Consider the following 110007-nt stretch of genomic DNA (forward strand, 5'->3'; position numbering starts at 1 on the left):
GGATCACCGGCAACGCAGCTCGACATGCGCGGCGCGCCGCTCGGCGCGGCCGGAGGCAGTGGCGGGGGTGGCGGTCCGGTCGAGGTCGCGGTGAACCGCCTGCAGGTCACCGACAAGATCGCGATCGGCAATTTCCAGGGCAAGTTCAGTACGGCCCGTGGCATCAATGGCACGTTCACCGGCGCGGTCGGCGGGCGCGCGCCGATCCAGGGCGACGTTGTCCCTCAGAACGGCGGCACGGCGATCCGCATCCGCGCCCGCGACGCCGGCGACGTGCTGAAGGGCGCGGGCGTCATGCAGAACATCGAGGACGGCACCTTCGATCTGACCCTTGTGCCGGTGCAGGGCAAGAGCGGCGAATACGACGGCGCGCTGAAGATCGAAGGCACCCGGATGCAGAAGAACCCCGCCGTGGTGCAGTTGCTCGACGGGATCAGCGTTGTCGGTATCATCGACCAGCTCAACGGGCCGGGGATCTTCTTTTCCGAGGTCGAGGCGCGCTTCCGCATGACGCCGCAGCAGATCATCCTCACCCGCTCCAGCGCCACCGGCCCCTCGATGGGCATCTCGATGGACGGCTATGCCAACCTCGCCACCGGGATGATGGACATGCAGGGGGTGCTCTCGCCGATCTACGTGATCAACGGCATCGGCCAGCTGTTTTCGCGCAAGGGAGAAGGGCTGATCGGCTTCAATTTCAACCTGCGCGGCCCGGTGGCCGATCCGGCGGTCAGCGTGAACCCGCTTTCGGTCTTCACTCCGGGCATGTTCCGTGACATTTTCCGCCGCCCACCCCCGCAGGTGAGTCAGTAGCGCCAGAGACCTCAAGACCCATGCAGCTTTCCGATTTCGACTTCCCTCTGCCCGAGGACCTCATCGCCACGCGCCCGGCGCATCCGCGCTCCTCGGCGCGGCTGCTGGTGGCCGAGGGCGAGACGATCACCGACGCCATCGTGCGCGACCTCACCGACTGGCTGCGCCCCGGCGACCGGCTCGTGCTGAACGACACCAAGGTGATCCCCGCCCGGCTCTCGGGGCTGCGGCACCGATCGAGCGCGCAGGGCGAGACCGAGGCGCGGATCGAGATCACCCTGCTCGAGCCGCGTGCGGGCGGGCTCTGGGCGGCGCTGGTGAAGCCTCTGAAGAAGCTGCGCGAGGGCGAGACGGTGGTTCTGTCCGAACGGCTCTCTGCGACGCTGGAGGCGCGCGAGGAGGGGCAGGGCCTTTTCCGCTTCAACCTGACCGGGGAGGATTTCGACGCCGCTCTGGCCGAGGCCGGGGCGATGCCGCTGCCGCCCTACATCGCCGCCAAGCGCGCTGCCGACGAGCAGGACAAGGAAGACTACCAGACCGTCTGGGCGCGGACTTCGGGCGCCGTCGCCGCCCCCACCGCCTCGCTGCACTTCGATGCGCCGCTGCTGGCGGCGCTGAAGGACAGGGGCATCGAATTCACCCATGTCACGTTGCACGTCGGCGCGGGCACCTTCCTGCCGGTGAAGGTCGATGACGTGACAACCCACAAGATGCACGGCGAATGGGGTGAGGTGACAGACTCCGCCGCCGCCGAGATCGCCGCCACCAAGGCCGCGGGCGGTCGGGTCATCCCCGTCGGCACCACGGCGCTGCGGCTAATCGAGACCGCGGCGCGCGAGAGCGGCGCGATCGCGCCCTGGACCGGGGTGACCGACATCTTCATCTACCCCGGCTTCGAGTTCCACGTCGCCGACGCGCTGATGACCAACTTCCACCTGCCGAAGTCGACGCTGATGATGCTGGTCGCGGCCTTCATGGGCAAGGCGCGGATGGACAGGGTCTATGCCCATGCGCTGGCCGAACGGTACAGGTTCTTCTCCTACGGCGACGCCTCGCTTCTGATCCCGTGAAGGAGGACCTCAGCGCAGTGTCACCGTGTCGCCGTTCAGCAGGGTGGTCGCGTTGAGGCATATCGGCAGGAGCTGCAGATCCGTGGTGATCTCGGAGATGTCTTGCACCAGCGGGTTCACCACGCTCCCGAGGAAATCGAGCGTGTCGTGCAGCAGCCCGCCGGTGTCCGCCACCGTCTGGTCGAGGTACTGACCCAGCGGCGAGTCGGTCGAGACCAGTGCGGGAATGCCCGCCACCGCATCGAGATCGGCAAAGAGCAGCACCTTGACCCCGTCGCCGGGCGCGCAGGCGGGCGAGCCGGTGAGGACACTGTCAGGTCTCACGCTCAGCTCGTCGAGATCGCGCACCAGCGAAAACAGGTTCGACACGACGAGGCTGGCGCGCAGCGAGACCTCGCCTTCGAAACGGATCGGGCACTCCGAGAAGATCGCCGCGTTCTGCACCACGAAGCCGTCGCCCAGCCGAAGCACCTCGCCGGCATCGCAGTCGATGTAGACACTGCCGTCGCTGATCACCCGGATGTCATCGAGATCGCGGATGTGGATGTTCTGCGTGGCGGTGCGCGCGACGTCCTCGAGGTCGTGTCGGCTGAGCGTCTCGAGGCCGAAGAGATCGAGACGGGGCAGGTTGAGCCCCTCGGCAATCAGCTTGCCGATCAGCTTGTCGGTTTCATCGGTCCGCCAAAGCGGGACATCGCCGTAATCGACGCCGGCATTGGCCATGAGGCAGATACCGACAAAGAGATCGAGCTCCGAGATATCGGCCCGCGCCTGCAGCGACAGCAATGGGGCAGGGCAGTCGAGCGCGCCGCGGGTGCGGATCTGCGCGACGGCCCGGCCCTGGATATTCCAAGGGTCATAACCGAAAAGGCCGACGAAATGCAGCGGCTCGGGATTGCCGTGCGCGAAATCGCGGTTGAGCGTGACGCGCACTGCGTCGGTCGGCGTCTGGTTGGGAATGAAGGCGCCGCTCTCGGGATCGCGCCGGCCGATTTCGAAGCTGCCGTCGTGCCACGCATTCTCGAGCCTCGCGGTGCGCAATCCGTCTCCGGCGATCCGTTCCGCAACCCTGCGCGGCGTGTCGAGCGCGATCGGTTCAGAGGCGCGGATCGCGGCACTCAGCGCCGCCGCTTCCGCAGTGGACTGCAGGATCTCGCGCACCCGCCAGGCATTCGCGGAGTCCACCGCGGCGCCGCCGGCAAGCACCCCGACAACCAGCAGGAAGAGGGCGTAGACGGTGCCGCCGCCATCCTCTTCCCCGAGCAGCCTGGCGGCGCGCGCCCGCGCGTGCCGGGCGGCCATCAGTTCGGCTCCCGCAGCATGGCGACCGAGACGTTAAGGTCCCCGACCAGGTAGCGTCCCATGACCGGGGTCAGCGAGGCCTCGGGGCCGGCAAGGGTAACCCGCGCGTCGACCTCATCGCGGCTGGTCTCGACCGCGATGCGATAGGGCGCATTGCGGAACAGCAGCCGGTCCCTGAGGTAATCGTCGGCCTGGTCGGGCAGCACCCGGTGCAGCGATACGGCGCGTGCGGTTTCGCGTGCGGCATTCCACATGCTCGCGTTCAGGACCATCATGAATGCAAAGTCCAGGATCAGCGCGAGCATGAAAATCATGGCGGGCGCCCAGATTGCGACCTCGACTGTGAGCGACCCTTCCTCGTCGCCGACGAAGTCCTTCGCAAAGAGTTTTTTCGAGGGAAGTCGAGAAATCGTGCCGGTTCTGGCAATACCTATCGTGCGCGTCGTCATGGCGAGCGCCCCCTATACTGGTTCCTCCTCCGGCGGGGAAACTCGTCCCGCCCCAATTTGATTTTCGCCGGAATCTTGCCAATATTGTGGCAATCTTTTTGTGCTTATCCAAATTATGCATATTGGATGCGCGTTTTTGGAAATAGTTTGGGTTAAATTATTGCAAAATATAGATTAAAGAAAATCTGCTCACGGTTGGAAGAAAGTGCGTTTTCTCGCTCTCTTCGCGGCGCACGCGTCCATCTGTGCTTCCGGCCACTGGAGGGTACATGCCCAAAATCGCGGCAATTCGCGAAGCCTCTTGCGCATGGGGCGCGTGACAGGCAGGGCAGGGACGAAGGCAGAATCGACGCCGCGCCTTGCGATCAGATTGGGACAAAGGGTCTGACCTATGACTGAGGTTCTGAAACACTCCTGGGCGCTGCTGCTCGGGGTCATGCTGCTGATGGTCGGCAACGGCTTGCAGGGCTCGCTGCTTGGCGTGCGCGGCAGTGGCGCCGGCTTCTCGGCCTTTTCCATGTCCATGGTGATGGCGGGCTACTTCGCCGGCTTCCTGCTGGCGTCGCGGGTCACCCCGGGGATGATCCGACGGGTCGGCCACGTGCGGGTCTTCGCCGCGCTCGGCTCGTTCATCTCGGCGGTGCTGATCCTTTATCCGGCCTTCCCGCATCCCATCGTCTGGACCATCGAGCGCATGGTCATCGGCTTTTGCTACTGCGGCGTCTACGTGACCGCCGAGAGCTGGCTGAACAACGCCTCGTCGAACGAGAACCGCGGCCAGGCGCTCTCGGCCTACATGATCGTGCAGATGGTCGGCATCATCGGTGCGCAGATGCTGCTGCTGGTTCCAGATCCCTCGGGCTTCCTGCTTTTCGTGATCCCCTCGGTGCTGGTCTCCATCGCCTTCGCCCCCATTCTGCTGTCGATCACGCCGACCCCGGCCTTCGACACCACCCGCCCGATGAGCCTGCGCGAACTCTACACGGTCTCGCCGCTCGGCATGGTGGGGATGTTCCTGCTCGGCGGGGTCTTCGCCTCCCAGTTCGGCATGGCGGCAGTCTACGGCTCGGAAGCGGGGATGACGCTGGCGCAGATCTCGACCTTCGTCGCGACCTTCTACGTCGGTGCGCTGGTCACCCAGTATCCGCTGGGCTGGCTGTCGGACCGGATGGACCGACGCGTGCTGGTGGTGATCGTGGCGCTGGTCGGCGGTCTTGCCGCGGCGGCGGCGGTCTCGCTGTCGGGGCACTTCACCGTGCTTCTCGCCGCGGCCTTCCTGATCGGCGGCGCGTCCAACCCGCTTTATTCGATCCTGATCGCCCACACCAACGACTATCTCGGCACCGATCGCATGGCGGCGGGCTCGGCCGGGTTGCTGTTCATCAACGGGCTTGGCGCCATCGCCGGCCCGCTGATCTCCGGCTACGCGATGGAGACCATGGGGCCGGGCGGCTTCTTCGTGCTGATCTCGGCGCTTATGCTTGGGCTCACCGCCTATGCCGGCTGGCGCATGACCCAGCGCCCGGCGCCGATCTCGGACGATGCCGCCAGTGTCACGGCCGTCGGACCGGTGTCCTCGCCCGTCGCGGTGGAGGTGGCGCAGGAAGTGGCCATCGAGGCGCAGGAGGCGGCCGAGGCGGAAGCCGAAGAGGCCGCGCGTCTCGAAGCCGGTGGCGCGCCGATCTCCCGCTGATTGCCCATTTCTTGAGCGTTGCGCGAAGGAAGCAGGGAATGTCGCAATTGACAGAAATTGTGACTTCGCCTTGCGGCATGGGCGCATGTAACCTTTCAGTGACAACGGCGTGGCACGTAAGGATGGAACGATGAAAGCCCCCGAAGACATTCTGGCATTCTGGCTCGACGAGACCGGGCCCGAGCAATGGTACAAGGCGGACGAGGCGCTAGACGCCGAGATCCGCTCCCGGTTCGAGGAAACCTGGGACGGCGCGATGGAAGGACGGTTCGGCCTCTGGCTCACCTATCCCAGCGGCGCGCTGGCCTATATCCTCCTGCTCGACCAGTTCTCTCGCAACATGTTCCGCGGCAGCGCCAAGGCGTTTTCCGCGGATGCGGTCGCCCTGGCTGCGGCGAAGCAGGCGATCTGGCGCGGTTGGGACATGAAGATCGACGAGCCCGCGCGGCAGTTCTTCTACCTGCCGCTGATGCACTCCGAGAATCTCTGCGACCAGGAGCGCTGCATCCGCCTGATGAAGGAGCGGCTGCCCGAGACCGGCGCCTCCAACCTGCTGCACGCGCGGGCACACCGCGAGGTGATCCGCGAGTACGGGCGTTTCCCGACCCGCAACGAGGCGCTTGCGCGCGCGACCACCACGCCGGAAAGCGGCTACCTGCAGGGCGGCGGCTACGGCGAAGTGCTGCGCCGGCTGCAGGCGGTCGAAGCGGCCTAAGCACATTACAACAAGATCATGAAGGGCCCGCGCGATCGTATCGCGCGGGCCCTTCGCATGGATGCCGTCGGGGGTGTCCACGGCGGCTTGCGCATTTGCTTCCGGCCCGCCACCCTGCCCTGGGTCCGGTCATGCCCTAGATGACCGGGCGGAAGGCGATCTTTTGCGGGGTGGCGTTGAAGCTCCGTAGGGGATGGTTTAATATCAAACTAATTTGACTCGGCGGGAGAGAGCCATGGCTTCGCAAAGCTTCGACATGATCGTCATCGGTGCAGGACCCGGGGGCTATGTCGCCGCCATCCGCGGCGCGCAGCTCGGCCTGAAGGTGGCCGTGGTGGAACGCGAGCACATGGGCGGCATCTGCCTCAACTGGGGCTGCATTCCGACCAAGGCGCTGCTGCGCAGCTCGGAGATCTACCACTTCATGCAGCGCGCCAAGGACTACGGGCTGACCGCCGAGAAGATCGGCTACGATCTCGATGCGGTGGTCAAGCGTTCGCGCGGCGTTGCCAAGCAGCTGAACTCCGGCGTCACCCACCTGCTGAAGAAGAACAAGGTCACCGCCTTCATGGGCGAGGCGACGATCCCCGCCAAGGGCAAGGTCACCGTCAAGACCGACAAGGGCACCGAGGAGCTGACCGCGAAGAATATCGTCATCGCCACCGGCGCCCGTGCCCGCGAGCTGCCCGGGCTCGAGGCCGACGGCGATTGCGTCTGGACCTACAAGCACGCGCTGGTGCCGAGCCGCATGCCGAAGAAGCTGCTGGTCATCGGCTCGGGTGCCATCGGCATCGAGTTCGCCAGCTTCTACAACACGCTCGGCGCCGACACGACGGTGGTCGAGGTGATGGATCGCATCCTGCCGGTGGAGGATGAGGAGATCTCGAAATTCGCCAAGAAGCAGTTCGAGAAGCAGGGCATGACCATCCGCGAGAAGACCATGGTCAAGCACCTCGACCGCGCCAAGGGCAAGGTCACCGCGCATATCGAGCAGAACGGCAAGACCACCAAGGAAGAGTTCGACACGGTGATCTCGGCGGTCGGCATCGTCGGCAACACCGAGGGGCTGGGCCTCGAGGCGCTCGGCGTGAAGGTCGAGCGCACCCATGTGGTGGTGGACAAGCACTGCCGCACCGGCATCGAGGGTGTCTATGCCATCGGCGACATCGCCGGCGCGCCCTGGCTGGCACACAAGGCGTCGCATGAAGGCGTCATGGTGGCCGAGCTGATCGCCGGCGGCCACCCGCACGCAGTCGAGCCCTCGTCGATCGCCGGCTGCACCTACTGCCACCCGCAGGTTGCCTCGGTTGGCCTGACCGAGGCCAAGGCCAAGGAAGCCGGCTACAAGATCAAGGTCGGCCGCTTCCCCTTCATCGGCAACGGCAAGGCGATCGCGCTCGGCGAGCCCGAAGGCATGGTCAAGACGATCTTCGACGAGAAGACCGGCGAGCTCCTCGGGGCCCACATGGTCGGCGCGGAAGTCACCGAGCTGATCCAGGGCTACGTGGTCGGTCGCCAGCTCGAGACCACCGAGGAGGACCTGATGAACACCGTCTTCCCCCACCCGACGCTGTCGGAGATGATGCACGAAAGCGTGCTCGACGCCTACGGCCGCGCGATCCACTTCTGAGATCGCCGCAGGCTCCAGAACTCGAAAGGGCGCCCGCGAGAGTGACGCATTCCGCCCGGTGGGACACAATCACAACCAAGCCTGTCGCGGAAACGCGGCAGGCTATTGTTTTACTTGAAGATTTTAACGCCGACTGAGGTCTGCCTGGCCAAAGAAGTGCGAGAAAAAAAGTCTCGCAGAGATCTGGCAGATCCCCTCCAGAAGCTATTCGAGCCTTTTCGGCTCTTTTTTTCTTCTGTTTCAGAACATAGAGCCAATATTCTTGTACCGCAAGCTTGACCGTTCTCCCCGGAGAACAAGCGGAGAATTCCGCATCGTGAGACTCCTAACCCCGCGGAAAATCTGCTCTTTGGTCGGGAAAACGACTCGAGGCGGAACCGCGAAAGACGAGGTTCCGAATGGCAAGTTTGGCGACTTTCAACTTCAAGCTGTCCCAGCTCTATCCGGGCGCGGGCAAGTATCATCTCAACACCTGCGCCAATCCGGATTGCTCCAACTTCGGGCAGCCCCTGACGGACTCGGCAGCGCGCAGGAAAACCTGGAACGAGACCCGCCCCGACCTTACGCTGGAGCAGCTTGATATCGTGGCGAAGCACGGTCCGGGCGCCTACAAGCTCTCCGGTGCGGACAAGAAACACCGAAGGGTAAGTTGCGCCTTCCAGTATCAGCGCGCCCCTCATGTATGGGCCGATCAGCGAACAGTGCGTTGTCAGGGACATACCTCCGAGGGAAAGGTCTGCAACAGCGCCTTCTCCATCAAATCGCCGGCGCATCTCGATGAGGAAGTTGCCCGCCTCCGCAATCACAACGGCATCCTGGATGGTCCCGCATGTGGTGCCTGTGGCACCCGCTTCCTTGCTGCGCCGGAGGATTTCTCGCTGAATGGGGCACATCAGCGGATCCGCGACAGCAAGGGCAAGGCCATGAAGAAGAAGGCCACACCGAAGGCCGTCCGGGTCTTGCACAAACCCTGCAAAGGCAAGAAGGGTGCTCGGTTCTCAATCTCGCTGCCGCACGCGGGGCAAAAGACGACGTCGGACAACCTGCGCATTCTCGGGGCGGTGCTGAACAGTGCCGGGATCACCGACATACAGCGCATGCTGGGCACCGCTGCGACCGGCAAGGCGATCGGCTTTTCGCGGATCTATGATCGCATCGCCTGGTTGGAGGAAGTGTTTCTGGCCTACGAGCGCGAGATGCTCCGCCGTTGGCGGGAAAAAAATTGAACGTAGCGGTCAGCAGGTAGAGCACTGCCTGAGTCACGACGATATGGTCCTCTCCGTGAACTGGGAGACGGCCACCGATCAGCGTATCACGCAGCTCAACTGCGCCATCACGGCCGACGCGAAAAGCGGGTATGTATATCGAATGGATGTCGATTTCGACCCACGCGTCAAACCCCTCGACCTCTTCAACCAGACCTACACCGACGGCCAGGGAGGTCCGAAGAACCTCTCGGAGAGCTATCCCGGCAGCAAGTTCGAAACTGCGCCAAAGTTTTCCTGGCAGAGGCCGACCGGGCGCCTACATGAGCCACAGTTCTTCGCTGCCTGCGTCAATGAACTGGAGGCCTTCCGTGTGCGGGCCCGACGCCGGATGCCGAAAAGGTCGAAAGCCGATGCCAACGCCAGGGACGATCTCACCGTCCGCGTGAACGGAATGAAGTAGGACATCCGCGTTATCGCCGAAGACTGTTTCGGATTCCCTGCGGACACCGAGGCCGAACGCGGCTCTTTCAAGGGCATGACCACCGACGACTTCTATACGAAGGCCGCGCACTTCGTCCTTCTGCGTGAGATGCTACCGAAGGGGCGGATTGTCCTGACGACCGAGCTGGAAGCCACACTCCCGAATGTGATTCCGCATGTATTCGAAGAGGAGATCCGGGCGGACCGCTTCGTTTGGCTGGCGATGAAGTTCAAGAAGAAGACAACGAAGCCCGAGAAGCTCGGGAAGGTAAAAGCATACAAGAAGGACCGTCGTCAGTTCCACAACGAAGGCATGTATGCCGGTCGCTTCTCCATGGAGACTGATGCCCGCACCGTCACAGAAGCTTATATCGCGGACCATATGGCACCTGCGCTGCGTGGAACCGGCCCGTATCCCGGGTCGAACTACCGGATCCCAGTATTTCCGAAGCTCTGGGTGTCCGCGCCGACACAAGCGAGCGGAGAGCTCGACAAGGTCGTCGGGTTCCCCATCCTCCCGCGTCACTTGCGTCGGGAGCTGAAGAACATCCCATTCGCAGGTCCGCTCGATGCCGATGTTCGTGGGGAGCTCGCGCCGTGGGTCTACAAAGCGACTCTGCAACCGGCGAGCACATTCATGAACTCGCTCCGCGAGCGCCTTAGCCTGGCGGACAGGGCAGGCAGCGGAGGCGCTCGGATCGGCGGTTCCTACGTCCAGGGCGCAATCTTCAATCCTGCGATGCTGATCTCGATCATCAACATCTTCCGGATCAACTACAACTTCTTCGAGCCAAGGGTTTATACGCCACCATACGAAGAGATCGACGACTTCGTGAAGGCAGGAAAGCTGATGCCACGCGCCCTCCGCATCCCAGGGACAGGCGAGTATGTCCAGCTTCCGCCCCGCGCCAGGCGCTCACCACAAAAGCGCACGCCGGCAATGCGCCACGGCATGGATACCAGAAAGCTCCGGAAGGGTGGAGGCGAAGATGTGCCTGATCTCTACCGCTTGCTCTATCGGCCTTGGCTTTATGCCGGCACGAAGGTGGGCGCCAAGCTGGACCGGTCGTGGCAGGCTCCTGCCTCCCAAACAATAAACCTACCCGAAGACGACACCCGAGAGACACAAGTCGTGCCGATTTCCGAGTTTTTGGGGATTTGAGCCGACTTGTTGCCCGACGAGGAGATGACCGCGGCCCTGACCTTATCCAGCGACAGCCCATCATCTTGCAAAAAGTGCATCTCTCACCACAAGAAATGGCCGCGATGGTTCTCATCGCGGCCATTCGTTTCAGAGTCAGTCTCTAAGCAGAGTGTCCCACCGCGGGGAATGCGTCACCGCGAGAGGCGCCCTTTTTCATGGGGCGGCGTTTGTCGGGGGGGGCGTCGAGGGGGCTCTGCCCCCGTCCGCTGCGCGGACTCCCCCGGGATATTTGGACCTAGAAGAATGGGAGCGGTCCGCGGTTCTTCTAGGCGGAAATATCCCGGGGGTGAATTCGCCGCAGGCGAAGAGGGGGCAGCGCCCCCGGCCGTGCAGTCAGTGCGAGAGGCGCGCGAGAAAGGCCTCGACCTTCGGTGCCAGCCAGTCCCAGAGCTTTGGTGCGCCGCTCTTGATCTTGGGTGCCATCTTCTTCTCGAAGACCGGCCAGGTGACCTTGTAGTCGACCCAGGAGCCGCCCTGCGTGACGAGGTTCATGTTCGGCGGCTGGAAGCGGTCCACCGATTTGGCAAAGCGCGCGTCGGGGGTCTCGTTGGCCTCGAACTCGTCCCAGAGCGCGCGCAGCGCGGCGCCCTGGTCGGCGGGCAGCAGGCCGAAGAGCCGGTCGGCGGCGGCGGCTTCCTCGGCCTCCTTGGCGGTCTCGTCGACCTCGCCGAAGAACGGGTTGTCGCCAGCGTCGATCTCGACGAGATCGTGCAGCAGCAGCATCTTGATGACGCGCTCGATGGTCACACCCTCGGGGGCGTGCTCGCCCAGCACCAGCGCGAAGAGCGCCAGGTGCCAGCTGTGCTCGGCGGAGTTTTCGAAGCGTGCGCCGTCCGAGGTCTTGGTGGCGCGGGTCACCGCCGAGAGTCGCCCTGCCTCGATGAGGAAGGCCATTTGCGCGTCGAGACGTTCGGTGCTCATGCCTGTGGCTCCCCGGTTCCGCCGGTCTTGGCGGCGTTCAGCCGCTCGACGAGGAAGGCCCGCGCCCGGCGCTCGGCGAGGCGGACGCGGATCGAGGTGAGATAAGCCTCTTCGAGCGTTGTGGAGGAAGCGCCGATGACCTTCGCGACTTCCATGAAGAAGCGCTCGTCGCCGGTGAGCTTCATCACCTTGAACGTGTCCTCGGCCAGCTTGTCTGCCAGCTCCTGGGTGAGGTTCATGGGCGCTCCTCTCGGTCCTGTGGTCTTGGCGTTGGGTCGGTCGGCCGCAACGGGCGGCGGACATGCAAAGGCCGGCGCGGGGCCGGCCTTAAGGCTGTTTCAGCGGGTGGTCTCGGTCAGGCGCCGCTTCACGTAGCCGGTGACGCTGTCGATCATCGTTTCCATGTGCGGCTCTTCGAAGAAGTGCCCGGCACCCTCGACCTGCTCGTGGGTGATGGTGATGCCCTTCTGTTCCTTGAGCTTGTTCACCAGCGTCGTGGTGTCCGCGGGCGGGGCCACGCGGTCATTGGAGCCGTTGATGATCAGCCCAGAGGAGGGGCAGGGCGCGAGGAACGAGAAATCATACATGTTGGCCGGCGGCGAGACCGAGACAAAGCCGGTGATCTCGGGGCGGCGCATCAGCAGCTGCATGCCGATCCAGGCGCCGAAGGAGAAGCCTGCGACCCAGCAATGCTTGGAATTGTTGTTCATCGACTGCAGGTAGTCGAGTGCCGAGGCGGCATCCGAAAGCTCGCCGATGCCCTGGTCGTATTCGCCCTGGCTCCGCCCCACGCCGCGGAAATTGAACCGCAGCACGGTGAATCCCATGTTGTAGAAGGCGTAGTGAAGGTTATAGACGACCTTGTTGTTCATCGTCCCGCCGAACTGCGGATGCGGGTGCAGGACGATGGCGATGGGGGCGTCGTTGTCTTTTTGCGGATGATAGCGGCCTTCGAGGCGGCCTTCGGGTCCGGGAAAAATGACCTCGGGCATCGGGCGGAAGTGCTCCTGATCGGTGTGCGCGAAATTGTTGACGAAATTTCTGCGGCACTTTAGAACGTTTCTAAATCCCGTGTGGGCACGGGAGAGGGCTTGATTGCAGATATGCAATTGCCCGGTCAAGGTCAATCGGTTGGGCGCGAAGGTGCCCGGGAGGCATGCGTGAAGCTGAGCACCAAGGGGCGTTACGCGATGGTCGCGCTGGTCGACATCGCCCTTCAGCCCGAAGGCGACCTGGTGACGCTGGGGGATATCTCCAGGCGCCAGGACATTTCCCTGCCGTATCTCGAGCAGCTCTTCGTGAAGCTGCGGCGCGCGGGGCTCGTCGCCTCGGTGCGCGGGCCCGGCGGCGGCTACCGCCTGGCGCGCACGCCCGACCAGATCCGCGTGGTCGACGTGCTGGCGGCGGTCGACGAGACCGTCGATGCGATGCACAAGGGCGCCGGCGCCTCGGGCGGGGCCTCGGGCAGCCGGGCACAATCGCTGTCGAACCGGCTGTGGCAATCGCTCTCGGCACACGTCTACGTCTACCTGCACCAGGCGCGGCTCTCGGATGTGGTCGGCAATGCGCTGGCGCCCTGTCCGGCGGTGCCCTCGCTCTTTGCCATCGTCGACGAGCCTGTCTCCGACGAGGAGCGGGAAGAGATCGAAGACATTCTCTCGGATGAGAGCTGATCCCGGCGCGGCGTGAAACCTGAACAAGATGAAAGAGGAGGCGGCGTGACGCGGGCCTATCTCGACTGGAATGCCACGGCGCCGCTGCGCTCCGAGGCGAAGGACGCGATGATCGCGGCGATGCACCTCGTGGGGAACCCCTCGTCGGTCCACGCCGAGGGGCGCGCGGCCAAGGGGCTGATGGAAAAGGCGCGGGCGCAGGTCGCCTCGGCGCTTGGCGCCGACGGCGCCGACGTGGTCTTCGTCTCGGGCGCCACCGAGGCTGCGGCGCTGGCCTGCGCCGGGCGGGGGCTGCGCGGCGCCGACATCGAGCATGATGCCATGGCGGCCTGGCTGACCTGCGATTTGGCGGTGGACGGGCAGGGGCGGGTCACCGTCAACGATCCGGCGGTCACCGCGCTGCAGGCGGCGAACTCCGAAACCGGGGTGGTGCAGGAATTGCCGCAGGGCCTTGCGGTGGTCGATGCCACGCAGGTCTTCGGCAAGCTGCCCTTCGCCTTCAACTGGTCCGGCGCGCAGATGGCCATCGTCTCGGCGCACAAGCTGGGCGGGCCCAAGGGAATCGGCGCGCTGGTGATGAAGCGTGGCACCGACCTGCCGCCGCAGATGAAGGGCGGAGGCCAGGAGATGGGCCGCCGCGCCGGCACCGAGAACCTGATCGGCATAGCGGGATTTGGCGCAGCGGCGGAGGCGGCCGCGCGCGATCTGGCCGATGACGTATGGACAGGAATCGAAAAACTTAGAACAATTCTAGAAAACGCTATTGCGGCTGCCGCTCCAGAGACTATTTTTGTCGGGAATGGTGCGCCGCGCCTGCCGAACACCTCCTGCTTCGCGCTGCCGGGCTGGAAGGGCGAGACGCAAGTGATGCAGATGGACCTCGCCGGTTTCGCGATTTCAGCGGGGTCGGCCTGTTCCAGCGGCAAGGTCCGCGCCTCCCGCGTGCTGCGGGCAATGGGATTTGATGACGACGTGGCCGGCTGCGCGATCCGCGTGAGCCTGGGCCCGACGACACGGGAAGAGGACGTGCTGCGCTTCGCCGAAGCTTGGGCACGCCAGTATCGGAAGAAATACGCGCCGGGGCTCTGAGCCGTGCGCGTCACCGGAAACGCAGGGCGGCGCGCGGCGCTTGCCCCGGGACGACAGGAGATAAAGGCTGATGGCAGCTTTTGACAACATCACCGTGAAGGAAGGTGTCGAGCAGGAGACCGTGGACGCGGTCGAGGCCGTCTCGACCTACAAGTACGGCTGGGATACCGACATCGAGATGGAATATGCGCCGATGGGCCTCAGCGAGGACATCGTGCGTCTGATCTCGGAAAAGAACGAAGAGCCCGAGTGGATGACCGAGTGGCGCCTCGAGGCCTACCGCCGCTGGCTGACCAAGGAAGAGCCCACCTGGGCGATGGTCGACTACCCCAAGATCGACTTCCAGAAGCAGTATTATTACGCCCGTCCGAAAAGCTTCGAGACCAAGCCGCAGTCGCTGGACGAGGTCGATCCCAAGCTGCTCGCCACCTATGAGAAGCTCGGCATCCCGCTCAAGGAGCAGATGATCCTTGCCGGCGTCGAAGGTGCCGAGGACGCGCCTGCCGAGGGCCGCAAGGTCGCCGTCGACGCGGTCTTCGACTCCGTTTCCGTGGGCACCACCTTCCAGAAGGAACTCGAGAAGGCGGGGGTGATCTTCTGCTCGATCTCCGAAGCGATCAAGAAGCATCCGGAACTGGTCAAGAAGTACCTCGGCTCGGTCGTTCCGGTGTCGGACAACTTCTACGCCACGCTGAACTCGGCGGTCTTCTCGGATGGCTCCTTCGTCTACGTGCCGCCGGGCGTGCGCTGCCCGATGGAGCTGTCGACCTATTTCCGCATCAACGCCGAGAACACCGGCCAGTTCGAGCGGACGCTGATCATCGCGGACAAGGGCTCCTACGTGTCCTACCTCGAGGGCTGCACCGCGCCCAAGCGCGACACCGCGCAGCTGCACGCGGCCGTGGTCGAGATCATCGTCGAGGAAGACGCCGAGGTGAAATACTCGACCGTCCAGAACTGGTTCCCCGGCGATGAGAACGGCAAGGGCGGCATCTACAACTTCGTCACCAAGCGGGCCGACTGCCGTGGTGACCGCGCCAAGGTGATGTGGACCCAGGTCGAGACCGGCTCGGCCGTGACCTGGAAGTATCCGTCCTGCATCCTGCGCGGCAATGAAAGCCAGGGCGAGTTCTACTCGATCGCCATCGCCAACAACCACCAGCAGGCCGACACCGGCACCAAGATGATCCACCTTGGCAAGGACACCAAGAGCCGGATCGTCTCGAAGGGCATCTCGGCGGGCGTGGCGCAGAACACCTACCGGGGCCTCGTGTCGATGCACCCGAAGGCGAAGAACTCGCGCAACTACACCCAGTGCGACAGCCTGCTGATCGGCGACAAGTGCGGGGCCCACACGGTTCCCTACATCGAGGTGAAGAACAACTCCTCGCGCTGCGAGCACGAGGCGACCACCTCGAAGGTGGACGACGAGCAGCTCTTCTACTGCCGCCAGCGCGGCATGGACGAGGAAGAGGCGGTGGCCCTGGTGGTCAACGGCTTCTGCAAGGAAGTGCTGCAGGCGCTGCCCATGGAGTTCGCCATGGAAGCCCAGCAGCTCGTCGCCATCTCGCTCGAAGGCTCGGTGGGCTAAGGCCCGCCGCAGGGGAGACGCCGGATGCTGCAACAGCTGGTGCTTCAATCCGCCGGGGCGGCCATCGGCATCTTTCTGGGTGCCTTGATCGGTCTGGGCGTGCGCAAGCGGAAGGGCAATTCCGAGGGGCTTCTGGCCGGCTCGGTGCTGCTCACCGCCTGCGCGGCCGGCGGGCTCGCGCTCGTCACCCTGACCGCGATCCGTTACTTCGCGCAGAGCTGAGAGCGCCGAGATGATCATCACCACCACCCCGAGCGTCGAAGGCCACCGCATCACGTCCTACAAGGGCGTGGTCGTGGGCGAGGCGATCATGGGGGCCAACGTGGTGCGCGATCTCTTTGCGCGGGTCACCGATGTCATCGGCGGGCGCTCCGGCGCCTACGAGGCCAAGCTGCAGGATGCCCGTGACGTGGCGATGCGCGAACTCAAGGAGCGCGCCATCGCACTCGGGGCGAACGCGGTGGTCGGCGTCGATCTCGACTACGAGGTCGTGGGCGATTCGATGCTCATGGTCTCGGTGTCGGGCACGGCGGTGGTGATCACGCCATGACCGGGCTGCTGGCCCGGCCCGAGCTGACCCTGCCCGAGGCAGAGGCGGCGCTGCTGCGCGACGAATACGCGCGGGCGGCGGTGATCCTCGAGTACGGCTCGGGCGGCTCGACCGTGCTGGCCGGAGAGATGCCCGGCAAGACCGTCTTCACGGTCGAGTCGGACAAGGACTGGGCGCAGATGATGCGCCGCTGGTTCGCCGAGACCCCGCCTGCCGCGGGGACCGAGGTGGACGTTATCTGGTCCGACATCGGGCCGACCAAGGAATGGGGCCACCCGGTCGACGAGATCGAGTGGCGCAGCTTCCCGGAGTACCCGCTGAAGGTCTGGGAGCTGTCCGAGTTCCGCCAGCCGGACGTGGTGCTGGTGGATGGCCGCTTTCGCGAGGGCTGCGCGCTTGCCGCCGCCTTCCTGACCGAGAAACCGCTGGTGCTGCTCTTCGACGACTACGCACCGCGGGCGCACTATCACAAGGTCGAGCACTGGCTCGGCCGACCGCAAATGACCGGGCGCATGGCCCGGTTCGAGATCGTCCCACAGGCCTTCCCGGTGAAGGATCTGCTGCGGATCATGAAACTGACCGTGCGGCCCTGACCGCACCCCCAAGGAGGGAAACCTATGCTGGAAATCAAGAACCTTCAGGTGAAGCTGGAAGAAGAGGACAAGCAGATCCTCAAGGGTGTGGACCTGACCGTCGAAGCGGGCAAGGTGCATGCGATCATGGGGCCGAACGGCTCGGGCAAGTCGACCCTGTCTTATGTCCTGTCGGGCAAGGACGGCTACGAGGTGACCGGCGGCGAAGCCACGCTCGAAGGTCAGGACATCCTCGAGATGGAGCCCGAAGAGCGCGCCGCGGCCGGCCTCTTCCTCGCGTTCCAGTACCCGGTGGAAATCCCCGGCGTCGGCAACATGACCTTCCTACGCACCGCGGTGAACGCACAGCGCAAGGCCCGCGGCGAGGAAGAGATGTCCTCGACCGAGTTCCTCAAGGTCGTGCGCGAGAAGGCGAAATCGCTGAAGATCGACGCGGAGATGCTCAAGCGCCCGGTCAACGTCGGCTTCTCGGGCGGTGAGAAGAAGCGCAACGAGATCCTGCAGATGGCGATGCTCGAGCCGAAGATGTGCATCCTCGACGAGACCGACTCCGGCCTCGACGTCGACGCCATGAAGCTGGTCGCCGACGGCGTGAACGCGCTGCGCGGCGAAGGCCGCTCGTTCCTCGTGATCACCCACTACCAGCGCCTGCTCGACCACATCAAACCCGACGTGGTGCACATCATGGCCAACGGCCGCATCATCAAGACCGGTGGCCCCGAGCTGGCGCTCGAGGTCGAGAACAACGGCTACGCAGACCTGATCGAGGAGGAGGCGTAATGGCACTTCCCCAAGTCAAGCAGACCGCGACCGACGCGCGTCTGGCCGCGCTCAGCCTGCCCGAGGGCGGCTGGTCGCGCCCGGCCCGCGAGGCGGCGCTGGCGCGCGTGCAGGCCATGGGCCTGCCGGGCGGCCGTGACGAGTACTGGAAATACACCCGTCCCGACACGCTGACCGCCGTCGAGGCGCCCTCCGCTGCCGTGCTCGAGGTGGGCGACGAGGCGCCGGTCTTCAGCGCGCGCGACCGCCTCAAGGTGGTCTTCGTCGACGGCGTGTTCAGCGCCGAGGAGTCCGACGAGCTGGCCCTCGAGGGGCTGACCATCGAGCGTCTCGCCGAGGCTTCGGACATCCATTGGGCCAAGGACCTCTACGGCACGCTGGAAACCAATGGCCAGACGCCGGTCGAGCGCCCGCTCGCCGCGCTCAACACCGCCTTCGCGACCGACGGCCTGCTGATCCGCGTGACCGGCAAGGTCGAAAAGCCCGTGCACCTGCTCTATCGCCACGAGAGCGACAGCTCCGACGCGATCCTGCACCACGTGGTGAAGGTCGAAGAGGGCGGCGATGTGACGTTGCTTGAATCCGGCCCCGCCGCCGCGCGCTTCAACAAGGTGATCGAGGTCGATGTCGCCGATGGCGCGGGCTTCCACCACGTGCGCGTCCAGGGCCGCGACCACGAGCGCCGCGCCGCGACGCATATCTTCGGCCGCCTCGGCACCGAGAGCACCTTCAAGACCTTCACCCTCACGGTGAATGGCGTGCTGACCCGCAACGAGGCGGTGATCGAGCTGACCGGCGACGACGCCGCGGTGCATGTCGCGGGCGCCTGCATGGGCGACGGCGATTTCCACCACGACGACACGGTGTTCATCACCCATGACGCGGTGAACTGCGAAAGCCGGCAGATCTTCAAGAAGGTGCTGCGCAACGGCGCGACCGGCGTGTTCCAGGGCAAGATCCTCGTCAAGCCCGGCGCGCAGAAGACCGACGGCTACCAGATCAGCCAGTCGCTCCTTCTGGACGAGGACAGCCAGTTCCTCGCCAAGCCCGAGCTCGAGATCTACGCCGACGACGTGGCCTGCTCGCATGGCTCCACCTCGGGCGCGATCGACGAGGACGGTCTTTTCTACCTGCGTGCCCGCGGCGTGTCGCGTGGCACCGCCGAGGACCTGCTGACCATCGCCTTCATCGCGGAAGCGGTGCAGGAGGTTGAGGACGAGAGCATCCAGACCGAGATCAACGAGCTGGTCGCGGCCTGGTTGGGCCGTCGCCGCGGCTGATGTCGCTCTCGCGCGAGATTGCCGCCACCTACCGGGGGCCGGGCGCCGTGATGCGCCGCCTGCTGTCGCAGGGCCCCCGCGAGGACCGGGCGCTGATGCTCGCCATGGCAGCCTGCGCGATGTTCTTCGTCGCGCAGATGCCGGCGCTCGCGCGGCAGGCCTATCTCGAGGGCACCGAGCTCAACCCGCTCATGGGTGCCTCGCTGCTGGCCTGCATGGTGATCCTGCCGCTTGCGCTCTACGTGCTGGCGGCGCTGAGCCACCTCGTGGCGAGGCTCTTCCGCGGTCGGGGCACCGGCTACGGCGCGCGGCTGGCGCTGTTCTGGTCGCTGCTGGCGGCGAGCCCGCTGGCGCTGCTCAACGGGCTGGTGGCGGGCTTTGTCGGCGAGGGCGTGCAGCTCTCGCTGGTGGGGCTGCTGTGGTGCGCGGTCTTCCTCTGGTTCTGGATCAGCGGCCTCAGGGTCGCGGAATGGCCCGGTGACCGGATGGCCGAACGGCCCGCCGCATGACTGTGGCGGGCCTTCTTTCGCTGGCCTGGCAGACGGTGACGGCCCCGCGCGAGGTCGCGCGGATGCTGCTGGGCCTGCACCTGTCGCGCGAGGCGCTGCTGACCGGCTTCGGCCTCGTGGTGGCGCTGAACGCGCTGCTCGTCGGGCTGATGCAGCTCGGTGGCGAGCTCGGCTCCGTGGGTGGGCTGATGCCCGTGCCGATGGGGCTCTTGCTGGCGGTGATGCTGGCGGGCTCGATCGTCACGCTGACCTGGGCCGGACGCAGCTTCGGCGGAACCGCGCGTCTCGAGGACGTGGCCGTACTGCTGATTTGGCTGCAGGGCCTGCGCGCGCTGGCGCAGCTCGGGGTGGCGGTGATCGGCGTGGTCTCGGGCGGGCTGGCGGTGCTGCTGGTGCTGGTGGCGCTCTTCGTGGGGCTCTGGATCCTCGTCGCCTTCCTCGACGAGGCACATGGCTTCGGCAGCCCTTTAAAGGCGCTGCTGGTGCTGATACTCGCGACCCTGGCGCTGCTCGCGGCGCTGATGATGATTGTCTCCCTCCTGGGGGCAATGCCGAACGGGATGGCAAGCTATGTATGACGTGCAAAAAATCCGCGAAGACTTTCCGATCCTCTCCCGCGAGGTGAACGGCAAGCCGCTGGTCTATCTCGACAATGGCGCCTCGGCGCAGAAGCCGCAGGTGGTGATCGACGCGGTCACCCGCGGCTACGCCGAGGAATATTCCAACGTCCACCGCGGGCTGCACTACCTGTCGAACCTCGCCACCGAGAAATACGAGGGCGTGCGGAGCACCATCGCGCGCTTCCTCGGCGCCAAGGACGAGGAAGAGGTGGTCTTCACCAACGGCTCGACCATGGGCATCAACCTCGTCGCCTACGGCTGGGCTATGCCGCGCATGGAGGCCGGCGACGAGATCATCCTGTCGGTCATGGAGCATCACGCCAATATCGTGCCCTGGCACTTCCTGCGCGAGCGGCAGGGCGTGGTGATCAAATGGGTCGACGTGGACGCCACCGGCGCGCTCGACCCGCAGGCGGTGCTCGACGCGATAACCCCGAAGACCAAGCTGATCGCCGTCACGCAGGTGTCGAACGTGCTGGGCACCGTGGTCGACATCAAGACCATTGCCGCAGGCGCGCGCGAAAAGGGCGTGCCCGTGCTCGTCGACGGCTCGCAGGGTGCGGTGCACATGCCGGTCAACGTCGAGGATCTCGGCTGCGATTTCTACGCCATCACCGGCCACAAGCTCTACGGCCCCTCCGGCTCCGGCGCGATCTGGATCCGCCGCGAGCGCCAGGCCGAGATGCGCCCCTTCCTCGGCGGCGGAGACATGATCCGCGAGGTCCACAAGGACGGCATCATCTATGCCGAGCCGCCGATGAAGTTCGAGGCGGGCACCCCCGGCATCGTCCAGCAGATCGGCCTCGGCGTGGCGCTCGAGTACATGATGGACCTCGGCATGGAGAACATCGCCGCGCATGAGGCCAAGCTCGCCGAATATGCCGCCTCGAAGCTGCAGGGGCTGAACTGGCTCAACGTGCAGGGCACCACGCCCGGCAAGGCGGCGATCTTCTCCTTCACGCTCGACGGCGCGGCGCATGCGCATGACATCTCGACGATCCTCGACAAGAAGGGCGTCGCGGTGCGCGCGGGCCACCATTGCGCCGGTCCATTGATGGACCACCTCGGCGTCTCCGCGACCTGCCGCGCCTCCTTCGGGCTCTACAACACCGAGGCAGAGGTCGACACGTTGGTCGAGGCGCTGGAGCTGGCGCACGAGCTCTTCGCCTGACCCCGGCGACCCGCCCGGCTGTGCCGCCGGATGTGCGTATTTGAAAAGAGAAGAAGGCCCCGGGAGTCGCGCAGACTCCCGGGGCTTTCTTCTAGGTCGAAATATCCCGGGGGAGTCCGCGCAGCGGACGGGGGCAGCGCCCCCATCTCTGCCGGCCCTGCGGCTTATTCCACCGTCACCGATTTCGCGAGGTTGCGCGGCTGGTCCACGTCGGTGCCCTTGGCGATGGCGGCGTGGTAGGCCAGAAGCTGCGCGGGCAGCGCGTAGAGCAGCGGCGCGAGCCGCTCGTCCACGTCGGGCAGGGGAATGCTCTGCCAGATGCCGTCCCCGGCCTCCTCGATGCCGCGCGCGTCGGAGATCAGGCAGACCTTGCCGCCGCGCGCCATGACCTCCTGCATGTTCGACACGGTCTTGTCGAAGAGCCCGTCGCGCGGCGCCATGACGATGACCGGCACCGACTTGTCGATCAGCGCGATCGGCCCGTGCTTGAGCTCTCCGCTCGCATAGGCCTCGGCGTGGATGTAGCTGATTTCCTTCAGCTTCAGCGCGCCTTCGAGGGCCAGCGGATACATCATGCCGCGCCCCAGGAAGAGCACGTCGCGGGCCTCGGAGATCTTGCGGGCGGCCTCGGCGATGGCGCCGTCGCGGTCGAGCGCCGCGTTGAAGAGGCCGGGAAGGGCGCGAAGCTGCGCGAGCAGCTCGGACTTCTCGGCCGCGGCCATGCGCCCGCGCGCCTCGGCCGCCTTGATGGCGAGCAGCAAGAGCACGTTGAGCTGGCAGGTGAAGGCCTTGGTCGAGGCGACGCCGACCTCGACCCCGGCGTGGATCGGCAGCGCCAGATCGCTCTCGCGGGCGATGGTCGAGGTCTCGACATTGACCACCGAGGCGATCCGGTCGGCGCGCCCGGCGCAGTAGCGCAGCGCCGCCAGCGTGTCGGCGGTCTCGCCCGACTGGCTGACGAAGAGCGCCACGGTGCCCTTGGTGACGGGAGGCTCGCGGTAGCGGAACTCCGAGGCGATATCGACCTCGACCGGGATGCGGGCCAGTTTCTCGAACCAGTACTTGGCGGTCAGGCAGGCGTAATAGGCGGTGCCGCAGGCGACCAGCACCAGCCGGTCGACCTCGGTGAAATCGAGGCCCGGGGAGGGCAGGACAATCTCGTCACCCTTGAGGTAGGCGCCGAGCGCCTCGGCCAGCACGGTCGGCTGCTGGGCGATTTCCTTGGCCATGAAGTGCTTGTAGCCGGCCTTGTCGACCTGGGTCTGGTCGAGCCGCACGCGCTTTTCCTCGCGTTGCACCGGCGCGCCGCTCTCGTCGAAGATCTCCGCCCCGGCGCGGGTCACCACGGCCCAGTCGCCCTCTTCGAGATAGGTGATGCGGTCGGTCATCGGCGCGAGCGCAATCGCGTCCGAGCCCACGAACATCTCGCCGCTGCCGTGGCCGATGGCCAGCGGCGAGCCCTTGCGGGCGGCAACGATGAGATCCTCCTCGCCGTCGAAGAGGAAGGCCAGCGCGAAGGCGCCCTCCAGCCGTCCCAGCGCCTTCGAGGCGGCCTCGACCGGGGGCAGGCCGCTCTCGAGGTAGTGCGAGACCAGCATGGCGACGGTCTCGGTGTCGGTCTCGGTCTCGGGGGCGAGGCCGCATTCGGCCAGCTCGGCGCGCAGCTCGCGGAAGTTCTCGATGATGCCGTTGTGCACGACCGAGACCTTGCCCGCGCGGTGCGGGTGCGCGTTGCGCTCGGTCGGCGCGCCATGGGTGGCCCAGCGGGTGTGGCCGATGCCCGCCTTGCCGGCGAGCGGCTGGTGCACCAGCAGGTCCTGCAGGTTCACCAGCTTGCCGACCGCGCGGCGGCGGTCGAGTTTGCCGCCGTTCACCGTGGCGATGCCCGCGCTGTCGTAGCCGCGGTACTCGAGGCGTTTCAGCGCCTCGACCAGCATGGGGGCAACCTCGTGCTTGCCCAGGACGCCGACGATTCCGCACATGGTCTTATTCTCCTTTGGCGGTCTGCTGCGCCGCTTTCTTGGCCTTCAGCATGTCCCGGAGCCTGGTAGCGAACCCGGGCTTGGTCACCTGCTTGGTGCGTCCCAGCGCCAGCGCGCCGGCGGGCACATCCTCGGTCACCACCGAGCCCGAGCCGGTCATCGCGCCGTCGCCGACAGTGACCGGGGCGACCAGCATGGTGTCCGAGCCGATGAAGGCATTCTTGCCGATGGTGGTGCGGTGCTTGAAGAAACCGTCGTAGTTGCAGGTGATCGTGCCCGCGCCGATATTGGTGCGCTCACCGATGTCGGCATCGCCGATATAGGTGAGGTGGTTGGCCTTCACGCCCTCGGCGAGATAGGCGTTCTTCACCTCGACGAAGTTGCCCACGTGGACTTCCTCCGCCAGCTCGGCGCCGGGGCGCAGGCGGGCGTAGGGGCCGACGATGGCGCCGCGGCTGACGTGGCAGCCCTCGAGATGGCTGAAGGCGCGGATGCGCGCGCCGGTCTCGACGGTGACACCGGGGCCGAAGACCACGTTGGGCTCGATCTCTGCGTCGCGGCCGATGTAGGTATCCCAAGCGAAGAAGACCGTCTCGGGAGCGGTCATCAGCACGCCCTCGTCCAGCAGCTCTGCGCGCTTACGGGTCTGGAAGGCGGCCTCGGCGGCGCGCAGCTCGGCGCGGGAGTTGATGCCCAGCGTCTCGGCCTCGTCGCAGCGCACGACACCCGCCGAGAGGCCACGCGACCGGGCGATCTCGACGATGTCGGTGAGGTAGTATTCGCCCGCGGCGTTGTCGTTGCCCACGGCATCGACCAGCGCCATCAGCGTCGCCGCATCGGCGGCCACCACGCCCGAGTTGCAGAGCGTGATGGCGCGCTGCGCCTCGGAGGCATCCTTGAATTCGACGATCCGCTCCAGCGCGTCGCCCTGCGTCACCAGCCGCCCGTAGCGGCCCGGGTCGGCGGCCTCGAACCCCAGCACCACCACGTCGTGCTTGGCGCGCGCCTCGCGCATCGCCTCGAGCGTGGCCTCGGTTATGAAGGGCGTGTCGCCGTAGAGCACCAGCGCGTCACCCTCGAAGCCATCGAGCGCGGGCTTGGCCTGCGCCACCGCATGGGCGGTGCCGAGCTGCTCTTCCTGGATGACCACCTGCGCCTCGGGGGCGAAGTCGGTCGCCGAGGCCTCGACCTCGGCGGCGCCATGGCCGGCCACGACCACCGAGCGCGCGGGCTCCAGTGCCTGGCCGGCGCGCAGCGCATGCCACAGCAGCGGGGCTTGGGCGAGGCGGTGGAGGACCTTGGGGAGATCGGACTCCATGCGGGTGCCCTTGCCTGCGGCAAGGAGGATCAGGGCGAGGCTCATGCGGTTTCCTGTTTGTCTTCTGCCTGCGCCCGTTTTATCCGCTTGGGGCAGGGGGGGCAAGGTGCCCCGGGTCACGTTGGATTTCAGCCTGTGACAGGGCGCGGCGGAAGGGACAAGCAGAATGCGTACGGTGGTCTTCGATCTCGATGGCACGCTTGCCGACACCAGCGGCGACCTGATCGCCGCCGCCAATGCCTGCTTCGAGGGGATGGGGCTGGAGGTGCGGCTCGACCCGGTGGCGGACGCGGGCATCGCGGTGAAGGGCGGGCGGGCGATGCTCACCGCCGGGCTCGACCGCGCCGGTGCCTTCTGCGAGGAGCGCATCGCCCGCTGGTATCCCGAGCTGCTGACTGTCTACGGCGAAGCCATCGACCGCTACACCCGTTTCTACCCCGGCGCGCTTGACGCAGTGCAAGGGCTGCGCGACGCGGGCTACAAGGTCAGCATCTGCACCAACAAGCCCGAGGGGCTGGCCGAGACGCTGATGCAGCGTATGGGCGCGCGCGGCCATTTCGATGCGCTCATCGGGGCGGACACGCTGCCGGTCCGAAAACCCGACCCCGCGCCCTATGTGGCGGCGGTAGAACGTGCGGGCGGACAGGTGGCGCAGAGCCTTCTGGTCGGCGATACGGCGACCGACCGGAATACCGCGCGGGCGGCGGGCGTGCCCTGCATCCTCGTCGGCTTCGGCCCCGATGGCGAGGCCGTCTCGGCGCTGGACCCCGAGGCGATGATCAGCCATTTCGACGAGCTCGCCGGGGCGGTGGCGCGGCTCATCGGCTGAGGCGCCCGGCAGGCGCGCGCAGATCGGTGTGTGCCCTTGCGCATTGACCGCGCGGCAGCGCGGGCGCATCAATGCCGCATGACCGAGCACCCGAAGACCGCAACCCTCACGGCCGAACGTTTCACCGGCAGCTTCACCCAGCAGGAGCCGATCCCCGAGGCCGGGATCGCCGCCGCGCTCGAGGTGCTGCGCCATGGCCGGTTGCACCGCTACAACACCGCCGCCGGAGAGATTGCCGAGACCGCGCTGCTCGAACAGGAGTTCGCCGCCTTTACGGGCGCGCGCTACTGCGTGGCGGTGGCCTCGGGCGGCTACGCGCTCGGCTGCGCCCTGCGTGCGCTCGAGGTGCAGCCCGGCGACAAGGTCCTGACCAACGCCTTCACCCTCGCGCCGGTGCCGGGGGCGATCGCCGCGCTGGGGGCGGTGCCGGTCTTCGTCGGGGTGACCGAGGATCTGGTGATCGATCTCGACGATCTCGCCGCCAAGCTGCCGCAGGCCAGGGTGCTGATGCTCAGCCACATGCGAGGGCACATCTGCGACATGGACCGGCTGATGACCCTCTGCGACGCCGCCGGGGTGCGGGTGATCGAGGATTGCGCCCATACCATGGGGGCGACCTGGAACGGCACGCCCTCGGGCCGGCACGGGGCGATGGGCTGCTACTCGACGCAGACCTACAAGCACATGAACTCGGGCGAGGGCGGCTTTCTTGTCACCGACGACGAGGAGCTGGCCGCCCGCGCGGTGATGCTCTCGGGCAGCTACATGCTCTACGAGCGGCACCTCGCGGCACCGGGGCCGGAGGTCTTCGAACGGGTGAAATACGTCACCCCAAACGTCTCGGGCCGGATGGACAACCTGCGCGCCGCCCTGCTGCGCCCGCAGCTTGGCGACCTTCCGGCGCAGATCGACCGCTGGAACGAGCGCTACCGCGTCGTTGAGGCGGGTCTGCGCGGCACACCGGGGCTCACGCTGATCGAGCGCCCCGCGCCCGAGCGCTTCGTCGGCTCTTCGATCCAGGCGTTGCTTCTCGACTGGGCGCCCGAGGCGATCCGCGAGGTACTGGCGCGCTGCGCGGCGCGCGGCGTCGAGCTGAAATGGTTCGGCGGACGGGAACCCGTCGCTTTCACTTCGCGTTACGACAGCTGGCGCTACGCGCCGTCCGAGCCCATGCCCGCCACCGACCGAATCCTGACCGGCATCCTCGACATGCGCCTGCCACTGACCTTCAGCCTCGACGACTGCGCGCTGATCTCGAGGATCATCCGCGCCGAGGTCTCGGCGGTCTACCAGCGGGCGGGCTGAGCGGCGCAGACAACGACCCAGACCGGACGCGGAGGAGCGTTTGTGATGACCAAGCACACGACAGACCCGAAGGCAACGACCATCCGAGACTTCGACGCCATACCCGAAACCGCGCTCGCCTGGCACCGAGAGGGCCGCAGGGCCGCGCTGGCCACGGTTATCCAGACCTGGGGCTCGGCGCCGCGCCGCACCGGCGCCCAGCTCGCCATCTCCGGCAGCGGCGAGATCGAGGGCTCGGTCTCCGGCGGCTGCGTCGAGGGGGCGGTGATCACCGAGGCGCTGGAGGCGCTCGACGAGGGCAAGTCCCGCGAGCTGGAATTCGGCGTCTCGGACGACGATGCCTTCGCCGTCGGCCTCGCCTGCGGCGGCACCATCCGCGTGCTGGTCGAGCCGGTTGGCTCGGCGCTGCCCGAGGCGCTGCTCGCCGAGCTCTGCGAGGCCCGCGCCGCGCGCAGGCCCGTGGCCTATGTGGTCGACCTCGACAGCCAGACGCGCGCGCTTGCCTACGATGGGCACGAGCCCGCCTTCCGCATGGACCGCTCAGGCTTTGTCGAGGACAGCCGCAGCTTCGTCGCCATCCACAACCCGCCGCTGCGGCTGCTGGTCGTCGGCGCGGTGCATATCGCGCAGGCGCTGTTGCCGATGGCGCGCATCGCCGGCTACGATCCGGTGCTCATCGACCCGCGCGGCGCCTTCGGCTCCGAGGCGCGCTTTCCGGGCGAGACGATCCTCGACGACTGGCCCGACGAGGCTGTTACCAAGCTGGGCCTCGACACGCGCACCGCGCTGGTTCTGCTCACGCATGACCCCAAGCTCGATGATCCGGCGATCGAGGCGGCGCTGCGCAGCAAGGTCTTCTACATCGGCGCCCTCGGCTCCACCCGCACCCACGCCAAGCGTGTGGCGCGGCTGACCGAGGCTGGCTTCACCGAAGCAGAGATCGCGCTGATCCACGGCCCCATCGGCCTCGACATCGGCGCCTCGGGCCCGGCCGAGATCGCCGTGTCGATCCTCGCCGAGATGACCCGGGTGCTGAGGACCGGCGCATGAAATTCGGACCGGTGGCACTGACCGCGGCCGAGGGCGCGGTGCTGGCCCATTCGGTCGCGCTGCCCGGATCGAAGCTGAAGAAAGGCCATGTGCTGACCGGGGCCGACCTCGGCAGGATGCGGAATGCGGGGCTCACCGAGGTGATCGTCGCGCGGCTGGAGCCCGGCGACGTGCCCGAGGACGCGGCGGCGCAGCGGCTGGCCGAGGCGCTGCTGCCCGATCCCGCTGGCGCGCAGCTCCGCATCGGGCCGGCGACCACCGGGCGGGTCAACCTGCACGCGCTCGGCCCCGGCGTGCTCGAGGTCGATGCCGCGCGGATCGACGCGGTGAACGCGGTGCACCCGATGATCACCGTGGCGACCCTGCGCCCTTGGCAGCGCTGCGCACCGCGGGCGATGGTGGCGACGGTGAAGATCATTTCCTACGCTGTTCCGGAGGTCGCGCTCGAGGCCGCCTGCGCCGCGGCCCGGGGCGGGGCGCTGCGCCTGCACGGGCCGGTGGCGAGGACCGCCACGCTGATCGAGACCGAGGTCGGCGGCGATCCCGGCGACAAGGGCCGCCGCGCCACCCGCGCGCGGCTCGAGCGATTCGGCACCGAGCTCGGTCCTCGGGTGCTGGTCCCGCACCGGACCGAGTCTCTGGCGCAGGCGCTCCGCGAGGCGCCGGGCGACATCCTCCTGATCCTCACCGGCTCGGCCACCTCCGACCTGCATGACGTCGCCCCCGGGGCGCTGCGCGCGGCGGGCGGCGAGGTCAGCCATTTCGGCATGCCGGTCGATCCCGGCAACCTGCTGTTCTTCGGAGAGCTGCAGGGGCGCCCGGTGATCGGCCTGCCGGGCTGCGCCCGCTCGCCGGCGATCAACGGCGCGGACTGGGTGCTCGAGCGGCTGATCTGCGGCCAGCGGGTCACCCCCGGGCAGATCGCCGCCATGGGCGTTGGCGGTCTGCTGAAAGAGCCCCCCTCCCGCCCGCGCCCGCGCGAGGGCTGAGCGCGCCGCGCCCGGTCTTTCTTCTAGGCAGAAATATCCCGGGGGAGTCCGCCGCAGGCGGGCGGGGGCAGCGCGCGAACCACCCCGCAAAAAAAGCAAAACCCGCCGGCGGCAGCGCGGCGGGTTTCCCTCGTCGGACCCGTTTCCGGATCGCGGATCGGTGGTTACTTTGCAGCCGGACCGATCATCATGACCATCTGGCGGCCTTCCATCTTGGGCATGTTCTCGACCTTGCCCACTTCCTTGACGTCTTCCGCCACGCGCTCGAGCAGTTCACGGCCAAGGTTCTGGTGCGCCATCTCGCGGCCGCGGAACCGCAGGGTGATCTTCACCTTGTCGCCGCCTTCGAGGAACTTCAGCACGTTGCGCATCTTGACGTCATAGTCGTGCGTGTCGGTGCCGGGGCGGAATTTGACTTCCTTGACCTCAATGGTCTTCTGCTTCTTGCGCGCTTCGCTCTCACGCTTCTGCTGTTCGTACTTGAACTTGCCGAAGTCCATGATCTTGCAGACGGGCGGCTTGGCGTTGGGCGAGATCTCGACCAGATCGAGCCCCGCTTCCTCTGCCATCTCCATTGCGCGAGCAGGAGTCTGCACACCGAGGTTTTCACCTTCGGCGCCGATCAGGCGGATTTCAGGAGCCCGGATGCGATCGTTGACGCGGGGGCCGGTGTCGCGCGTCGGGGGCGCGTTGTGAGGTCTGCGAGCTATGGTTTTCGTCCTTTGTTGCCGTGTCTCGTAGGCGCGCAAAGTAGTGCTGCGGGGCGGGTGTTTCAAGCGGCAATTGGCCGAAACCGCGGCAAGTCGGGCCTCAACCCGCTCATCTGGGGCGCGAGGCGCCGCCGATGCACCGGGCCGCGGGTGATCGTGGCAATGTGAATGCCTATCTCACACCGACGCGACACTCACGCGAGACTGGAGACATATGAGATGAGACAAGCGATTCTGATCGTCGGGGCCATCGTGCTGCTCGGCTTCCTGGTATTCGGTATGCGCGGCGGCGACGAGGGCGTCCCCGTCGAGAGCGACCAGGCGGTGACCGGGACTGTCGATGACAGCATGGACAAGGCGGGTGCCGAGGCGGATGCCGCGGCCGAGAGCGCCGGGCGGACGCTCGAGCAGGCGGCCGATGATGCGGCTGCCGCCGGGCGCGAGGCCATGGACAAGGCGGGCGAGGCCGCCGATGACGCGATGGCGGCGATTTCCGATGCGGCGGGCAAGGCGGCGGACACCGTGAAGGGCGCGGCGGACGCGGTGGGCGAGACCGCCAAGGATGCGATGGCTTCGGCCGAGGGCGCGATGGACAATGCCGGCGCCACGGCAGGGGATGCGATGCACAGCGCCTCCGAAACCGGCGCCGAGGTGGCCCGGATGACGACGAGCAACTGCACGAGCTCTTCACGGTCGAGGGTTTCGACTATGACAAGGCCGTGGCCTATATCGAGCAGTCCGACCTTGGCTTTGCCGCCAAGGAGGCGACGAAGTCGGCGCTGGCCTCGGTGAAGGACGCGCCGGACCAGCTCGCCGCGGTGCTGGAAGAGGCGCGCGATCGGCTCGGCCTCTGAGCAGCGCTAGGGCTGCCGATCGGCTGACACAGAATTTTTCTGCCCGTGCTGGATTTCTGTCTGGCACGGGATGATCCATGCACCCTATTGTGCCGTACTTCCCGCAAACAAGTTCCACGCTCCGAGACAGATCACAATGGCGATCCGTAGAACTGACATGCCGCACCGCTGGCTGCCCTTGGTCCTTTCGCTCTCTGCCCTTCTCCTCGTGGGGGCCGTTCTGGCGGGGTGGCTTTTGGGGGTCGAAGTGCTGGTGCGCGGCGCTCCGAACCGCGCGGCCATGGTGCCGAGCACGGCGATCACCTTCGGCCTGCTGTTTTCGGGGCTCCTGATCCACCTGCAGCGCCAGCCCTTGCGCGGCGCGGTGCTGGCCTGTGCGGCTATTGCGGCAGGGGTGGCGCTGACCAACTCCATCGTCATTCAGCTTGGCGGCGGCGGGCTGGACGTGCTGGCCGAGACGCGCGCGCCGTCGGACCGCATGTCGCCGGGCACGATTGCCGGCCTGATCGTCGCGGCGCTCGGGCTTGCGGGCCTGTGCAGCGCGCGGCTCTGCCGGGCCGAGGTCCCGGTGCTCTCGGCCATGGCCGGGCTCTCGGGGATCGTCGCGGTGCTCTTCGTGCACAATTTCCACCGTGGCTCGCCGCTGGCGCTGCCCTTCGTCGAGGCAATGTCAATCTACACGGCGCTCTGCCTTTTGATCTTTTTCGCCGCGCTCTTGCTGGTGGCGCTTGACCCTTCGGCCGAGCGGCAGCGCCGCGCGCGCCCGGCGCGCAGTTGACCGCTTCACACGCGGCGCAGGGTACGTCCGCAATGCAAAAAAAGCCCCGGCAGTGCCGGGGCTTTCCAATACTTCAGGGTAACACGTTCTCAGTCGAGGAAGGCCTTTTCCACCACGTAGTGCTTGGGGTCCGAGTTGGCGCCTTCTTCGAGGCCGTAATCCTCGAACATCTGCTTCAGCTCGAGGTTGAAGGCAAGGTTGCCGCAGATCATCGCGCGGTCGGTCTCGGGGTTCAGGGGCGCGACGCCGAGATCGGCAAAGGCTTCGCCCGAGCGCATCAGGTCGGTGATGCGGCCCATCTTGGGGCTCTCCTCGCGGGTGGTCGTCGGGTAGTACTTGATCTTCTTCCAGAAGCCCTCGCCGATCACCTCGTTGAGCAGTTCGTCTGTCTTCAGGCTCTCGATCAGCTCGGCGCCATAGGTCAGCTCGCCCGCCTCGCGGCAGGTGTGGGTGATGATGATCTCGTCGTAATCCTCGTAGGTCTGCGGCTCGCGCAGCAGCGAGGCGAAGGGCGCGAAGCCGGTGCCGGTGGCGAAGAACCAGATGCGCTTGCCGGGCAGCAGCGCGTCATGCACCAGCGTGCCGACGGGCTTGGGGCGGAGGATGACCTCGTCGCCGACCTTGATGTGCTGGAGCTTCGAGGTGAGCGGGCCGTCCTGCACCTTGATCGAGTAGAACTCCAACTCCTCGTCCCAGGAGGGCGAGGCGATGGAATAGGCGCGCAGGAGCGGCTTTTGCTTGCCGGTCTTGGGGTCGGGATCGCCCATCAGGCCGATCATCACGAACTCGCCCGAGCGGAAGCGCAGGCTGGCGGGGCGGGTGACGCGGAAGGAGAACAGCCGGTCGGTCCAGTGCTTCACGAAGGTGACGGTCTGGGCGTCGGGAAGCACCATCTTCTTCGGCGCATCGGCTTTCGCTGCAGTGGCTTCGTTCACGGGTTTCAACTCTGTCATGATGTCTCTCGCCGGCGCGGGGCCGGTCCCTTGGCTATATCGTCGATGCAGGTCAGGGGAAAGGCGTCTTAGCCGCGCACCCGCGACTGGTAGTCGTGCTTTTGCCAGTTCGCGCGGAATTTCCACTCGTCCTCGGGCTGGCGGGCGGCCAGCTCGTCCGAGATCTCGATCTCGTCGAAGCCCGAGCGCCGGGCCATGGCGTATTGGTCCGAGATCACGTGGCCGGCGGCGCGCAGCGTGCCGGTGTAGCCGCGCAGGCGCAGCAGGCGCGCCAGCGTGAAGCCGCGGCCATCGGCGAAGCTGGGGAAGGCAATGCGCACGTGGATGGCGTTGTGCGGCACTTCCAGCGTCGCGGGGTCGGTGTCGGAGGGCAGGTCCAGCACGGGGGTGTCCTGATCTGCCCAGCTGTCCGGGCCGAAGCCCTCGTCGGTCACGATGACGGTCATTGGCTCTGTCCTTCTCTCACGGCCTGGCCATTCACGAAATGGATGCCGCATTCAACCTTGTCTTCGCCGCGCCAGCGTCCGGCGCGGGGGTCCTCTCCGGGCGCGACCTTGCTGGTGCAGGGCGCGCAGCCGATGGAGGGGTAGCCCTGCGCCACCAGCGGGTGCCGGGGCAGGCGGTTCTCGTCCATGTAGGCGCCGATGTCCTCGGGCGCCCAATGCGCCATGGGGTTCACCTTGATGCGCCCGGTTTCCTCTTCGAGCTCGAAGAACTCGAGGCCCGCGCGGGTCTTCGACTGATAGCGCTTGCGCCCGGTGATCCAGCCGTCGAAGCCGCCGAGCGCCTGTTCGAGCGGGAAGGTCTTGCGCAGGGCGCAGCAGGCGTCCTTGTCCGAGAAGCGCAGCGCGCCGTAGGGGTCGCGGGACTGCAGCAGCGCCTCATCGGTGCGGATCACCCGCACGTCCGACAGCCGCAGCCGCTCGGAGACCTCGAGCTGATACTCCAGCGTCTCGGCAAACAGCAGCCGCGTGTCGATGAAGAGCACCGGCGTCGTCCGGTCCACCACCGCCACGAGATGCAGCAGCGCCACCGATTCCGCCCCGAAGGACGAGACCATGGCGATGCGCCCCGCCTCGGGATCGCGCAGGGCCCCCTCCAGCACCGCGGTCGCTCCGTGGTGCCGGTAGCGCGCGTTCAGCGCGTCGACCCGCGCGCGCAGCTCTGCCAGCTCATCCGGCAGCAGAGCCTTCGCGCCTGTCTCGGGCGTGTTGGGAGGGAGTTGGAGGGTCATCGCCTCAGGCTGCCTCGGCGTTCTTCTCGGTCTCGTAGAGCGCTTCCTTGAAGGGCGCCATGCCGAGCCGGCGATAGGCTTGAAGGAAGGTCTCCTCGGGGCTCTCGCGCTGGTCGAGGTAGGCGTCCACCAGCCGCTCGATGGCGGGCACGATCTCCTCGTAGGAGAAGCCCGGACCGGTGCGCTCGCCGAGCGCGGCGGTCTCGGTGGCGTCGCCCCCGAGGGTGATCTGGTAGGTCTCGACGCCGCCGCGATCCAGCCCGAGGATGCCGATATGGCCCACGTGGTGGTGGCCGCAGGCGTTGATGCAGCCAGAGATCTTGATCTTCAGGTCGCCGATCTCGTGCTCGGTCTTCAGCTCGTCGAAGCGGGTGGCGATCTGCGTGGCGATCGGGATCGAGCGGGCCGTCGCCAGCGCGCAGTAGTCCATGCCGGGGCAGGCGATGATGTCAGAGATCTTGCCGATGTTGGCAGTCGCGAGCCCGTGCGCCTTGAGGATCTGGTGCAGCTGCGGCAGGTCCGACTTGTGGACGTGCGGCAGGATCACGTTCTGCTCGTGCGAGATGCGCAGCTCGTCGTGGCCGAAGCGCTCGGCGAGGTCCGCCAGCACGCGCATCTGCTCGGCCGAGGCATCGCCCGGGGTCTGGCCATGTGCCTTCAGCGAGACCTGCACGATGGCGTAGCCCGGCGCCTTGTGCTGCGCGAGGTTGGTGTCGGCCCAGGAACGGAACACCGGATCGGCGTCATAGGCGGCGGTGAAGTCGTCCTCGGGCGCATTGCGGAAGGCCGGCGGTTGGAAGCTGAGCTTGATCTCTTCGAAAAGGTCAAGATCGGCACCGTTGAAAGCCGCCTTGGTCTCGGCAAAGCGGGCTTCCACGAGGCGTTGGATTTCCTCGATTCCGTGCTCGTGCACGGTGATCTTGATGCGCGCCTTGTACTTGTTGTCGCGGCGACCGAGCAGGTTCCAGACCGACACGGTGGCCTCGACGAAGGGCAGCAGGTCTTCCTGCGGCACGAAGTCCGACAGCACCTTGCCGATCATCGGCGTGCGGCCGAGGCCGCCACCGACGAGCACCCGGTAGCCGATCTGGCCGTCCTTCGAGACGATCTCGATGCCGATATCATGCGCCTTGATCACCGCGCGGTCGTTCGGCGCGCCGGTGACGGCGATTTTGAACTTGCGCGGCAGGAACTGGAACTCGGGGTGGTCGGTGGACCACTGGCGCAGCAGTTCGGCCACCGGGCGCGGGTCGGCGATCTCGTCGGCGGCGGCGCCGGCGAAATGGTCCGCGGTCACGTTGCGGATGGTGTTTCCGCTCGTCTGGATGGCGTGCAGGTTCACCTCGGCCAGCGCGTCGAGCATGTCCGGCACGTCCGACAGCTTCGGCCAGTTGTACTGGATATTCTGGCGGGTGGTGAAATGGCCGTAGCCCTTGTCCCACTTCTCGGCCAGCAGCGCGAGCTGGCGCATCTGCGCGCTCGACAGGGTGCCATAAGGGATCGCCACACGCAGCATGTAGGCATGCAGTTGCAGGTAGAGACCGTTCATCAGGCGCAGCGGCTTGAACTCGTCCTCGGTGAGGTTGCCGGCGATGCGGCGCTCGACCTGGGCCCGGAACTGGCGGTTGCGTTCCTGGATGAAGGCGGTGTCGAACTCGGTGTAGCGGTACATCTGGGTCTCCTGCGTCTGGCCTGGTCGCTGCGTGGGGAAGGGCGCCGGATCAGGCGTCGGCTTCGGCCTGCTTGCCGTGGAAATAGTTCGAGGGGCCGGTGCGGCGGAAATCCTCGCGGAAGTGCGTCGGCTCGGCGCCATTGGTCCCCAGCTTGACGTCGGCGAGGTAGACGCCGACCGTCTCCGAAGCGCGGGCCTGCGCGTCCAGAAGACGCATCTGCGCGATCGCCTCGTCGGTGATCACCTCGGCCTTGGCGAGATCGCGCACCCAGCTGTCATCGGCTGCGAGATAGATCACGTCGCCTTCGATCAGCGCATTGGCGGTGACGACCTTGGGCGTGAAGGGCTTCGGCATCGGGATACACTCCGGGTGGGGTTTGTTGCCGTTCAATATAGAATTTTGTCCCCCCTTGCGGCCAGAGGGGCGGAAATATAAGGACATACGTTCCGTCCTGTGGTTAAGGATGGTGCAGACGTTCCAATGCAGGCGAAAGGGCGGAACAGCCATGGCGATCGACGAGACCGACCGGAAAATCCTTCTGGAACTGCAGGAGGACGCGGGCCGTTCGCTGGACGAGATCGCCCGCGCCGTGGGGTCCTCGAAGACCCCGGTGTGGAATCGCATCCGCAAGATGCGCGAGGCCGGGATCATCGGCCCGCAGGTGGTGATCCCCGACCCCGAGAAGCTGGGCTTCGAGGCCTGTTTCTTCGTGCTGATCCGCACCTCCGAGCACGAGGCCGACTGGCAGCGCAAGTTCCTGAAGGCGCTGCGCGAGCGGCCCGAGGTGATGGAGGCGCATCGCCTCGCCGGCGAGATCGACTACATCCTCAAGGTGCGGGTGAAGAACGCCCGGGCCTATGACGTTTTCTACCAGGCGCTGATTTCCGAGGTGAAGGTCTACAACGTGACCGCGCTGCTCTCGATGGAAGAGCTGAAGAACACCAACGCGCTGCCGCTCTGAGGAGGCCGCACCATGACCGATGCTCCCAAACCGCAGGTCTCGATCACCTATTGCACCGGCTGCAACTGGCTCCTGCGCGCCGGCTGGATGGCGCAGGAGTTGCTGCAGACCTTCGGACAGGAGCTTGGCGGGGTGACGCTGGTGCCCGGCTACGGCGGGGCCTACGAGATCTCGGTGGACGGCGTGCTGCTCTGGGAGCGCAAGCGCGACGGCGGTTTTCCCGAGCCCAAGGTCATCAAGCAGCGCCTGCGCGATGTGATCGACCCCGAGCGCGACCTCGGCCATTCCGACCGGCCACCCGGCGCCGGCGCATGAAGTTTTTCCGACAGACGTGACCTTGCGCCGCGCTGTGCTAGGTTCGCGACCAGAGCCCCGTGGGGGCAGAAAGAGGAGACCCAAGACATGATCAACAAGAGCGGATCCGCGAACTGGCAGGGCGGGCTGAAGGACGGGACGGGCACCGTCTCGACCGAGTCCGGCGTGCTGGACAAGCAGAACTACGGTTTCAACAAGCGCTTCGGCGACGAGGCGGGAACCAACCCCGAGGAGCTGATCGCCGCGGCCCACGCCAGCTGCTTCTCGATGGCGCTGAGCAACATCCTCGGGGATTACGACCTCAAGGCCGAGGACATCTCCACCGTCGCCACGGTCACGCTGGAGCAGGTCGACGGCGGCTTCGCGGTCACCAAGAGCCACCTCAAGCTGACCGCCGTGATCCCGGGCGCCAGCGAGGAGACCTTCCTCGAGGCGGCGAACAAGGCCAAGGCCGGTTGCCCGATCTCCAAGCTGCTCAACGCAGAGATCACCATGGACGCCAAGCTGGCCTAATGGTGCGAAGGAAGCGAGGGGCGCTGCCCCTCGCGCCGGAGGCGCGGCACCTGATGAGGCGAGGGGCGCTGCCCCTCGCGCTCCCCGGGATATTTGACCCTAGAAGAAATTGCGGGATGCCTGTCTTTCTTCTAGGTCCAAATATCCCCGCCGGAGGCAGGCCGGACTGGGCCGCATCGATGCCCTCCGGCATGCGCACCGGCCCGGACGAACAGCCTGGACGAAAAGAGCCGCCCCGAGGGGCGGCTCTTTTCTTATGGGGATGTGGCCGCCTCAGCTGGCGCGGCGCTGCTCGAAGCTGAGGGCGATGAACTCGGGCATGTGATCACCCATGCCCACCACGGTGCTCTCGCGCTCGCCCTTGCGACCACGGCCGCGGGGCTTTTCCGCGTTGCGCGGGGCGCGCTCCTGCCGCTCGGCCACCTCAGGCACGGGTGCGGGTGCGGGCGCCTCGGAGACGGGCTCGGTTTTGGGCGCGGCATCCACCTTGGGCGCGGCCTCGCTGCGCTCGGTGCGGCGCGAGCGCGAACGGCTGCGCTTGGCGGGCTTTTCCTCGTCCTGCGGGACCGGTGCGTCGGAGACCGGGGTGCCGCGAACCGGCGAGTCGATGCGCGGGATGTCCTTCTGGATCAGCGCCTCGACGGCCTCGAAGTTCTTCTCGTCCTTCGGCACCACGATGGTGAAGGCCTTGCCCTGGCGCCCGGCGCGCCCGGTGCGGCCGATGCGGTGCACGTAATCCTCGGCGTGGCTCGGCACGTCGAAGTTGAACACATGGCTGACCGAGGGGACATCGAGCCCGCGCGCCGCCACGTCGGAGGCGATCAGCAGGCGGACCGAGCCGTCGCGGAAACCGTCCAGCGTGCGCATGCGCTGCGATTGGTCGAGATCACCGTGCAGCGGGGCGGCGTTGTAGCCGTATTTCTTCAGCGACTTGGCGACGATGTCGACGTCGACCTTGCGGTTGCAGAAGATGATCGCATTGGTGCAGGCGTCGCCTTCCTTGTCGATCAGCGCGCGCAGCACGGCGCGCTTCTCGGAGGCTTCGCGATCCTTGCGGGACGCCTTGAAGAACACCGCGCCCTGCTCGATCGTCTCCGAGGCGGTGGCCTGGCGGGCGACCTCGACCCGCTCGGGGGCCGACAGGAAGGTGTTGGTGATGCGCTCGATCTCCGGGGCCATGGTGGCCGAGAAGAAGAGCGTCTGCCGGGTGAACGGGGTCAGCGAGAAGATCCGCTCGATGTCGGGGATGAAGCCCATGTCGAGCATGCGGTCGGCCTCGTCGACGACCATGATCTGCACGCCGGTGAGCAGCAGCTTGCCGCGCTCGAAATGGTCGAGCAGGCGGCCCGGGGTGGCGATCAGCACGTCGACGCCCTTGTCGATGAGCTGCTCCTGCTCCTTGAACGAGACGCCGCCGATCAGCAACGCCTTGGTCAGCTTCAGGTGCTTTGTGTAGACGTCGAAGTTCTCGGCGACCTGCGCCGCGAGTTCGCGGGTCGGGCAGAGCACCAGGCTGCGCGGCATCCGTGCCCGGGCGCGGCCGCGCGCCAGCAGGGTGATCATCGGCAGCGTGAAGGACGCGGTCTTGCCGGTGCCGGTCTGGGCGATGCCCAGCACGTCGCGGCCCTCGAGCGCGGGGGGGGATGGCGCCTGCCTGGATCGGGGTGGGCGTCTCGTAGCCCGCCTCTTCGATGGCTTTCAGCACCTTGGGGTTCAGGTTCAGGTCGGTAAACTTGGTCATGTAGGTCCGATGCAATGCGGACTCTGAAACGTGGCCCGCGCGTCTGAGGAAGGGCCCGGATGGCCCGAAAGAGCCGCCTTCTGGCAGCCATGATGCGGGCTTGTACCGGAAACAGGCGGGAAAGGTCAATCTGTCGGGGGTTTGGACCGCAAAATCGACGGTTTCAGCCTATTCTGAGGCGCCGGGGACACGGAATCGTGACGTTTGAGGCGGCTCAATCGCAGGAATCTTCCGCCGCGGTAGGGACTCAGCGCTGCCGCCGGGCCATGAAGGCGAGCCGCTCGAAGAGGTGGACGTCCTGTTCGTTCTTCAGCAGCGCGCCGTGCAGCCTGGGCAGCGCATCGGCCCCGCTCTTGCGCAGGTCGGCGGCATCGAGGTCCTCGGCCAGCAGCAGCTTGAGCCAGTCGAGCACCTCGGAGGTCGAGGGCTTCTTCTTCAGCCCCGGCTGCTCGCGCAGCTCGTAGAACTGGGTCAGCGCCTCGGTCAGCAGGGCGGGTTTGATGCCGGGGTGGTGCACCTCGACGATGCGGCGCAGGGTCTCCTCGTCGGGGAAGCGGATGTAATGGAAGAAGCAGCGGCGCAGGAAGGCGTCGGGCAGCTCCTTTTCGTTGTTCGAGGTGATGATCACGATCGGGCGCTGGCGGGCGTGGATGGTTTCGCCGGTTTCGTAGACGTGGAACTCCATGCGGTCGAGTTCCTGCAGCAGGTCGTTCGGGAACTCGATGTCGGCCTTGTCGATCTCGTCGATCAGCAGCACCACCTTGCCCGGCGCATCGAAGGCCTGCCAGAGCTTGCCCTTGCGGATGTAGTTGCCGACGTCATGAACGCGCTCCTCGCCGAGCTGGCTGTCGCGCAGCCGGCTCACGGCGTCATACTCGTAAAGCCCTTGCTGGGCACGGGTGGTGGACTTGATCGACCATTCGATCATCGGCAGGCCAAGCGCCTGAGAAACCTGCCGCGCCAGCTCGGTCTTTCCGGTGCCGGGCTCGCCCTTGACCAGCAGCGGGCGCTCGAGGGTGATCGCGGCATTGACCGCCATTGTCAGATCCTCGGTGGCCACATAGGCCTCGGTGCCCTGGAAGCTCAGCTCGGTCCTCGGGGTCGTCATGTGGCATTCCTCCGCTGCTCTCCCCAGAGGGATAGAGGCCTGCAAACCTCGCTTCAAGCGGGCTTTCAAGGTGCTTCGGAAGGGGGCTGTCACACCGTGGTTACAAAACAGGCAGCTGCCGAAGATTCGTCCGCAACCTATCCCATTGTGTAGTGACATGGGGGGGGTGGGTAGGATAACAGCAGCCTCGCAAGGGGTGCCGGTACCGGTCAGGATTTCCTCGCCGGACACCGGTTTTGAAGAGGGAGCAGAAATGAAGCCCGAGACTTTTCTGCCCGACGATTACCGTCCGGCCGAAGACGAACCTTTCATGAACGAGCGTCAGACGGAATATTTCCGCCGCAAACTGCTCGCATGGAAAAACGACATCCTCGCCGAGAGCCGCGATACGATCGAGGCGCTGCAGGAAGCCACCCGGAACATTCCCGACGTGACCGACCGTGCCAGCGAAGAGACCGACCGCGCGCTTGAACTGCGCACCCGTGACCGTCAGCGCAAGCTGGTTGCCAAGATCGACTCGGCGCTGCGCCGGCTCGAGGAAGGCGAATACGGATATTGCGAAGTGACTGGTGAGCCGATCAGCCTCAAGCGGCTGGATGCGCGTCCGATCGCCACCATGAGCCTCGAGGCGCAGGAGCGCCACGAGCGCCGCGAGAAGGTGCATCGCGACGACTGAGCCCGCGGTGTCCCGGCCCGTGGTCGGGGTGCAAAGGCTTGACAAGACAGGGCGCCGGGGCCATTGGCTCCGGCGTTTTCTTTTTTTCGCCTTTAGCGGGAGCGGCAGGGTGCCGGGCAGGTCAGTCACGATTATCGGAGGGGGCATCGGCGGGTTCGCAGCGGCGCTGGCGCTGCGCCAGCGTGGCTTCGAGGTGCGCGTGCTCGAGCAGGCCGAGGCGATCTCCGAGGTCGGCGCGGGCCTGCAGATCAGCCCCAACGGGCTTCGGGTGATCGAGGCGCTGGGTCTGGCCGAGGGGCTGCGCGCCCGGGCCTGCCGGGCGCAGGCGGTGTCGTTGCGCGATCACCGCCGTGGCTCCGAAGTGCTGCGGCTCGATCTCGGGGGACTGCCTGCGGACTCCGGGTATCACTTCGTCCATCGCGCCGACCTCATCGGGCTGCTGTCGCAAGCGGCGCGCGAGGCGGGGGTGCAGGTGCGGCTGCTGCAGAAGGTCTCGGCGGTGCATCCGGGCGGACCGGTGCGGCTGGAGATGGCGAATGGCGATTCCTGCTCCGCCGACCTGGTGATCGGCGGCGACGGGCTGCATTCGGTGCTGCGCAGCGCGCTCAACGGCGTGACGGCGCCCTTCTTCACCGGGCAAGTTGCCTGGCGCGCGGTGGTGCCCAACCTCACCGGCCACCCGCCCGAGGCGCGGGTGCACATGGGGCCGGGGCGGCACCTCGTCAGCTACCCGCTGCGCGGCGGCAAGATGGTCAATCTCGTTGCCGCCGAAGAACGTCGCGGATGGACCGAGGAAGGTTGGTCGCACTTCGACGATCCCGCCAACCTGCGCGCTGCCTTCTCCGGCTTCGTCGGTGACGTGCCGCAGCTTCTGGCCGCAGTGGACAGGCCCGGGCTCTGGGGGCTCTTCCGTCATCCGGTGGCGCGGCGCTGGTACGGCGAGGGCGTGGCGATCCTGGGCGATGCCGCGCATCCGACGCTGCCGTTCATGGCGCAGGGCGCGAACATGGCGCTGGAGGATGCCTTCGTGCTCGCCACCTGCCTGTCGTCGATGCAAGATCGCGAGGCCGCGCTGGCGCGCTACCAGGCGCTGCGCCGGGACCGCTGCGACAAGATCGTGGCGGCAGCGACCGGCAATGCCTGGAAATACCACCTCAAGAACCCGCTGGTGCGCGGCGTCGCGCATCTGGGCATGGGGATGCTTGGCCGGCTCGCGCCAGAGCGCATGCTTGGCCAGTTCGACTGGATCTACGGCTACGACGCGACGCGGGTCGCCTGAGCGGTCACTCGCCCGACCATTTCGCATCCGTGCCGAAAAGCGGCACCGTCGAGAGCGACACCTTGGCCGACCCCTCGGTCAGTTCCGCCGCATGGGCGAGATAGATCAGTGTCTGGTTCTTTTCGTCGTAGATGCGTTTCACCCGCAGCGACTTGAGGATGATCGAACGCGAGGTGCGGAACACATCCTCGCCATCCTTGTCGCGGTCGATGTCGCCGATCACGATCGGCCCGGTCTGGCGGCAGGAGATCGAGGCATTCGAGGGATCCTCGAACCAGTTTCCCTTGGACAGCCGATCCAGCAGGCCGCGGTCGAAATAGGCGATGTGGCAGGTGACGCCCTGTACCTTGGGGTCGGCAATGGCGTCGATCTCGATGTCATTGCCGACCCAGTCCACGCCCACCTCGCCCACCTGCTCCGCAAGGGTCATCGAGGGCAACAGGCAGAGCAGGGCGAGGAGGGTGGTTTTCATGACAGGTCTCCGGTTAGGTCAGTTTGGCGGCAGGGTCAGAACGCAACCCGACCATGCTCGCCAACATCGGGCGTGTCATCCGTCATCTGCGCCTTTGCGATTTCATAGAGAAAGCTGGCGCCGCCGTTGCTGACCCAGACTTCACCCTCCGTGGGGGTCATCTTGATCAGTTGGACCGACGTATCGTCGCGCCCGTCCTTGAACCAGGCGCTGGCAACCACGCTCCAGATCTCGTCGAGCTTCTTCTCGTCGCTCGAGATTTCCGCCGTGCCGAAGATGTTGGCATAGAGATGGGCCTTGGTGTCGGCGATGTGGAAGCTCACCTCGCCGCTGCTCTTGGCCGCGCGGTCGGCGGCAGAGCCCTTGGCGGTGATGAACCAGATCGCGTTCTCATCCTTGTCCGCATGCGGTGCCATCGGCACCGGGCGTTCACCATCCGCCGCCAGCAGTCCGGCGCGCACGTCCTTCAGTTGCTTCCAGAAATCATTCTTGAGGTCGGTCATGTGATCCTTGGGCATGTCGTCTCTCCTTACCTGAGTGTCACCGGTTCAACGCGCCCGCCGCGGGCCCGTTCCTCGGGATCACGGCAGGGTGACGCGCCTTTGCTGTTGACGGCTGGCGGGCGGCGGGATTAGATATGAACAAGCGTTCAATAACCGCCGGGGAGGGGCGAGCTTATGTTCAACGCGGTCATGACCTTTGACCTTGGAGAAGACGTCAACGCGCTGCGCGAGATGGTGCATCGCTGGGCGCAGGAGCGGGTCAAGCCGATGGCGGCGCAGGTCGACCGGGACAATGCGTTCCCGAACGAGCTGTGGCGCGAGATGGGCGAGCTGGGCCTCTTGGGCATCACCGTGCCCGAGGAGTTCGGCGGTTCCGGCATGGGCTACCTGGCACATGTGGTGGCGGTCGAGGAGATCGCCCGCGCCTCGGCCTCGGTCTCGCTCTCCTACGGCGCGCATTCGAACCTCTGCGTCAACCAGATCAAGCTCAACGGCTCGCCCGAGCAAAAGGCGAAATACCTGCCCGGGCTGATCTCGGGCGCGCATGTCGGCGCGCTTGCCATGTCCGAGCCGAATGCGGGGTCTGACGTGGTCAGCATGAAGCTGCGCGCCGAGAAGAAGAACGACCGTTTCATCCTCAACGGCAACAAGTACTGGATCACCAACGGGCCCGACGCCGACACGCTGGTGGTCTATGCCAAGACCGACCCCGAGGCCGGGTCGAAGGGGATCACCGCCTTCCTCATCGAGAAGAGCATGACCGGCTTCTCGACCTCGCCGCATTTCGACAAGCTCGGGATGCGCGGTTCGAACACCGCCGAGCTGATCTTCGAGGATGTGGAAGTGCCCTTCGAGAACATCCTCGGCGAAGAGGGCAAGGGCGTGCGCGTGCTGATGTCGGGGCTGGATTACGAGCGCGTCGTGCTCGCCGGCATCGGCACCGGCATCATGGCCGCCTGCCTTGACGAGATCATGCCCTACATGGCCGAGCGCAAGCAGTTCGGCCAGCCGATCGGCTCGTTCCAGCTCATGCAGGGCAAGATCGCCGACATGTACACGGCGATGAACTCGGCCCGCGCTTATGTCTACGAGGTCGCCAAGGCCTGTGACCGCGGTGACGTCACCCGTCAGGATGCCGCCGCCTGCTGCCTTTATGCGTCCGAGCAGGCGATGGTGCAGGCGCATCAGGCGGTGCAGGCGATGGGTGGGGCGGGCTTCCTTGCCGATGCGCCGGTGGCGCGGCTCTTCCGCGACGCCAAGTTGATGGAGATCGGCGCCGGCACCTCGGAGATCCGCCGCATGCTGGTGGGTCGCGAGCTGATGAACGCGATGAGCTGAAGGTGATGTCCCGGCCGCTCTGGTATGCCCCTGTGCTGGCGCTTCTCGCGCTGGTGGCACTGGTGGCCTACCGGGCCGGGCTGCAGGCGGCAGAGCTGACGGAAACCGAGGCGATCGCCGCCGCCGCCACGCTCTACGTCGAGACCGGCCCCGAGGGGGCCGAGAGACGCGATTGCACGGGGCGCCCCGCGGAGGCGCCGGTCTGGATCGTGGTGACCTGCGCGCGGGAGGATCTGGCGCATGTCTACGAGATGGACCGGCTGGGGCGCATCCTTCACGCGCGGGTCAGGAGGGGGCCGCAGACATGAACCCATTGTTGCCCGAGGGCACATACGACGAAATGCGGGCGCGCTTCGACTGGCGCGTCCCGCCTCGGCTCAACATGGCCTTGCAGGTCTGCGACGACTGGGCGGCGCTTGAGCCGGAGCGGGTGGCGATCCTCGACCACGGCCGCGGTCCGGTGACCTATGGCGCGCTGGCCCTGCTGTCGCGGCTGGTGCAGGCCGCGCTCGAGGCGCGCGGCGTGGCGCGCGGCGACCGGGTTGGCGTACTGCTCTCGCAATCGCCGCTCTGCGCCGCCGCCCATATCGCCGCCTGGCGGATGGGGGCCATTTCCGTACCGCTGTTCAAGCTCTTCCGCGAGGATGCGCTGCGCTCGCGGCTCGGCGACAGCGGGGCACGGGCGGTGGTGACCGACAAGGAGGGGGCCGGGATGCTGGCGCCGTTCGAGCTGGAGGTGATCACCGGTCTGCCTGTGGAGCCCTCGGTCAGCCCCGTGGCCGAGACCGGCCCCGAGGATCCGGCGATCCTCATCTACACCAGCGGCACCACCGGCAAGCCCAAGGGCGCGCTGCACGGGCACCGGGTGCTCATGGGCCACCTGCCGGGCGTCGAGATGAGCCACGACCGGCTCGGACAGCCGGGCGACGTGCTCTGGACCCCGGCGGATTGGGCGTGGATCGGCGGTCTCTTCGACGTCGCCATGCCCGCGCTGGCGCTCGGCGTGCCCGTGGTGGCCGCGCGCATGGCCAAGTTCGACGTCACGAAGTGCGCGAAGATCTGCGCGGAACACTCTGTGAAAAATGTATTTTTCCCGCCAACGGCCCTGCGCATGCTGAAGGCGGCGGATGCCCGTATCCCAAACCTGCGCTCGGTTGCCAGCGGCGGCGAGCCGCTCGGGGCCGAGATGCTGGCCTGGGGGCGCGAGGCCTTCGGGCTGACCATCAACGAGTTCTACGGCCAGACCGAATGCAACATGGTGGCGAGCTCGGCGGGCACGCTCTTCGATCCGCGCCCGGGCTGCATCGGCAAGCCGGTGCCGGGGCACGAGATCGCGATAATCGACCTCGAAGGCCAGCCCACCGAGGGCGAGGGCGACGTTGCGATCCGCCGGGGCTCGGGCTCGATGATGCTGGAATATTGGCAGAACCCGCAGGCGACGGCGGAGAAGTTCCGCGGCGACTGGCTGCTGACCGGCGACCGCGGCACCTGGGAGGGCGATTACCTGCGCTTCCTCGGGCGCGAGGACGACGTGATCTCCTCCGCCGGCTACCGCATCGGCCCGGCCGAGATCGAGGACTGCCTGATCACCCATCCGGCGGTTCTGACGGTCGGCGTGGTCGGCAAGCCCGACCCGCTGCGCACCGAGATCGTCAAGGCATATATTGTGCTGAAAGACGGCATCGAGGCGGATGCAGAGACCTTGAAGTCCTGGGTGAAAGATAGGTTGGCAACCTATTCCTGCCCAAGAGAAATATCTTTTCTTGAGGCGCTGCCCATGACGGTCACCGGCAAGGTGATCCGCAAGGAGCTGAAGGCCCGCGCCACGGCTGAGGCCGAGCATGAGGCCCAGGATGAGGCAGAGCGCGCAAGAGTTCAGGAGGACACATGAAACTGCAATCCCAGGCCATCCCGTTCTCCGAGACGTTCAAGGCCAACCGCGCGGGCCATCTCGAGGCGCTGCGGCTCATCGATCAGGCCGCGGCGCAGGCGGCGGCTGGCGGCGGTCAGAGGGCCCGCGAGCGCCACGTCTCGCGCGGCAAGATGCTGCCCCGCGAGCGCGTCGCCAACCTGCTCGACCCGGGCACGCCCTTCCTCGAGATCGGCGCCACGGCGGCGCATGGCATGTACGGCGGCGACGCCCCCTGCGCCGGGGTGATCGCCGGTATTGGTCGGGTCATGGGCCGCGAGGTGATGGTGGTCTGCAATGACGCCACGGTGAAGGGCGGCACCTACTACCCGATGACCGTCAAGAAGCACCTGCGCGCGCAGGAGATCGCCGAGGAGAACCATCTGCCCTGCGTCTACCTCGTCGACAGCGGCGGTGCGAACCTGCCGAACCAGGACGAGGTCTTCCCCGACCGCGACCACTTCGGGCGCATCTTCTACAACCAGGCGCGGATGAGCGCCAAGAACATCCCGCAGATCGCCGTGGTCATGGGATCGTGCACCGCGGGCGGCGCCTATGTGCCGGCCATGTCCGACGTGACCATCATCGTGAAGGAGCAGGGCACGATCTTCCTCGCCGGCCCGCCGCTGGTGAAGGCGGCGACCGGCGAGGTGGTCAGCGCCGAGGATCTCGGCGGCGGCGACGTGCACACAAGGCTCTCGGGCGTGGCGGACTATCTGGCCGAGGACGATGCCCATGCGCTGGCGCTCGCACGGCGTGCTGTCGGCGGGCTCAACCGGGTGAAACCAGCGGGGGTGGAGTGGCGCTCGCCCGAGGCCCCGGCCTACGACCCCGAGGAGATCCTCGGGGTGGTGCCCGCCGATCTGCGCACCCCCTATGACATCCGCGAGGTCATCGCCCGGCTGGTCGACGGCTCGCGCTTCGACGAGTTCAAGCCGCGCTATGGCGAGACGCTGGTGACCGGCTTTGCCCATGTCGAGGGCTGCCCGGTGGGGATCATTGCCAACAACGGCGTGCTGTTTTCCGAGGCGGCGCAGAAGGGGGCGCATTTCGTCGAGCTCTGCTCGCAGCGCGGAATCCCGCTGGTCTTCCTGCAGAACATCACCGGCTTCATGGTCGGCCGGAAGTACGAGAACGAGGGCATCGCCCGGCACGGCGCCAAGATGGTGACCGCGGTGGCGACCACCAACGTGCCGAAGATTACCATGCTGGTCGGCGGCTCCTTCGGGGCGGGCAACTACGGCATGGCGGGGCGGGCGTATCAGCCGCGGTTCCTTTGGAGCTGGCCCAACAGCCGTATCTCGGTGATGGGCGGGGCGCAGGCGGCGGGGGTGCTGGCCACGGTCAAGCGTGACGCAATCGAGCGCGGCGGCGGCAGCTGGTCGGAGGCGGAGGAGGCCGCCTTCAAGCAGCCGACCATCGACATGTTCGAGGAGCAGTCGCACCCGCTCTACGCCGCGGCCCGGCTCTGGGACGACGGCTGCGTCGACCCGCGCAAGTCGCGCGCCGTTCTGGCGCTCTCGCTGAGCGCGGCGCTGAACGCGCCGATCGAGGAGACACGCTTCGGCGTGTTCCGGATGTGATGCGCGGGTGTCGGAAGAGAGGGGGCGCTGCCCCCGCGGGCCACAGGCCCGCAACAAGGGTAGTAGGGGGCTCTGCCCCCGTCGCCTGCGGCGACTCCCCCGGGATATTTGGGCCTAGAAGAATGACGAAGACGGGATACGGAAACGGAGGCGGCGATGTTTGACACTCTGCTGGTGGCCAACCGGGGCGAGATCGCCTGCCGGGTGATGCGCAGCGCAAGGGCGCTGGGGCTGCGGACCGTGGCGGTCTATTCCGAGGCCGACGCCGGCGCGCGGCACGTGGCCGAGGCCGACCTTGCCGTCTGCATCGGCGGCGCGGCGCCCTCCGAGAGCTACCTGCGCGGCGAGCGCATCATCGAGGCGGCGCTGGCGACCGGCGCGGGGGCGATCCACCCGGGCTACGGTTTCCTGTCGGAGAACCCGGAGTTCGTCGAGGCGGTGGAGGCGGCGGGGCTGATCTTCGTCGGTCCCTCGGCCACGGCGATCCGTGCCATGGGCCTAAAGGATGCGGCCAAGCGGCTGATGGACGCGGCGGGCGTGCCGGTGGTGCCGGGCTATCTCGGCGAGGACCAGGACCCGGCGCGGCTGGCGAGGGAGGCCGGGGCGATCGGCTACCCGGTGCTGATCAAGGCCGTGGCGGGCGGCGGCGGCAAGGGGATGCGGCTGGTCGAGGCGGCGGCGGACTTCCCGGCGGCGCTCGAGGGCGCCAGGGCTGAGGCGCGGGGCGCCTTCGGCAACGAGGCAGTGCTGATCGAGAAATACATCACCGCGCCGCGCCACATCGAGGTGCAGGTCTTCGGCGACGGCGAGAAGGCCGTCCATCTTTTCGAGCGCGACTGCTCGCTGCAGCGCCGCCACCAGAAGGTGATCGAGGAGGCCCCGGCACCGGGCATGGGCGAGGAGATGCGCGCCGCCATGGGCGCGGCCGCCGTGCGCGCCGCCGAGGCGATCGGCTACAAGGGCGCGGGCACGGTGGAGTTCATCGTCGACGGCTCGCGGGGGCTGCGGCCGGACGGCTTCTGGTTCATGGAGATGAACACCCGCCTGCAGGTGGAACACCCGGTGACCGAGCTGATCACCGGCGTCGACCTCGTCGAATGGCAGCTGCGCGTGGCGGGGGGCGAGCCCCTGCCGCTGGCGCAGGAGGAGCTTTCGATTGCCGGACATGCCTTCGAGGCGCGGCTCTACGCCGAGGACGTGCCCGCGGGCTTCCTGCCGGCGACCGGGCGGCTGGCGCATCTCGACTTCCCGGCGGACGTGCGGGCCGACAGCGGCGTGCGCTCGGGCGACGCGATCTCGCCGCATTACGATCCGATGATCGCCAAGCTGATCGTACACGGGCCGACCCGCGCCGTGGCGCTGCGCCGGCTGGCGCAGGGGCTGCGTCACACGCGGGTGGCGGGCACGGTGACCAACCTTGCCTTCCTCGGCGCGCTTGCAGAGCACGCGGGCTTTGCCGCGGGCGAGGTCGACACCGGGCTGATCGGGCGCGATCTGGGTGCGCTGGTCTCGGTGCCCGAGCTGGCGCCGCAGGTGGTGGCCGAGGCGGCGCTGGTGCTGGCCGGGCTCGACGCTGCCGCGGGCTGGGAGGTGGGCTTTACCCTCTGGGCGCCGCTGGCCCGTTCTGTGTTGCTGCGCCGGGGCGAGGAGGAACTGCCCTGCGTGCTGCGGGTGCGCGGCGCGGATCTGGTCGAGATCGACGTGCCCGGCGCGACGGTGCTCGCCGCCCGCTCGCAGGGGCGCTGGAGCTTCGACGGAAGGCCCGCCGCCGGGCATTTCCGCGAGGATGGCCACGTCACGGTCTTTGCTCATTACGGGCTGCGCTTCGATCTCGTCGAGCCGCTGGACCGTGCGGCCGAGGCGGGCGCGGGCGGCAACCTCGTCGAGGCGCCGATGCCGGGCAAGGTGGTCGCGGTCTTTGCCGAGCCAGGGGCGCAGGTCGCCGCCGGCGACCGGCTGGCGCTGCTCGAGGCGATGAAGATGGAGCACACGCTGCGCGCCGCGCGCGACGGCATCGTCGCCGAAGTGCTGGTCGAGGCGGGTGCGCAGGTCGAGGCCGGGGCGGCGCTGATCCGGCTGGAGGAGGAAGAGGCATGATCCGCCTCCACCACGTGCCGCAGTCGCGCTCGATGCGAGTGCTTTGGCTGCTGGAGGAGCTCGGGCTGCCCTATGAGCTGATTACCGAGCGCATGGGGAAGTCGCTGCGGCGCGAGGAGTATCTGGCGCGCTCGCCCGCCGGGCGGGTGCCGGCGCTGGAGATCGGCGGCGAGACCATGTTCGAGTCCGGCGCCATCGTCGAATACCTCTGCGAGCTCTATCCCGAGAAGGGGCTGGGGCGGATGCGCGGCGAGGCCGAGCGCCGCGATTACCTTGTCTGGCTGCATTTCGCCGAGACCATGAGCCACCATGGCGCCGCGCTCACCCAGCAGCACCTGATGCTGCGCGAGGATGCCATGCGCTCGCCGGTGATCATGCAGCTCGAGGCGGCGCGGCTCGGCAAATGCTTCGAGGCGATCGAGGCGCGGCTGGTGCAGAGCGGCGATCATTTGTTGGAGGGGTTCTCGGCGGTGGACATCGCGGTCGGGCAGGCGGTCTACATCGGGCGCCACTTCCGCAGCACCGAAGGGCTGACGCGGCTCGAGGGCTGGTACGGCCGGATCACCGCGCGCGACGCCTTCCGGCGCTGTCTGCCGGAGGAGGGAGCGCGGCTTTACACGCGGGATTTCTATCCGGCGTGGGAGATGCCGGGCGCCTGAGCGGCGGCGTGCCTGCGGCAGATGGCGGGACGGGCGTATTTGGAAAGAGAAGAAGGGCCGGAGAGAGGCGGGACGATGGGAGAGTTTGTCGAGATCTTCGAGGTGGGGCCGCGGGATGGCCTGCAGAACGAGGCGCGGCTCATTCCGGCGGCGGAGAAGATCGCGCTGGTCGACTGTCTCAGCCGGGCCGGGTTCCGGCGCATTGAATGCGCCAGCTTCGTCAGCCCCAAGTGGGTGCCGCAGATGGCGACCTCGGCGGAGGTCATGGCGGGGATCCGGCGCGCGCCGGGCGTGTCCTACGCGGCGCTCACGCCGAACATGAAGGGGCTCGAGGCGGCGCTGGCGGCGAAGGTGGACGAGGTGGCGATCTTCGGCTCGGCCTCGGAAGGCTTCAGCCGCGCCAATATCAATGCCTCCATCGCCGAGAGCCTCGAGCGCTTCGCGCCGGTGGCCGAGGCGGCGCGGGCGGCGGGATTGCCTGTGCGGGGCTATGTCTCCTGCGTGGTGGAATGCCCCTATGACGGGATGGTGGCGCCGGAGCAGGTGGCAAAGGTGGCGCGCGCGCTGCATGAGATGGGCTGCTACGAGATCTCGCTGGGTGACACGATCGGCCGGGCGACCCCCGAGGCGGTGACGGCGATGCTGCAGGCGGTGACCGGGATGGTGCCGGCGGCGCAGCTGGCGGGGCATTTCCACGACACCGGCGGGCGCGCGCTCGACAATGTCGAGGCGGCGCTGGCGATGGGGCTGCGGGTCTTCGACGCGGCGGTCGGCGGGCTTGGCGGCTGTCCCTATGCGCCGGGGGCGGCGGGCAACGTGGCGACCGAAGCGGTGGCGGACCGGCTGGCGGCGCTCGGATACGAGACCGGCGGCCGCGCGGTGCTGGACGAGGCGGCCGCGATGGCGCGCAAGATGCGCACGGGATGAGCCGCGCGGCGGCAAGGGAGATTTGAGATGGCATTGATCGAGACACGCATCGACGCGCGCGGCGTTGCGGAGCTGGTGCTGAACCGGCCCGAGAAGCACAACGCGCTCTCGGCGCAGATGATGACCGAGCTGGTGGCGGCGGCCGGGGCGCTGGCGGCGGAGGAGGCCGTGCGCGTGGTGGTGCTCTCGGCCGAGGGGGCGAGCTTCTGCGCCGGGGGGGGATCTTGCGTGGATGCGCGCGCAGTTCGAGATGGAGGCCGAGACCCGCCGCCGCGAGTCGCGGCGCATCGCCGAGGCGCTCGGCGCGCTGGCCGCACTGCCGCAGCCGCTGATCGGCAAGGTTCAGGGCAATGCCTTCGGCGGCGGCATGGGGCTGATCTCGGTCTGCGACGTGGTGGTCGGCGTCGAGGGCGCGAAATTCGGCTTCACCGAGACGCGGCTTGGCCTGCTGCCCGCTAACATCGGCCCCTATGTGATCGCCCGCATGGGCGGGACCAAGGCGCGGGCGGTCTTCATGAGTGCGCGCATCTTCGGCGCGGAAGAGGCGCGGGCGCTCGACCTGCTGAACCGCGTCGTCACGCCCGAAGCGCTGGACGCCGCGGTGGAGGCGGAAATCGCCCCCTATCTCGGCTGTGCCCCCGGCGCGGTGCGCGAGAGCAAGGCGCTGCTGACCGCGCTGGCGGGGCAGGTCACGGCCGAGCAGGTGGACATGGCGATCGACGCGCTGGCGGCGCGCTGGGAGACCGCCGAGGCGCAGGAGGGCATCGCTGCCTTCTTCGACAAGCGCCCGGCGCCCTGGGCCGCGCCGAAGCCGGAGTGAGACGCATGAGGCCGCGGGGGCCCCGCGCGGGGCTCGGCCCGCACGGTTTGCGCCCGTGGCGGACCCGCGCCGCCGCGGAGCCGCTCTCGTTCCTGTGATCATGACGCTTTCTTTGGCAGCGCGGGGCGGGTGAGTCTGCCTCTGCGCGGAGAATGTATGCAACGGTCGACGGAAAAAAATGCCGAAACATCAGTGATTACCCTGCGGAATGCGTGGTATCTCTTTGATGTGAAGGCATTTTCATCATTCGTGAATATCTTGGGCGGTTGTTGACCCGGCTCTCACTCGGCGATAAGTCACTCACAGCAAGGCAACAAAGCCATGGTCTCCGCGCCGCTTAGCGGTGCGCCTCGCAAAGGAGCCACATCGTGGACGAGATGCTGCGGGAATATCTTCCCATCCTCGTGTTTCTCGCCGTCGCCGTCGGCCTCGGTATCGTGCTCATCCTGGCGGCCGTCGTGCTGGCAGTGCGCAGGCCCGACCCCGAAAAAGTGTCGGCATACGAATGCGGGTTCAACGCGTTCGACGACGCGCGGATGAAGTTCGACGTCCGGTTCTACCTGGTCTCGATCCTCTTCATCATCTTCGATCTCGAGATCGCCTTCCTCTTCCCCTGGGCCACCGCGTTCAAGGATGTGAGCATGGTTGGCTTCTGGTCGATGATGGCCTTCCTCGCGGTGCTGACCGCGGGCTTTGCCTACGAATGGAAGAAAGGGGCTCTCGAATGGGAGTGATGACCGGGCTCAACACCGCCGGGGGCGACCGCGAGGTCGCGACACAGGCGCTGAACCGCGAGCTGCAGGACAAGGGCTTCCTGCTGACCTCCGTCGACGACGTGATCAACTGGGCGCGCACCGGCTCTCTGCACTGGATGACCTTCGGTCTGGCCTGCTGCGCGGTCGAGATGATGCAGACCTCGATGCCGCGCTATGACCTCGAGCGTTTCGGCACCGCGCCGCGCGCCAGCCCGCGCCAGTCGGACCTGATGATCGTCGCCGGCACGCTGACCAACAAGATGGCCCCGGCGCTGCGCAAGGTCTACGACCAGATGCCCGAGCCGCGCTACGTGATCTCGATGGGGTCCTGCGCCAATGGCGGCGGCTACTATCACTACAGTTATTCGGTGGTGCGCGGCTGCGACCGGGTGGTCCCGGTGGACGTCTATGTCCCGGGCTGCCCGCCGACGGCCGAGGCGCTGCTCTACGGGCTCATGGCCCTGCAGAAGAAAATCCGCCGCACCGGCACGATCGTGCGCTGAGCGCGGGAGGGGGAGCAATGACGCAAGCACTGAACGAGCTGGGCGCCCACATCGAGGTCAAGCGCCCCGATTGCGTGATCGCCTGGGACGTCACCCATGGCGAGCTGAACGTGGACGTGGCCCCGGCGAACATTGCCGGGCTGGTGGAGTTTCTCCGCGCCGACCCGACCTGCCGCTTCTCGACGCTGGTGGACATCACCGCGGTCGACTACCCGAACCGGCCCAAGCGCTTCGACGTGGTCTACCACTTCCTGTCGATGTACCAGAACCACCGCATCCGCCTGCGCGTCTCGGTGCGCGAGGACGAGATCGTGCCGTCGATCACCGCGCTGCACCCTTCGGCCAACTGGCTCGAGCGCGAGGTGTTCGACATGTTCGGCATCCTCTTCTCGGGGCACCCGGACCTGCGCCGCATCCTCACCGACTACGGCTTCCGCGGCCACCCGCTGCGCAAGGACTTCCCGACCACGGGCTATGTCGAGGTGCGCTACGACGAAGAGCTGAAGCGCGTCGTCTACGAGCCGGTGAAGCTGGTGCAGGAATACCGGCAGTTCGATTTCATGTCTCCCTGGGAAGGCGCGCAATACGTGCTGCCCGGCGATGAAAAGGCCGAGGAGGGGGCGAAGTGATGGACGGCTCCAAAGGTTTCGAAGACGCCCTGTCGGGCGAGCAGAAGATCCGCAACTTCAACATCAACTTTGGCCCGCAGCACCCGGCGGCGCACGGCGTGCTGCGCCTGGTGCTCGAGCTTGACGGCGAGATCGTCGAGCGCTGCGATCCGCACATCGGCCTGCTGCACCGCGGCACCGAGAAGCTGATGGAAAGCCGCACCTACCTGCAGAACCTGCCGTATTTCGACCGGCTCGACTACGTCGGCACGATGAATCAGGAGCACGCCTGGGTGCTTGCGATCGAGCGTCTGTGCAAGGTCGAGGTGCCGCGCCGCGCCCAGCTGATCCGCGTGCTCTACTGCGAGATCGGCCGTATCCTGAACCACCTGCTGAACGTGACCACGCAGGCCATGGACGTGGGCGCGCTGACGCCGCCGCTCTGGGGCTTCGAGGAACGCGAGAAGCTGATGGTCTTCTACGAGCGGGCCTGCGGCGCGCGTCTGCACGCGGCCTACTTCCGGCCCGGCGGCGTGCACCAGGACCTGCCGCCCGAGCTGATCGACGACATCGCCGAATGGTGCGAACAGTTCCCTGCACGCCTGCAGGACATCGACGACCTGCTGACCGAGAACCGCATCTTCAAGCAGCGCAACGCCGACATCGGCGTGGTCACTGAGGCGGACATCCAGGAGCACGGCTTCTCGGGCGTCATGGTGCGCGGCTCCGGCCTTGCGTGGGACCTGCGCCGCGCGCAGCCCTACGAGTGCTACGACGAGTTCGACTTCAAGATCCCCGTCGGCAAGAATGGCGATTGCTACGACCGCTACCTCGTCCGCATGGCCGAGATGCGCGAGAGCGTGAAGATCATGGTCCAGGCCTGCGAGAAGCTGAAGCTGCCCGAGAACCAGGGCGACGTGCTGGCGCGCGGCAAGATCACCCCGCCGAAGCGCTCCGAGATGAAGACCTCGATGGAGGCGCTCATCCATCACTTCAAACTCTACACCGAGGGCTTCCACGTGCCCGCGGGCGAGGTCTACGCCTCGGTCGAGGCACCCAAGGGTGAGTTCGGCGTCTATCTGGTTGCCGATGGCAGCAACAAGCCCTACCGCGCCAAGCTGCGCGCGCCGGGCTTCCTGCACTTGCAGGCGATGGACTATCTGTGCAGGGGCCACCAGCTGGCCGACGTCGCCGCGATCCTCGGCTCGCTCGACATCGTGTTCGGAGAGGTAGACCGATGATCCGTATTTCCGCCGCGCTTTCCGCGCTTGGCCTTCTGGCCGCCTGCGCCATGCCCCCGAAGGGCACCGACGAGCAGGACCTGATGGCCTGGGACAGCGCCGTAGCCTCGATCGGCTGCGAGCTGGTCTCCGAGGGCGATTACCAGCCCGTCGAGCTGCAGAGCGGTTTGAGCCGCACGCAGGTGCAGGAGATCGCGGCCTACAAGGTCAAGACCGAAGAGGCGGTGCCCACCGAAACCGGCGGCGTGCGCCTGGTCACCGGCAGCTGCGCACCTGCGTCTGAGATGACCGCCGAGCCCATGGCTGACGCAGAAACCGCCGAGACAGCGGCGGGCTGACAGATTAAAGAGCGGCGGGGCACCGGCCCCGTCCCAACGCCGCGGTGGCGCCTCGCCCCCGGCCAATGACATGAACCGAAGGTCCGTTTGCCCATGCTGCGCCGTCTTCATCACGAACAGCCCGAGAGCTTCGCTTTCACGCCCGCCAACATGGACTGGGCCGAAGCGCAGATCAGCAAGTACCCCGAGGGCCGTCAGGCCAGCGCCATCATCCCGCTGCTGTGGCGGGCGCAGGAGCAGGAGGGCTGGCTGAGCCGGCCCGCCATCGAATATGTCGCCGACATGCTGGGCATGGCCCACATCCGCGCGCTCGAGGTGGCGACCTTCTACTTCATGTTCCAGCTGCAGCCGGTCGGCGCGGTGGCGCACGTGCAGATCTGCGGCACCACGTCCTGCATGATCTGCGGCGCGGGCGAACTGATGGAGGTCTGCAAGGCCAAGATCGCCGCCAAGCCGCATGAAGTTTCCGCCGACGGCAAGTTCTCTTGGGAAGAGGTCGAGTGCCTCGGGGCCTGCTCGAACGCGCCCATGGCGCAGATCGGCAAGGATTACTACGAGGACCTGACCGGCGAGAAGCTGGCCGAGATCCTCGACGCCATGGCGGCGGGGAACGTGCCCACGCCCGGCCCGCAGAACGGCCGCTTCGGTTCCGAGCCGCTGGGCGGTCCGGTGGTGCTGACCGAGGGTGCGGGTGAGGGCGAGAAGCTCAACGCCTCCGTCGCGCTGGCGACCGAGATTGGCGACACCATCAAGCGCATCGACGGCACAGAGGTGCCGCTGCGCGCGCCCTGGCGCGATCGGTCGGACGAGAAGGGCGACGCAACGCCCGACACCCATGCCCCCAAGCTCTCCGAGGGCGCCCCGGTGGATGAGACCGGCATCGACAAGCGTGAGGCCCCGGTGACCCCGGCGGCCGAGGTGAAGTCCGAACCCGCAACCGAAGGGCGCAAGCCCGAGACGCTCGCGGCCCCGCTCGAGGGCGGTGCGGACAATCTCAAGATGATCAAGGGCGTTGGCCCCAAGCTCGAGGAGCTGCTGCACAGCCTCGGCTTCTTCCATTTCGCGCAGATCGCCTCGTGGACCGAGGAAGAGCTGGCCTGGGTCGATGCCAACCTCGAAGGATTCAAGGGACGCGCGTCGCGGGATGCGTGGGTTGCCCAGGCCAAGACCCTGGCCGAAGGGGGCGAGACCGAGTTCTCGTCCCGCGTGGAAAAGGGCGAGGTCTACGACGAAGATTGATCCAATGACATAACCAGGGAGAGAGAGATGACAGACGTGACGATGCAGGACGGATGCACACGCAAGTGCTGGATAGCAGCGGCCGTGATCGGCCTCGTCGTCGCGCTCTTCGCGCTGGGTGGGCACAAGGGGATCGTGGCGGCGCTGCTGCTGGGTCTCCTCGCGACCGGCCTGCTCGGCTCTCTCTTCATCTGGCTCTCCTGCGCCCCGGTTCCGAGACTTGGCGAGCGCTCGCCGATCTCGCGGCTGACGCCCTCGGTCGAGGGCGAGGTGCCGGCGGTTCCCGAGCACGCCCCGGCCGCGCCGGCGCCGCTGATGGCAGCCCCGGCTGCCGCGGCCAAGGTCGAGGAGGCGCCGAAGCCCGCCCCGGCGGCGGCAACGGCAGAGGCAAAGGAGAAGGCTCCCGCCGCGGCTCCGGCAGCGGTGGCAGAGGTGAAGCAGGGCGGTTCGCAGCCCGTGGCGCTGGCACAGCCGCGCTCGGGTGACGCGGACAACCTGAAGGAAATCAAGGGCGTGGGGCCCAAGCTCGAGTCGCTGCTGCACGAGCTGGGCATCTACCATTTCGACCAGATCGCGGGCTGGAGCTCGGCGGAGGTCGCTTGGATGGATGAGAACCTGAAGGGGTTCCGCGGCCGGGTCTCGCGCGATGACTGGATCGGGCAGGCCAGGACACTCGCCGCGGGCGGGGAGACCGAGTTCTCCAAGCGCGTCGAGGATGGCGAGGTCTACTGACCCGCCGCAGGAATGAAGGTGCCGCCGGGCCTGTCCGGCGGTGCGGGATGAAGGAACCGGACCGAAGATGAGCGGACAGGAACAGCACAACCGGCAGGGGCGCATTACCGCGCTCGTCATCGCCGGAACCGGGCTGGCCTGGATCGCCGCGACGGTCGCGGGCGAGATGCTGGGCTGGACCCAGCGCACGAGGGCCTTCTTCGACCTTGCCGCTCTGGCCGGGTTCGGGACGGCGATCTGGATGATTTACGGGCTCTGGCGGTCACGCCGGAAAGACAAGGACTGAGCGATGCTGAAGGACGAAGATCGGATCTTTACCAATCTCTACGGCATGCATGACCGCTCCCTCGCCGGGGCGAAGAAGCGTGGCCACTGGGACGGCACGGCCGGCATCATCGCCAAGGGCCGCGACTGGATCATCGACGAGATGAAGGCCTCGGGCCTGCGCGGCCGCGGCGGGGCTGGCTTCCCGACCGGCCTCAAGTGGTCCTTCATGCCGAAAGAGAGCGACGGTCGCCCGGCCTACCTGGTGATCAACGCCGACGAATCCGAGCCCGCGACCTGCAAGGACCGCGAGATCATGCGCCACGATCCGCACACGCTGATCGAGGGCGCGCTGATCGCCTCCTTCGCCATGGGCGCGCATGCCTCCTACATCTACATCCGCGGTGAATACATCCGCGAGCGCGAGGCGCTGCAGGCGGCGATCGACGAGTGCTACGACGCGGGCCTGCTCGGCAGGAACGCCGCCGGCTCGGGCTGGGATTTCGATCTCTACCTGCATCACGGCGCCGGCGCCTACATCTGCGGCGAGGAAACCGCGCTGCTCGAAAGCCTCGAGGGCAAGAAGGGCATGCCGCGGATGAAGCCGCCGTTCCCGGCGGGCTCGGGCCTCTACGGCTGCCCGACCACGGTGAACAACGTCGAATCCATCGCCGTCTGCCCGACCATCCTGCGCCGCGGCGCGACCTGGTTCTCGTCCTTCGGGCGGCAGAACAACGCCGGCACCAAGCTCTTTGCCCTGACCGGCCACGTCAACACGCCCTGCGTTTTCGAAGAGCAGATGTCGCTGCCGGTGCGCGAGCTGATCGAGAAGCACGGTGGTGGCATCCGTGGCGGCTGGGACAATCTCAAGGCGATCATCCCTGGCGGCGCCTCCTGCCCGATCCTGCCCAAGGACAAGCTCGAAGACGCCATCATGGACTTCGACTGGATGCGTCAGAACCAGTCGTCCTTCGGCACCGGCTGCATGATCGTCATGGACCAGAGCACCGACGTCATCAAAGCCGTCTGGCGCCTGTCGAAATTCTTCAAGCACGAGAGCTGCGGCCAGTGCACGCCGTGCCGCGAAGGCACCGGCTGGATGATGCGGGTGATGGACCGCCTGGTGAGCGGCGATGCGGAGGTCGAGGAGATCGACATGCTGCTCAACGTCACCAAGCAGGTCGAGGGTCACACCATCTGCGCACTCGGCGACGCGGCGGCCTGGCCGATCCAGGGCCTGATCCGTCACTTCCGTGAAGAGATCGAGGACCGCATCAAGGCCAAGCGCACCGGGCGCATGGGCGCCATGGCGGCCGAGTGATCTGATGCGGGTGACGATTGTACGCGGTGGGTTTTGTGTGATGGCGGCGCTTGTGGTCGCGGGCTGTGCGGCCACGCCTTCGGGCGGGCCCTCGTTGGGCCTCGGCGGCGGCTCCGTCGCCAACCGCTGGGAGCAGCGCGTGGTGACCATCTCGATGGCCGAGCGCATTGCCGACGCCTGCCACGACGAGGGCATCTACCTTGCCCCGTCGCGCTGGGGCGGGGCGGCGCACCGCGCGACCGAGGAGTTGGCGGAACAGGGCGTCGACCGGGCCGACCTCGAGGCGGCCTTCCAGGCGCAGGATTTCGGTGCGCTGTCCGTCGAGATCGACGAGACGCTGGCCCGCAAGGGCGTCGAGCGCGGCCGGCCGCAGAGCCTGTGCCGCGTCGGCGCGCAAGAAATCGAGGCGGGGTCCGATCTGGGCCTGACGCTGAAGAGGGGATGACCATGGGACGACACAGCGGATCGCTCATCCGGACCGGCAGTCTTTTGGCGATGGCCGTGCTGCTGGCCGCATGCGGCGCGAGCAAGGATGATCCCGAATTCGGCGGCCTGCAGTTCCGCGGCGGCGCTAAGCCGGTGGGCGACGATCGGGCGAACTTCGTCGTCACGATCAGCAATGCCGCCCGCGCGCCTTACGCGGCGGCCGATGCCGGGATCTACGAAGGTACGAAGTATTGCATCCACTACCTCGGCACCTCGGACATCGCCTGGGCGGTGGCGCCCGAGGCCGTGCGCCGGCAGCCCATGCTCTCGGGCTCCGACCTCGTGCTGCGGGGGCGCTGCGTGGAATGAGTGGGAGCACGCTCATATCGGCGGGTTTTCCCGGTGGTTATTGCATAGCTGCCGTGACCGCCCCCACATCCCTTGGCAAGGGAGTCCGCCTTTCGGCGGCCTCCGTGCTGCGCCAATGGAGAGGTGATATGAGCAAGCTCAGAACCGCCGTCCTCGCCGCCACGCTGGGAGCACTCGCGGTGCCTTCCGCCGCGCTGGCCAAGCCGCCGCTCGGCGAGGTCCGCGAGATTCACGACGGTCTGATGGCGGTCGGCATCGCCGACGAGATCCGCAATCGCTGTGACAACATCGGCGCCCGCATGCTGACGGCCATGGGCACCCTCAACACGCTGAAGAAGCGCGCCCGCGCGCTTGGCTACAGCAACGCGGAAATCGAGGATTACGTCACCTCGAAGGCCGAGAAGAAGAAGATGCGTGCCGACGGCGAGGCCTATCTGGCCTCGCGCGGCGTCGCTGCGGACGACACCGCGGGACTCTGCCGCGTCGGCCGCGAGGAAATTGCAAGGGGCAGCGCCATTGGCGTGCTCCTGAGGGAGAAATGATGCGACACGCGACGTGCATATCCCCCAGCGCCCTGCCGCAGGCGGCGGGAGCGTCGCGTGTGTCACCAGTCATGGGAAGATGCCAATGACCAACCTTCGTAAGATCATCATCGACGGCACCGAGCTCGAGGTGGACGGGTCGATGACCCTGATCCAGGCCTGTGAGGAAGCCGGCATCGAGGTGCCGCGCTTCTGCTACCACGAGCGCCTGTCCATCGCCGGCAACTGCCGCATGTGCCTCGTCGAGGTGGTCGGCGGCCCGCCCAAACCCGCGGCCTCCTGTGCCATGCAGGTGCGCGACCTGCGGCCCGGGCCGGAAGGCCAGCCGCCGGTGGTCAAGACCAACTCGCCGATGGTCAAGAAGGCCCGCGAGGGGGTGATGGAATTCCTGCTCATCAACCACCCGCTCGACTGCCCGATCTGCGATCAGGGCGGCGAATGCGACCTGCAGGACCAGGCGATGGCCTATGGGGTCGATTTCTCGCGGTTCCGCGAGCCGAAGCGCGCCACCGAGGATCTCGACCTTGGCCCGCTGGTCGAAACCCACATGACCCGCTGCATCTCCTGCACCCGCTGCGTGCGCTTCACCACCGAGGTGGCGGGCATCACCCAGATGGGCCAGACCGGCCGCGGCGAGGATGCCGAGATCACCTCGTACCTCAACCAGACGCTGGACTCGAACCTGCAGGGCAATATCATCGACCTCTGCCCGGTCGGCGCGCTGGTGTCGAAACCCTATGCCTTCACCGCCCGCCCGTGGGAGCTGACCAAGACCGAATCCATCGACGTGATGGATGCGCTCGGCTCGAACATCCGCGTGGATACCAAGGGCCGCGAAGTCATGCGCTTCCTGCCGCGGAACCATGACGGCGTGAACGAGGAATGGCTGTCGGACAAGAGCCGGTTCGTCTGGGACGGTCTGCGCCGCCAGCGTCTCGACCGGCCCTACATCCGCAAGGACGGCAAGCTGAAGCCCGCCACCTGGCCCGAGGCGCTCGCCGCCGCGGCCTCGGCGCTGAAAGGCGCAAAGAAGGTGGCTGGCCTCGTCGGCGATCTCGCCCCGGTCGAGGCAGCCTTCTCGCTCAAGCAATTGGTCGAAGGACTCGGCGGGTCGGTCGAATGCCGCACCGACGGCGCGCGCCTGCCGGTCGGGAACCGCTCGGGCTACGTGGGCAACGTGGCGATCGAAGACATCGACACCGCCAAGGAGATCGTGCTCATCGGGACCAATCCGCGCGACGAGGCGCCGGTGCTGAACGCGCGTATCCGCAAGGCCTGGATCGCCGGCGCCGAGGTCAAGCTGATCGGCGAGGCTGCCGACCTGACATATGACGTGACGCACCTCGGCGCTGATCGCGCGGCGCTCACCGATGCGAAGATCGGCGAGGACGCCATCGTGATCGTGGGGCAGGGCGCTCTGCGCGAGGCCGACGGCCTGGCCGTTCTGGCCGCGGCGCAGGCGCTTTCGGGCAAGGTCCTGGTGCTGCACACCGCCGCGTCGCGCGTCGGCGCGCTCGACGTGGGTGCGGTGACCGAGGGCGGTCTGGAAGCGGCCACCAAGGACGCGGACGTGATCTTCAACCTTGGCGCCGACGAGATCGAGATCGAGGCCGGTGCCTTCGTGATCTACCAGGGCTCGCACGGCGATCGGGGCGCGCATCGCGCCGACGTGGTCCTGCCGGGCGCTGCCTACACCGAGGAAAACGGCCTCTTCGTCAACACCGAGGGACGGCCGCAGCTCGCCTTCCGTGCCGGTTTCGCGCCGGGCGAGGCGAAGGAGAACTGGGCGATCCTGCGGGCGCTTTCGGCCGAGGTCGGCAAGACCTTGCCGTGGGACAGCCTTGCGCAGCTCCGCCAGGCGCTGGTCGCCGCGGTGCCGCACCTCGCGCAGATCGACATGGTGCCGGAGAACGAGTGGGTGGCGCTGGAGACCGACAAGCTGGGCGATGCGTCGTTCCGCAACGCGGTCAAGGACTTCTGGCTGACCAACCCGATCGCCCGCGCCTCGGTGCTGATGGCCGAGCTTTCGGCAAACGCGAAGGCGCGCCGCGAAGCGCCCATGGCCGCCGAGTGATCCATGCGCGCGCGGATATCCCTTTCCATGGCGGCACTGGCCGCGCTCTGTGCCTGCGAACAACACTCGCAGGAGCGGGCGCCGTTCGTGCCGACCTACGAGGGGATCGAAACGCGCCTGCTGGACGGCGATCTGGTGAATTTCCTCGTGGCCATGCGCGGTGCGCGTGGCTCGGAGGACGTAGAGAGCTACGCAGATTGCGCCGCGGCGCAATATGCGCTGATCCGGGGCTACGGATTTGCGCGACATCTGCGGACGAATGTATCGGAAGAGGGTGGCCTCTGGCGCGGAGATGCTGTTTACACCATCTCGGCGGCGCTGCCCCGCGGGCTCAAGACGATCGACGCGGAAGTCGTCGCGTCAGCCTGCGCCGAGAACGGAATACCGATGGTGTGAGGGACACTTGATGGCAGACTTCTTCGCAACCCCCTTCGGCATCTTCATCCTTGTGCTCGCGCAAACCCTTGCGGTCGTGGCCTTCGTGATGATCTCGCTGTTGTTCCTGGTCTATGGCGACCGCAAGATCTGGGCCGCCGTCCAGATGCGGCGCGGCCCCAACGTCGTGGGGGTGTTCGGCATTCTCCAGTCGGTGGCGGACGCTCTGAAATACATCCTCAAGGAAGTGGTGATCCCGGCGGGCTCTGACAAGAGCGTCTTCCTCATGGCGCCGCTGATTTCCTTCGTCTGCGCGATGATCGCCTGGGCGGCGATCCCGTTCAACGATGGCTGGGTGCTGGCGGATATCAACGTGGCGATCCTCTACGTGATGGCGATCAGCTCGCTCGAGGTCTACGGCGTGATCATGGGGGGGCTGGGCGTCGAACTCGAAGTACCCGTTCCTGGGCTCGCTCCGTTCGGCCGCGCAGATGATCTCCTACGAGGTGTCGATCGGCCTGATCATCATCGGCGTCATCATCTCCACCGGCTCGATGAACTTCGGCGACATCGTGCGCGCCCAGGACGGCAGCTTCGGCCTGTTCAACTGGTACTGGCTGCCGCACTTCCCGATGGTCTTCCTGTTCTTCATCTCGGCGCTGGCCGAGACCAACCGCCCGCCTTTCGACCTTCCGGAAGCGGAATCCGAACTGGTGGCCGGCTACCAGGTGGAATATTCCTCGACGCCCTTCCTGCTGTTCATGGCAGGTGAATACATCGCGATCTTCCTGATGTGCGCGCTGACCTCGCTGCTGTTCTTCGGCGGCTGGCTGTCGCCGATCCCCGGCCTGCCCGACGGCGTGCTGTGGTTGGTCGCGAAGATGGCGTTCTTCTTCTTCATCTTCGCGATGGTGAAGGCGATCACCCCGCGCTACCGCTACGACCAGCTGATGCGCCTTGGCTGGAAGGTCTTCCTTCCGTTCAGCCTGTTCTGGGTGGTTTTCGTGTCCTTCGCGGCGAAATTCGGATGGTTCTGGGGCGTATTCGCCCGCTGGACCACGGGAGGTTAAGCAACCATGGCATCGATCGATTACGGCCGGGCAGCCAAGTATTTCCTGCTGGCGGACTTCATCAAGGGGTTCCAGCTGGGCCTGAAGTACTTCTTCGCGCCCAAGTCCACGCTGAACTACCCGCACGAGAAGGGCCCGCTGTCGCCGCGCTTCCGCGGCGAGCACGCGCTGCGCCGCTACCCGAACGGGGAAGAGCGCTGCATCGCCTGCAAGCTCTGCGAGGCGATCTGCCCGGCGCAGGCCATCACCATCGACGCCGAGCCGCGCGATGACGGCAGCCGCCGGACCACGCGCTACGACATCGACATGACGAAATGCATCTACTGCGGCTTCTGCCAGGAAGCCTGCCCGGTGGACGCGATCGTCGAGGGGCCGAACTTCGAGTTCTCGACCGAGACCCGCGAAGAGCTTTTCTACGACAAGGAAAAGCTGCTGGCGAACGGCGATCGCTGGGAGGCGGAGATTGCCCGCAACCTGGAACTGGACGCCCCCTACCGCTGAGACCCTCAAGACCTGACGCATCAAAGGACGCCATGACCGCCACCGCCGCCAGTACCCTCCGCCAAGCCCTCCGCGCCCACGCGCGGGGCCGGGCAGGGTGTGCGCAGACAGGAGCGCGGTCATGACCGATCCCAAGGTGCCCTTCGACAAGACCCCCTTCGAGCTGATGATGACCCAGGCGCAGGAGATGGCAAAGGCCTTCAACCCCGCGCTGGAGAGCTTTGCACCGAAGGAGTTCGAGAAACTCTGGCCGACCATGCCCAAGGACATCATGGAGTTCTGGTTCGGCAAGGGCATGTCGAAGGACGGGCTCGATGCGAAGACCCGGCTGCTGCTGACGCTGGCCGGGCTGACCATGCAGGGCGCACAGGCGGACACGCCGGTGCGCATGACCGTGCGCCACCTCATGGAGGCCGGCGCCACGAAAGACGAGATCGCCGAGACCATCGCCCATATGTCGATGTTCGCCGGCATACCCGCCATGACCCGCGCCATGGAGCTTGCGCGCGAGGTGATGGAAGACAACAAGGATGACGCAAAATGACCGTGTTCGCCTTCTACCTCTTTTCGCTCTGCGCCATCGTGGGCGGGCTTTTCACGGTGATTGCCCGGAACCCGGTGCACTCGGTGCTCTGGCTGATCCTCGCCTTCCTCAGCTCGGCGGGGCTTTTCGTCCTGCTCGGCGCGGAATTCGTGGCGATGCTGCTGGTCATCGTCTACGTCGGCGCCGTGGCGGTGCTCTTCCTCTTCGTCGTGATGATGCTTGACGTCGACTTCGCCGAGCTGCGCGCTGGGATGGCGAAATACATGCCGCTGGCGCTGCTGATCGGCATCGTCATCCTGATGCAGCTCGGCATGGCCTTCGGTGGCTGGCAGGCCTCGGAGCTGGCCTCGAGCCAGCTTTCGGCCCCGACACCCGCGCCCGAGGACATGCAGAACACCGTTGCGCTCGGCGTCCTGCTCTACGACCGCTACTTCCTGCTGTTCCAGCTGGCGGGGCTGATCCTGCTGGTCGCGATGATCGGGGCGATCGTGCTCACGCTGCGCCACCGCACCAACGTCAAACGCCAGAACGTGCTGGCGCAGATGTGGCGCGACCCGGCCACGGCGATGGAGCTGAAGGACGTGAAGCCCGGGCAGGGGCTCTGAGTTACGCCCCGCCGCGCCGCCCGGGAGGGGCGGGCGCGGCGGGCAACGGGATATGACGCGGACCCACCCGTCAAAGGGCCGCGAGGGACTAGAAGAATCGGGGCAGAGACCCGGAGGGATGCATGATCGGACTTGAACATTACCTGACGGTGGCGGCCGTGCTGTTCGTCATCGGGATTTTCGGGATTTTCCTGAACCGGAAGAACGTGATCATCCTGTTGATGTCGATCGAGCTCATCCTGCTTTCGGTGAACATCAACTTCGTCGCCTTCTCGTCCTTCCTGGGCGACCTGGCGGGGCAGGTCTTCACGCTCTTCGTGCTGACCGTGGCCGCCGCCGAGGCGGCGATCGGCCTGGCGATCCTGGTCTGCTTCTTCCGCAACCGCGGCTCGATTGCCGTGGAAGACGTCAACGTGATGAAAGGCTGATCGCCCATGGAGACGATTATTCTCTTCGCCCCGCTGCTGGGCGCGGTGCTGGCCGGGTTCGGCTGGCGCTTCATCGGCGAGAAAGGGGCCATGTGGGTGACCACCGGCCTGCTGTTCCTGGCCTGTCTGCTGTCGTGGATCGTGTTCCTCACGCTCGGCGATGCGGAAACCATTCCGCTGTTCCGCTTCATCGAGTCCGGCTCGCTGAGCACCGAATGGGCGATCCGCTCGGACCGGCTTACGGCGATCATGCTGATCGTGGTCACCACGGTCTCGGCGCTCGTGCACCTCTACAGCTTCGGCTACATGGCGCATGATCCGCAATTCAAGCACGGCGAAAGCTACAAGCCGCGCTTCTTTGCCTACCTGTCGTTCTTCACCTTCGCGATGCTCGCGCTGGTGACCTCGGACAACCTGGTGCAGATGTTCTTCGGCTGGGAAGGCGTGGGCGTCGCGTCCTACCTGCTGATCGGTTTCTACTACAAGAAACCCTCGGCGGGCGCGGCGGCGATGAAGGCGTTCATCGTCAACCGGGTCGGCGACTTCGGCTTCCTGCTCGGCATCCTCGGCCTGTTCTTCCTGACCGACTCGGTGCGCTTCGACGACATCTTCGCCGCGGCACCGCAGCTGGCGGAGACGCAGCTCACCTTCCTCTGGACCGACTGGAACGCGGCGAACTTGCTGGCCTTCCTGCTCTTTGTCGGCGCCATGGGCAAATCGGCGCAGCTCTTGCTGCACACCTGGCTGCCCGACGCGATGGAAGGCCCGACCCCGGTGTCGGCGCTGATCCACGCCGCGACCATGGTCACCGCCGGCGTCTTCCTCGTCTGCCGCATGTCGCCGCTGATGGAATACGCGCCCGAGGCAACGGCCTTCATCACCTTCCTCGGCGCCACCACCGCCTTCTTCGCGGCGACGGTCGGCCTCGTTCAGAACGACATCAAGCGCGTCATCGCCTATTCGACCTGTTCGCAGCTGGGCTACATGTTCGTGGCGGCGGGCGTCGGCGTCTACTCGGCGGCGATGTTCCACCTGCTGACACACGCCTTTTTCAAGGCGATGCTGTTCCTCGGCGCCGGCTCGGTGATCCACGCGATGCACCACGAGCAGGACATGCGGAACTACGGCGGGTTGCGCGGCAAGATCCCCTATACCTTCTGGGCGATGATGATCGGCACGCTGGCGATCACCGGCGTCGGCATTCCGCTCACCCACATCGGTTTTGCCGGCTACCTGTCGAAGGACGCGATCATCGAGAGCGCATGGGCAGGCACCGCGGGCGGCTACGCCTTCTGGATGCTGGTCATCGCGGCGCTCTTCACCTCGTTCTACTCGTGGCGGCTGATCTTCCTGACCTTCTATGGCCGTCCGCGCGGCGACAAGCACACGCATGAGCACGCGCATGAAAGCCCCAAGGTGATGACCATTCCTCTGGCGGTCCTCGCCGTGGGCGCGGTCTTTGCCGGGATGGTCTTCTACGGCCCGTTCTTCGGCGACCATGACAAGGTGAACCGTTTCTTCGGCATCCCCGCGCATCACGCGGAAGCCTCGGCAGAGAGCCACGGTGAAGCCGGGCGCGAAGAGCACGCGGCTGCCACCGAGGAGCACGGGGAAGACACCGCCGTCGCGACCGAGGAGCATGGCACCGAAGCGACCGAAGCCGCGGCCGAGGAAGGGCACGCCGAGGCAGCGACGCATGTCGCGACCGGCATGGCGCCCCAGGGCGCGATCTTCATGGGCCCGGACAACCACGTCATGGACGAGGCGCACCACGCGCCGGTCTGGGTCAAGGTCTCGCCCTTCTTCGCCATGCTGATCGGCTTCGGGGTCGCCTATCTGTTCTACATCGTGAACCCGGCGCTGCCGAAGCGGCTCGCGGAGAACCAGCGTCCGCTGTACCTCTTCCTGCTGAACAAGTGGTATTTCGACGAGATCTACGACTTCATCTTCGTGCAGCCGGCCAAGGCGATCGGGCGCTTCTTCTGGAAGCGCGGTGACGGCAAGGTCATCGACGGCTCGATCAACGGCGTGGCGATGGGGATCATCCCCTTCTTCACCAAGCTCGCGGGCCGCGCCCAGTCCGGCTACATCTTCACCTACGCCTTCGCCATGGTGATCGGCATCGCCGTTCTTGTCACCTGGATGTCGATCCTCGGAGGGGCGCACTAATGGCCAACCTTCTTTCCATCGTCACCTTCCTGCCCGCGCTGGCGGCGCTGATCCTCGCGCTCTTCCTGCGCGGAGGGGACGCTGCTGCGGACCGGAACGCCAAGTGGCTCGCGATGATCGCGACCACGGCGACCTTCGTGATCTCGCTTTTCATCCTGTTCCAGTTCGACCCGGCCAACACCGGCTTCCAGATGGTCGAAGAGGGCACCTGGATCATGGGGCTCAAGTACAAGATGGGCGTCGACGGCATCTCGGTGCTCTTCGTCATGCTCACCACCTTCATGATGCCGCTGACCATCCTCGCCTCCTGGGGCGTGAAGTCCCGGGTCAAGGAGTACATGATCGCCTTCCTGCTGCTGGAGACGCTGATGCTCGGCGTGTTCATGGCGCTGGACCTGGTGCTCTTCTACCTCTTCTTCGAGGCGGGCCTCATTCCGATGTTCCTGATCATCGGCATCTGGGGCGGCAAGGAGCGTATCTACGCCTCGTTCAAGTTCTTCCTCTACACCTTCTTCGGCTCGGTGCTGATGCTGGTGGCGATCGTCGCGATGTATGCCGATGCCGGCACGCTCGATATCCCCTCGCTGCTGACGCATGAGTTCTCGACCGCGGGCTTCTCGGTGCTTGGCATCCACGTCGTCGGCGGGCTGCAGACCATGCTCTGGCTGGCCTTCTTCGCCTCCTTCGCGGTGAAGATGCCGATGTGGCCGGTGCATACCTGGCTGCCCGACGCCCACGTTCAGGCGCCCACGGCGGGCTCTGTGGTGCTGGCGGCGATCCTGCTGAAGATGGGCGGCTACGGTTTCCTGCGCTTCAGCTTGCCGATGTTCCCCGTGGGCTCGGAAGTTCTGGCGCCGCTGGTCTTCTGGATGTCGGCCATCGCCATCGTCTACACCTCGCTCGTCGCGCTGGTGCAGGAGGACATGAAGAAGCTCATCGCCTATTCGTCCGTCGCCCACATGGGCTACGTGACGCTGGGCATCTTCTCGGCCAACCAGCAGGGCGTCGATGGCGCGATCTTCCAGATGATCAGCCACGGCTTCGTCTCGGGCGCGCTCTTCCTCTGCGTGGGCGTGATCTACGACCGGATGCACACCCGCAAGATCGACGCCTACGGCGGCCTCGTGAACCGCATGCCGGCCTATGCGCTGATCTTCATGTTCTTCACGATGGCCAACGTCGGCCTGCCGGGCACCTCGGGCTTCATCGGTGAATTCCTCACCATGATGGGCATCTTCCAGGTCAACACCTGGGTCGCCGCGGTGGCCGCGACCGGCGTGATCCTCTCGGCGGCCTATGCGCTCTGGCTCTATCGCCGCGTGGTCTTCGGAGATCTCATCAAGGAGAGCCTGAAGACCATCCAGGACATGAACACCCGCGAGCGCTGGACCTTCGCGCCGCTGGTCGTGATGACCCTGTGGCTGGGGGTCTATCCCTCCGCCGCGCTGGACATCATCGGCCCGTCGGTCGAGGCGCTGGTCAACCACTATGATACGGCCGTGGCGGCGCCGATCTCGGCGGCACCTCCGTGGCCGAAGCGAACCACTGAGGGGGCGAGGCATGATCTCGGCTGATCTGAACACCATCCTTCCGGAGATCCTGCTGGCGGTCTACGCCATGCTGGCGCTGATCGGCGCGGTCTATACCGGCAAGGACAAGCTCGCCCCGGCGCTGGTCTGGCTCACCGCCGCGGTGATGGCGATCCTCGCACTGTGGATCGGCACCGCCGGCTCCGGCACCAACCCGGCCTTCCACGGCATGTTCATCGATGACGCCTTCTCGCGCTTTGCCAAGGTGGTCATCCTGATCGCCGCGGCCTGCGTGCTGGTGATGGGCCTCGGCTTCATGCAGAAGACCAAGATGCTGCGCTTCGAGTACCCGGTGCTCGTGGCCCTCTCGACCGTCGGCATGATGGTCATGGTCTCGTCCGGCGACCTGATGACGCTCTACATGGGGCTCGAGCTGATGTCGCTCGCGCTCTACGTGGTCGCCTCGCTGCGCCGCGACAGCGAGATGTCGACCGAGGCGGGACTGAAGTACTTCGTGCTGGGCGCGCTGTCGTCGGGCATGCTGCTCTACGGTGCCTCGCTGACCTACGGTTTCGCCGGCACGACGCTGTTCTCGGGCATCATCAACGCCGCCTCCGAGGGGCACCTGTCGATCGGCCTGCTGATCGGCCTCGTGCTGATGATCTCGGGCTTCTCGTTCAAGGTCTCGGCAGTGCCGTTCCACATGTGGACGCCCGACGTCTACCAGGGCGCGCCGACCCCGGTCACCGCCTTCTTCGCCACCGCGCCGAAGGTTGCCGCCATGGCGCTCTTCGCGCGTGTGATGCATGACGCCTTCGGCGGTGCCGTCGCCGACTGGAGCCAGGTGGTCGCGCTGATCGCGGTGCTGTCGATGTTCCTCGGCTCGATCGCCGCCATCGGCCAGACCAACATCAAGCGCCTGATGGCCTATTCCTCGATCGCCCATATGGGCTACGCGCTGATCGGCCTTGCCGCCGGCACCGAGGCGGGCGTGCAGGCGATGCTGATCTACATGGTCATCTACGTGACGATGAACGTCGGCACCTTCGCCTTCATCATGTCGATGAGCAAGGACGGCCAGCCGGTCACCGACATCCGCGCGCTCGGCATGTACTCCAAGCGCGAGCCGGGCCGGGCGCTGGCCATGCTGGTGCTGCTGTTCAGCCTCGCCGGGGTGCCGCCGCTGCTTGGCTTCTTCGCCAAGCTGGGCGTCTGGCAGGCGGCCATCGCGCAGGACATGGTCTGGCTGGTGGTGGCCTCGGCCGTCGCCTCTGCCATCGGTGCCTTCTACTATCTGCGGATCGTCTTCTACATGTACTTCGGCGAAGATCGCGAGGATGCGCTGGATGCGGGCGGCTCGCCGATCCTCTGGGGCTTCCTGGTGGTCTCGGCCTTCATCATGGTCGCGGGGGTGGTGAACCTCTTCGGGATCGAGGGCCCGGCAGCGGCTGCGGCAGCGACGCTTGTCAACTGAGCGCCCAGCCAGCACGGAAACATCGAGTGGCGCGCCTCTGGCGCGTCACTTTGTTTTCGCCTATGCCGCAGCGGCCCGTTGCGGGCGCGAAGTGAAATGGACGAAAGGGCAGGCGCATGTGGCCTGACGGCTATGGCCGGCGCGTGCTGGCGGAAGTGGACAGCACCAATGCCGAGGCGGCGCGGATCGTCTCCGGTCTGACCGGCCCCGAGTGGATCCTCGGGCTGAACCAGGTGGCCGGGAGGGGCCGCCGCGGGCGGCCCTGGACCATGCCCGCGGGGAATTTCGCCGGGACGCTGGTGCTGCCGGTCTCCGAGCCGCCGCAGGTCGTCGCATTGCGCAGCTTCGTCGCCTCGCTGGCGCTGCACGAGGCCTTTGTCGCGGTGACCGGCCGGGCCGACATGCTGGCGCTCAAATGGCCCAACGACGTGCTGGTCAACGGCGGCAAGGTGGCCGGCATCCTGCTGGAAAGCCTCGGCCGTCATTGCGGGCGCGATTGGCTGGCGATCGGCATGGGCGTGAACCTTGCCGGGGCACCCGACGTGGGCGAGGTCGAGCCCGGCGCCCTTCGCCCGGTCTCGCTGATGTCCGAGACCGGGGTGCGGGTGACGCCCGAAGAGTTCCTGACCTTGCTCGCCGCCGCCTATGCACAAGAAGAGGCACGGTTCAGGACGCTCGGCTTTGCGGGCATCCGCGAGGCCTGGCTCTCGCGCGCGGCGCGGCTCGGTTCGGTGATCACCGCGCGCACCGGACGCCACGAATTTACCGGCACGTTCGAAACGGTGGACGATGCTGGCAATCTTGTCCTAAGGACAGCCAGCGCGCGGCAGGCGATTGCCGCGGCAGACGTGTTTTTCTGAGGGAGCGGCCCATGCTTCTGGCCATCGACTGCGGCAACACCAATACCGTGTTCTCGATCTGGGACGGGGAGCGCTTCCTTGCGACCTGGCGCACCTCGACCGAGCACCAGCGCACCGCCGACCAGTATTACGTCTGGCTCTCGACGCTCATGGCCTTTCAGAAGATCGAGGCCGAGATCACCGACGTGATCGTCTCCTCGACCGTGCCGCGCGTGGTGTTCAACCTGCGCGTGCTGGCGGATCGCTATTTCAACACCCGAGCCATGGTGGTAGGCAAGCCCGAATGCGCGCTTCCCGTGGACGTGCGGGTGGACCTCGGCACCAACGTGGGGCCTGACCGCCTCGTAAACACGGTGGCGGGCTATGATCTTTATGGCGGCGATCTCATCGTCGTCGATTTCGGCACCGCGACAACCTTCGACGTGGTGGCACAGGACGGCGCCTACGAGGGCGGGGTGATCGCACCGGGCGTCAACCTCAGCCTCGAGGCGCTGCACCAGGCTGCCGCCGCGCTGCCGCATGTGGACATCACCAAACCACAGCGCGTGGTCGGAACAAACACCGTCGCCTGCATGCAGTCAGGCGTTTTCTGGGGCTATGTCGGCCTCGTCCGTGAAATCTGCGCGCGCATCAAGGCCGAACGTGACCGGCCGATGCGCGTCATCTCAACCGGTGGGCTGGCACCGCTCTTCCAGCAATCCGAAGACCTCTTCGACGACTGGCGGGAGGATTTGACCATGCATGGTCTCACCGTCATCCACGCATACAATCTTGGCAGGAGCCAAAGCACATGAGCAGTGAACGCATCATCTATCTTCCCCTCGGGGGTGCCGGCGAGATCGGCATGAACGCCTATGTCTACGGTTACGGCAAGCCGGGCGAGGAACGTCTGATCCTCGTCGACATCGGCGTTGCCTTCCCCGACATGGACACGACGCCCGGCGTCGACATCATCTTTGCCGACATCAGCTGGCTGAAGGAAAACCGCGAGCGGCTCGAGGCGGTGTTCATCACCCACGCCCACGAGGACCACGTCGGCGCCATCGGCCATTGCTTCGAGGACCTTGGCGTGCCGATCTATGCGCGCGCCTTCACCGCCAACCTCGCGCGCGGCAAGCTCGCGGAATACGGCCATTCGCCCGAGACCGTGACCACCGTGTCGCGCTGGCCGGAAACCGTGAAGGCTGGCCCGTTCACCGTTGGCTTCCTGCCGATCTCGCACTCGATCCCGGAAAGCTCGGGGCTGGTCATCGACACCCCCGGCGGACGGCTCATCCACACTGGCGACTTCAAGCTCGACGCGAACCCGGTGGTCGGTGAGGCCTTCGATCCCGAGCTCTGGGCGGAAGTGTCGAAAGGGGGCGTGAAGGCGCTGATCTGCGACTCGACCAACGTTTTCTCGCAGCACCCCGGGCGCAGCGAGGTGACCGTGGGGCCGGAGATCGAGACGCTGGTGGCCAGCGCGCCGCAGATGGTCGTCGCGACCACCTTCGCCTCGAACGTTGCGCGGGTGAAGACGCTGGCCGAGGCCGGTGAGCGGGCCGGGCGCTCGATCTGCCTTCTGGGCCGCGCCATGCGCCGGATGATCGAAGCGGCGATCGAGACCGGGGTTGTCACATCCTTCCCCAAGGTGATCTCGCCCGAGGATGCCACGCAGATCCCGCGCGAGAACGTCATGCTGATCGTCACCGGCTCGCAGGGCGAGCGCCGGGCGGCCTCGGCGCAGCTGGCGCGCGGCAAGTACAATGGCATCGAGCTGAAGGAGGGCGACCTGTTCCTCTTCTCCTCGAAAACCATTCCGGGCAACGAGAAGGGCGTCATCCACATCATGAACTCGCTCTCGGAGAAGGGCGTGGACATCGTCGATGACGACGGCGGCAAGTACCACGTCTCGGGCCACGCGAACCGCCCCGACCTCGAGCGGATGCAGGACATCGTGAACCCGCAGATCGTGGTGCCGATGCACGGCGAGCACCGCCACCTGCGCGAGCACATGAAGCTGGCCGAGGGCCGCGGCCGCGCCGGTGTACTGGCGATCAACGGGACCATGGTGGACCTCTCGGGCAACGCACCGACGGTGGCGGGCTATGTCGAGACCGGCCGCACCTATCTCGATGGTTCGGTGCAGATCGGCGCGCTCGACGGCATCGTGCGCGACCGTATCCGCATGGCGCTCAATGGCCACGTCGTTGTGACGGTGATCCTCGACGAGGAAGACGAGCCGCTCGGCGAGCCCTGGTGCGAGTTGATGGGCCTGCCGGAGATCGGCCGCTCGAATGCGCCGCTGGTGGATATACTGGAAGAGGACCTGAGCCAGTTCCTCGGCCGCGCCGGAGAGAAGACCCTCGGCGACGACGACAAGCTCGAGGAAGGCATGCGCCGCATCGTGCGCAACTCGTCGGTCAATGAGATCGGCAAGAAGCCCGAGGTGACGGTGGTGATCAGCCGCCTGTCGTAAGGCTTCTTGCTGAGGGAACAAAGGCGCGCCGCGAAAACGGCGCGCCTTTTCGTTTGCGGTTGCTGAGCCTGGCGGATCAGCGCGTGATTTTCAGCGCCTCGAGGCCGTGGAAGTGGTAGAGGTCCGCGTATTTCGGGGTGCAGGCCAATTGCATCCCGGCAAGGCGCTCGAAGAGGATCGGCAGCGCCGTGACCAGTTCGAGCCGGGCCAGCGGGGCGCCTACGCAGAAATGCATGCCGCCGCCAAAGCTGGTGTTGGTCACCACCGGCCGTGCCGGGTCAAAGCTTGCGGGCTCGGCCCAGACCGCGGGGTCGCGGTTCGCCGCGCCCAGCATGAGCGCCACCTGATCTCCACGCTGGAAGGTATGGCCATAGGCCTCGACCTCCTCGTAGGCAAAGCGGGTGAACATGTGCAGCGGCGGGTCGTAGCGTAGCACTTCCTCGACCACCGGCGCGGCATTCTCCTCGGTGATGGTCACGCCCTGTTCCAGCAGCGTCTTGATGCCGTTGCCCATGGTGTGCACCGTGGCCTCGTGCCCGGCGTTGAGCAGCAGGATGCAGGTGGTGATCAGCTCATCGGTCGAGAGCTTCTCGCCGCCTTCCTCGGCCGCGATGAGATGCGACAGAAGGTCATCCCCGGGGCTCTTGCGGCGCGTTTCCACGTAGCCGCGCAGGAAGTCCGAGAACTCGGTGGCCGCCGTCGCCGCCGCGATCTCCATCGCCATGTCACGGCGCGCCTGGTACATGCCCACCATGTCCGCAGACCAGCGCAGGAGTTGCGGCGCCATCTCCTCGGGCACGCCGAGCAGCCGGGCGATGACGATCACCGGGATTGGCTGGCAGAAGGCGGTCAGCAGGTCGATCTCGCCGGTCGCAGGCATCTCGTCGATCAGCCGCTGCGCCAGCGCGGCGATCTCCGACCCCAGCGCGGCGATGCGGCGCGAGGTGAAGGCGCGCAGGACAAGGCCGCGTAGCCGGGTGTGCCGGGGCGGCTCGAGCTCGAGCATGGAATGCGCCTCGACCGCGTAGAAGGGCGCCTGATGCGCGGGGATCTCGGGGGCCATCTCGGGCGGCACCTCGCGGCCGAAGCGGCGGTCCTTGAGCAGTGCCGAGACGGCGCGCTGCGACACGGCGCAGGGCAGGGCGTAATCCTCCCAGAAGGCGAGGTCGCCCGCGGCGCGCATCTCGTCATAGAAAGGGTAGGGATCCTGCACGAAGGCGGGGTCGGTCGGGGATTTGGAAAAGCGTTGCATGGGTCTCACTTCGGTCATGCGGCAACCCTAGGCCACGCACGCGCTTTCTTGGCAAGAGCGGTCTTGCTATGAGAGATCATGAGCTGGGACCTGCTGACCCGGAGCCGCGCCCTCTGGCTGGCGCTGACGCTCGCCTTCGTGGCCGCGCTGTCGGGCAGCGTGTGGCACTACGGCTACCTGCAGGCGCTGGGGCCGCTCGCCGCGCGTGGGCAGAGCGACCTCGACCTTGCCTCGGACCGCCTCGTCAGCCAGTTGCAGCGGTTTCGCGAGTTTGCGGTGCTCACCACACGTCACCCGGCGCTGGAGGCGCTGCTCGACGGCGGGCCGCGCGCCCCGGCGGACGAGATGCTGCTCAGCGCCGCCGACCGGACCGGCGCGGTGAGCGCTTTCTATGTCGCCGGTTCAGGCGAGGTGCTGGCCAGCTCCGGCGACATGGTCCCCGAGGACGTCGCCCGCAGTGCCTATTTTCGCCGCGCCCTGACCGGGGCGCTCGGCGTCGCCCATGGCGAGGGGCCGGGCGACGTGGACCGTGCCTTCTTCTTCGCCGCGCCGAACTTCGCCCCCTCGGGCGAGGTGCGCGGCGCGCTGGTGGTGATTGTCGATGCGGCGGTTCTGGAGCGCGACTGGCGCGGCTCGCTGCCCGCGGTCTTCTTTCTCGACGAGAGCGGCACGGTCTTCGTCACCAACCGCACCGAGCTGCTCGGCTGGCGACGTGAGGGCGACGGGGCCATGGTCTCGCCCTCGGGGCAGCGGCGCGACACCGAGACCGTGCAGCTCGGCGCCTATACGATCCTGTCGCAGAACTGGTCTCCCTATATTCCGGCGCGCGCGCTGCGCCGCGTCGTCGACCTGCCGGTGATCGGCATGACCGCCGTGCTGATGATCGACGTGCGCCCGGCCCGGCGCTACGCGCTCTTGCAGGCGCAGGCGGTGGCGGCGGGGGTGCTCTTCTTCGTGGCGTTGCTGTGGTTCGCGCTCGAGCGCCGGCGGGCACTGGCGGCGATCAACCTCGAGCTTGAAGAGCGCGTCACCGCGCGCACCCGCGATCTCGAGGAGGCCAACCTCGCGCTGCGCCGTGAAGTGGTCGAGCGGCAGGAGGCCGAGGCCGCGCTGAAGCGCGCGCAGGCCGAGCTGGTGCAGGCCTCGAAGCTGACGGCGCTTGGCAAGATGAGCGCGGGGATCAGCCACGAGCTGAACCAGCCGCTGATGGCGATCCGCTCCTTCGCCGAGAACGGTGCCGCCTTCCTCGAGCGCGGCAAGCCAGAGCGGGCGGCGGAGAACCTCGGGCGGATCAGCGACATGGCCGGGCGCATGGGGCGGATCATCAAGAACCTGCGGGCCTTCGCCAAGGCCGAGCCGGGGCCGGCGCATCGCGTCGGGCTGGCAGCGGTGGTCGAGCAGGCGCTCGAACTGATGCAGCGGCGGATCGAAAAGACCGGCGCCAGCGTCGACTGGCAGCGCCCGGACCGGCCCGCCATCGTCATGGGCGGCGAGGTGCGGTTGAGCCAGGTGGTGGTGAATCTCATTTCCAATGCGCTCGACGCCATGGAGGGGTTGGAGGTCCGCCACCTGACCCTCCGGATGAGCCATGACGATGCCGCGGGCGTGGTGCGGCTGACGATCCGCGACACCGGCTCTGGCATCCGCGAGCCCGACCGCATCTTCGATCCGTTTTACTCGACCAAGGAGGTCGGCCCGGAAGAGGGCATGGGGCTTGGCCTGTCGATCTCCTACGGGATCGTCGAAGGCTTTGGCGGCAAGCTGCGCGGCGAGAACCTACCGGGCGGCGGCGCGCAGTTCACGCTCGACCTGCGGCAGGCAGAGCTGGAGATCACGCAGATGGAGAGACGCGCATGACCCGGCGGGTGCTACTGGTGGACGACGATGCGGCGGTGCGCGAGGCACTTGGCCAGACGCTGGAGCTGGCCGATCTCGACACGGTGACCGCGGGCAGCTTCGTCGAGTGCAAGGAGTTGATCGAGCCCGCCTTCGAAGGGGTGATCGTCTCGGACATCCGCATGCCGGGCCGCGATGGCTTCCACCTGCTGGACTACGCGCACCGCAAGGACCCCGAGCTGCCGGTGATCCTGCTGACCGGCGAGGGCGATATCCCGATGGCGGTGCGGGCAATGGCGGCGGGGGCCTTCGACTTTCTCGAGAAACCCTGCGCGCCGGGGGGATCTGACTGCGGTGGTCGAGCGCGCGCTGCGTACCCGCGCGCTGGTGCTGGAGAACCGCCGCCTGAAGGCCGAGCTGGAGACCGGGGACGCCGCCGCGCGGATGCTCTTCGGCATCTCGCGCAAGGCCGACGGGCTGCGCGCGCGCTGCCGGGTGGCGGCGCGGGCCGGGACCGACGTGTTGATCACCGGGGCGCCGGGGTCGGGACTCTCGAAGGTCGCCGAGGTGGTGCACCTCTGTTCGAACCGGTCCAAGGGCCCGTTCGAGAAGCGCTCGGCGGCGGGGCTCGATCGGGTCGCGCTCGGCGAGTTCTGGCGCGGCTGCGCGGCGGGCACGGTGTTCCTTGACGAGATCTGCCAGCTGCCGAAGGACAGCCAATTGGCGCTTGTCGACCTACTGGAGGAAGGCGGCTCCCGACTGATCGCTGGCACGGTGCGCGATCTTGCCAGGGAAGTGGAGAGCGGCGCGTTCTCCGCCGAGCTCTTCTACCGGCTCGAGGTCATGCAGATCCACATTCCGGCGCTCGGCGAGCGGCCCGAGGACATCCCTGTGCTGTTCCGGCACTACGTCGCGCAGGCCGCCGAGCAGGCCGGGCTCGAGCCGCCGGAGATCACCGAGGAGGTGATCTCGGGGCTCATCGCGCGGGACTGGCCGGGCAACACCCGCTCGCTGATGTCGGCGGCGATGCGCTTCGCGCTGGGGCTCGGCGAGAGCGAGGACATGGGCGAGGGCCTCGGGCTGACCGAGCGCTTGGCGCAGGTCGAACGCTCGCTGCTTGTCGAGGCGCTGAAGCGCACCGGCGGGCAGGCCAGCGCCGCCGCGCAAGCGCTGAAGCTGCCGCGGAAGACCTTCTACGACAAGCTGGCGAAATACGGCATTCGCGCGGAGGACTATCGCTGAGCAGCGATTCCGGGCGCTGCCGCATTTTCGGGCTGGGAGAAAACTGTGCGGATTCTCGCACAGTCTTGGAGGATCGGCGTGCGGGATTTCACACAGGGCCATCCTCATAGCGCTCTGTATCTGTGGGGGATCATTCTTAAATACCTAAAAATAAACAAAAAACCCAAAATTCACGGAAATCTCTCAAAAACGTTGCGCGAAAATTCACCGGGGTATTTCTTCGTGCCCAGATCGATCGTGACGGTAGGAGGTCGCGGTCGGTGCTTCGACAAACGGAAGTTCCGGGAGGATTTCATGAAAAAGTTCCTGATGACCGCTGCCGCGGTTACCGCACTCGTGTCCGGCACCCAGGCCGCAACCGCCGCATGCGACGAGGGCGAGATCGTGGTGAAGTTCAGCCACGTCACCAACACCGACAAGCACCCCAAGGGCATCGCGGCGCAGCTTTTCGCCGACCGCGTGAACGAGGAGATGGACGGCAAGGCCTGCGTCGAGGTCTTCCCGAACTCGACGCTCTACAACGATGACCAGGTGCTCGAGGCGATGCTGAACGGCGACGTGCAGATGGCCGCGCCCTCGCTGTCGAAGTTCGAGCAGTTCACCAAGGTGTTCCGCATCTTCGACCTGCCGTTCATGTTCGTGAACATCGAGGCCGTGGATGCGTTCCAGAACAGCGACACCGGCCAGGCGATGAAGGAATCCATGGTTCGGCGCGGCCTGCTCGGCCTTGGCTTCTGGCACAATGGCCTGACCCAGTTCTCGGCCAACAAGCCGCTGATCACGCCGGAAGACGCGAAGGGCCTCAAGTTCCGCGTGCAGCCCTCCGAGGTGCTGAAGGCGAACATCGAACAGCTCGGCGCCTCGCCGCAGCCGATGGCCTTCTCGGAAGTCTACGGCGCGCTGCAGACCGGCGTCGTCGACGGTCAGGAGAACACCTGGTCGAACATCTACGGCCAGAAGTTCTTCGAGGTTCAGGACGGCACCACCGAGACCAACCACGGCGTGCTCGACTACATGGTCGTGACCTCGGTCGACTGGTGGGAAAGCCTGCCCGAGGATGTGCGTACCCAGATGGGCCAGATCCTCGATGAGGTCACCGCGACGCGCAATGCCGCGATCGCCGAGGTCGATGCCGACAACCGTCAGGCCGTGCTCGACGCCGGTGGCGTCATCCGCGAGCTCACCCCCGAGCAGCGCCAGGCCTGGGTCGATGCGATGAAGCCGGTATGGGAGCGCTTCGAGGGTGACGTCGGCGCTGACAACATCGCCGCCGCGCAGGAATTCAACGCGCAGTTCTGATCCGGCGCGGATGCCTTCGGCCCGGTCCTGCGCAGCGCGGGGCCGGGCCTTTTCACACCCGAACACTCATCTTGGGGCAACCCATCCGGCATAGCGGGGGACTAGATGTCCAATACCATGCACGGCGGCTCTGCACTCGGCCGCTTCGTCAACGAGCTCGAGGAAACGGCCATCGCCGTGATCCTCGGGCTGATGACGATTCTCACCTTCGTCAACGTCGTCCTGCGCTACGGGTTCAACACCGGTGTGGTCTGGGGCCTCGAGGCGGTGACCTTCCTCTTTGCCTGGCTGGTGCTCTTCGGGGTGAGCTACGCGGTGAAGGTCACCGCGCATCTCGGGGTCGACGCGGTCACCAGCCTGCTGCCCTCCACCGCACGCCGGGTGCTGGCGCTGATCGCCGCCGCGCTCTGCATCTTCTACGCCTTCCTGCTGATGAAGGGAGCCTGGGACTACTGGGCCAACTTCGCCAACCTGCCGCAGACCACCGGGCGCTGGCTGCCCACCGGCTTCGAGGAGATGAAGCGCACCTCCTACCGCTCCTGGTACGAGGTCGTCGACATCCCGATGCCTGACTGGCTGCGCTTCATCGAGCCCTGGATCAACGAGGGCGAGCACTACGAGAAGCTGCCTCGCTTCATCCCCTATTTCATCCTGCCTTTCGGCATGGCGCTGCTGCTCTTCCGCTTCATCCAGGCCGGGGTCCGCATCTGGACCGGCAAGTCGGACAGCCTGATCGTCAGCCACGAAGCCGAAGACGCCGTCGATGACGTCGCCCACCTGAACCGCGAGGACTGAGTCCGATGGAAGTCTTTCTCCTTTTCGTCTGCATCATCGGTCTGATGCTCATCGGTCTGCCGATCGCGGTTTCGCTGGGCCTGTCGTCGATCATCTTCCTGCTGGCGCTGTCGGACACCTCGCTGGCCTCGGTGGCGCAGTCGATGTTCCAGGCCATGGCAGGGCATTACACGCTGCTCGCCATTCCCTTCTTCATCCTCGCCTCCTCCTTCATGTCGACGGGCGGCGTGGCGCGGCGGATCATCCGCTTCTCGATCTCGCTCGTGGGGCACTTCCACGGCGGTCTGGCCATCGCCGGTGTCTTCGCCTGCATGCTCTTCGCCGCGCTCTCGGGCTCGTCGCCCGCGACCGTGGTGGCGATCGGCTCGATCGTCATCGCCGGGATGCGCCAGGTGGGCTACTCCAAGGACTTCGCGGCGGGGGTCATCGCCAACGCCGGTACGCTGGGCATCCTCATCCCGCCGTCGATCGTGATGGTGGTCTACGCCTCGGCCACTGACGTCTCGGTCGGACGGATGTTCCTCGCCGGGGTCATCCCGGGCCTGCTCGCGGGCACCATGCTGATGATCACCATCTACGCGATCGCCCGCGTGCGCGGCCTGCCCAAGGGCGAATGGCACGGCTGGGGCGAGGTGGTCCGCTCGGGGCGCGACGCGATGTGGGGGCTGTTCCTCATCGTGATCATCCTGGGCGGCATCTACGGCGGCATCTTCACCCCGACCGAGGCGGCTGCGGTGGCTGCGGTCTACGCCTTCCTCATCGCCAACTTCGTCTACCGCGACATGGGCCCGCTCGCCGGCAAGGACGGCGCGCCGAACCTGCCGTTGTTCCGCAAGCCCATCGCGCTGGTCACCGCCTTCTTCCACCGCGACACCCGCGACACGCTCTTCGAGGCCGGCAAGCTGACGGTCACGCTGATGTTCATCATCGCCAACGCGCTGATCCTCAAGCACGTGCTGACCGACGAGCAGATCCCCCAGCGCATTGCCGGGATGATGCTGGACGCTGGCTTCGGACCGATCATGTTCCTGGTGATCGTCAACGTGATCCTGCTGATCGGCGGCCAGTTCATGGAGCCCTCTGGCCTCATCGTGATCGTCGCGCCGCTGGTCTTCCCGATCGCCATCGAGCTCGGCATCGACCCGATCCACCTCGGCATCATCATGGTGGTCAACATGGAGATCGGCATGATCACCCCGCCGGTGGGTCTCAACCTCTTCGTCACCTCGGGCGTCGCGGGCATGTCGATGATGCGCGTGGTGAGGGCGGCGCTGCCGTTCCTTGCCGTGCTCTTCGTCTTCCTGATCATGGTGACCTACATCCCCTGGCTGTCGACCTGGCTGCCGACCACCTTCATGGGGCCGGAGATCATCACCAACTGAGCCCTTCCGGCACAGGCACGAAAAAAGCGCGGCGCCCGTCATCGGGCGCCGCGCGTGGTGCGGGGGCAGGACCGCCTCCGGCGGGCGTATTTTAAAAGAGAAGAAGCCGGGGACTGCGCAGGGCCCCCGGCTTCTTCTTTTTCCAAATACGCATTTCGCCGGCGGTCAGGCCTGGCCGAGCGCCTCGATGATGGGCACGAAATCCGCCGCCTTGAGGCTCGCGCCCCCCCACCAACGCGCCGTCGACGTTGGAGACCGCGAAGATCTCGCCCGCGTTGCCGGGTTTCACCGAACCGCCGTAGAGCAGGCGGACCGAGCGGCCGACGCCTTCGCCGAAGCGCTTCTCGAGCTTGGCGCGCATGAAATCATGCACCTCGCCGATCTGGTCGGTGGTGGGCACCTTGCCGGTGCCGATGGCCCAGATCGGCTCGTAGGCGACGACGAGGCTGTGGCCGGTCGCGCCATCGGGGATCGAGCCCGCGAGCTGCCCGGCGATGATGTCGAGCGTATTGGAGGCCTCGCGCTCGGCGAGGCTCTCGCCGACGCAGACCACGGCGGTCAGCCCGGTGTCCCAGGCGGCGCGGGTCTTGTTGCGCACGTCCTCGTCGGTCTCGCCATGATCGGTGCGGCGCTCGGAGTGGCCGAGGATCACGTAGCTTGCGCCCGCGTCCCTGAGCATCTCCGCCGAGATGTCGCCGGTGTGGGCGCCCGAGGCTTTGGCGTGGCAGTCCTGCCCGCCGATGGCGATGTCGCCGGCGCGCGCAGCGGCCTGCGCGACCAGCGTGGCGGGCGGGCAGATCAGCACCTCGGTCTCGCCGCCGTCGGCATCCGCCATGGCCTTGAGTTCATCCAGGGCGGCGGCCAGCCCGTTCATCTTCCAGTTGCCGGCGGCAAGTTTCCTGCGCATCGTCGCTCCTCTCGTTGAAGTTCGCGCGTATCATCGCGGCGCAGCCCGCAGCGTCAAGCTTGGTTGCGCAATCAAGGAGATAGGGCAGGAGGCGCCGCAGGGGAAGCGGGGGCCGGGCTCATTCCGAGCCGCGGCGCTCGGCCTCAAGTTCCTCGATGTCCTTGAACTTGATCGACTCGCCGCAGCCGCAGGCGTCGGCGACATTGGGGTTGTTGAACTTGAACCCCGATTCCAGCAGCGAACTCTGGTAGTCGATCTCGGTGCCGAAAAGGAACATCTGCGCCATGGGCGCGATCAGCACGCGTGCGCCGTCCTGTTCGACAACCTCGTCGTTCGACTCCGCCACATCGACGAAGTCCATGGTGTATTCCATGCCGGCGCAGCCACCCTTCTTGACGCCGATGCGCAGGCCCGCACGCCCGTCGCGTTCCATGAGCTTGCGCACCTGCGTCACCGCGGCCGGGGTGATGGTGACCGCCTGTTTTCCGGGAATGCCGAACATCCGCGTCTCCTATGAGCTTTGTCAGGAATTTAAGGCCCGAGGGCCGGGGAAACAAGGGGCCGCGGGGCTTGACAGCTGGGCGGGCCCGGCCGCATGGCCCAAGCCCGGAAGACCAACCCGGAACACCACCCCGGGAACCATCCCGACGTACAGCAGGCGAGGGATCGCGCATGAACATGATCGAGACGGCGCGTACGCGGATCGCCCCGATCGGCGAGGCGGACGCGGGCCCGCTGCGGTCTTACTATCTGCGCAACGCGGCGCATCTGGAGCCCTGGGAGCCACGGCGACCGGCGGGATATCACGATGCGGCAGAGTGGCAGGCCCGGGTGCAGGCCCAGGTTGCCGAAGCGCAGGAAGGGCGCGCTTATCGCTTCGTCGCGCGGCTGCGTGGGGCGGACGAGGTGCTTGCGGTGGTCAATTGCACCGGTGTCGCGCGAGGGCCGTTCCCGGCTTGCCTGCTGGGCTATTCGATCGATGCCGCGCAAGAGGGCGCGGGGCTGATGCAGGAGGTTCTGGAGGCGGTGATCCCCTGGCTCTTCAACGAGGCGGGCCTGCACAGGATCATGGCCAATCACCTGCCCGAGAACACCCGCAGCGCGGCCCTGCTGGCGCGGCTCGGCTTCGAGGTCGAGGGGCGGGCGCGCGACTACCTGAAGATCAACGGGCGCTGGCGCGACCACGTGCTCACCGCCTGCATCAACGATGCGCTGATGCCCTGAGGCGGCGGCCCGGGCTCAGGCCGCCTCGGCAGGTCTTGCATCGGGGAAGATCGGCTCTGCCGAGCTGTCGAGCTCCTGCGCCGCCGCCAGCAGCCGTTCGCGGGCCTCGCATTCGAGCGACCAGGCGATGTTCGGATCGGGGCAGGGAATCAGGAAGAGCACCTCCTGACCGAAGACATCGTGGCCGGAAACGTAGACGCCGCGCGATTCGGGGCGATCGGCGAGACCCTCCATGTTGTCGAGAATCTCCTCGTAGCGCTTGCGCAGCGCATCGACATTGGCGGCATGGGACAGCCGCAGGACGACTTCGCGGATCAGGAAATGCTCCTGCATGGTCCAGTTCTCGAAGGGCTCGGCGACAAAATCGACCACCGGCACCACCAGCCGCTGCCCGGTCCAGACGCGCAGCTGCACGTAGGTGAAATGGATGCGCTCGACCGAGCAAAGGTGGCCCTTGAAAAGCACCTTGTCGCCGATGCGCGCCGATTGGTTCAGCGCGATCTGCATCGAGGCCATGATGTTGGTCAGCACGTTGCGCCCGGCGTAAGCGAGGATGATTGTCGCGGTGCCCGCCGAGGCGAGAAGCGAAATGCCGAGCGAGCGCATGACGCTGGCCTCGGAGATCACGATGCCCGCGCCGACCAGCGCCACCAGAACGATCACCGCGCGGCGGGCGGCGGAGACGCGGGTCGCGATGTTGCGGCGCTGCTCCTGGCCCTCGCCCATCTCGGCCAGTTCGTCGCCGTCGAATTTCACCAGCCGGTTGAGAATCACGTCGGCCACGTTGATCACCAGCCAGAGCACCGTCGAGACGAATCCGAGGATGAGGAGCGGCGAGAGAATCGTGTCGATTCGCCCCGAGAAGACCAGCACGTGCCGGGTAAGCAGCGACATGGTCAGGGTGACCACGGCCAGCGTCGTCGGGCCGCGCAGCGCCACGAGCGTGGAGTAGGGCGCATCGCGCAACGTGCGGTTCAGACCGCGCGACATGAGCCTGTTGACCAGAAATCCGATGATCGCGGTGACGGTCAGCACAAGTGGCAGTGCGATGACCTCCCACCAGCGCAGGCCCCAGAAGGCGCGCTCGCGCAGCGGCGCAGGGAGCGCCTTTTCCAGCTCGGTGGGGCCGAAGGCCTCGGCCAGCGCGGGCAGCGCCTGCACCGTCTGGCGCGAGACCAGCCAGACCGGGTCTCCGGTGGCAGGTTTCACGCGGTTGATGCGGATCGGCACCGGGCGGTCGCCGAGCTTGACGTACCACAGCAGCAGCGAGCGGCGCGGCTCGCCCGCCATGGGGGCATCAGGGGTCCGGGCATCGACGCCATCGGGCCGGTCGCGCAGGTCGTACCAATCGATCATGATCTTGCGATCCATGAGCGTGGCGAACTGCCGGGCGCGCTCTGGCCCAAGCTCGGCCTGATCGCCGGGCTCGATGGGGGAGAGGTCGAGAAGATGCGCCGCACCCTCCCAGTCCTCGTCGTCGGCGCGGAAGAGGAAGCTTTCGAGCGCGGCGCGCGGGGTGGACCTGTCGATGTTCTGGGGGGGCGGCGCCGAGACCGGGGTTGACCATCTCGACCTCGTACCAGCGATCGAGATCGCCCTGCTGCGCGCGGCCCGGCGCAGGCAGGGCCAGAAGCAGCGTCAGCAGCGCAAGCGGGAGGAGGCGGGCGAGCAGGGTCATCGCAGCCTAACGGCAGCCGCGCGCCAATGGTTCCGCGCCCTCAGGTGCGGAGCGTGCCGCCAATGCGGGAGGCCCAAGGAAAAATGGCAGAGGCCCAAAGAAAAAGCGCGCCACGGGGGCGCGCTCTGCGTGTCTGTTCCGCAGTGGCGGTGGCTTACATGAAGCCCAGCTCCAGCCGGGCCTCGTCGGACATCATGTCCATGCCCCAGGGCGGATCGAAGACCATGTCGACATCCACGTCCTTGACCCCTGGCACCGAGGCCACGGCATCCTGCACCCAACCCGGCATCTCACCCGCCACCGGGCAGCCCGGCGCGGTTAGCGTCATGATCACCTTCACCTCGTTCTCGGCGGCGATCTCGATCGTGTAGATCAGGCCGAGGTCGTAGATGTTCACCGGGATTTCCGGGTCGAACACGGTGCGGCACGCTTCGACGACCGAATCGTACAGCGGGTGATCGGTGCTGGAGGGCGCGATCAGCGGGGCGCCTTCAAGCGGTGCGTCGGTCATGGCGGGTCCTTCCTCGGGGTTCCTGAGCGAAGATATAGGAAAAGCGCGCGCCGGGGTAAAGGGTGCGCGCTGGGGCTGGGCGCCCGTGTCGGTCCCGCCGCAGCATATCCAAAGGTATAAAAAATGACTTTTTGTGGGCGGAGGATGTGCTATCTTGATGCTATTCGGCGTCACGCATCCAAAGAATGCGCCTGCCAGGGACTGACGTCCCGCAGGCACGCCAGACAGGAGTCCAAGCCTCAACAGGGAGGAGGCGACGACGCAAAGCGACCGAGGGGTGCAGCGCTGGCAGCGCCCCGAAGAGACTGCGCGCCGGACGGGGGTGTCCGGGGTGAAGGGGGATGGACCGGTGTTGTGGGGGCGCCGGACCGCTGTCGAGGCGCCTGCCGAAGGCCGGGACAGGCCAGCAAGGGGCGCATCTCGACAAGGAACGGGGAAGGGGACATGGGAATGCTTCATTCGATAAAGGAACCCGCGGCCGAATATGCCGCGTTCGAAGACGTGATCGCCAGGGCGCATGGTATGCAGGGCAGTCGTGCGGTCTCGGAACTGCTGCGCCTCTCGGCGGCGCTGCTCGAACATTGCGCTTATGAAATGGCGCGCAGCGACGGGCGGGGGCAGGTGTCGCGGATCATCCTCATTTCGGCGGAGCTGGAACGCATGGCGCGCGAGGCCGCGGCGCAATAGGCGTTGCGACGTCCGGGGTGACCAAGCGTAACCATCTGACATGGCGGCATAATCCGCAGTAACCCTGGCCCGCTGCCGCACGCGTACGGCTGGCGCGGCAGGTTTTTTCTGGCTCTGCAGAAAAATCCGCAACTGCCCCTAGGAAAGCGCTTGACGGGGTCCGGCCCCCCGCCTAAAAGCGCCCCACGTTCGGGACACAGTCCAGACGGTAGCGAGCGGTTGTAGCTCAGTTGGTTAGAGTACCGGCCTGTCACGCCGGGGGTCGCGGGTTCGAGCCCCGTCAACCGCGCCACTTTCTTCGGAACGCAGACGCCTCGCAGCCTCCGGGCCGCGCGGCGTTTCTGCTTTTGGGGCCTCCGATTTCGGGCGCCCGGACCGGAAGCGCGGAGCAGCTCTCCGTTTCTTCTGGGCAGAAATATCCCGGGGGAGTCGCGCGCAGCGCGGCGGGGGCAGCGCCCCCATGACGCCCCGCCAGCAACTTGAGCCGCGCGCCGAGTCGCGCTAAACCGCGCCGCAACCCTGTCGAATTCGCGCCGCGACGTCACCCAGCCGGAAAGCCCGACCATGAAATTCCTCGATCTTTGCAAGGTCTACATCCGATCCGGCCAGGGCGGCAAAGGCTGCACCTCCTTCCGCCGCGAGAAGTTCATCGAATACGGCGGGCCCGACGGTGGCGACGGTGGTCGTGGCGGTGACGTCTGGGCCGAGGCGGTGGACGGGCTCAACACGCTCATCGACTTCCGCTACCAGCAGCATTTCTTCGCCGGGAACGGCGTGCCGGGCATGGGCCGCCAGCGCACCGGCGCCGACGGCGATGACATCGTGCTGCGCGTGCCCGTGGGCACCGAGATCCTCGACGAGGACGAGGAGACGGTGATCGCCGATCTCACCGAACTCGGCCAGCGCGTGATGCTCGCCAAGGGGGGCAACGGCGGCTGGGGCAACCTGCACTTCAAGACCTCGACCAACCAGGCGCCGCGCCGTGCCAACCCCGGCCAGCCGGGTGTCGAGCGCACCATCTGGCTGCGGCTGAAGCTCATCGCCGATGTCGGGCTGCTGGGCCTGCCCAACGCAGGCAAGTCGACCTTCCTCGCGGCGACGTCGAACGCGCGGCCAAAGATCGCCGATTACCCGTTCACCACGCTGCACCCGAACCTCGGCGTCGTCGGCGTGGACGGCAAGGAATTCGTCGTCGCGGACATCCCGGGCCTGATCGAGGGCGCGCACGAAGGCCGCGGCCTGGGCGATCTCTTCCTTGGCCACGTCGAGCGCTGCGCCGTGCTGCTGCACCTCGTCGACGGCACCTCGGGCACGCTGCTCGAGGATTGGCAGACGATCATCACCGAGATCGAGGCCTACGGCGAGGGCCTCGCCGACAAGCCCCGGGTCACCGTGCTCAACAAGATCGACGCGCTGGACGACGAGGAGCGGGCCTTCCTGAAAGAAGAGCTCGAGGCCACGACCGGCGGCAAGGTGATGCTCATGTCCGGCGCGGCGGGCGAGGGCGTGACCGAGGTGCTGCGCGCGCTGCGCGGCTATATCGACGAGAACCGCCTGCGCGAGGCGCCCGAGGAAGACACCACATGGCGACCCTGAGCGAGGCCCGTCGCCTCGTCGTAAAGATCGGATCGGCCCTCCTGGTCGACAAAGAGACCGGCGCGCTGCGCCAGGACTGGCTGAAGTCCATGGCCGCCGACGTCGCCCGTGTGAAGGCGCGCGGCGCCGACGTGGTGCTGGTCTCCTCGGGCTCGATCGCGCTCGGGCGCGGCATTCTGAAGCTGCCCCCGGTGGCGCTGCCGCTCGAGCAGAGCCAGGCCGCCGCTGCCGTCGGGCAGATCCGCCTTGCGCGCGCCTGGGAAGAGGCGCTGGCCCCGCATGGGATCACCACCGCGCAGGTTCTGGTGACGCTCGAGGATTCCGCTTCGCGCCGCCGCTACCTCAACTCCCGCGCGACGATGGAGACGTTGATCGGCTTCGGCGCGGTGCCCATCGTCAACGAGAATGACACCGTTGCCACCGACGAGATCCGATACGGCGACAACGACCGGCTGGCGGCGCAGGTCGCCGTCACCGTGGGCGCCGACCAGCTGATCCTGCTCTCGGACGTCGACGGGTTCTACACCGCCAATCCGGCGCAGGATCCCAAGGCGCGGCGCTACGACGTGATCCACCAGATCACCCCCGAGATCGAGGCCATGGCCGGCGACGCCGGCTCGGGCCTGTCGAAGGGCGGGATGAAGACCAAGCTCATGGCGGCCAAGACCGCCACCGGCGCCGGCTGCGCCATGGCGATCACCGAGGGCTCGGTGCTGCATCCGCTCAGCGCGCTGGAAGACGGTGCCAACGCCACCTGGTTCACCCCGCAGATGGACCCGCATGCGGCGCGCAAGGGCTGGATCCTCGCGATGAAGCCCTGCGGCGTGCTGACCGTCGACGCCGGCGCCGCCGCCGCGCTGGCGCAGGGCCGCTCGCTGCTGCCGGTCGGCGTGACCCGGGCCGAGGGTGCCTTTGGCCGCGGCGATCCGGTGACGATCCGCGACGCCGAGGGGCGCGCGCTGGGGCAGGGGCTGACCCGCTACACCGCCGAGGAGGCGCAGGCGATCATCGGCCACCACAGCTCGGAGATCGAGCAGGTGCTCGGCTACCCGGGCCGGGCGGTTCTGATCCACCGCGACGACATGGCGCTCTGAGCGCGCCTGCCCGGCACCGCGCAGGCGGGACGGGCAGACTGCGTATTTGCAAAGAGAAGAAGGGTGTGGACAGCCAGCCGCTTCTTCTCTTTCCAAATACGCACGGCGCGGCGCCAGCCATCCGCGACAGGCAGCGAGGTGGCGCGCAATCGGCTCTGTATCCCCCAAGGTCACGGCGCTATAAGGAGGCTCCAAACCCCAAACCTAGGGTAAAGAGCGATGAAAGACCTGACAGACATCCACGCGACCATGATCGACCTCGGCAAACGCGCCAAGGCCGCCGCCGCGGAGCTCGCCTTTACCCCGCCAGAGCGCAAGACCGAGGCGCTGGAGGCCGCGGCGGATGCCGTCTGGGCCCGCCGCGCGGAGATCCTTGCCGCCAATGAAAAGGACATGCAGTTCGGTCGCGACAAGGGTCTGTCCGAAGCGATGATGGACCGGCTGCTGCTCACCGAGGAGCGCCTGCAGGGCGTCGTCGACGGGCTGCGCGCCATTGCCGCGCAGCGCGATCCCGTGGGCGAGGTGATCACCGAGTGGGACCGTCCCAGCGGGCTGCAGATCAAGCGCGTGCGCACGCCGCTCGGCGTCATCGGGGTGATCTACGAATCCCGCCCGAACGTCACCGCTGACGCGGGCGCGCTCTGCCTCAAGTCGGGCAACGCGGTGATCCTACGCGGCGGCTCCGAGAGCTTCCACAGCTCCTCGGCGATCCACGCCTGCCTCGTTGACGGCCTGCGCAAGGCGGGCCTGCCCGAGGACGCGATCCAACTGGTTCCGACGCGCGACCGCGCCGCGGTGCAGGAGCTGCTGACCATGACCGACTATGTCGATGTCATCGTGCCGCGCGGCGGCAAGGGGCTTGTGGGCCTCGTGCAGCGCGAGGCGCGGGTGCCGGTCTTTGCCCATCTCGAGGGTATCGTGCACATCTACATCGACCGCGCCGCCGATCCGGTGACCGCGCTCAAGGTGGTGCTCAACGCCAAGACCCGGCGCACCGGCATCTGCGGCGCCGCCGAATGCCTGCTGATCCATCGCGAGGCGATGGACACCATCGGCCAGGGCGTGATCCGCGCGCTGCTCGACGCCGGGGTCGAGGTGCGCGGCGACGCAGGCGTGCAGCAGGTCGAAGGCGTGACCCCGGCCACCGAGGTCGACTGGGGACGCGAGTATCTCGACAAGATCATCGCAGCCAAGGTGGTCGCCGACGAGGACGACGCCATCGCTCACATTCGCCGCTACGGCTCGCAGCACACCGACTGCATCCTGTCGCAGGACGAGGCGGCGGTGGAGAAGTTCATAAAGCGCGTCGACAGCGCCATCGTCATGGTCAACTCCTCGACCCAGTTCGCCGACGGCGGCGAATTCGGCATGGGGGCCGAGATCGGCATTGCCACCGGCAAGATGCACGCCCGCGGCCCGGTGGGCGCCGAGCAGCTGACCAGCTTCAAGTACGTGGTGCGCTCCGAAGGCGCGGTGCGCGGCTGAGGCTCAGTTGATCTCGATGGTGACCGCGGCCTCGCCCGCGGTAACCTCGATGTTGCGGCCGCGCTCCTCGGCCAGGGCGGCGAAGATCGGGAAATGAACCTGCGCGCCGGTGAGCGCGGGCAGCTTGCCGGGGTGGCCGAGCAGGCTCCAAAGCGCCGCATCATGGGCGATGCGCTTGCCGGTGCCGGTGATCCTCCAGCCCTGGTTCAGCTCCTCGACCTCGATGCGCCCGCCCAGCGGCAGGGCGCTTTCGCAGCAGAGCACCGCCAGCAGCGCGAGCTGAACCTCGGGGCGCGGCGCGGCGCTCTGGCGGCGCCAGTCGCAGCTGAGCCGCCCGCCCTCGCAGTAGTCGCGCAGCAGGCGCGCGGCTTCCGGCGGGCCGATCATCTGCTCGCCCTCGGCATGGCCGAACGCCACCCGGAACAGGCTGAGCCTTGCGCGGGCGGCGCGACAGCTGTCGTCCACCAAGGTCAGTTCCGGCGTGTCGAGCTGCGTGCCCGAGAGCGCCAGGAGTTCGAGCCCGTTGGCGATGGCGCCGACCGGGCTGACCAGGTCATGGCAGAGGCGCGAGGCTACCAGCGTCGCGAGTTTGGCGTTATGCTGTTGCATCAGGGCCTCGTGGAAAGGGGATGGATATGAACGATCTCAACGCATTACTGGAGCCGGGCATGCTGGTGCAGCATCCCGACAGACCGGATTGGGGGATCGGGCAGGTGCAATCCAATATCGGCGGCCGCGTGACTGTCAACTTTCGGGAGCAGGGCAAGGTCGTGCTCGACGGCGAACGTGTGACCCTCCTGCCGGTATTCGACACATAGGCTTAGGGCGCAGTCGTTTACGAATGGTTAACCAACCTTGCAGAAGTCCCGGCGAACGGCCACCGCGCATGCCAGGCCGTGCAAAAGCTGTTTTCCTCTGCGCCCTTCCGCATTAGAACCGCGCCAACAAGCAGAGGACGGCCATGGCGCTGGACGACAGGAACTTGACGGTGCGGCTGGCGCGCACGGTGGATGAGATCACGGCGGCGCAGCGCCTGCGCTACGAGGTTTTTGTCGCTGAACTGGGCGGTGGCGGGGACTTGGTGGATCACGAGAACCGGCTCGAGCGCGACCGGTTCGATCCCTACTTCGATCACCTTCTGCTGACCGATGCCCGCAAGCAGGGCGCGGTGGTCGGGGTCTACCGGCTGCTGCGCGACGACCAGGCAGAAGCGGCGGGACAGTTCTATTCCGAGGATGAATATGACCTCGCGCCGCTGCGCGCGAGCGGGCGGCGCCTGCTGGAGTTGGGCCGATCCTGCCTGCATCGCGACTATCGCGGCGGGCCGGGGGTCATGCTGATGTGGCAGGCGCTGTCCGATTACGTGGCCGAGCATGGGATCGAGATCCTCTTCGGCACCGCCTCCTTCCATGGCACCGATGTGCAACGCCTGGCGCATCCGCTGTCGCTGCTGCACGCGCGACATCTGGCGCCCGAGGACGTGCGCGTGCGCAGCCGGGCGTTCCAGCCGATGGACCTGCTCCCTGAGGAGGAGATCGACCGCCGCCGCGCCATGGTCGAGACCCCGGCGCTGATCAAGGGCTATCTGCGGCTCGGCGGCACTGTGGGCGAGGGCGCCTTCGTTGACCACGCCTTCAACACCACCGACGTCTGCCTGGTGATGGACACGCAAAGGCTCAACGAGCAGGCAGCGGCGCGGGTCCGGCGGGGGCGCGGGTGAGCGATCCGTCGGGTGAAGCGGGTCCGACAGGTCCGACTTGGCGCGGGGCCGAGCCGCCGGAGATCGCGCTCGGCTGGGCGGACTACCTGCGGGCGGCGCTGCGCGGGCTGCTGATCGTGCTGCTGCTCTTGGGGGGCATCGTTGTGAAGCTGGCGGTGCTGCTGGCCGAGCGGGTGATCCGGGGCGGGCAGCGTGTCTGGTCGCCGGTCGTGACGCAGGTGGTCTGCCGTCTGGTCTTCGTCATCCTCGGGATGCGTCACGCGGCGCGGGGGGCACGGATGACCGGGCGGGGTGCCTATGTCGCCAACCATTCGTCGTGGCTGGACATCTTCGCGCTCAACGCGCGGCGCAACGTGCTGTTCGTGTCGAAGGCCGAGGTGGCGGGCTGGCCGGGGATCGGCCTTCTGGCGAAACTCACCGGCACGGTCTTCATCAAGCGCGACCGGCGCGAAGCGAAGGCGCAGCCCAAGGTGATCGAAGGGCGGCTTCTGGAGGGCGACAGGCTGCTCTTTTTCCCGGAGGGGACATCGACCGACGGGCGACGCGTTCTGCCTTTTAAAACAACGCTTTTTGAGGCGTTCCTTTCAGATGCGTTGAAGCCTGACCTGCAGGTTCAGCCAGTCACGGTGATCTATCATCCGCCGCCGGGCGCCGATCCGGCTTTCTACGGCTGGTGGGGTGACATGGCCCTGGGGCCGCATCTGCTGCAGGTGCTGGGCGCGCGCCGTCAGGGGCATCTGGAGGTGGTCTATCACGACCCTCTGCGGGTCGCCGACTTCGCCAATCGCAAGGCGTTGGCGCGGGCGGCGGAGGCGCGGCTCAGAACCGCGCATCCGTCCGAAGGTAATGTGTGAGAAGTCTTACGTAACGCGCTGAAATATCAGCGTATCGCGGAAATCAGGGACTTCAGCGCCGCGGCCGGATCCTCGGTGTTCCAGATCTCCTCGCCGATGCTGAGGAAGTCGGTCACCGGGGCGAGTTGCGCCACCAGTTCAGGGGTGAGCCCTCCCTCTGCCACCACCGGCACCTCGATGAGCTGCGACCACCATTCGAAGAGTTCGAAGTCGGCCAGAACGCCATCGCCGATCACCTCGCCGCTGAGCGGGCCGAACGCGACATAGTCCGCCCCCGCCTCGCCGGCGACCATGCCGTCATGTCGGAAGCTGCCGCAGAAGGCGCCGACGATGGCGTCGGGGCCGAGGTCCTTGCGCGCGGCGCGCACCGAGCGCGAGCCGTCGGTGAGGTGGACCCCGTCGAGTCCCAGGCGCTGCGCGAGCACCACGTGAGTGTCGATCACCAGCGCGATGTCATAGCGATGTGCCACCTCGCGCACCGCGTCTGCGGCGCGCAGCAGCCGGTCCTCGTCGCGGGTGGCGAGCGAGAGACGCATGCAGGCGATCTCTGCGGTGTCGAGCACCGAGGAGAGCTTGTCCGGGAAGCTCGAGAGATCGAACTCCGGCGGGGTGACGAGATAGAGCTGAGGCTGGTCTGCTTCGGCCATGGCGCGGCTCCTGACTTGCGAATTGCGCTCCTATATCGCGGCTTTAGGGCACAAGGAAGGGGGCAGCGTCATTTCGGCGGCAGGCTGCGGACAAACTCCAGCGCCAGCGCGGTCAGCCGGGCGCGGGTGGTGTCATCGGCCATGGCCTCGGGCGCGGCCTCTACGTAGCCGCCCATGCGCCGCCCGCCCATGATCGCGGGGCCGACGTCCTCGAGCGCGGTCGCGGCCTCCTGCGCCTCCTTGCCGACGCGGTAGAGCCCGCCCTCGGCCCGCACGCCGCAGATCATGTTGCCGTCGAGCAGGAAGCACAGCGCGCCGAACATGCGCTTTTCTGTCAGCCCGGGGAGCGGGCCGATGTCGTCGCGGAGGGTCTCGGCGAGGCCTTCGTCGTAGCTCATGCGCGGCGCTCCTTGCGGGGGATGCGCGCAGCATATCCTTCGGAGGCCTCCGGCGGGGATATTTTTACCTAGAAGAAGCGGAGGCGCTCAGTGCCGGGGGAAGGCGAAGCGGAAGACCTCGTTGGGATAGGCCTCTTCGCCGAGACGGAAATAGGTCCGGCCGATCCGCTCGAAGCCCTGCGCCTGGTAAAAGGCGATGGCGGGCGTGTTCTCGGTATTGGTTGCCAGCCAGACCGAGGGCGCATCGAGGGCCAGCGCCGCGCCGAGGCCCGCCTGCAGCAGGTCGCGCCCGATGCCGTGGCCCTTGTGGCGGGGCTGGACGTAGAGCGTGGTGATCTCGGTGTCAGAGCAGCCGGGGATCGGACCGGGCGCGCCCTGCGTGAGCCTGAGGAAGCCGTCGATGCCTTCTTCGTTCTGGCTGACGATGAAGCGTTCGGCGGGAAGTGCCAGCCAGCGCTCGAAGTTCGCCTTGGTAAAGGTGTCCAGCGCGTAGTCGGCGAATTCGGCGGTCACGCCGCGGCGGATGTAGGTGCCGAGCCAGACCTCGATCGACAGGGCGGCGAGGGCGGAGGCGTCTTCGGGTCTGGCGTCTCTGAGGGTCATGCGGGCTCCGCTTTTCAGGCTGCGCCCCTCTTGGCAGCCACGGGCGCGGGCGGCAAGGATTGCTGGCGGCTGCGAGAAATCCGGGCACCGAGGTGTCGCTTTCTTGCTCTTCTGCCCGCGCGGGACTATGCGGGAGCCGAATTTACGGAGTTTGTCATGCCGAGCGAGACGAGGCAGCCCGCATTCGTGCTGGTGCGGCCGCAGATGGGCGAGAATATCGGGGCCGCGTCGCGGGCCATGTGGAATTTCGGGCTGGACCGGATGCGTCTGGTGAGCCCGCGGGACGGCTGGCCGAACCCCTCGGCCACGGCCATGGCCTCGGGCGCCGGGCGGCTGCTCGACGAGGCGCAGCTGGTCGAGACCACCGCGCAGGCGGTCGAGGATTGCGACCTGGTCTTCGCCACCACGGCGCGAATGCGCGGGCTGACCAAGCCCGTCTACTCGCCCGAGCAGGCGATGAAGGAAGCCGCCGAGCGCATCGCGCAGGGCGGCAAGGTCGCTGTGATGTTCGGGCCGGAGCGCGCCGGGCTCGAGAACTCGGACGTGGCGCTGGCCAATGCGCTGATCAACGTGCCGGTGAACCCCGAGTTCCCCTCGCTCAACCTCGCGCAATGCGTGCTGCTCTGCGCCTATGAATGGCAGCGGGCCTCCTCGGAGATCGAGGCGCTGCGGGTCGAGATGGCAGGGGCCGAATGGGCCAGTGGCATCGAGGTCGAGAAGCTGGCCGAGCACTACGAAGAGCGGCTGACCGAGGCGGGGTTCTTCTTCCCGGAGCACAAGGCGGAGAGCATGAAACTCACCCTGCGCAACCTCTGGAGCCGCATGCCGCTGACCCGCGAGGACGTGAAGACCCTGCACGGGGTGATGCGCCAGATGGTGCGCTGGAAAGAGCGCGGCTGAGCCGCGCCTTGCTTGGGTGATGGCGGCTTGAAGGGGGCCGGGAGCGCCCCTATCGTCGCCGCGACGGATGTAGGAGAAGACCATGGCCGGAAACCGCAAGCTCTTCGAGGAGGTTGGGGCGGAGACCCCGAAGGCCGCCCCAACGGGCGGCATGATCGACAAGGGGCGTGGCGGAGCCCGCGGCGCGATCCGGGTCTGGCTGATGCTGCTTTTCGCGCTGGTCGTGGCGATGATCTGCGTTGGCGGGCTGACCCGGCTCACCGACAGCGGCCTGTCGATCACCGAGTGGAAGCCGCTGCACGGCGCAATCCCGCCGCTGAGCGAGGCCGAATGGCAGGAGGAATTCACCCTCTACCAGCAGATCCCGCAGTACGAGCTGCTCAACAAGGGCATGACCCTGTCGGAGTTCAAGGGCATCTACTGGTGGGAATGGGGCCACCGGCAGTTGGGCCGGGTGATCGGTCTCGTCTGGGCCCTCGGCTTCCTCGTCTTCCTCGTGGCGCGGCAGATCCCGAGCGGCTGGACTGGGCGGCTGCTGCTTCTGGGCGCGCTTGGCGGGCTGCAGGGGGCCGTGGGCTGGTGGATGGTGTCCTCGGGCCTCGTCGGCGACATGGTGGCCGTGGCCTCCTACCGGCTGGCGACGCACCTTGGCCTTGCCTTCATCATCCTCGGCTTCATCGCCTGGGACATCTTCCTGCTGGGCCGGCAGGAGCGCGACCTGATGCAGGCGCGGCGCCTGCGCGAGCCGAAGCTCTTCTCGATGTCCACCGGCCTGCTGCACCTTGCCTTCGTGCAGATCCTGCTGGGCGCGCTGGTGGCGGGCATCGACGCGGGCCGGTCGTTCACCGACTGGCCGCTGATGGCGGGCGGCTTCTTCCCGCCGCAGCCCTTCGACCTGGTGCCGCTCTGGCGCAACTTCTTCGAGGACCCGGGGCTCGTGCAGTTCATGCACCGGATGGTGGGCTACCTGCTCTTCGTCTTCGGTGTGGTGGTCTGGCTGCGCGGCCGCAAGTCCGCGAACGCCGACACCCGCTTCCGCTTCAACGCGGTCATGGCGATGCTCTGCGTGCAGGTGGTGCTGGGCATCACAACGGTGCTCTACGTCGCACCCTGGCATATCGCCATCACCCACCAGCTCGGGGCCGTGGTGCTCTGGGTGCTGATCCTGCGCGCCCGTTTCGGCGCGCAGTTCCCGAAAACCCAGTCGATCCGCGAGGCCCGCTGAGATGAGTGCATATGATGATCTGATGGCGTTCCAGCGCGAGACCGGCGCGCTGGCGCAGGTGGCGGGCCGGCTTGGCTGGGACCAGGAAACCACCATGCCGCATGGTGCGGCGGACCAGCGCTCCGAGGAGATGGCGGCGCTGGAAGGCGTGCTGCACGCGCGGCGCACCGATCCGCGCGTCGGCGAGTGGCTGGCGGCGATCGACGCCGCCACGCTTGACGAGGTCGGGCAGGCGCAGCTTCGGCACATCCAGCGCAGCTTCACCCGCGCGGGCCGCGTGCCGGGCAAGCTGGCGGCGGATCTGGCGCGGCTGACCAGCCGGGCACACCGGGTCTGGGCCGAGGCCCGCGCCGACGACAATTTCGCCGCCTTCGCGCCGGTGCTGAAGGACGTGGTTGCGCTGAAGCGCGAGGAGGGCGCCGCGCTTGCGGGTGGCGGCGACGTCTACGACGCGCTGCTCGACGACTACGAGCCCGGCGCCACGGCGCAGCAGCTTTCCGAGATGTTCGGCGCGCTGCGCCCGCGCCTCGTGGACCTGCGGCAGGCGATCCTCGAGCGGCCAGCGCCGAAGCCGCTTTCGGGCACCTTCGACGATGCGAAGCAGATGGAGCTGGCGCGCAAGCTGGCCGAGGTCTTCGGCTACGACATGGCGCGCGGCCGGGTCGACAAGGCGGTGCACCCGTTCAGCTCGGGCAGCGGCGACGACGTGCGGATCACCACGCGGACCAACCCGCTCGACCCGTTCAACTGCGTCTACTCCACCATCCACGAGACCGGACATGCTGCCTACGAGCAGGCCATCGCGCCCGGCTACCGCTTCACCCCGCTGGGCGAAGGCGTGTCGATGGGCGTGCACGAGAGCCAGAGCCGCATCTACGAGAACCAGCTCGGCCGCTCGCGCGCCTTCACCGGCTGGCTGCATGGGCAAATGCAGGCGCAGTTCGGCGACCTGGGGCTGAGCGCCGAGGAATTCTACGCAAGCGTCAACTCGGTGCAGAACAATTACATCCGTACCGAGTCCGATGAGGTGCAGTACAACCTTCACGTCCTGCTGCGCTTCGATCTCGAGCGGGCGCTGATCTCGGGCGATCTGACGGTCGATGACCTCGAGGCGGCCTGGAACGAGCGCTTCGCGGCGGACTTCGGCTTTGCCGTCGACAAGCCCTCGGACGGGGTGCTGCAGGACGTGCACTGGTCGGCGGGGCTCTTCGGCTATTTCCCGACCTACAGTCTCGGCAATGTCTATGCCGGCTGCCTGCACAAGGCGCTGCGGCAGGCGGTGCCCGATCTCGACGCGCAGATGGCCGAGGGCGACCTTACCGCCGCCACCGGCTGGCTGCGCGAGGCCGTGCAGCGCCATGGCGGGCTCTATGCCCCGCGCGAGGTGATCGAACGCGCCTGCGGCGTTGCCCCCTCGGAAGCGCCACTGCTCGAGTATCTCGAGGCCAAGTTCGGCGCTCTCTACGATCTCTGAGCCACCCGCGCTGAACAAATGAAGCGGCCCCGAGGGGCCGCTTCTGTTATCCGGGTGCGTGAGTGGTGGACCGGACTTAAACTGTTTCGGGGAAGTGCGGGGAGATCACGCTGAAGCGGCCCCCGCCGAAGATGACCAGTGGCAACGCCAGAAGCGCGACGACAATCACCCGCTGCGCGGTCTCGAGGTCGAAGACCGTGAAATCGGGCAGAAGGAGCTCGTGGCAGAGGTAGATGGCGAAGCCGGAAAGGGCGACGGTGCGGGTCGCGACGCCGAGGATCAGCCAGATGCTGATCGACGCGAGCACGGCGCAGATCAGCGCGGCCAGCGGCCCCGGCATGCGCACATCGAGGGCGCCCGTGAGAACCGGATCATCGGTGAAGATTTCCAGCGCGACCGTATGACCCAGCAACAGGGCAAACAGAATTCGCAGCGCGCATTGAAAAGTGGGGAAAAAGCTCACCATCGTCCTGCTCGTTAATCCGGAATCAAATGGTCCGGTTGGAAACATGTCGCCACTGTTACACTTGGCCAGCACAAAACCAAGCTGGAAATTTTCAAGTCTAACTTTGCGTAAACATTGTTAGTCAGCCGCGACAGAAGTCGCGGATATGCTGCCAGATGCCTCGAAACATTGAATAATCCAGTCCACGGCGCGGCGCATGCCCGAATCCGTCCGACGGCTTTCATGATAGAAGAGCCAACATTCCAGCGTCTCGGGGGCTGTCTCGGGTGCGGCGGGCACGAGGTCCGGTGTCTGGCATGCCAAAAGATCGGGTAGAGGGCCCGACATTCGCGTGATCTGCATGAGCCGATGCAGGGCGATGAAATTGTCGACGGTGATCTTCGGCTCCTTGGCAAAGACTTCATAGGCCTGCCTCAGGATGCGCGACCGGCTGGTGCTGGTGTTCAGGCCGACCCAGCCGCCATCGGCATCGCTGTCGCGGAAGCGATAGGGGCGGAAGCTCATCTCGCCAGCCTTGCGGGCGACGATGCGGCCCTGGTCCGGGCGTCCGAACTGCACCACGAGATCGTTCTCGCCCAGCCCTTCGCGCTCGCGCCGTTCGGTCACCGTCAGCTGCACGTTGGTCAGCAGGTCGGCCTGCGGTCCGAGCCCGGGAAACAGCACCAGTGAAGCGATGATCGGCGACGCACCAAGGCTCAGGGACACGGATTCAACATCCAGCCCCGCGCCCTGGTTGTTCAGCGTCGACTTGAGCTGCCCGTCAAAGTTCTGCGCCACGTTGATCAGCTCGCGCACCGCCTCTGAAGGGCGCCATCCGTCGGCCGTCTTGACGAAGGCGGGCACCCCAAGCGTGTCGGAGAGCCGTTCGATCCGGCGCGAGACCGTCGCAGTGTTGGTGCCCAGCAGCTTCGCCGCTGCGGTCATCGTGCCGGTCTTGGAAAGTGCGACGAGGAACCGGAGGTCGTCCCAATTGTTCATGGTCTTTTTCTGCTCGGGCTTTGAATCGCCTGTGTCGGCGGTCGATCGCGCGAGACACCCCTCTAGGTTGCATGGGTTTTTGTCGCGCGCTCTTAACGGGTGAATTACCGTTAATTTAGGGCGTTGCACACGGCAGGCAAGCAGGGACGTCCTCAAATTGGTGACAATTTGTGTCAGCTTGACGCTGGGGCAGGTAAAACGCCGCGTCCGGGATGGAACGCGGCGTTTATATGGGCGGAAAGCCGCCTCTCGTGGCCTTGGTCTGGAGCCCGGCGCGCGGGAGGCGCGCCGCTTCGAATCAGCCGAAGTAGGCGCCGAAGCTGCCGCGGTAGGCTGCGGCCAGCTCCGTGAGCGGGGCCTCGCTGCCACCGAAGCGGACTGTGTCGCCGGTGAATTTGCCGACGGTGGCGAGGGTGACGCCCGCCGCGGAGGCCGCGCTCATCAGCGCCTCGGCGGCGTCGAAGTTGCAGGCGATCAGGTAACGGGCCTGGTCCTCGCCGAAGAGCGTGGGGGTGTCCGCCGCGTCGATGTGCACGCCGACGCCCGAGGCCTCGGCCATCTCGAAGGCGGCCATGGCGAGGCCACCGTCCGAGAGGTCGCAGCAGCTGCGGATGAGGTCGCGGTTGGCGAGGATGAACTCGCCGTTGCGGCGCTCGGCGTCGAGGTCGACCGCCGGGGCGTCGCCTTCCTCGCGGTTGAACACCTCTGCGAGCAGGGCGGACTGGCCGAGGTGGCCCTTGGTCTCGCCGACGAGCAGCGCAATGTGTCCGTCGCGGGCATAGCCGAGGATCGGCTCTTCGCCGGCCGCGATCAGCCCCACGGCGCCGATGGTCGGCGTCGGCAGGATCGGCTCGCCGTCGGTCTCGTTGTAGAGCGAGACGTTGCCCGAGACGATCGGCGTGTCGAGCGCGAGGCAGGCCGCGCCGATGCCGTCGATGGCGCCGACGAACTGGCCCATGATCTCGGGCTTCTCAGGGTTGCCGAAGTTCATGTTGTCGGTGGTCGCCAGCGGGCGGGCACCGACCGAGACGAGGTTGCGATAGGCTTCCGCCACCGCCTGCTTGCCGCCCTCGACCGGGTTGGCGCGCACGTAGCGCGGCGTCACGTCCGAAGTGAAGGCCAGCTTCTTGTCGGTGCCATGCACGCGGATTACACCGGCGCCGAAGCCGGGGATGCGCACGGTGTCGGCCATGACCTGGCTGTCGTACTGCTCGTAGACCCACTCGCGCGAGCAGTAGTTCGGCGAGGAGAGCAGCGCCTTCAGCCCGTCGATCGGATCGACGCCCGGGACGTCGGCCAGCGGCGCGGCGGCGGGGGTGGCGACCCAGGGGCGGTCATACTCGGGCGCGGTGCCCGACAGCGCCTTGAGCGGCAGGTCGGCCTTCACCTCGCCGTTCAGCACGATGAGGAAGCGGTCCTCGGCGATGGTCTCGCCGACGATGGCGAAGTCGAGGTCCCACTTGTCGAAGACGGCCTTCGCCTCGGCTTCCTTGGCCGGGTCGAGCACCATGAGCATGCGCTCCTGGCTCTCCGAGAGCATCATCTCGTAGGCGGTCATGTTCTTTTCGCGCACCGGCACCTTCTCGAGGTCGAGGCGCACGCCGAGGTTGCCCTTGTCGCCCATTTCCACGGCCGAGCAGGTCAGGCCCGCAGCGCCCATGTCCTGGATCGAGATCACCGCACCGGTCTGCATCAACTCGAGGCAGGCCTCCATCAGACGCTTCTCGGTGAAGGGATCGCCGACCTGAACGGTGGGGCGCTTCTCTTCGATGGTCTCGTCGAATTCCGCCGAGGCCATGGTCGCGCCGCCGACGCCGTCACGGCCGGTCTTGGCACCGAGGTAGACCACCGGGCGGCCGACGCCCGAGGCGGCGGAGTAGAAGATGCTGTCGGTGTCCGCGAGGCCCGCCGCGAAGGCGTTGACCAGGCAGTTACCGTTGTAGGCGGGATGGAAGCGTACCTCGCCGCCGACCGTCGGCACGCCGAAGCAGTTGCCGTAGCCGCCGACGCCCTCGACGACGCCATGCACGAGTTGGCGGGTCTTGGGGTGGTCCTTTTCGCCGAACGACAGCGCGTTCATCGCCGCAATCGGGCGGGCGCCCATGGTGAAGACGTCACGCAGGATGCCGCCCACGCCCGTCGCCGCGCCCTGGTAAGGCTCGATGTAGGAGGGGTGGTTGTGGCTTTCCATCTTGAAGATGACCGCCTGGCCGTCGCCAATATCGACGACGCCGGCGTTCTCGCCCGGGCCGCAGATGACCTGCGGACCCTTGGTCGGCAGCTTGCGCAGGTGGATCTTCGAGCTCTTGTAGGAGCAGTGCTCGTTCCACATCGCCGAGAAGATCCCCAGCTCGGTGAACGTCGGCTCGCGGCCGATGATCTGCAGGATCCGCTCGTATTCGTCGGGCTTGATCCCGTGGGCGGCGATGAGCTCTTCGGTGATGGACGGTTCCTGCATCCTGACTCCCCTTAGCGTGGTTGGGGGCTCTTTAAGGCAAGGGCGGCAAAGGGGGAAGAGGGGTCAGGGCCTGCGGGCGGTCACAAGGTTCATTCTTGCGGGCACTTTGGCCCCTTCGGATGCCTCAAAAGGCGCGAAGGCGGTGTGGATGCCATCCTGAATGGCCTGCGCCTGCGCCTCGGTGGCGCCCATGTCGCGCATGTGCCGCACCGCGGGGCCGACCCGGGTGGCCAGATCGGCGGCCTTCATACCCCGCGGCAGACGCAGCTCGGCGGCGACGGTTTCCATGGCGATGTCGGCAAACCCCGCGCTGGCGAGAATGCCTCGCACCCGTTCGGGGTCGCGGAATGCCATGGGGCCGGGGGCATCGGGATCTCCGGGGGCGGCCGGGCCGAGATGATCGACCGCGACCTTCATCGGCAGGTCAAACCACGGGTTTTCCTCGCGCGCACGCCAGCAGATGAAGGCGAGCCTGCCTCCGGGGCGGAGAAACCGCAGGATATTGGCGAAAGCGGCCACGGGGTCGGCAAAGAACATCACCCCCATGCGCGACATGCACAGGTCGGCGGGCTGCTCCGGCTCCCAGACCTGAACATCGGTATGGATGAACTCGGGGCGGAGCCCCTCGAGCCCTGCAGCCCGGGTGCGCGCCACCTCGAGCAACGTGCTGGAGACGTCGAGCCCGGTGACATGGCCGTCGGGGCCGACCGCCTCGGCCAGCGCCAGCGTCGTTGCACCGGCACCGCAGCCCAGATCGATGACCCTCTCTCCGGGCCGCGGGGCGGCGGCCGCCAGCACCAGTTCGGAGAGATCGGCGTGCAGCGTGTCGAGTTCCTCGCGCAGGGTGACCCAGTTGAGGCCGGGGCCCTCGGTCCAGAAGGTCTGTTGCGCCGCGTTGTCCGGGGAAATCTCGTCTGCTGCCATGTCATCCTCCCTGCCTTGGGGGAAGGTTAGTGCAGGCCACCGTCCTGCCCAAGCAAGCTCTGGCGCGTCGGCAAAAAAAAAGGCCGAGCACAAAGCTCGGCCGAAGTCCAACAGGGAGGTTGAAGATGACGCGCACGAGGGCGCTTCAAGCTTCGTGTGCTGAATATGTGATCAGTCTTGAGTCGATCAAGGGAAGAAACGGTCTCAATCGGACATTGCTGCCATGCGCTGTTTGCATGGCGCCTGTTTTTTGGGCGCCGTCAGTCGGCGCCCATTGCCTTGAGCTGCCGCCGGTGCGCGAAGATCTCGTCCTGCACGAAGTCGCGGAAAGCAGTTACCCGCTTGGAATGGCGCAATTCTTCGGGGTAGGCGAGGAACACCGGCACCTCGTTGCTCTCGACGTCGGGCAGCACCCGCACCACATGCGGGAAATCCTCGATGATGTAGTCGGGCAGCACGCCGATGCCGAGATTGGCGATCACCGCCTGCAGCACCCCGAAGTAGTTGTTCACCGTGAGACCTGTGCGGATGTCATAGGTGAGCAGCTTCTGCACCAGCGCCTTGCCCGAGAGCACCTGCGCCGAGTTGGGATTCTGGCAGATCAGCCGGTGCGAGGAGAGATCCTCGAGCGACTCGGGCAGGCCGTTCGCCTCGAGATAGGCGGGCGAGGCGTACATCCGCATGCGGATCGACATCAGCCGCTTGCGGATCAGGTCCGCCTGGCTGGGCTCCTTCATGCGGATCGCCACGTCGGCCTCGCGCATCGGCAGGTCAAGCACCCGCTCCTCGAGCATCAGGTCGATCTTCAGATCGGGGAACTTCTCGTAGAGCTTGGTCAGCCGCGGCGCGAGCCAGAGCACGCCGAAGCCATGGGTCGTGGTGACCTTGAGTTCGCCGAAGACCTCTTCCTCGCTGTCGCGGATGCGCGCGGTGGCGCTGTCGATGCGCTTCACCATGGCGGCGGTCGCGTCGAACAGCAGCTCCCCCTGCTCGGTGAGAATCAGTCCCCGGGCATGACGGTGGAAAAGAGTGGTATCCAGCGCCTCTTCGAGCGCCCGGATTTGCCGTGACACGGCGGATTGCGACAGATGCAGCGCATCTCCCGCATGAGTCAGACTGCCCGCATCCGCGACAGCGTGAAAGATCCTGAGCTTATCCCAATCCATGGCGGCATCTTATTCAACTTTGGCGCCCTGTATACGACAGGAACGATTAACGGGAACACATCTTAGCCGAGTGTGGGAAAATCACGAAAATTTCCCTATCCGGGTCAGCATGTGTGACCTATCATGGTGCATGGCTGCAAGCACTATGAGCGATGGGAGGCGCGCATGAGCAAGCAAGCAATTTCCCTGCAGGACAGGTTTGATTTAAACAAGAATTCCGTCCTTTTGAATGGGACACAGGCGCTGGTTCGCCTGATGCTGATGCAAAAAGAGCGCGATCGTGCCGCCGGGTTGCATACGGCGGGTTACGTGACGGGCTATCGCGGCTCTCCGCTGGGCGCCGTCGACATCCAGATGAAGCGCGCCGGAAAGCTGCTGACCGAGAATGACATCCTCTTCCAGGAAGGGCTGAACGAGGATCTCGCTGCCACGGCGCTCTGGGGCGCGCAACAGGCAGAGTTGCGCGGCGAGGGCAAGTACGATGGGGTCTTCGGGCTCTGGTACGGCAAGGGCCCCGGCGTCGACCGCTCGGGCGACGTGATGCGGCACGCCAATATGGCGGGCACCTCGAAGCACGGCGGCGTGCTCATGGCCATGGGCGACGACCACACCGGCGAAAGCTCGACGGTGCTGCACCAGTCCGAATGGGCGCTGGTGGATGCCTACATGCCCGTGGTTTCGCCCGCAGGCGTGCAGGAAGTGCTGGATTTCGGCATCTACGGTTTTGCGCTGTCGCGCTTCTCGGGCCTATGGGTCGGCCTCAAGACCATGAAGGACACGGTCGAGGCCACCGCCGTCGTCGATGGCCGCCCGGACCGCATGTCTTTGGTGATGCCGGAGTTCCTGATGCCCGAGGGCGGGCTCAACATCCGCCTCGGCGACACCCCGCACGCGCAGGAAGCGCGGATGATCGACTTCAAGCGCTTCGCCGCCGAGGCCTTCTCGCATGCCAACAGGATGGACAAGCGCGTCTGGGGCAAGCCCGGGGCCAAGATCGGCCTTGTCGCGGCGGGCAAGAACTGGCTCGACCTGCAGCACGCCATGTCGCTGCTGAACATCGACGAGGCGGAGGCCGAGCGTCTGGGGATCACCACCTACAAGGTGGGCCAGACCTTCCCGCTGGACATGAAGGGCTTCCACGACTGGGCCGAGGGGCTCGAGCTGATCGTCATCGTCGAGGAAAAGCGCAAGCTGATCGAGGTGCAGGTCAAGGAGGCGATCTTCGACGACCGTCGGGGCCGCCGGGTCTACGGCTGGTACAAGGGCGGGGCAGGCGGCATGCACCGCGAAGAACTGTTCCCCACCCGCGGCGCGCTCGATCCGGTGTGGATCGCGCAGAAGCTCGGCGAGATCTTCGTCGAGGAGGGCCGCGGCACCGAGGGCATCAAGGCCGGGCTGACAGCGCTCGACGAGGCGCGCAAGGCGGACAATGCCCCCGATCTCGCCGCGCGGCTGCCCTATTTCTGCTCGGGCTGCCCGCACAACACCTCGACCAAGGTGCCCGAGGGCTCGCGCGCCTATGCCGGGATCGGCTGCCACTACATGGTGCAATGGATGGACCGCAGCACCACCGGCTTCACCCACATGGGCGGCGAGGGGGTCAACTGGGTCGGCGAGGCGCCCTTCTCCAAGCGCAGCCACGTCTTCCAGAACCTCGGCGACGGCACCTACAACCACTCCGGCTCGCTGGCGATCCGCGCCGCGCTCGCCGCGGGCACCAACATCACCTACAAGATCCTCTACAATGACGCCGTCGCCATGACCGGCGGCCAGCCCAACGAGGGCGGGCTGACGGCCGACCGCATCGCGCGCGAGCTCAAGGCCATGGGCGTCGAGCACCTTGCCGTGGTCTACGACGAGAAAGAGGAGGTGAACTTCGACCTCTTCCCCGGCGGCATCGAAAAGTTCGAGCGTTCGGAAATGAATGCGGTGCAGAAGCGCTTCGAGAAGATCGGTGGCGTCTCGGTCATCCTTTATATCCAGACCTGTGCGGCCGAGAAGCGCCGCCGTCGCAAGAAGGGCACCTTCCCGGACCCCGACAAGCGGGTGTTCATCAACACCGATGTCTGCGAGGGCTGCGGCGATTGCGGTGTGCAGTCGAACTGCGTCTCGATCGTCCCCGCCGAGACCGAGCTTGGCCGCAAGCGCGCCATCGACCAGTCGAGCTGCAACAAGGACTATTCCTGCCTCAAGGGGTTCTGCCCCTCCTTCGTCACCCTCGAGGGCGCGAAGATGCGCAAGGGCGAAACTACCGATCTCGACCTGCCGCACCTGCCGCAGCCGCAGCTGCCGCAGATCGACAAGACGCACAACGTGGTGATCACCGGCGTCGGCGGCACCGGGGTTGTCACGGTCGGCGCAGTGCTGGCGCAGGCGGCGCAGATCGCCGGCATGGGCGCGGGCATGATGGAGATGGCGGGCCTCGCCCAGAAGGGCGGCGCGGTGCACATCCACCTGCGGCTGGCCATGCGCCCCGAGGACATCTCGGCGGTGCGCGTGGCGACGGGCGAGGCCGATGCGCTGATCGGCGGCGATCTGGTGGTCAGCGCCGGGGCCAAGACCCTCGGCCTCACAAAGCGCGGTCGCACCGGCGCCGTGGTCAACGGGCACGAAATCATCACCGGCGAGTTCACCCGCAACACCGAGTTCCAGCTGCCTTTCGACCAGCTGCGCGTGGCGCTCGCGGCGCGGATGCAGGACCGGCTGGCGATCTTCGATGCAACCGAGCTGGCGCGCATCACCATGGGCGACTCGATCTTCTCGAACATGATGATCCTCGGCGCCGCCTGGCAGCAGGGGCTGCTGCCGCTGCCGCATGACGCCATCGAGGAGGCGATCCGCCTCAACGGCGCGGCGGTCGAGCGCAACCTGCGGGCCTTCGAGATCGGCCGCTGGGCGGTGCTCCACCCCGCCGAGGCGGCGGCGCTGATCACCCCCAGGGTGACCCCGAAGCCGAAGTCTCTGGAAGAGAAGATCACCTTCCGCGCCGACCACCTCGCGGTCTACCAGAACAAGCGGCTGGCGAAGAAATACCGTGCCCTGCTGGACGGCATAACCGACAAGCGCCTGCGCGAGGCGGTGGCCAGGGGCTATCACAAGCTGCTCGCCTACAAGGACGAGTACGAGGTGGCCCGCATGCATCTCGAAACCCGCAAAAAGGCCGAAGAGACCTTCGAGCCCGGCTTCGCGATGAGCTTCCATCTCGCCCCGCCGATGCTCTCCAAGGAAGGCTCCGACGGGCGACCGCAGAAGAAGACCTACGGCGAGGGCATGCTGAAGGCCTTCGGCTTGCTGGCCAGGCTGAAATGGCTGCGCGGCACCGCGCTCGACCCCTTCGGCCGCACGGCGGAGCGGAAGATGGAACGCGCGCTCATCGCGCAGTACGAGCGCGACATGGCCGAGCTGCTGCCCAAGGTGACGCCCGAAACCCTCGACGCCACCATCGCGCTGGCCGAGCTTCCGCTGCAGATCCGCGGCTATGGCCCGGTGAAGGAGAAGGCCGAACGCGCCGCCGCCAAGCGCCGCGAGGAGCTCCTCGCGGCCATCCGCGCCGGCGGCAGCCCCATGGCCCGGGCCGCCGAATAGGCGCGGCGGCCCCGCCGCCCTTTCTTCTGGGCAAAATATCCCGGGGGTGCGGGGGCAGCGCCCCGTCTCCCGCGCTCGGGCGGCGGCGGAGCTTGCGCACCTTCGCCGTAGGGCGCAATGGATCTCCTCGCGAAAGCGCCGTAAGACCGGACCCCGGGGCTTCCGCCACGTGAGTCGGCGGGGTGACATGAGGCAGGTCGGGCAGGTGCCCGGCACGGTGCAGGCCGGGCGTGCGTCCCGGCAAGGAGGGCAGAGAATGGCGGTTGGTGTGTTCGATTCCGGGCTTGGCGGGCTCACGGTTCTCGACGCGGTGGCGAAGCGGCTGCCCGAGGTGCCCTTCGTCTATTACGCCGACAGCAAGCACGCGCCCTACGGCGTGCGCGACGCGGATGACATCTACGATCTGACCACCAGGGCCGTCGCCAACCTCTGGGACGCGGGATGCGATCTGGTGATCCTCGCCTGCAACACGGCCTCGGCGGCGGCGCTGCGCCGCATGCAGGAGAACGGGCTGCCCAAGGGCAAGCGCGTGCTCGGGGTCTTCGTGCCGCTGATCGAGGCGCTGACCGAACGGCAATGGGGTGACAACTCGCCGCCGCGCGAGGTCGCGGTGCAGCATGTCGCGCTCTTTGCCACCCCCGCCACAGTGCGCAGCCGCGCCTTCCAGCGCGAGCTGGCTTTCCGCGCCATCGGCGTCGACGTCGAGGCGCAGGCCTGCGGCGGGCTGGTCGATGCCATCGAGGAGGGCGACATGATCCTCGCCGAGGCGCTGGTGCGCAGCCATGTGGACGCGCTCAAGCGCAAGATGCCGCACCCGCAGGCGGCGATCCTCGGCTGCACGCATTACCCGCTGATGCTGGAGGTCTTCCAGGAGGCGCTTGGCGCCGATGTCACGGTCTACTCGCAGGCGAACCTCGTGGCCTCCTCGCTCGATGACTACCTCAAGCGCCACCCCGACATGCTGGGGACGGGGACCGAGAGCCGCTTCCTGACCACCGGCGATGCGCGCAAGGTCTCGGTCCATGCGACGCAGTTCCTCAAGCGGCCGCTCAGCTTCGAGGCGGCCTAGGACTCTGCGAAGGAACAACGCGGGCGCACCGCCCTCATGCGCAGGTCCGAGCGGGGGCGCTGCCCCCGCACCCCCGGGATATTTCCGCCTAGAAGAAAGGGGCGGGAGCGCGGGCGGGGCGCGGCGCGGTGACGCAATTTGATTTGGAGCGGTTCTCTCGGCGCCCTAAGGTGCCATATAGGGAGAACGGCATGCATGTCGGGGAGAAGA

At 66.9% G+C, this 110007-nt stretch carries 106 protein-coding genes, 1 tRNA gene and 6 pseudogenes; 82 read left to right on the plus strand and 31 right to left on the minus strand.

Annotated elements, in window-relative coordinates; translation table 11 throughout:
* Together CLG85_RS06075 and queA are read left to right on the plus strand one after the other, a co-directional pair.
* Positions 1-813, plus strand: a pseudogene (locus tag CLG85_RS06075) (AsmA-like C-terminal region-containing protein); the annotation flags it as partial.
* Between the two features lie 20 nt (positions 814-833).
* The gene (queA, locus tag CLG85_RS06080; RefSeq protein WP_095882721.1) at positions 834-1883 is read left to right on the plus strand and encodes a tRNA preQ1(34) S-adenosylmethionine ribosyltransferase-isomerase QueA; all 1050 of its coding nucleotides are present in this window, start codon (positions 834-836) and stop codon (positions 1881-1883) included.
* 9 nt (positions 1884-1892) lie between these two features.
* Here the strand turns inward: queA and CLG85_RS06085 are convergent, their stop codons facing one another.
* Positions 1893-3185: a pilus assembly protein TadG-related protein gene (locus CLG85_RS06085; RefSeq protein ID WP_095882722.1), complete on the minus strand. Its 1293-nt coding sequence runs from the start codon at positions 3183-3185 to the stop codon at positions 1893-1895.
* Complete coding sequence (locus tag CLG85_RS06090; RefSeq protein WP_095882723.1) at positions 3185-3634, minus strand: TadE/TadG family type IV pilus assembly protein; 450 nt, start codon at positions 3632-3634, stop codon at positions 3185-3187. Before CLG85_RS06090 ends, CLG85_RS06085 begins: the two co-directional genes overlap by 1 nt.
* Positions 3635-4025: 391 nt before the next feature.
* Here CLG85_RS06090 and CLG85_RS06095 point away from each other — a divergent pair, with 391 nt between their 5' ends.
* The 6 genes from CLG85_RS06095 to CLG85_RS06120 all read left to right on the plus strand — a co-directional run bounded on the left by CLG85_RS06095 (position 4026) and on the right by CLG85_RS06120 (position 10522).
* The gene (locus tag CLG85_RS06095; protein ID WP_095882724.1) at positions 4026-5327 is read left to right on the plus strand and encodes an MFS transporter; all 1302 of its coding nucleotides are present in this window, start codon (positions 4026-4028) and stop codon (positions 5325-5327) included.
* A 130-nt stretch (positions 5328-5457) separates the two neighbouring features.
* A complete protein-coding gene (locus tag CLG85_RS06100; RefSeq protein ID WP_095882725.1) occupies positions 5458-6042 on the plus strand; it encodes a DUF924 family protein in 585 nt (194 codons plus the stop codon).
* 235 nt (positions 6043-6277) lie between these two features.
* Entirely contained in the window at positions 6278-7672 is a 1395-nt protein-coding gene (lpdA, locus tag CLG85_RS06105) for a dihydrolipoyl dehydrogenase (RefSeq protein WP_095882726.1), read from the plus strand.
* A 398-nt stretch (positions 7673-8070) separates the two neighbouring features.
* Complete coding sequence (locus CLG85_RS06110; protein WP_260348575.1) at positions 8071-8898, plus strand: hypothetical protein; 828 nt, start codon at positions 8071-8073, stop codon at positions 8896-8898.
* Positions 8899-8953: 55 nt separating this feature from the next.
* The gene (locus CLG85_RS06115) at positions 8954-9340 is read left to right on the plus strand and encodes a hypothetical protein (protein ID WP_260348576.1); all 387 of its coding nucleotides are present in this window, start codon (positions 8954-8956) and stop codon (positions 9338-9340) included.
* Positions 9341-9415: 75 nt separating this feature from the next.
* Positions 9416-10522 carry a hypothetical protein gene (locus tag CLG85_RS06120; RefSeq protein ID WP_095882728.1) on the plus strand — a complete coding sequence of 369 codons (1107 nt, stop codon included), beginning with the start codon at positions 9416-9418 and terminating at the stop codon, positions 10520-10522.
* Positions 10523-10897: 375 nt separating this feature from the next.
* On the opposite strand, the gene CLG85_RS06125 is transcribed toward CLG85_RS06120, so the two are convergent.
* From CLG85_RS06125 to CLG85_RS06135, 3 genes are all read right to left on the minus strand, one after another.
* Positions 10898-11485, minus strand: coding sequence for an HD domain-containing protein (locus tag CLG85_RS06125; protein WP_095882729.1), 588 nt, complete (start codon positions 11483-11485; stop codon positions 10898-10900).
* Positions 11482-11724 (minus strand): hypothetical protein, encoded by a 243-nt coding sequence (locus CLG85_RS06130; protein WP_095882730.1) that lies wholly within the window; start codon positions 11722-11724, stop codon positions 11482-11484. The genes CLG85_RS06125 and CLG85_RS06130 overlap by 4 nt, the downstream gene beginning before the upstream one ends.
* Positions 11725-11823: 99 nt before the next feature.
* Entirely contained in the window at positions 11824-12477 is a 654-nt protein-coding gene (locus tag CLG85_RS06135) for an alpha/beta hydrolase (protein ID WP_260348577.1), read from the minus strand.
* A 168-nt stretch (positions 12478-12645) separates the two neighbouring features.
* On the opposite strand from CLG85_RS06135, the gene CLG85_RS06140 reads away from it, so the two are divergent.
* From CLG85_RS06140 to CLG85_RS06190, 11 genes are all read left to right on the plus strand, one after another.
* Positions 12646-13158: an Rrf2 family transcriptional regulator gene (locus CLG85_RS06140; RefSeq protein WP_224849028.1), complete on the plus strand. Its 513-nt coding sequence runs from the start codon at positions 12646-12648 to the stop codon at positions 13156-13158.
* A 45-nt stretch (positions 13159-13203) separates the two neighbouring features.
* Positions 13204-14247: a cysteine desulfurase family protein gene (locus CLG85_RS06145; RefSeq protein WP_260348578.1), complete on the plus strand. Its 1044-nt coding sequence runs from the start codon at positions 13204-13206 to the stop codon at positions 14245-14247.
* A gap of 70 nt (positions 14248-14317) precedes the next feature.
* Positions 14318-15838 (plus strand): Fe-S cluster assembly protein SufB, encoded by a 1521-nt coding sequence (gene sufB / locus CLG85_RS06150; protein ID WP_095881887.1) that lies wholly within the window; start codon positions 14318-14320, stop codon positions 15836-15838.
* A gap of 24 nt (positions 15839-15862) precedes the next feature.
* Positions 15863-16060, plus strand: a complete 198-nt coding sequence (locus CLG85_RS06155) for a hypothetical protein (RefSeq protein WP_095881888.1) — start codon at positions 15863-15865, stop codon at positions 16058-16060.
* Between the two features lie 10 nt (positions 16061-16070).
* Complete coding sequence (locus CLG85_RS06160; protein ID WP_095881889.1) at positions 16071-16388, plus strand: heavy metal-binding domain-containing protein; 318 nt, start codon at positions 16071-16073, stop codon at positions 16386-16388.
* On the plus strand, positions 16385-16981 hold the full coding sequence (locus CLG85_RS06165) for a hypothetical protein (protein WP_095881890.1): 597 nt from the start codon (positions 16385-16387) through the stop codon (positions 16979-16981). The genes CLG85_RS06160 and CLG85_RS06165 overlap by 4 nt, the downstream gene beginning before the upstream one ends.
* Before the next feature lie 24 nt (positions 16982-17005).
* The gene (sufC, locus tag CLG85_RS06170) at positions 17006-17761 is read left to right on the plus strand and encodes a Fe-S cluster assembly ATPase SufC (protein WP_260348580.1); all 756 of its coding nucleotides are present in this window, start codon (positions 17006-17008) and stop codon (positions 17759-17761) included.
* Complete coding sequence (gene sufD / locus CLG85_RS06175) at positions 17761-19041, plus strand: Fe-S cluster assembly protein SufD (RefSeq protein ID WP_260348581.1); 1281 nt, start codon at positions 17761-17763, stop codon at positions 19039-19041. The genes sufC and sufD overlap by 1 nt, the downstream gene beginning before the upstream one ends.
* Positions 19041-19550: a YIP1 family protein gene (locus CLG85_RS06180; RefSeq protein ID WP_095881957.1), complete on the plus strand. Its 510-nt coding sequence runs from the start codon at positions 19041-19043 to the stop codon at positions 19548-19550. Before sufD ends, CLG85_RS06180 begins: the two co-directional genes overlap by 1 nt.
* Positions 19547-20128 (plus strand): YIP1 family protein, encoded by a 582-nt coding sequence (locus tag CLG85_RS06185; RefSeq protein WP_095881958.1) that lies wholly within the window; start codon positions 19547-19549, stop codon positions 20126-20128. The genes CLG85_RS06180 and CLG85_RS06185 overlap by 4 nt, the downstream gene beginning before the upstream one ends.
* Positions 20121-21341, plus strand: coding sequence for a cysteine desulfurase (locus CLG85_RS06190; protein WP_095881959.1), 1221 nt, complete (start codon positions 20121-20123; stop codon positions 21339-21341). Before CLG85_RS06185 ends, CLG85_RS06190 begins: the two co-directional genes overlap by 8 nt.
* Before the next feature lie 164 nt (positions 21342-21505).
* Here the strand turns inward: CLG85_RS06190 and glmS are convergent, their stop codons facing one another.
* Together glmS and glmU are read right to left on the minus strand one after the other, a co-directional pair.
* Positions 21506-23323, minus strand: a complete 1818-nt coding sequence (glmS, locus tag CLG85_RS06195) for a glutamine--fructose-6-phosphate transaminase (isomerizing) (protein WP_095881960.1) — start codon at positions 23321-23323, stop codon at positions 21506-21508.
* 4 nt (positions 23324-23327) lie between these two features.
* Complete coding sequence (gene glmU / locus CLG85_RS06200; RefSeq protein WP_095881961.1) at positions 23328-24686, minus strand: bifunctional UDP-N-acetylglucosamine diphosphorylase/glucosamine-1-phosphate N-acetyltransferase GlmU; 1359 nt, start codon at positions 24684-24686, stop codon at positions 23328-23330.
* Positions 24687-24807: 121 nt separating this feature from the next.
* On the opposite strand from glmU, the gene CLG85_RS06205 reads away from it, so the two are divergent.
* The 4 genes from CLG85_RS06205 to CLG85_RS06220 all read left to right on the plus strand — a co-directional run bounded on the left by CLG85_RS06205 (position 24808) and on the right by CLG85_RS06220 (position 28814).
* A complete protein-coding gene (locus CLG85_RS06205) occupies positions 24808-25470 on the plus strand; it encodes an HAD-IA family hydrolase (protein WP_095881962.1) in 663 nt (220 codons plus the stop codon).
* 78 nt (positions 25471-25548) lie between these two features.
* Positions 25549-26775, plus strand: coding sequence for a DegT/DnrJ/EryC1/StrS family aminotransferase (locus CLG85_RS06210; protein ID WP_095881963.1), 1227 nt, complete (start codon positions 25549-25551; stop codon positions 26773-26775).
* A 45-nt stretch (positions 26776-26820) separates the two neighbouring features.
* On the plus strand, positions 26821-27825 hold the full coding sequence (locus tag CLG85_RS06215) for an XdhC family protein (protein ID WP_260348583.1): 1005 nt from the start codon (positions 26821-26823) through the stop codon (positions 27823-27825).
* The gene (locus CLG85_RS06220) at positions 27822-28814 is read left to right on the plus strand and encodes a molybdopterin-binding protein (protein WP_260348584.1); all 993 of its coding nucleotides are present in this window, start codon (positions 27822-27824) and stop codon (positions 28812-28814) included. Before CLG85_RS06215 ends, CLG85_RS06220 begins: the two co-directional genes overlap by 4 nt.
* A 164-nt stretch (positions 28815-28978) precedes the next feature.
* On the opposite strand, the gene infC is transcribed toward CLG85_RS06220, so the two are convergent.
* Positions 28979-29563, minus strand: coding sequence for a translation initiation factor IF-3 (infC, locus tag CLG85_RS06225; protein ID WP_311734964.1), 585 nt, complete (start codon positions 29561-29563; stop codon positions 28979-28981).
* A 180-nt stretch (positions 29564-29743) separates the two neighbouring features.
* On the opposite strand from infC, the gene CLG85_RS06230 reads away from it, so the two are divergent.
* A complete protein-coding gene (locus CLG85_RS06230; protein ID WP_260348585.1) occupies positions 29744-30316 on the plus strand; it encodes a hypothetical protein in 573 nt (190 codons plus the stop codon).
* 198 nt (positions 30317-30514) lie between these two features.
* Complete coding sequence (locus tag CLG85_RS06235; RefSeq protein WP_141244471.1) at positions 30515-31156, plus strand: hypothetical protein; 642 nt, start codon at positions 30515-30517, stop codon at positions 31154-31156.
* An 89-nt stretch (positions 31157-31245) separates the two neighbouring features.
* On the opposite strand, the gene CLG85_RS06240 is transcribed toward CLG85_RS06235, so the two are convergent.
* From CLG85_RS06240 to CLG85_RS06260, 5 genes are all read right to left on the minus strand, one after another.
* The gene (locus CLG85_RS06240; RefSeq protein ID WP_095881335.1) at positions 31246-32109 is read right to left on the minus strand and encodes a ferredoxin--NADP reductase; all 864 of its coding nucleotides are present in this window, start codon (positions 32107-32109) and stop codon (positions 31246-31248) included.
* A 68-nt stretch (positions 32110-32177) separates the two neighbouring features.
* The gene (locus CLG85_RS06245) at positions 32178-32555 is read right to left on the minus strand and encodes a DUF934 domain-containing protein (protein WP_095881336.1); all 378 of its coding nucleotides are present in this window, start codon (positions 32553-32555) and stop codon (positions 32178-32180) included.
* The gene (locus CLG85_RS06250; protein ID WP_095881337.1) at positions 32552-33343 is read right to left on the minus strand and encodes a phosphoadenylyl-sulfate reductase; all 792 of its coding nucleotides are present in this window, start codon (positions 33341-33343) and stop codon (positions 32552-32554) included. The genes CLG85_RS06245 and CLG85_RS06250 overlap by 4 nt, the downstream gene beginning before the upstream one ends.
* 4 nt (positions 33344-33347) lie before the next feature.
* Positions 33348-35015 carry a nitrite/sulfite reductase gene (locus CLG85_RS06255; protein WP_095881338.1) on the minus strand — a complete coding sequence of 556 codons (1668 nt, stop codon included), beginning with the start codon at positions 35013-35015 and terminating at the stop codon, positions 33348-33350.
* 49 nt (positions 35016-35064) lie between these two features.
* Complete coding sequence (locus tag CLG85_RS06260) at positions 35065-35370, minus strand: DUF2849 domain-containing protein (protein WP_095881339.1); 306 nt, start codon at positions 35368-35370, stop codon at positions 35065-35067.
* A 151-nt stretch (positions 35371-35521) separates the two neighbouring features.
* Between CLG85_RS06260 and CLG85_RS06265 the strand changes: the two genes are divergently transcribed.
* From CLG85_RS06265 to CLG85_RS06275, 3 genes are all read left to right on the plus strand, one after another.
* Positions 35522-35977 (plus strand): Lrp/AsnC family transcriptional regulator, encoded by a 456-nt coding sequence (locus CLG85_RS06265; protein WP_095881340.1) that lies wholly within the window; start codon positions 35522-35524, stop codon positions 35975-35977.
* A 12-nt stretch (positions 35978-35989) separates the two neighbouring features.
* Positions 35990-36292 (plus strand): Rdx family protein, encoded by a 303-nt coding sequence (locus CLG85_RS06270; protein ID WP_095881341.1) that lies wholly within the window; start codon positions 35990-35992, stop codon positions 36290-36292.
* Between the two features lie 87 nt (positions 36293-36379).
* Positions 36380-36805 carry an OsmC family protein gene (locus CLG85_RS06275; protein WP_095881342.1) on the plus strand — a complete coding sequence of 142 codons (426 nt, stop codon included), beginning with the start codon at positions 36380-36382 and terminating at the stop codon, positions 36803-36805.
* A gap of 273 nt (positions 36806-37078) precedes the next feature.
* Here CLG85_RS06275 and CLG85_RS06280 read toward each other — a convergent pair.
* Both CLG85_RS06280 and CLG85_RS06285 read right to left on the minus strand, forming a co-directional pair.
* Positions 37079-38546: pseudogene (locus CLG85_RS06280) on the minus strand (DEAD/DEAH box helicase).
* A gap of 247 nt (positions 38547-38793) precedes the next feature.
* Positions 38794-39633 (minus strand): AAA family ATPase, encoded by an 840-nt coding sequence (locus CLG85_RS06285; protein ID WP_095881356.1) that lies wholly within the window; start codon positions 39631-39633, stop codon positions 38794-38796.
* Between the two features lie 274 nt (positions 39634-39907).
* Here CLG85_RS06285 and dksA point away from each other — a divergent pair, with 274 nt between their 5' ends.
* Positions 39908-40330, plus strand: a complete 423-nt coding sequence (gene dksA / locus CLG85_RS06290; RefSeq protein WP_095881344.1) for an RNA polymerase-binding protein DksA — start codon at positions 39908-39910, stop codon at positions 40328-40330.
* Positions 40331-40439: 109 nt separating this feature from the next.
* Positions 40440-41609 carry an FAD-dependent monooxygenase gene (locus tag CLG85_RS06295; protein ID WP_095881345.1) on the plus strand — a complete coding sequence of 390 codons (1170 nt, stop codon included), beginning with the start codon at positions 40440-40442 and terminating at the stop codon, positions 41607-41609.
* Between the two features lie 4 nt (positions 41610-41613).
* Here the strand turns inward: CLG85_RS06295 and CLG85_RS06300 are convergent, their stop codons facing one another.
* A complete protein-coding gene (locus tag CLG85_RS06300; RefSeq protein WP_095881346.1) occupies positions 41614-42081 on the minus strand; it encodes a CreA family protein in 468 nt (155 codons plus the stop codon).
* Between the two features lie 35 nt (positions 42082-42116).
* Entirely contained in the window at positions 42117-42599 is a 483-nt protein-coding gene (locus tag CLG85_RS06305) for a pyridoxamine 5'-phosphate oxidase family protein (RefSeq protein WP_235865329.1), read from the minus strand.
* 159 nt (positions 42600-42758) lie between these two features.
* Here CLG85_RS06305 and CLG85_RS06310 point away from each other — a divergent pair, with 159 nt between their 5' ends.
* The 33 genes and pseudogenes from CLG85_RS06310 to CLG85_RS06470 all read left to right on the plus strand — a co-directional run bounded on the left by CLG85_RS06310 (position 42759) and on the right by CLG85_RS06470 (position 74342).
* A complete protein-coding gene (locus CLG85_RS06310; protein WP_095881347.1) occupies positions 42759-43922 on the plus strand; it encodes an isovaleryl-CoA dehydrogenase in 1164 nt (387 codons plus the stop codon).
* Between the two features lie 5 nt (positions 43923-43927).
* Positions 43928-44230, plus strand: coding sequence for a hypothetical protein (locus CLG85_RS06315; protein WP_260348587.1), 303 nt, complete (start codon positions 43928-43930; stop codon positions 44228-44230).
* Positions 44227-45813, plus strand: a complete 1587-nt coding sequence (locus tag CLG85_RS06320) for an AMP-binding protein (RefSeq protein ID WP_260348588.1) — start codon at positions 44227-44229, stop codon at positions 45811-45813. The genes CLG85_RS06315 and CLG85_RS06320 overlap by 4 nt, the downstream gene beginning before the upstream one ends.
* On the plus strand, positions 45810-47414 hold the full coding sequence (locus CLG85_RS06325) for a carboxyl transferase domain-containing protein (RefSeq protein WP_095884225.1): 1605 nt from the start codon (positions 45810-45812) through the stop codon (positions 47412-47414). Before CLG85_RS06320 ends, CLG85_RS06325 begins: the two co-directional genes overlap by 4 nt.
* 156 nt (positions 47415-47570) lie before the next feature.
* The gene (locus CLG85_RS06330; protein ID WP_260348589.1) at positions 47571-49511 is read left to right on the plus strand and encodes an acetyl/propionyl/methylcrotonyl-CoA carboxylase subunit alpha; all 1941 of its coding nucleotides are present in this window, start codon (positions 47571-47573) and stop codon (positions 49509-49511) included.
* Positions 49508-50170 carry a glutathione S-transferase family protein gene (locus tag CLG85_RS06335; protein WP_095882554.1) on the plus strand — a complete coding sequence of 221 codons (663 nt, stop codon included), beginning with the start codon at positions 49508-49510 and terminating at the stop codon, positions 50168-50170. Before CLG85_RS06330 ends, CLG85_RS06335 begins: the two co-directional genes overlap by 4 nt.
* Before the next feature lie 75 nt (positions 50171-50245).
* Positions 50246-51097: a hydroxymethylglutaryl-CoA lyase gene (locus CLG85_RS06340; RefSeq protein ID WP_260348591.1), complete on the plus strand. Its 852-nt coding sequence runs from the start codon at positions 50246-50248 to the stop codon at positions 51095-51097.
* Positions 51098-51124: 27 nt separating this feature from the next.
* Positions 51125-51917 (plus strand): annotated as a pseudogene (locus tag CLG85_RS06345) (crotonase/enoyl-CoA hydratase family protein).
* Positions 51918-52285: 368 nt separating this feature from the next.
* Positions 52286-52651 carry an NADH-quinone oxidoreductase subunit A gene (locus tag CLG85_RS06350; RefSeq protein WP_095883824.1) on the plus strand — a complete coding sequence of 122 codons (366 nt, stop codon included), beginning with the start codon at positions 52286-52288 and terminating at the stop codon, positions 52649-52651.
* A complete protein-coding gene (locus CLG85_RS06355; protein WP_176476694.1) occupies positions 52642-53175 on the plus strand; it encodes a NuoB/complex I 20 kDa subunit family protein in 534 nt (177 codons plus the stop codon). The genes CLG85_RS06350 and CLG85_RS06355 overlap by 10 nt, the downstream gene beginning before the upstream one ends.
* A gap of 17 nt (positions 53176-53192) precedes the next feature.
* On the plus strand, positions 53193-53804 hold the full coding sequence (locus tag CLG85_RS06360; protein WP_095883823.1) for an NADH-quinone oxidoreductase subunit C: 612 nt from the start codon (positions 53193-53195) through the stop codon (positions 53802-53804).
* Positions 53804-55024: an NADH-quinone oxidoreductase subunit D gene (locus tag CLG85_RS06365; RefSeq protein WP_095883822.1), complete on the plus strand. Its 1221-nt coding sequence runs from the start codon at positions 53804-53806 to the stop codon at positions 55022-55024. The genes CLG85_RS06360 and CLG85_RS06365 overlap by 1 nt, the downstream gene beginning before the upstream one ends.
* Positions 55021-55362 (plus strand): hypothetical protein, encoded by a 342-nt coding sequence (locus CLG85_RS06370; RefSeq protein ID WP_095883821.1) that lies wholly within the window; start codon positions 55021-55023, stop codon positions 55360-55362. The genes CLG85_RS06365 and CLG85_RS06370 overlap by 4 nt, the downstream gene beginning before the upstream one ends.
* Positions 55363-55455: 93 nt before the next feature.
* On the plus strand, positions 55456-56601 hold the full coding sequence (locus CLG85_RS06375) for an NADH-quinone oxidoreductase subunit E (RefSeq protein ID WP_095883820.1): 1146 nt from the start codon (positions 55456-55458) through the stop codon (positions 56599-56601).
* 27 nt (positions 56602-56628) lie between these two features.
* On the plus strand, positions 56629-57333 hold the full coding sequence (locus CLG85_RS06380) for a helix-hairpin-helix domain-containing protein (RefSeq protein WP_260348592.1): 705 nt from the start codon (positions 56629-56631) through the stop codon (positions 57331-57333).
* Between the two features lie 67 nt (positions 57334-57400).
* The gene (locus tag CLG85_RS06385; RefSeq protein ID WP_095881207.1) at positions 57401-57619 is read left to right on the plus strand and encodes a DUF5337 domain-containing protein; all 219 of its coding nucleotides are present in this window, start codon (positions 57401-57403) and stop codon (positions 57617-57619) included.
* Positions 57620-57622: 3 nt separating this feature from the next.
* A complete protein-coding gene (gene nuoF / locus CLG85_RS06390; protein WP_095881208.1) occupies positions 57623-58918 on the plus strand; it encodes an NADH-quinone oxidoreductase subunit NuoF in 1296 nt (431 codons plus the stop codon).
* A gap of 40 nt (positions 58919-58958) precedes the next feature.
* Complete coding sequence (locus CLG85_RS06395; RefSeq protein ID WP_095881209.1) at positions 58959-59363, plus strand: DUF5333 family protein; 405 nt, start codon at positions 58959-58961, stop codon at positions 59361-59363.
* A 2-nt stretch (positions 59364-59365) separates the two neighbouring features.
* A complete protein-coding gene (locus CLG85_RS06400) occupies positions 59366-59713 on the plus strand; it encodes a hypothetical protein (RefSeq protein WP_095881210.1) in 348 nt (115 codons plus the stop codon).
* Between the two features lie 128 nt (positions 59714-59841).
* Positions 59842-60255, plus strand: coding sequence for a DUF5333 domain-containing protein (locus tag CLG85_RS06405; protein ID WP_095881211.1), 414 nt, complete (start codon positions 59842-59844; stop codon positions 60253-60255).
* Positions 60256-60340: 85 nt separating this feature from the next.
* Entirely contained in the window at positions 60341-62329 is a 1989-nt protein-coding gene (gene nuoG, locus CLG85_RS06410; protein WP_095881212.1) for an NADH-quinone oxidoreductase subunit NuoG, read from the plus strand.
* A gap of 27 nt (positions 62330-62356) precedes the next feature.
* Positions 62357-62725 (plus strand): YNQ4 family lipoprotein, encoded by a 369-nt coding sequence (locus CLG85_RS06415; RefSeq protein WP_224849838.1) that lies wholly within the window; start codon positions 62357-62359, stop codon positions 62723-62725.
* Between the two features lie 10 nt (positions 62726-62735).
* A pseudogene (gene nuoH, locus CLG85_RS06420) lies at positions 62736-63774 on the plus strand (NADH-quinone oxidoreductase subunit NuoH).
* Between the two features lie 6 nt (positions 63775-63780).
* Entirely contained in the window at positions 63781-64275 is a 495-nt protein-coding gene (gene nuoI, locus CLG85_RS06425) for an NADH-quinone oxidoreductase subunit NuoI (RefSeq protein ID WP_095881215.1), read from the plus strand.
* A gap of 121 nt (positions 64276-64396) precedes the next feature.
* A complete protein-coding gene (locus tag CLG85_RS06430) occupies positions 64397-64819 on the plus strand; it encodes a carboxymuconolactone decarboxylase family protein (RefSeq protein ID WP_095881216.1) in 423 nt (140 codons plus the stop codon).
* The gene (locus CLG85_RS06435) at positions 64816-65424 is read left to right on the plus strand and encodes an NADH-quinone oxidoreductase subunit J (RefSeq protein ID WP_095881217.1); all 609 of its coding nucleotides are present in this window, start codon (positions 64816-64818) and stop codon (positions 65422-65424) included. The genes CLG85_RS06430 and CLG85_RS06435 overlap by 4 nt, the downstream gene beginning before the upstream one ends.
* A gap of 122 nt (positions 65425-65546) precedes the next feature.
* Positions 65547-65852 (plus strand): NADH-quinone oxidoreductase subunit NuoK, encoded by a 306-nt coding sequence (gene nuoK, locus CLG85_RS06440; protein ID WP_066100814.1) that lies wholly within the window; start codon positions 65547-65549, stop codon positions 65850-65852.
* A 6-nt stretch (positions 65853-65858) separates the two neighbouring features.
* Positions 65859-68021 carry an NADH-quinone oxidoreductase subunit L gene (gene nuoL, locus CLG85_RS06445; protein ID WP_095881218.1) on the plus strand — a complete coding sequence of 721 codons (2163 nt, stop codon included), beginning with the start codon at positions 65859-65861 and terminating at the stop codon, positions 68019-68021.
* Positions 68021-69595 (plus strand): NADH-quinone oxidoreductase subunit M, encoded by a 1575-nt coding sequence (locus CLG85_RS06450; protein WP_260348594.1) that lies wholly within the window; start codon positions 68021-68023, stop codon positions 69593-69595. Before nuoL ends, CLG85_RS06450 begins: the two co-directional genes overlap by 1 nt.
* Positions 69582-71024 carry an NADH-quinone oxidoreductase subunit NuoN gene (gene nuoN / locus CLG85_RS06455; protein ID WP_095881220.1) on the plus strand — a complete coding sequence of 481 codons (1443 nt, stop codon included), beginning with the start codon at positions 69582-69584 and terminating at the stop codon, positions 71022-71024. Before CLG85_RS06450 ends, nuoN begins: the two co-directional genes overlap by 14 nt.
* Positions 71025-71140: 116 nt before the next feature.
* Positions 71141-71884: a biotin--[acetyl-CoA-carboxylase] ligase gene (locus CLG85_RS06460; protein WP_095881221.1), complete on the plus strand. Its 744-nt coding sequence runs from the start codon at positions 71141-71143 to the stop codon at positions 71882-71884.
* 11 nt (positions 71885-71895) lie between these two features.
* Positions 71896-72678, plus strand: a complete 783-nt coding sequence (locus CLG85_RS06465; RefSeq protein WP_095881222.1) for a type III pantothenate kinase — start codon at positions 71896-71898, stop codon at positions 72676-72678.
* Complete coding sequence (locus tag CLG85_RS06470; RefSeq protein ID WP_095881223.1) at positions 72675-74342, plus strand: ribonuclease J; 1668 nt, start codon at positions 72675-72677, stop codon at positions 74340-74342. Before CLG85_RS06465 ends, CLG85_RS06470 begins: the two co-directional genes overlap by 4 nt.
* Positions 74343-74418: 76 nt before the next feature.
* On the opposite strand, the gene CLG85_RS06475 is transcribed toward CLG85_RS06470, so the two are convergent.
* Positions 74419-75594 carry a cytochrome P450 gene (locus CLG85_RS06475; RefSeq protein ID WP_095881224.1) on the minus strand — a complete coding sequence of 392 codons (1176 nt, stop codon included), beginning with the start codon at positions 75592-75594 and terminating at the stop codon, positions 74419-74421.
* A 78-nt stretch (positions 75595-75672) separates the two neighbouring features.
* On the opposite strand from CLG85_RS06475, the gene CLG85_RS06480 reads away from it, so the two are divergent.
* From CLG85_RS06480 to CLG85_RS06500, 5 genes and pseudogenes are all read left to right on the plus strand, one after another.
* The gene (locus CLG85_RS06480; protein ID WP_260348595.1) at positions 75673-77451 is read left to right on the plus strand and encodes a sensor histidine kinase; all 1779 of its coding nucleotides are present in this window, start codon (positions 75673-75675) and stop codon (positions 77449-77451) included.
* Positions 77448-78672, plus strand: a pseudogene (locus tag CLG85_RS06485) (sigma-54-dependent transcriptional regulator). The gene CLG85_RS06480 and the pseudogene CLG85_RS06485 overlap by 4 nt, the downstream one beginning before the upstream one ends.
* Before the next feature lie 294 nt (positions 78673-78966).
* On the plus strand, positions 78967-79971 hold the full coding sequence (locus CLG85_RS06490; protein WP_095881989.1) for a TRAP transporter substrate-binding protein: 1005 nt from the start codon (positions 78967-78969) through the stop codon (positions 79969-79971).
* Positions 79972-80076: 105 nt separating this feature from the next.
* Positions 80077-80766, plus strand: coding sequence for a TRAP transporter small permease (locus CLG85_RS06495; protein WP_095881990.1), 690 nt, complete (start codon positions 80077-80079; stop codon positions 80764-80766).
* A gap of 5 nt (positions 80767-80771) precedes the next feature.
* On the plus strand, positions 80772-82148 hold the full coding sequence (locus tag CLG85_RS06500) for a TRAP transporter large permease (protein WP_095881991.1): 1377 nt from the start codon (positions 80772-80774) through the stop codon (positions 82146-82148).
* 165 nt (positions 82149-82313) lie between these two features.
* Here CLG85_RS06500 and tpiA read toward each other — a convergent pair.
* Both tpiA and CLG85_RS06510 read right to left on the minus strand, forming a co-directional pair.
* A pseudogene (tpiA, locus tag CLG85_RS06505) lies at positions 82314-83055 on the minus strand (triose-phosphate isomerase).
* Between the two features lie 118 nt (positions 83056-83173).
* Positions 83174-83557, minus strand: coding sequence for a HesB/IscA family protein (locus CLG85_RS06510; protein ID WP_095881993.1), 384 nt, complete (start codon positions 83555-83557; stop codon positions 83174-83176).
* A gap of 170 nt (positions 83558-83727) precedes the next feature.
* Here CLG85_RS06510 and CLG85_RS06515 point away from each other — a divergent pair, with 170 nt between their 5' ends.
* Complete coding sequence (locus tag CLG85_RS06515; RefSeq protein WP_095881994.1) at positions 83728-84279, plus strand: GNAT family N-acetyltransferase; 552 nt, start codon at positions 83728-83730, stop codon at positions 84277-84279.
* Positions 84280-84294: 15 nt separating this feature from the next.
* Here the strand turns inward: CLG85_RS06515 and CLG85_RS06520 are convergent, their stop codons facing one another.
* Complete coding sequence (locus CLG85_RS06520; RefSeq protein WP_260348596.1) at positions 84295-85650, minus strand: mechanosensitive ion channel family protein; 1356 nt, start codon at positions 85648-85650, stop codon at positions 84295-84297.
* A 461-nt stretch (positions 85651-86111) separates the two neighbouring features.
* Complete coding sequence (locus CLG85_RS06525; RefSeq protein ID WP_095881996.1) at positions 86112-86468, minus strand: SUF system Fe-S cluster assembly protein; 357 nt, start codon at positions 86466-86468, stop codon at positions 86112-86114.
* Positions 86469-86918: 450 nt separating this feature from the next.
* On the opposite strand from CLG85_RS06525, the gene CLG85_RS06530 reads away from it, so the two are divergent.
* The 5 genes from CLG85_RS06530 (at position 86919) to CLG85_RS06550 (ending at position 91330) form a co-directional block, all read left to right on the plus strand.
* A complete protein-coding gene (locus CLG85_RS06530) occupies positions 86919-87155 on the plus strand; it encodes a hypothetical protein (protein WP_141244525.1) in 237 nt (78 codons plus the stop codon).
* A 215-nt stretch (positions 87156-87370) separates the two neighbouring features.
* Positions 87371-87447, plus strand: a tRNA-Asp gene (locus CLG85_RS06535).
* 272 nt (positions 87448-87719) lie between these two features.
* A complete protein-coding gene (gene obgE / locus CLG85_RS06540; protein ID WP_224849867.1) occupies positions 87720-88751 on the plus strand; it encodes a GTPase ObgE in 1032 nt (343 codons plus the stop codon).
* A complete protein-coding gene (gene proB / locus CLG85_RS06545; protein ID WP_260348597.1) occupies positions 88739-89845 on the plus strand; it encodes a glutamate 5-kinase in 1107 nt (368 codons plus the stop codon). The genes obgE and proB overlap by 13 nt, the downstream gene beginning before the upstream one ends.
* A gap of 219 nt (positions 89846-90064) precedes the next feature.
* On the plus strand, positions 90065-91330 hold the full coding sequence (locus tag CLG85_RS06550; protein WP_260348598.1) for a glutamate-5-semialdehyde dehydrogenase: 1266 nt from the start codon (positions 90065-90067) through the stop codon (positions 91328-91330).
* 3 nt (positions 91331-91333) lie between these two features.
* Here CLG85_RS06550 and CLG85_RS06555 read toward each other — a convergent pair whose 3' ends face one another.
* Positions 91334-91939: a histidine phosphotransferase family protein gene (locus CLG85_RS06555; protein WP_260348599.1), complete on the minus strand. Its 606-nt coding sequence runs from the start codon at positions 91937-91939 to the stop codon at positions 91334-91336.
* 26 nt (positions 91940-91965) lie between these two features.
* Here CLG85_RS06555 and CLG85_RS06560 point away from each other — a divergent pair, with 26 nt between their 5' ends.
* From CLG85_RS06560 to olsA, 3 genes are all read left to right on the plus strand, one after another.
* Positions 91966-92148, plus strand: a complete 183-nt coding sequence (locus CLG85_RS06560; protein WP_095880473.1) for a DUF3553 domain-containing protein — start codon at positions 91966-91968, stop codon at positions 92146-92148.
* 143 nt (positions 92149-92291) lie between these two features.
* Positions 92292-93050 (plus strand): L-ornithine N(alpha)-acyltransferase, encoded by a 759-nt coding sequence (gene olsB / locus CLG85_RS06565; RefSeq protein ID WP_095880467.1) that lies wholly within the window; start codon positions 92292-92294, stop codon positions 93048-93050.
* The gene (gene olsA / locus CLG85_RS06570; RefSeq protein WP_375796902.1) at positions 93047-93904 is read left to right on the plus strand and encodes a lyso-ornithine lipid O-acyltransferase; all 858 of its coding nucleotides are present in this window, start codon (positions 93047-93049) and stop codon (positions 93902-93904) included. Before olsB ends, olsA begins: the two co-directional genes overlap by 4 nt.
* A 26-nt stretch (positions 93905-93930) precedes the next feature.
* Here olsA and CLG85_RS06575 read toward each other — a convergent pair whose 3' ends face one another.
* The 3 genes from CLG85_RS06575 to CLG85_RS06585 form a co-directional block, all read right to left on the minus strand.
* Positions 93931-94551 carry a thiamine phosphate synthase gene (locus CLG85_RS06575; RefSeq protein ID WP_095880468.1) on the minus strand — a complete coding sequence of 207 codons (621 nt, stop codon included), beginning with the start codon at positions 94549-94551 and terminating at the stop codon, positions 93931-93933.
* A gap of 68 nt (positions 94552-94619) precedes the next feature.
* Positions 94620-94949: a TfoX/Sxy family protein gene (locus tag CLG85_RS06580; RefSeq protein WP_095880469.1), complete on the minus strand. Its 330-nt coding sequence runs from the start codon at positions 94947-94949 to the stop codon at positions 94620-94622.
* Positions 94950-95036: 87 nt separating this feature from the next.
* Positions 95037-95552 (minus strand): GNAT family N-acetyltransferase, encoded by a 516-nt coding sequence (locus tag CLG85_RS06585; protein WP_095880470.1) that lies wholly within the window; start codon positions 95550-95552, stop codon positions 95037-95039.
* 156 nt (positions 95553-95708) lie between these two features.
* Between CLG85_RS06585 and CLG85_RS06590 the strand changes: the two genes are divergently transcribed.
* The 3 genes from CLG85_RS06590 (at position 95709) to CLG85_RS06600 (ending at position 99151) form a co-directional block, all read left to right on the plus strand.
* Positions 95709-96452 (plus strand): RNA methyltransferase, encoded by a 744-nt coding sequence (locus CLG85_RS06590; protein ID WP_095880471.1) that lies wholly within the window; start codon positions 95709-95711, stop codon positions 96450-96452.
* 82 nt (positions 96453-96534) lie between these two features.
* Positions 96535-97677, plus strand: a complete 1143-nt coding sequence (ctaA, locus tag CLG85_RS06595) for a heme A synthase (RefSeq protein ID WP_095880472.1) — start codon at positions 96535-96537, stop codon at positions 97675-97677.
* Position 97678: 1 nt separating this feature from the next.
* Positions 97679-99151, plus strand: coding sequence for a carboxypeptidase M32 (locus CLG85_RS06600; RefSeq protein ID WP_260348600.1), 1473 nt, complete (start codon positions 97679-97681; stop codon positions 99149-99151).
* Positions 99152-99227: 76 nt separating this feature from the next.
* Here CLG85_RS06600 and CLG85_RS06605 read toward each other — a convergent pair whose 3' ends face one another.
* The 5 genes from CLG85_RS06605 to CLG85_RS06625 all read right to left on the minus strand — a co-directional run bounded on the left by CLG85_RS06605 (position 99228) and on the right by CLG85_RS06625 (position 105143).
* Entirely contained in the window at positions 99228-99662 is a 435-nt protein-coding gene (locus CLG85_RS06605; protein WP_141244632.1) for a hypothetical protein, read from the minus strand.
* 72 nt (positions 99663-99734) lie between these two features.
* Entirely contained in the window at positions 99735-100595 is an 861-nt protein-coding gene (locus CLG85_RS06610; RefSeq protein ID WP_095883356.1) for a LysR family transcriptional regulator, read from the minus strand.
* 298 nt (positions 100596-100893) lie between these two features.
* Positions 100894-103053: a phosphoribosylformylglycinamidine synthase subunit PurL gene (purL, locus tag CLG85_RS06615; protein WP_095883357.1), complete on the minus strand. Its 2160-nt coding sequence runs from the start codon at positions 103051-103053 to the stop codon at positions 100894-100896.
* Between the two features lie 63 nt (positions 103054-103116).
* The gene (locus CLG85_RS06620) at positions 103117-103977 is read right to left on the minus strand and encodes a class I SAM-dependent methyltransferase (protein ID WP_095883358.1); all 861 of its coding nucleotides are present in this window, start codon (positions 103975-103977) and stop codon (positions 103117-103119) included.
* Positions 103978-104237: 260 nt separating this feature from the next.
* Entirely contained in the window at positions 104238-105143 is a 906-nt protein-coding gene (locus CLG85_RS06625) for a LysR family transcriptional regulator (RefSeq protein ID WP_095883359.1), read from the minus strand.
* A 165-nt stretch (positions 105144-105308) separates the two neighbouring features.
* On the opposite strand from CLG85_RS06625, the gene CLG85_RS06630 reads away from it, so the two are divergent.
* Together CLG85_RS06630 and CLG85_RS06635 are read left to right on the plus strand one after the other, a co-directional pair.
* Entirely contained in the window at positions 105309-108728 is a 3420-nt protein-coding gene (locus CLG85_RS06630) for an indolepyruvate ferredoxin oxidoreductase family protein (RefSeq protein ID WP_260348602.1), read from the plus strand.
* A gap of 256 nt (positions 108729-108984) precedes the next feature.
* Complete coding sequence (locus CLG85_RS06635) at positions 108985-109797, plus strand: glutamate racemase (protein ID WP_095882213.1); 813 nt, start codon at positions 108985-108987, stop codon at positions 109795-109797.
* Positions 109798-110007: the final 210 nt, after the last annotated feature.

Origin of the sequence: Alloyangia mangrovi, assembly GCF_002300555.2 — a bacterium.
Classification (GTDB): domain Bacteria; phylum Pseudomonadota; class Alphaproteobacteria; order Rhodobacterales; family Rhodobacteraceae; genus Salipiger; species Salipiger mangrovi.

Excerpts from the sequence above, each read along its gene's own strand:
- CLG85_RS06630 (WP_260348602.1), top strand. The coding sequence starts at position 105,309 with ATGAGCAAGCAAGCAATTTCCCTGCAGGACAGGTTTGATTTAAACAAG.
- CLG85_RS06130 (WP_095882730.1), bottom strand. The coding sequence starts at position 11,724 with ATGAACCTCACCCAGGAGCTGGCAGACAAGCTGGCCGAGGACACGTTC.
- CLG85_RS06375 (WP_095883820.1), top strand. The coding sequence starts at position 55,456 with ATGCTGCGCCGTCTTCATCACGAACAGCCCGAGAGCTTCGCTTTCACG.
- CLG85_RS06585 (WP_095880470.1), bottom strand. The coding sequence starts at position 95,552 with ATGACCCTCAGAGACGCCAGACCCGAAGACGCCTCCGCCCTCGCCGCC.
- CLG85_RS06470 (WP_095881223.1), top strand. The coding sequence starts at position 72,675 with ATGAGCAGTGAACGCATCATCTATCTTCCCCTCGGGGGTGCCGGCGAG.
- CLG85_RS06430 (WP_095881216.1), top strand. The coding sequence starts at position 64,397 with ATGACCGATCCCAAGGTGCCCTTCGACAAGACCCCCTTCGAGCTGATG.
- sufB (WP_095881887.1), top strand. The coding sequence starts at position 14,318 with ATGGCAGCTTTTGACAACATCACCGTGAAGGAAGGTGTCGAGCAGGAG.
- CLG85_RS06400 (WP_095881210.1), top strand. The coding sequence starts at position 59,366 with ATGGGACGACACAGCGGATCGCTCATCCGGACCGGCAGTCTTTTGGCG.
- CLG85_RS06240 (WP_095881335.1), bottom strand. The coding sequence starts at position 32,109 with ATGACAGAGTTGAAACCCGTGAACGAAGCCACTGCAGCGAAAGCCGAT.
- CLG85_RS06215 (WP_260348583.1), top strand. The coding sequence starts at position 26,821 with ATGACCAAGCACACGACAGACCCGAAGGCAACGACCATCCGAGACTTC.
- CLG85_RS06180 (WP_095881957.1), top strand. The coding sequence starts at position 19,041 with ATGTCGCTCTCGCGCGAGATTGCCGCCACCTACCGGGGGCCGGGCGCC.
- CLG85_RS06465 (WP_095881222.1), top strand. The coding sequence starts at position 71,896 with ATGCTTCTGGCCATCGACTGCGGCAACACCAATACCGTGTTCTCGATC.
- CLG85_RS06270 (WP_095881341.1), top strand. The coding sequence starts at position 35,990 with ATGACCGATGCTCCCAAACCGCAGGTCTCGATCACCTATTGCACCGGC.
- CLG85_RS06300 (WP_095881346.1), bottom strand. The coding sequence starts at position 42,081 with ATGAAAACCACCCTCCTCGCCCTGCTCTGCCTGTTGCCCTCGATGACC.
- CLG85_RS06190 (WP_095881959.1), top strand. The coding sequence starts at position 20,121 with ATGTATGACGTGCAAAAAATCCGCGAAGACTTTCCGATCCTCTCCCGC.
- CLG85_RS06085 (WP_095882722.1), bottom strand. The coding sequence starts at position 3,185 with ATGGCCGCCCGGCACGCGCGGGCGCGCGCCGCCAGGCTGCTCGGGGAA.
- CLG85_RS06155 (WP_095881888.1), top strand. The coding sequence starts at position 15,863 with ATGCTGCAACAGCTGGTGCTTCAATCCGCCGGGGCGGCCATCGGCATC.
- CLG85_RS06510 (WP_095881993.1), bottom strand. The coding sequence starts at position 83,557 with ATGTTCGGCATTCCCGGAAAACAGGCGGTCACCATCACCCCGGCCGCG.
- CLG85_RS06405 (WP_095881211.1), top strand. The coding sequence starts at position 59,842 with ATGAGCAAGCTCAGAACCGCCGTCCTCGCCGCCACGCTGGGAGCACTC.
- CLG85_RS06110 (WP_260348575.1), top strand. The coding sequence starts at position 8,071 with ATGGCAAGTTTGGCGACTTTCAACTTCAAGCTGTCCCAGCTCTATCCG.
- nuoK (WP_066100814.1), top strand. The coding sequence starts at position 65,547 with ATGATCGGACTTGAACATTACCTGACGGTGGCGGCCGTGCTGTTCGTC.
- CLG85_RS06185 (WP_095881958.1), top strand. The coding sequence starts at position 19,547 with ATGACTGTGGCGGGCCTTCTTTCGCTGGCCTGGCAGACGGTGACGGCC.
- CLG85_RS06235 (WP_141244471.1), top strand. The coding sequence starts at position 30,515 with ATGGCGATCCGTAGAACTGACATGCCGCACCGCTGGCTGCCCTTGGTC.
- CLG85_RS06165 (WP_095881890.1), top strand. The coding sequence starts at position 16,385 with ATGACCGGGCTGCTGGCCCGGCCCGAGCTGACCCTGCCCGAGGCAGAG.
- CLG85_RS06210 (WP_095881963.1), top strand. The coding sequence starts at position 25,549 with ATGACCGAGCACCCGAAGACCGCAACCCTCACGGCCGAACGTTTCACC.
- CLG85_RS06205 (WP_095881962.1), top strand. The coding sequence starts at position 24,808 with ATGCGTACGGTGGTCTTCGATCTCGATGGCACGCTTGCCGACACCAGC.
- proB (WP_260348597.1), top strand. The coding sequence starts at position 88,739 with ATGGCGACCCTGAGCGAGGCCCGTCGCCTCGTCGTAAAGATCGGATCG.
- CLG85_RS06325 (WP_095884225.1), top strand. The coding sequence starts at position 45,810 with ATGAAACTGCAATCCCAGGCCATCCCGTTCTCCGAGACGTTCAAGGCC.
- CLG85_RS06600 (WP_260348600.1), top strand. The coding sequence starts at position 97,679 with ATGAGTGCATATGATGATCTGATGGCGTTCCAGCGCGAGACCGGCGCG.
- CLG85_RS06490 (WP_095881989.1), top strand. The coding sequence starts at position 78,967 with ATGAAAAAGTTCCTGATGACCGCTGCCGCGGTTACCGCACTCGTGTCC.
- dksA (WP_095881344.1), top strand. The coding sequence starts at position 39,908 with ATGAAGCCCGAGACTTTTCTGCCCGACGATTACCGTCCGGCCGAAGAC.
- CLG85_RS06370 (WP_095883821.1), top strand. The coding sequence starts at position 55,021 with ATGATCCGTATTTCCGCCGCGCTTTCCGCGCTTGGCCTTCTGGCCGCC.
- CLG85_RS06120 (WP_095882728.1), top strand. The coding sequence starts at position 9,416 with ATGACCACCGACGACTTCTATACGAAGGCCGCGCACTTCGTCCTTCTG.
- nuoN (WP_095881220.1), top strand. The coding sequence starts at position 69,582 with ATGATCTCGGCTGATCTGAACACCATCCTTCCGGAGATCCTGCTGGCG.
- sufD (WP_260348581.1), top strand. The coding sequence starts at position 17,761 with ATGGCACTTCCCCAAGTCAAGCAGACCGCGACCGACGCGCGTCTGGCC.
- CLG85_RS06380 (WP_260348592.1), top strand. The coding sequence starts at position 56,629 with ATGACAGACGTGACGATGCAGGACGGATGCACACGCAAGTGCTGGATA.
- CLG85_RS06625 (WP_095883359.1), bottom strand. The coding sequence starts at position 105,143 with ATGGATTGGGATAAGCTCAGGATCTTTCACGCTGTCGCGGATGCGGGC.
- CLG85_RS06450 (WP_260348594.1), top strand. The coding sequence starts at position 68,021 with ATGGCCAACCTTCTTTCCATCGTCACCTTCCTGCCCGCGCTGGCGGCG.
- CLG85_RS06365 (WP_095883822.1), top strand. The coding sequence starts at position 53,804 with ATGGACGGCTCCAAAGGTTTCGAAGACGCCCTGTCGGGCGAGCAGAAG.
- CLG85_RS06605 (WP_141244632.1), bottom strand. The coding sequence starts at position 99,662 with ATGTTTCCAACCGGACCATTTGATTCCGGATTAACGAGCAGGACGATG.
- CLG85_RS06260 (WP_095881339.1), bottom strand. The coding sequence starts at position 35,370 with ATGCCGAAGCCCTTCACGCCCAAGGTCGTCACCGCCAATGCGCTGATC.
- CLG85_RS06230 (WP_260348585.1), top strand. The coding sequence starts at position 29,744 with ATGAGACAAGCGATTCTGATCGTCGGGGCCATCGTGCTGCTCGGCTTC.
- CLG85_RS06580 (WP_095880469.1), bottom strand. The coding sequence starts at position 94,949 with ATGAGCTACGACGAAGGCCTCGCCGAGACCCTCCGCGACGACATCGGC.
- queA (WP_095882721.1), top strand. The coding sequence starts at position 834 with ATGCAGCTTTCCGATTTCGACTTCCCTCTGCCCGAGGACCTCATCGCC.
- CLG85_RS06335 (WP_095882554.1), top strand. The coding sequence starts at position 49,508 with ATGATCCGCCTCCACCACGTGCCGCAGTCGCGCTCGATGCGAGTGCTT.
- CLG85_RS06520 (WP_260348596.1), bottom strand. The coding sequence starts at position 85,650 with ATGGATCGCAAGATCATGATCGATTGGTACGACCTGCGCGACCGGCCC.
- CLG85_RS06275 (WP_095881342.1), top strand. The coding sequence starts at position 36,380 with ATGATCAACAAGAGCGGATCCGCGAACTGGCAGGGCGGGCTGAAGGAC.
- CLG85_RS06435 (WP_095881217.1), top strand. The coding sequence starts at position 64,816 with ATGACCGTGTTCGCCTTCTACCTCTTTTCGCTCTGCGCCATCGTGGGC.
- CLG85_RS06305 (WP_235865329.1), bottom strand. The coding sequence starts at position 42,599 with ATGCCCAAGGATCACATGACCGACCTCAAGAATGATTTCTGGAAGCAA.
- obgE (WP_224849867.1), top strand. The coding sequence starts at position 87,720 with ATGAAATTCCTCGATCTTTGCAAGGTCTACATCCGATCCGGCCAGGGC.
- ctaA (WP_095880472.1), top strand. The coding sequence starts at position 96,535 with ATGGCCGGAAACCGCAAGCTCTTCGAGGAGGTTGGGGCGGAGACCCCG.
- sufC (WP_260348580.1), top strand. The coding sequence starts at position 17,006 with ATGCTGGAAATCAAGAACCTTCAGGTGAAGCTGGAAGAAGAGGACAAG.
- CLG85_RS06090 (WP_095882723.1), bottom strand. The coding sequence starts at position 3,634 with ATGACGACGCGCACGATAGGTATTGCCAGAACCGGCACGATTTCTCGA.
- CLG85_RS06245 (WP_095881336.1), bottom strand. The coding sequence starts at position 32,555 with ATGACCGTCATCGTGACCGACGAGGGCTTCGGCCCGGACAGCTGGGCA.
- olsB (WP_095880467.1), top strand. The coding sequence starts at position 92,292 with ATGGCGCTGGACGACAGGAACTTGACGGTGCGGCTGGCGCGCACGGTG.
- CLG85_RS06610 (WP_095883356.1), bottom strand. The coding sequence starts at position 100,595 with ATGAACAATTGGGACGACCTCCGGTTCCTCGTCGCACTTTCCAAGACC.
- CLG85_RS06100 (WP_095882725.1), top strand. The coding sequence starts at position 5,458 with ATGAAAGCCCCCGAAGACATTCTGGCATTCTGGCTCGACGAGACCGGG.
- CLG85_RS06590 (WP_095880471.1), top strand. The coding sequence starts at position 95,709 with ATGCCGAGCGAGACGAGGCAGCCCGCATTCGTGCTGGTGCGGCCGCAG.
- CLG85_RS06500 (WP_095881991.1), top strand. The coding sequence starts at position 80,772 with ATGGAAGTCTTTCTCCTTTTCGTCTGCATCATCGGTCTGATGCTCATC.
- CLG85_RS06360 (WP_095883823.1), top strand. The coding sequence starts at position 53,193 with ATGACGCAAGCACTGAACGAGCTGGGCGCCCACATCGAGGTCAAGCGC.
- CLG85_RS06355 (WP_176476694.1), top strand. The coding sequence starts at position 52,642 with ATGGGAGTGATGACCGGGCTCAACACCGCCGGGGGCGACCGCGAGGTC.
- CLG85_RS06495 (WP_095881990.1), top strand. The coding sequence starts at position 80,077 with ATGTCCAATACCATGCACGGCGGCTCTGCACTCGGCCGCTTCGTCAAC.
- CLG85_RS06530 (WP_141244525.1), top strand. The coding sequence starts at position 86,919 with ATGCTTCATTCGATAAAGGAACCCGCGGCCGAATATGCCGCGTTCGAA.
- CLG85_RS06635 (WP_095882213.1), top strand. The coding sequence starts at position 108,985 with ATGGCGGTTGGTGTGTTCGATTCCGGGCTTGGCGGGCTCACGGTTCTC.
- CLG85_RS06220 (WP_260348584.1), top strand. The coding sequence starts at position 27,822 with ATGAAATTCGGACCGGTGGCACTGACCGCGGCCGAGGGCGCGGTGCTG.
- CLG85_RS06095 (WP_095882724.1), top strand. The coding sequence starts at position 4,026 with ATGACTGAGGTTCTGAAACACTCCTGGGCGCTGCTGCTCGGGGTCATG.
- lpdA (WP_095882726.1), top strand. The coding sequence starts at position 6,278 with ATGGCTTCGCAAAGCTTCGACATGATCGTCATCGGTGCAGGACCCGGG.
- CLG85_RS06315 (WP_260348587.1), top strand. The coding sequence starts at position 43,928 with ATGTCCCGGCCGCTCTGGTATGCCCCTGTGCTGGCGCTTCTCGCGCTG.
- CLG85_RS06560 (WP_095880473.1), top strand. The coding sequence starts at position 91,966 with ATGAACGATCTCAACGCATTACTGGAGCCGGGCATGCTGGTGCAGCAT.
- CLG85_RS06160 (WP_095881889.1), top strand. The coding sequence starts at position 16,071 with ATGATCATCACCACCACCCCGAGCGTCGAAGGCCACCGCATCACGTCC.
- CLG85_RS06550 (WP_260348598.1), top strand. The coding sequence starts at position 90,065 with ATGAAAGACCTGACAGACATCCACGCGACCATGATCGACCTCGGCAAA.
- CLG85_RS06515 (WP_095881994.1), top strand. The coding sequence starts at position 83,728 with ATGAACATGATCGAGACGGCGCGTACGCGGATCGCCCCGATCGGCGAG.
- purL (WP_095883357.1), bottom strand. The coding sequence starts at position 103,053 with ATGCAGGAACCGTCCATCACCGAAGAGCTCATCGCCGCCCACGGGATC.
- CLG85_RS06480 (WP_260348595.1), top strand. The coding sequence starts at position 75,673 with ATGAGCTGGGACCTGCTGACCCGGAGCCGCGCCCTCTGGCTGGCGCTG.
- CLG85_RS06620 (WP_095883358.1), bottom strand. The coding sequence starts at position 103,977 with ATGGCAGCAGACGAGATTTCCCCGGACAACGCGGCGCAACAGACCTTC.
- nuoI (WP_095881215.1), top strand. The coding sequence starts at position 63,781 with ATGGCATCGATCGATTACGGCCGGGCAGCCAAGTATTTCCTGCTGGCG.
- CLG85_RS06330 (WP_260348589.1), top strand. The coding sequence starts at position 47,571 with ATGTTTGACACTCTGCTGGTGGCCAACCGGGGCGAGATCGCCTGCCGG.
- CLG85_RS06460 (WP_095881221.1), top strand. The coding sequence starts at position 71,141 with ATGTGGCCTGACGGCTATGGCCGGCGCGTGCTGGCGGAAGTGGACAGC.
- CLG85_RS06575 (WP_095880468.1), bottom strand. The coding sequence starts at position 94,551 with ATGGCCGAAGCAGACCAGCCTCAGCTCTATCTCGTCACCCCGCCGGAG.
- CLG85_RS06385 (WP_095881207.1), top strand. The coding sequence starts at position 57,401 with ATGAGCGGACAGGAACAGCACAACCGGCAGGGGCGCATTACCGCGCTC.
- CLG85_RS06395 (WP_095881209.1), top strand. The coding sequence starts at position 58,959 with ATGGCGGCGCTTGTGGTCGCGGGCTGTGCGGCCACGCCTTCGGGCGGG.
- glmU (WP_095881961.1), bottom strand. The coding sequence starts at position 24,686 with ATGAGCCTCGCCCTGATCCTCCTTGCCGCAGGCAAGGGCACCCGCATG.
- CLG85_RS06340 (WP_260348591.1), top strand. The coding sequence starts at position 50,246 with ATGGGAGAGTTTGTCGAGATCTTCGAGGTGGGGCCGCGGGATGGCCTG.
- nuoG (WP_095881212.1), top strand. The coding sequence starts at position 60,341 with ATGACCAACCTTCGTAAGATCATCATCGACGGCACCGAGCTCGAGGTG.
- CLG85_RS06555 (WP_260348599.1), bottom strand. The coding sequence starts at position 91,939 with ATGCAACAGCATAACGCCAAACTCGCGACGCTGGTAGCCTCGCGCCTC.
- CLG85_RS06265 (WP_095881340.1), top strand. The coding sequence starts at position 35,522 with ATGGCGATCGACGAGACCGACCGGAAAATCCTTCTGGAACTGCAGGAG.
- CLG85_RS06310 (WP_095881347.1), top strand. The coding sequence starts at position 42,759 with ATGTTCAACGCGGTCATGACCTTTGACCTTGGAGAAGACGTCAACGCG.
- CLG85_RS06250 (WP_095881337.1), bottom strand. The coding sequence starts at position 33,343 with ATGACCCTCCAACTCCCTCCCAACACGCCCGAGACAGGCGCGAAGGCT.
- glmS (WP_095881960.1), bottom strand. The coding sequence starts at position 23,323 with ATGTGCGGAATCGTCGGCGTCCTGGGCAAGCACGAGGTTGCCCCCATG.
- CLG85_RS06125 (WP_095882729.1), bottom strand. The coding sequence starts at position 11,485 with ATGAGCACCGAACGTCTCGACGCGCAAATGGCCTTCCTCATCGAGGCA.
- CLG85_RS06475 (WP_095881224.1), bottom strand. The coding sequence starts at position 75,594 with ATGCAACGCTTTTCCAAATCCCCGACCGACCCCGCCTTCGTGCAGGAT.
- nuoL (WP_095881218.1), top strand. The coding sequence starts at position 65,859 with ATGGAGACGATTATTCTCTTCGCCCCGCTGCTGGGCGCGGTGCTGGCC.
- CLG85_RS06415 (WP_224849838.1), top strand. The coding sequence starts at position 62,357 with ATGGCGGCACTGGCCGCGCTCTGTGCCTGCGAACAACACTCGCAGGAG.
- CLG85_RS06255 (WP_095881338.1), bottom strand. The coding sequence starts at position 35,015 with ATGTACCGCTACACCGAGTTCGACACCGCCTTCATCCAGGAACGCAAC.
- nuoF (WP_095881208.1), top strand. The coding sequence starts at position 57,623 with ATGCTGAAGGACGAAGATCGGATCTTTACCAATCTCTACGGCATGCAT.
- CLG85_RS06135 (WP_260348577.1), bottom strand. The coding sequence starts at position 12,477 with ATGCCCGAGGTCATTTTTCCCGGACCCGAAGGCCGCCTCGAAGGCCGC.
- CLG85_RS06525 (WP_095881996.1), bottom strand. The coding sequence starts at position 86,468 with ATGACCGACGCACCGCTTGAAGGCGCCCCGCTGATCGCGCCCTCCAGC.
- CLG85_RS06320 (WP_260348588.1), top strand. The coding sequence starts at position 44,227 with ATGAACCCATTGTTGCCCGAGGGCACATACGACGAAATGCGGGCGCGC.